At 73.9% G+C, this 112,840-nt stretch carries 99 protein-coding genes, 1 tRNA gene and 4 riboswitches (2 of these 104 only partly in view); of the genes, 59 read left to right on the top strand and 41 right to left on the bottom strand.

The genetic code is table 11. The features are described 5' to 3' along the window. Together ACZ6Y7_RS19280 and ACZ6Y7_RS19275 are read left to right on the top strand one after the other, a co-directional pair. Positions 1–492, top strand: the 3' portion of a protein-coding gene (locus ACZ6Y7_RS19280; RefSeq protein ID WP_465759093.1) for an AraC family transcriptional regulator. Its footprint begins 381 nt before the window's first position; the window shows 492 of its 873 coding nt (coding positions 382–873); its start codon lies off the left edge, out of view; the stop codon is at positions 490–492. 227 nt (positions 493–719) lie between these two features. After that, complete coding sequence (locus tag ACZ6Y7_RS19275) at positions 720–1,481, top strand: VOC family protein (protein WP_465759092.1); 762 nt, start codon at positions 720–722, stop codon at positions 1,479–1,481. Here the strand turns inward: ACZ6Y7_RS19275 and lnt are convergent. From lnt to ACZ6Y7_RS19260, 3 genes are all read right to left on the bottom strand, one after another. Further along, on the bottom strand, positions 1,457–3,214 hold the full coding sequence (gene lnt / locus ACZ6Y7_RS19270; RefSeq protein ID WP_465759091.1) for an apolipoprotein N-acyltransferase: 1,758 nt from the start codon (positions 3,212–3,214) through the stop codon (positions 1,457–1,459). The genes ACZ6Y7_RS19275 and lnt overlap by 25 nt on opposite strands. Positions 3,215–3,335: 121 nt before the next feature. Further along, positions 3,336–6,962, bottom strand: coding sequence for a cobaltochelatase subunit CobN (gene cobN / locus ACZ6Y7_RS19265; RefSeq protein ID WP_465759090.1), 3,627 nt, complete (start codon positions 6,960–6,962; stop codon positions 3,336–3,338). Beyond that, a complete protein-coding gene (locus ACZ6Y7_RS19260) occupies positions 6,959–7,096 on the bottom strand; it encodes a hypothetical protein (RefSeq protein WP_465759089.1) in 138 nt (45 codons plus the stop codon). Before ACZ6Y7_RS19260 ends, cobN begins: the two co-directional genes overlap by 4 nt. Before the next feature lie 65 nt (positions 7,097–7,161). Then, positions 7,162–7,247: riboswitch (cobalamin riboswitch) on the bottom strand. A gap of 259 nt (positions 7,248–7,506) precedes the next feature. Between ACZ6Y7_RS19260 and ACZ6Y7_RS19255 the strand changes: the two genes are divergently transcribed. From ACZ6Y7_RS19255 to ACZ6Y7_RS19245, 3 genes are read left to right on the top strand one after another with little or no spacing between them, the layout of a single operon-like run. Beyond that, a complete protein-coding gene (locus tag ACZ6Y7_RS19255; protein WP_465759088.1) occupies positions 7,507–8,973 on the top strand; it encodes a hypothetical protein in 1,467 nt (488 codons plus the stop codon). Then, positions 8,970–9,596, top strand: a complete 627-nt coding sequence (locus tag ACZ6Y7_RS19250; protein WP_465759087.1) for a precorrin-8X methylmutase — start codon at positions 8,970–8,972, stop codon at positions 9,594–9,596. The genes ACZ6Y7_RS19255 and ACZ6Y7_RS19250 overlap by 4 nt, the downstream gene beginning before the upstream one ends. Then, positions 9,593–11,113: a precorrin-2 C(20)-methyltransferase gene (locus tag ACZ6Y7_RS19245; protein WP_465759086.1), complete on the top strand. Its 1,521-nt coding sequence runs from the start codon at positions 9,593–9,595 to the stop codon at positions 11,111–11,113. The genes ACZ6Y7_RS19250 and ACZ6Y7_RS19245 overlap by 4 nt, the downstream gene beginning before the upstream one ends. Before the next feature lie 137 nt (positions 11,114–11,250). Here the strand turns inward: ACZ6Y7_RS19245 and ACZ6Y7_RS19240 are convergent, their stop codons facing one another. Continuing rightward, on the bottom strand, positions 11,251–12,990 hold the full coding sequence (locus ACZ6Y7_RS19240) for a TIGR03767 family metallophosphoesterase (RefSeq protein ID WP_465759085.1): 1,740 nt from the start codon (positions 12,988–12,990) through the stop codon (positions 11,251–11,253). A 351-nt stretch (positions 12,991–13,341) separates the two neighbouring features. Here ACZ6Y7_RS19240 and ACZ6Y7_RS19235 point away from each other — a divergent pair, with 351 nt between their 5' ends. Together ACZ6Y7_RS19235 and ACZ6Y7_RS19230 are read left to right on the top strand one after the other, a co-directional pair. After that, positions 13,342–14,535: a cobalt-precorrin-5B (C(1))-methyltransferase gene (locus ACZ6Y7_RS19235; protein WP_465759084.1), complete on the top strand. Its 1,194-nt coding sequence runs from the start codon at positions 13,342–13,344 to the stop codon at positions 14,533–14,535. Positions 14,536–14,702: 167 nt separating this feature from the next. Beyond that, positions 14,703–16,232, top strand: a complete 1,530-nt coding sequence (locus ACZ6Y7_RS19230; protein ID WP_465759083.1) for a UDP-N-acetylglucosamine 1-carboxyvinyltransferase — start codon at positions 14,703–14,705, stop codon at positions 16,230–16,232. A gap of 87 nt (positions 16,233–16,319) precedes the next feature. Here the strand turns inward: ACZ6Y7_RS19230 and ACZ6Y7_RS19225 are convergent, their stop codons facing one another. The 6 genes from ACZ6Y7_RS19225 to ACZ6Y7_RS19200 form a co-directional block, all read right to left on the bottom strand. Next, on the bottom strand, positions 16,320–16,826 hold the full coding sequence (locus tag ACZ6Y7_RS19225; RefSeq protein WP_465759082.1) for a protein-tyrosine phosphatase family protein: 507 nt from the start codon (positions 16,824–16,826) through the stop codon (positions 16,320–16,322). Between the two features lie 49 nt (positions 16,827–16,875). Next, positions 16,876–17,379, bottom strand: coding sequence for a DinB family protein (locus ACZ6Y7_RS19220; protein WP_465759081.1), 504 nt, complete (start codon positions 17,377–17,379; stop codon positions 16,876–16,878). A gap of 54 nt (positions 17,380–17,433) precedes the next feature. Beyond that, a complete protein-coding gene (locus tag ACZ6Y7_RS19215) occupies positions 17,434–18,198 on the bottom strand; it encodes a cobalt-precorrin-6A reductase (protein WP_465759080.1) in 765 nt (254 codons plus the stop codon). Beyond that, complete coding sequence (gene cobM, locus ACZ6Y7_RS19210) at positions 18,198–18,959, bottom strand: precorrin-4 C(11)-methyltransferase (RefSeq protein ID WP_465759079.1); 762 nt, start codon at positions 18,957–18,959, stop codon at positions 18,198–18,200. The genes ACZ6Y7_RS19215 and cobM overlap by 1 nt, the downstream gene beginning before the upstream one ends. Continuing rightward, positions 18,956–20,305 carry a precorrin-6y C5,15-methyltransferase (decarboxylating) subunit CbiE gene (gene cbiE / locus ACZ6Y7_RS19205; protein ID WP_465759078.1) on the bottom strand — a complete coding sequence of 450 codons (1,350 nt, stop codon included), beginning with the start codon at positions 20,303–20,305 and terminating at the stop codon, positions 18,956–18,958. Before cbiE ends, cobM begins: the two co-directional genes overlap by 4 nt. A 261-nt stretch (positions 20,306–20,566) precedes the next feature. Next, positions 20,567–20,992: a gamma-glutamylcyclotransferase family protein gene (locus ACZ6Y7_RS19200; protein ID WP_465759077.1), complete on the bottom strand. Its 426-nt coding sequence runs from the start codon at positions 20,990–20,992 to the stop codon at positions 20,567–20,569. 132 nt (positions 20,993–21,124) lie between these two features. On the opposite strand from ACZ6Y7_RS19200, the gene ACZ6Y7_RS19195 reads away from it, so the two are divergent. Continuing rightward, on the top strand, positions 21,125–22,225 hold the full coding sequence (locus tag ACZ6Y7_RS19195; protein WP_465759076.1) for an EamA family transporter: 1,101 nt from the start codon (positions 21,125–21,127) through the stop codon (positions 22,223–22,225). Here the strand turns inward: ACZ6Y7_RS19195 and ACZ6Y7_RS19190 are convergent. Further along, positions 22,113–22,784, bottom strand: coding sequence for a dihydrofolate reductase family protein (locus ACZ6Y7_RS19190; RefSeq protein ID WP_465759075.1), 672 nt, complete (start codon positions 22,782–22,784; stop codon positions 22,113–22,115). The two genes, ACZ6Y7_RS19195 and ACZ6Y7_RS19190, sit on opposite strands and share 113 nt — an antisense overlap. Before the next feature lie 157 nt (positions 22,785–22,941). Between ACZ6Y7_RS19190 and ACZ6Y7_RS19185 the strand changes: the two genes are divergently transcribed. Continuing rightward, the gene (locus tag ACZ6Y7_RS19185) at positions 22,942–23,517 is read left to right on the top strand and encodes a TetR/AcrR family transcriptional regulator (protein ID WP_465759074.1); all 576 of its coding nucleotides are present in this window, start codon (positions 22,942–22,944) and stop codon (positions 23,515–23,517) included. A gap of 225 nt (positions 23,518–23,742) precedes the next feature. Here the strand turns inward: ACZ6Y7_RS19185 and ACZ6Y7_RS19180 are convergent, their stop codons facing one another. The 6 genes from ACZ6Y7_RS19180 to ACZ6Y7_RS19155 all read right to left on the bottom strand — a co-directional run bounded on the left by ACZ6Y7_RS19180 (position 23,743) and on the right by ACZ6Y7_RS19155 (position 30,931). Then, the gene (locus ACZ6Y7_RS19180; RefSeq protein WP_465759073.1) at positions 23,743–24,306 is read right to left on the bottom strand and encodes an EF-hand domain-containing protein; all 564 of its coding nucleotides are present in this window, start codon (positions 24,304–24,306) and stop codon (positions 23,743–23,745) included. Between the two features lie 194 nt (positions 24,307–24,500). Beyond that, positions 24,501–24,911 (bottom strand): cytidine deaminase family protein, encoded by a 411-nt coding sequence (locus tag ACZ6Y7_RS19175; protein WP_465759072.1) that lies wholly within the window; start codon positions 24,909–24,911, stop codon positions 24,501–24,503. 208 nt (positions 24,912–25,119) lie between these two features. Next, complete coding sequence (locus tag ACZ6Y7_RS19170) at positions 25,120–26,763, bottom strand: dipeptide ABC transporter ATP-binding protein (RefSeq protein WP_465759071.1); 1,644 nt, start codon at positions 26,761–26,763, stop codon at positions 25,120–25,122. 145 nt (positions 26,764–26,908) lie between these two features. Further along, on the bottom strand, positions 26,909–27,901 hold the full coding sequence (locus ACZ6Y7_RS19165; protein ID WP_465759070.1) for an ABC transporter permease: 993 nt from the start codon (positions 27,899–27,901) through the stop codon (positions 26,909–26,911). 174 nt (positions 27,902–28,075) lie between these two features. After that, positions 28,076–29,827, bottom strand: coding sequence for an ABC transporter substrate-binding protein (locus ACZ6Y7_RS19160; protein ID WP_465759069.1), 1,752 nt, complete (start codon positions 29,825–29,827; stop codon positions 28,076–28,078). Positions 29,828–29,959: 132 nt separating this feature from the next. Further along, entirely contained in the window at positions 29,960–30,931 is a 972-nt protein-coding gene (locus ACZ6Y7_RS19155; protein WP_465759068.1) for an ABC transporter permease, read from the bottom strand. Between the two features lie 304 nt (positions 30,932–31,235). Then, a riboswitch (ZMP/ZTP riboswitch) is annotated at positions 31,236–31,331 on the top strand. 21 nt (positions 31,332–31,352) lie between these two features. Here ACZ6Y7_RS19155 and ACZ6Y7_RS19150 point away from each other — a divergent pair. Both ACZ6Y7_RS19150 and ACZ6Y7_RS19145 read left to right on the top strand, forming a co-directional pair. After that, on the top strand, positions 31,353–32,810 hold the full coding sequence (locus ACZ6Y7_RS19150; protein WP_465759067.1) for a glycine hydroxymethyltransferase: 1,458 nt from the start codon (positions 31,353–31,355) through the stop codon (positions 32,808–32,810). Positions 32,811–33,314: 504 nt separating this feature from the next. Further along, positions 33,315–34,304 carry a class I SAM-dependent methyltransferase gene (locus tag ACZ6Y7_RS19145; RefSeq protein ID WP_465759066.1) on the top strand — a complete coding sequence of 330 codons (990 nt, stop codon included), beginning with the start codon at positions 33,315–33,317 and terminating at the stop codon, positions 34,302–34,304. Between the two features lie 247 nt (positions 34,305–34,551). On the opposite strand, the gene ACZ6Y7_RS19140 is transcribed toward ACZ6Y7_RS19145, so the two are convergent. Then, a complete protein-coding gene (locus tag ACZ6Y7_RS19140) occupies positions 34,552–36,207 on the bottom strand; it encodes an APC family permease (protein ID WP_465759065.1) in 1,656 nt (551 codons plus the stop codon). A 309-nt stretch (positions 36,208–36,516) separates the two neighbouring features. After that, positions 36,517–36,601, bottom strand: a tRNA-Leu gene (locus ACZ6Y7_RS19135). 597 nt (positions 36,602–37,198) lie between these two features. On the opposite strand from ACZ6Y7_RS19135, the gene ACZ6Y7_RS19130 reads away from it, so the two are divergent. Beyond that, the gene (locus tag ACZ6Y7_RS19130) at positions 37,199–37,618 is read left to right on the top strand and encodes an ATP-binding protein (protein ID WP_465759132.1); all 420 of its coding nucleotides are present in this window, start codon (positions 37,199–37,201) and stop codon (positions 37,616–37,618) included. Between the two features lie 130 nt (positions 37,619–37,748). On the opposite strand, the gene idi is transcribed toward ACZ6Y7_RS19130, so the two are convergent. Next, on the bottom strand, positions 37,749–38,396 hold the full coding sequence (gene idi, locus ACZ6Y7_RS19125; protein ID WP_465759064.1) for an isopentenyl-diphosphate Delta-isomerase: 648 nt from the start codon (positions 38,394–38,396) through the stop codon (positions 37,749–37,751). A 608-nt stretch (positions 38,397–39,004) separates the two neighbouring features. Between idi and ACZ6Y7_RS19120 the strand changes: the two genes are divergently transcribed. The 15 genes from ACZ6Y7_RS19120 to ACZ6Y7_RS19050 all read left to right on the top strand — a co-directional run bounded on the left by ACZ6Y7_RS19120 (position 39,005) and on the right by ACZ6Y7_RS19050 (position 56,736). After that, positions 39,005–39,760, top strand: coding sequence for a phosphocholine cytidylyltransferase family protein (locus ACZ6Y7_RS19120; protein ID WP_465759063.1), 756 nt, complete (start codon positions 39,005–39,007; stop codon positions 39,758–39,760). Then, entirely contained in the window at positions 39,748–40,809 is a 1,062-nt protein-coding gene (locus ACZ6Y7_RS19115) for an iron-containing alcohol dehydrogenase family protein (protein ID WP_465759062.1), read from the top strand. The genes ACZ6Y7_RS19120 and ACZ6Y7_RS19115 overlap by 13 nt, the downstream gene beginning before the upstream one ends. 91 nt (positions 40,810–40,900) lie before the next feature. Then, complete coding sequence (locus tag ACZ6Y7_RS19110; protein WP_465759131.1) at positions 40,901–41,638, top strand: CDP-alcohol phosphatidyltransferase family protein; 738 nt, start codon at positions 40,901–40,903, stop codon at positions 41,636–41,638. Between the two features lie 5 nt (positions 41,639–41,643). Next, positions 41,644–42,534, top strand: a complete 891-nt coding sequence (locus tag ACZ6Y7_RS19105) for a glycosyltransferase family 2 protein (protein ID WP_465759061.1) — start codon at positions 41,644–41,646, stop codon at positions 42,532–42,534. 141 nt (positions 42,535–42,675) lie between these two features. After that, complete coding sequence (locus ACZ6Y7_RS19100; RefSeq protein WP_465759060.1) at positions 42,676–43,617, top strand: ABC transporter permease; 942 nt, start codon at positions 42,676–42,678, stop codon at positions 43,615–43,617. Next, positions 43,610–44,419: an ABC transporter ATP-binding protein gene (locus ACZ6Y7_RS19095; protein ID WP_465759059.1), complete on the top strand. Its 810-nt coding sequence runs from the start codon at positions 43,610–43,612 to the stop codon at positions 44,417–44,419. The genes ACZ6Y7_RS19100 and ACZ6Y7_RS19095 overlap by 8 nt, the downstream gene beginning before the upstream one ends. A 289-nt stretch (positions 44,420–44,708) precedes the next feature. After that, the gene (hpnC, locus tag ACZ6Y7_RS19090) at positions 44,709–45,671 is read left to right on the top strand and encodes a squalene synthase HpnC (protein ID WP_465759058.1); all 963 of its coding nucleotides are present in this window, start codon (positions 44,709–44,711) and stop codon (positions 45,669–45,671) included. A 41-nt stretch (positions 45,672–45,712) separates the two neighbouring features. Next, entirely contained in the window at positions 45,713–46,570 is an 858-nt protein-coding gene (gene hpnD, locus ACZ6Y7_RS19085) for a presqualene diphosphate synthase HpnD (protein ID WP_465759130.1), read from the top strand. 127 nt (positions 46,571–46,697) lie between these two features. Beyond that, entirely contained in the window at positions 46,698–48,131 is a 1,434-nt protein-coding gene (gene hpnE, locus ACZ6Y7_RS19080) for a hydroxysqualene dehydroxylase HpnE (RefSeq protein ID WP_465759057.1), read from the top strand. 194 nt (positions 48,132–48,325) lie between these two features. Then, positions 48,326–49,414, top strand: a complete 1,089-nt coding sequence (locus ACZ6Y7_RS19075; RefSeq protein WP_465759056.1) for a polyprenyl synthetase family protein — start codon at positions 48,326–48,328, stop codon at positions 49,412–49,414. A 7-nt stretch (positions 49,415–49,421) separates the two neighbouring features. Beyond that, on the top strand, positions 49,422–51,500 hold the full coding sequence (gene shc / locus ACZ6Y7_RS19070; RefSeq protein ID WP_465759055.1) for a squalene--hopene cyclase: 2,079 nt from the start codon (positions 49,422–49,424) through the stop codon (positions 51,498–51,500). Further along, on the top strand, positions 51,497–52,177 hold the full coding sequence (locus tag ACZ6Y7_RS19065; protein WP_465759054.1) for a 5'-methylthioadenosine/S-adenosylhomocysteine nucleosidase family protein: 681 nt from the start codon (positions 51,497–51,499) through the stop codon (positions 52,175–52,177). The genes shc and ACZ6Y7_RS19065 overlap by 4 nt, the downstream gene beginning before the upstream one ends. Before the next feature lie 2 nt (positions 52,178–52,179). After that, on the top strand, positions 52,180–53,208 hold the full coding sequence (gene hpnH / locus ACZ6Y7_RS19060) for an adenosyl-hopene transferase HpnH (protein ID WP_465759053.1): 1,029 nt from the start codon (positions 52,180–52,182) through the stop codon (positions 53,206–53,208). 116 nt (positions 53,209–53,324) lie between these two features. Continuing rightward, on the top strand, positions 53,325–55,235 hold the full coding sequence (gene dxs, locus ACZ6Y7_RS19055) for a 1-deoxy-D-xylulose-5-phosphate synthase (RefSeq protein ID WP_465759052.1): 1,911 nt from the start codon (positions 53,325–53,327) through the stop codon (positions 55,233–55,235). After that, positions 55,225–56,736: an aspartate aminotransferase family protein gene (locus ACZ6Y7_RS19050; RefSeq protein ID WP_465759051.1), complete on the top strand. Its 1,512-nt coding sequence runs from the start codon at positions 55,225–55,227 to the stop codon at positions 56,734–56,736. Before dxs ends, ACZ6Y7_RS19050 begins: the two co-directional genes overlap by 11 nt. Positions 56,737–56,855: 119 nt before the next feature. Here ACZ6Y7_RS19050 and ACZ6Y7_RS19045 read toward each other — a convergent pair whose 3' ends face one another. Continuing rightward, on the bottom strand, positions 56,856–57,128 hold the full coding sequence (locus ACZ6Y7_RS19045; RefSeq protein WP_465759050.1) for a DUF6343 family protein: 273 nt from the start codon (positions 57,126–57,128) through the stop codon (positions 56,856–56,858). A gap of 76 nt (positions 57,129–57,204) precedes the next feature. On the opposite strand from ACZ6Y7_RS19045, the gene ACZ6Y7_RS19040 reads away from it, so the two are divergent. Then, positions 57,205–57,429 carry an I78 family peptidase inhibitor gene (locus ACZ6Y7_RS19040; RefSeq protein WP_465759049.1) on the top strand — a complete coding sequence of 75 codons (225 nt, stop codon included), beginning with the start codon at positions 57,205–57,207 and terminating at the stop codon, positions 57,427–57,429. Here ACZ6Y7_RS19040 and ACZ6Y7_RS19035 read toward each other — a convergent pair. Together ACZ6Y7_RS19035 and fabG are read right to left on the bottom strand one after the other, a co-directional pair. Next, positions 57,380–58,147 carry a phosphatase PAP2 family protein gene (locus tag ACZ6Y7_RS19035; protein ID WP_465759048.1) on the bottom strand — a complete coding sequence of 256 codons (768 nt, stop codon included), beginning with the start codon at positions 58,145–58,147 and terminating at the stop codon, positions 57,380–57,382. The genes ACZ6Y7_RS19040 and ACZ6Y7_RS19035 overlap by 50 nt on opposite strands. Positions 58,148–58,600: 453 nt before the next feature. Beyond that, positions 58,601–59,368: a 3-oxoacyl-ACP reductase FabG gene (fabG, locus tag ACZ6Y7_RS19030; protein WP_465759047.1), complete on the bottom strand. Its 768-nt coding sequence runs from the start codon at positions 59,366–59,368 to the stop codon at positions 58,601–58,603. A 404-nt stretch (positions 59,369–59,772) separates the two neighbouring features. Between fabG and ACZ6Y7_RS19025 the strand changes: the two genes are divergently transcribed. Further along, complete coding sequence (locus ACZ6Y7_RS19025) at positions 59,773–60,639, top strand: MarR family winged helix-turn-helix transcriptional regulator (RefSeq protein WP_465759046.1); 867 nt, start codon at positions 59,773–59,775, stop codon at positions 60,637–60,639. Positions 60,640–60,867: 228 nt separating this feature from the next. Here the strand turns inward: ACZ6Y7_RS19025 and ACZ6Y7_RS19020 are convergent, their stop codons facing one another. Then, the gene (locus tag ACZ6Y7_RS19020) at positions 60,868–61,731 is read right to left on the bottom strand and encodes an aldo/keto reductase (RefSeq protein WP_465759045.1); all 864 of its coding nucleotides are present in this window, start codon (positions 61,729–61,731) and stop codon (positions 60,868–60,870) included. 552 nt (positions 61,732–62,283) lie between these two features. Between ACZ6Y7_RS19020 and ACZ6Y7_RS19015 the strand changes: the two genes are divergently transcribed. From ACZ6Y7_RS19015 to ACZ6Y7_RS18965, 11 genes are all read left to right on the top strand, one after another. Beyond that, positions 62,284–64,059, top strand: coding sequence for an ABC transporter transmembrane domain-containing protein (locus ACZ6Y7_RS19015; RefSeq protein ID WP_465759044.1), 1,776 nt, complete (start codon positions 62,284–62,286; stop codon positions 64,057–64,059). 55 nt (positions 64,060–64,114) lie between these two features. Next, positions 64,115–65,887, top strand: a complete 1,773-nt coding sequence (locus ACZ6Y7_RS19010) for an ABC transporter ATP-binding protein (protein ID WP_465759043.1) — start codon at positions 64,115–64,117, stop codon at positions 65,885–65,887. Between the two features lie 136 nt (positions 65,888–66,023). Beyond that, positions 66,024–66,269, top strand: coding sequence for a LapA family protein (locus ACZ6Y7_RS19005; protein WP_465759042.1), 246 nt, complete (start codon positions 66,024–66,026; stop codon positions 66,267–66,269). 56 nt (positions 66,270–66,325) lie between these two features. Continuing rightward, complete coding sequence (locus ACZ6Y7_RS19000) at positions 66,326–67,045, top strand: amino acid ABC transporter ATP-binding protein (protein WP_465759129.1); 720 nt, start codon at positions 66,326–66,328, stop codon at positions 67,043–67,045. A 57-nt stretch (positions 67,046–67,102) separates the two neighbouring features. Continuing rightward, positions 67,103–68,011, top strand: a complete 909-nt coding sequence (locus tag ACZ6Y7_RS18995) for a glutamate ABC transporter substrate-binding protein (RefSeq protein WP_465759041.1) — start codon at positions 67,103–67,105, stop codon at positions 68,009–68,011. 12 nt (positions 68,012–68,023) lie between these two features. Then, positions 68,024–68,668 (top strand): amino acid ABC transporter permease, encoded by a 645-nt coding sequence (locus tag ACZ6Y7_RS18990; RefSeq protein WP_465759040.1) that lies wholly within the window; start codon positions 68,024–68,026, stop codon positions 68,666–68,668. After that, positions 68,665–69,534: an amino acid ABC transporter permease gene (locus tag ACZ6Y7_RS18985; RefSeq protein ID WP_465759039.1), complete on the top strand. Its 870-nt coding sequence runs from the start codon at positions 68,665–68,667 to the stop codon at positions 69,532–69,534. The genes ACZ6Y7_RS18990 and ACZ6Y7_RS18985 overlap by 4 nt, the downstream gene beginning before the upstream one ends. Positions 69,535–69,662: 128 nt before the next feature. After that, on the top strand, positions 69,663–70,577 hold the full coding sequence (locus ACZ6Y7_RS18980; protein WP_402210618.1) for a LysR family transcriptional regulator: 915 nt from the start codon (positions 69,663–69,665) through the stop codon (positions 70,575–70,577). A gap of 76 nt (positions 70,578–70,653) precedes the next feature. Then, positions 70,654–71,235 (top strand): cysteine dioxygenase family protein, encoded by a 582-nt coding sequence (locus tag ACZ6Y7_RS18975; RefSeq protein ID WP_465759038.1) that lies wholly within the window; start codon positions 70,654–70,656, stop codon positions 71,233–71,235. A 59-nt stretch (positions 71,236–71,294) separates the two neighbouring features. Continuing rightward, on the top strand, positions 71,295–72,371 hold the full coding sequence (locus ACZ6Y7_RS18970) for a YeiH family protein (protein ID WP_465759128.1): 1,077 nt from the start codon (positions 71,295–71,297) through the stop codon (positions 72,369–72,371). A 217-nt stretch (positions 72,372–72,588) separates the two neighbouring features. Continuing rightward, entirely contained in the window at positions 72,589–73,299 is a 711-nt protein-coding gene (locus ACZ6Y7_RS18965) for a spermidine synthase family protein (protein ID WP_465759037.1), read from the top strand. Between the two features lie 14 nt (positions 73,300–73,313). Here the strand turns inward: ACZ6Y7_RS18965 and ACZ6Y7_RS18960 are convergent, their stop codons facing one another. The 4 genes from ACZ6Y7_RS18960 to ACZ6Y7_RS18945 all read right to left on the bottom strand — a co-directional run bounded on the left by ACZ6Y7_RS18960 (position 73,314) and on the right by ACZ6Y7_RS18945 (position 78,330). Continuing rightward, positions 73,314–74,204, bottom strand: a complete 891-nt coding sequence (locus ACZ6Y7_RS18960) for a M56 family metallopeptidase (RefSeq protein WP_465759036.1) — start codon at positions 74,202–74,204, stop codon at positions 73,314–73,316. Next, the gene (locus ACZ6Y7_RS18955) at positions 74,201–74,572 is read right to left on the bottom strand and encodes a BlaI/MecI/CopY family transcriptional regulator (protein ID WP_465759035.1); all 372 of its coding nucleotides are present in this window, start codon (positions 74,570–74,572) and stop codon (positions 74,201–74,203) included. The genes ACZ6Y7_RS18960 and ACZ6Y7_RS18955 overlap by 4 nt, the downstream gene beginning before the upstream one ends. Before the next feature lie 216 nt (positions 74,573–74,788). Next, positions 74,789–77,533 carry an FtsX-like permease family protein gene (locus ACZ6Y7_RS18950; protein WP_465759034.1) on the bottom strand — a complete coding sequence of 915 codons (2,745 nt, stop codon included), beginning with the start codon at positions 77,531–77,533 and terminating at the stop codon, positions 74,789–74,791. Beyond that, entirely contained in the window at positions 77,530–78,330 is an 801-nt protein-coding gene (locus ACZ6Y7_RS18945) for an ABC transporter ATP-binding protein (RefSeq protein WP_465759033.1), read from the bottom strand. The genes ACZ6Y7_RS18950 and ACZ6Y7_RS18945 overlap by 4 nt, the downstream gene beginning before the upstream one ends. A 176-nt stretch (positions 78,331–78,506) precedes the next feature. After that, positions 78,507–78,682: riboswitch (M-box (ykoK) riboswitch) on the top strand. A 356-nt stretch (positions 78,683–79,038) separates the two neighbouring features. On the opposite strand from ACZ6Y7_RS18945, the gene ACZ6Y7_RS18940 reads away from it, so the two are divergent. From ACZ6Y7_RS18940 to ACZ6Y7_RS18930, 3 genes are all read left to right on the top strand, one after another. Continuing rightward, positions 79,039–80,694: an NRAMP family divalent metal transporter gene (locus ACZ6Y7_RS18940; protein ID WP_465759032.1), complete on the top strand. Its 1,656-nt coding sequence runs from the start codon at positions 79,039–79,041 to the stop codon at positions 80,692–80,694. A gap of 229 nt (positions 80,695–80,923) precedes the next feature. Next, positions 80,924–81,658, top strand: coding sequence for an MgtC/SapB family protein (locus ACZ6Y7_RS18935; RefSeq protein ID WP_465759031.1), 735 nt, complete (start codon positions 80,924–80,926; stop codon positions 81,656–81,658). A 192-nt stretch (positions 81,659–81,850) separates the two neighbouring features. After that, a complete protein-coding gene (locus tag ACZ6Y7_RS18930; RefSeq protein ID WP_465759030.1) occupies positions 81,851–82,534 on the top strand; it encodes a YoaK family protein in 684 nt (227 codons plus the stop codon). 209 nt (positions 82,535–82,743) lie between these two features. Here the strand turns inward: ACZ6Y7_RS18930 and ACZ6Y7_RS18925 are convergent, their stop codons facing one another. From ACZ6Y7_RS18925 to ACZ6Y7_RS18915, 3 genes are all read right to left on the bottom strand, one after another. Next, positions 82,744–83,400 carry an Rv1733c family protein gene (locus ACZ6Y7_RS18925; protein ID WP_465759029.1) on the bottom strand — a complete coding sequence of 219 codons (657 nt, stop codon included), beginning with the start codon at positions 83,398–83,400 and terminating at the stop codon, positions 82,744–82,746. 443 nt (positions 83,401–83,843) lie between these two features. Continuing rightward, positions 83,844–84,296: a nucleotide triphosphate diphosphatase NUDT15 gene (locus tag ACZ6Y7_RS18920; RefSeq protein WP_465759028.1), complete on the bottom strand. Its 453-nt coding sequence runs from the start codon at positions 84,294–84,296 to the stop codon at positions 83,844–83,846. Positions 84,297–84,321: 25 nt separating this feature from the next. Further along, positions 84,322–85,809, bottom strand: a complete 1,488-nt coding sequence (locus ACZ6Y7_RS18915) for an SDR family NAD(P)-dependent oxidoreductase (protein WP_465759127.1) — start codon at positions 85,807–85,809, stop codon at positions 84,322–84,324. 312 nt (positions 85,810–86,121) lie between these two features. Here ACZ6Y7_RS18915 and ACZ6Y7_RS18910 point away from each other — a divergent pair, with 312 nt between their 5' ends. Further along, positions 86,122–87,561: a GuaB1 family IMP dehydrogenase-related protein gene (locus tag ACZ6Y7_RS18910; protein ID WP_465759027.1), complete on the top strand. Its 1,440-nt coding sequence runs from the start codon at positions 86,122–86,124 to the stop codon at positions 87,559–87,561. Here the strand turns inward: ACZ6Y7_RS18910 and ACZ6Y7_RS18905 are convergent. From ACZ6Y7_RS18905 to ACZ6Y7_RS18895, 3 genes are all read right to left on the bottom strand, one after another. Beyond that, entirely contained in the window at positions 87,522–88,529 is a 1,008-nt protein-coding gene (locus tag ACZ6Y7_RS18905; protein WP_465759026.1) for a DUF5995 family protein, read from the bottom strand. The genes ACZ6Y7_RS18910 and ACZ6Y7_RS18905 overlap by 40 nt on opposite strands. Before the next feature lie 113 nt (positions 88,530–88,642). After that, a complete protein-coding gene (locus ACZ6Y7_RS18900) occupies positions 88,643–89,032 on the bottom strand; it encodes a DUF3224 domain-containing protein (RefSeq protein WP_465759025.1) in 390 nt (129 codons plus the stop codon). 208 nt (positions 89,033–89,240) lie between these two features. Then, the gene (locus ACZ6Y7_RS18895; RefSeq protein WP_465759024.1) at positions 89,241–90,329 is read right to left on the bottom strand and encodes a PP2C family protein-serine/threonine phosphatase; all 1,089 of its coding nucleotides are present in this window, start codon (positions 90,327–90,329) and stop codon (positions 89,241–89,243) included. Between the two features lie 613 nt (positions 90,330–90,942). Between ACZ6Y7_RS18895 and ACZ6Y7_RS18890 the strand changes: the two genes are divergently transcribed. The 3 genes from ACZ6Y7_RS18890 to ACZ6Y7_RS18880 all read left to right on the top strand — a co-directional run bounded on the left by ACZ6Y7_RS18890 (position 90,943) and on the right by ACZ6Y7_RS18880 (position 93,947). After that, the gene (locus tag ACZ6Y7_RS18890; RefSeq protein WP_465759023.1) at positions 90,943–91,935 is read left to right on the top strand and encodes an RluA family pseudouridine synthase; all 993 of its coding nucleotides are present in this window, start codon (positions 90,943–90,945) and stop codon (positions 91,933–91,935) included. A 90-nt stretch (positions 91,936–92,025) separates the two neighbouring features. Continuing rightward, on the top strand, positions 92,026–92,883 hold the full coding sequence (locus ACZ6Y7_RS18885) for an SDR family oxidoreductase (RefSeq protein ID WP_465759022.1): 858 nt from the start codon (positions 92,026–92,028) through the stop codon (positions 92,881–92,883). Then, positions 92,880–93,947, top strand: coding sequence for an S-adenosylmethionine:tRNA ribosyltransferase-isomerase (locus tag ACZ6Y7_RS18880; protein WP_465759021.1), 1,068 nt, complete (start codon positions 92,880–92,882; stop codon positions 93,945–93,947). Before ACZ6Y7_RS18885 ends, ACZ6Y7_RS18880 begins: the two co-directional genes overlap by 4 nt. A 136-nt stretch (positions 93,948–94,083) precedes the next feature. Here the strand turns inward: ACZ6Y7_RS18880 and ACZ6Y7_RS18875 are convergent, their stop codons facing one another. The 5 genes from ACZ6Y7_RS18875 to ACZ6Y7_RS18855 all read right to left on the bottom strand — a co-directional run bounded on the left by ACZ6Y7_RS18875 (position 94,084) and on the right by ACZ6Y7_RS18855 (position 101,343). Next, positions 94,084–94,488, bottom strand: coding sequence for a nuclear transport factor 2 family protein (locus ACZ6Y7_RS18875; RefSeq protein WP_465759020.1), 405 nt, complete (start codon positions 94,486–94,488; stop codon positions 94,084–94,086). Positions 94,489–94,600: 112 nt separating this feature from the next. Then, complete coding sequence (locus ACZ6Y7_RS18870) at positions 94,601–98,326, bottom strand: SpoIIE family protein phosphatase (RefSeq protein WP_465759019.1); 3,726 nt, start codon at positions 98,324–98,326, stop codon at positions 94,601–94,603. Positions 98,327–98,462: 136 nt separating this feature from the next. Continuing rightward, positions 98,463–98,828 (bottom strand): hypothetical protein, encoded by a 366-nt coding sequence (locus tag ACZ6Y7_RS18865; RefSeq protein ID WP_465759018.1) that lies wholly within the window; start codon positions 98,826–98,828, stop codon positions 98,463–98,465. 879 nt (positions 98,829–99,707) lie between these two features. Beyond that, positions 99,708–100,775 carry a serine hydrolase domain-containing protein gene (locus ACZ6Y7_RS18860; RefSeq protein WP_465759017.1) on the bottom strand — a complete coding sequence of 356 codons (1,068 nt, stop codon included), beginning with the start codon at positions 100,773–100,775 and terminating at the stop codon, positions 99,708–99,710. Between the two features lie 154 nt (positions 100,776–100,929). Then, a complete protein-coding gene (locus ACZ6Y7_RS18855) occupies positions 100,930–101,343 on the bottom strand; it encodes an HIT family protein (RefSeq protein ID WP_465759016.1) in 414 nt (137 codons plus the stop codon). 194 nt (positions 101,344–101,537) lie between these two features. Here ACZ6Y7_RS18855 and ACZ6Y7_RS18850 point away from each other — a divergent pair, with 194 nt between their 5' ends. Next, the gene (locus ACZ6Y7_RS18850; protein WP_465759015.1) at positions 101,538–101,726 is read left to right on the top strand and encodes a YegP family protein; all 189 of its coding nucleotides are present in this window, start codon (positions 101,538–101,540) and stop codon (positions 101,724–101,726) included. Positions 101,727–101,871: 145 nt separating this feature from the next. Here ACZ6Y7_RS18850 and ACZ6Y7_RS18845 read toward each other — a convergent pair whose 3' ends face one another. Continuing rightward, complete coding sequence (locus tag ACZ6Y7_RS18845; RefSeq protein ID WP_465759014.1) at positions 101,872–102,567, bottom strand: MSMEG_1061 family FMN-dependent PPOX-type flavoprotein; 696 nt, start codon at positions 102,565–102,567, stop codon at positions 101,872–101,874. Positions 102,568–102,711: 144 nt separating this feature from the next. Between ACZ6Y7_RS18845 and ACZ6Y7_RS18840 the strand changes: the two genes are divergently transcribed. Continuing rightward, positions 102,712–103,029 (top strand): antibiotic biosynthesis monooxygenase family protein, encoded by a 318-nt coding sequence (locus ACZ6Y7_RS18840; RefSeq protein WP_465759013.1) that lies wholly within the window; start codon positions 102,712–102,714, stop codon positions 103,027–103,029. A 118-nt stretch (positions 103,030–103,147) separates the two neighbouring features. On the opposite strand, the gene ACZ6Y7_RS18835 is transcribed toward ACZ6Y7_RS18840, so the two are convergent. Next, positions 103,148–103,396, bottom strand: a complete 249-nt coding sequence (locus tag ACZ6Y7_RS18835) for an SCO4226 family nickel-binding protein (protein ID WP_465759012.1) — start codon at positions 103,394–103,396, stop codon at positions 103,148–103,150. Between the two features lie 205 nt (positions 103,397–103,601). Then, positions 103,602–103,729: riboswitch (FMN riboswitch) on the top strand. 213 nt (positions 103,730–103,942) lie between these two features. Here ACZ6Y7_RS18835 and ACZ6Y7_RS18830 point away from each other — a divergent pair. The 10 genes from ACZ6Y7_RS18830 to ACZ6Y7_RS18785 all read left to right on the top strand — a co-directional run. Next, on the top strand, positions 103,943–104,653 hold the full coding sequence (locus tag ACZ6Y7_RS18830) for a riboflavin synthase (RefSeq protein WP_465759011.1): 711 nt from the start codon (positions 103,943–103,945) through the stop codon (positions 104,651–104,653). Continuing rightward, complete coding sequence (locus tag ACZ6Y7_RS18825) at positions 104,650–105,297, top strand: nicotinamide mononucleotide transporter family protein (RefSeq protein WP_465759010.1); 648 nt, start codon at positions 104,650–104,652, stop codon at positions 105,295–105,297. The genes ACZ6Y7_RS18830 and ACZ6Y7_RS18825 overlap by 4 nt, the downstream gene beginning before the upstream one ends. Then, the gene (locus ACZ6Y7_RS18820) at positions 105,294–106,565 is read left to right on the top strand and encodes a bifunctional 3,4-dihydroxy-2-butanone-4-phosphate synthase/GTP cyclohydrolase II (protein ID WP_465759009.1); all 1,272 of its coding nucleotides are present in this window, start codon (positions 105,294–105,296) and stop codon (positions 106,563–106,565) included. Before ACZ6Y7_RS18825 ends, ACZ6Y7_RS18820 begins: the two co-directional genes overlap by 4 nt. 47 nt (positions 106,566–106,612) lie before the next feature. Beyond that, entirely contained in the window at positions 106,613–107,086 is a 474-nt protein-coding gene (ribH, locus tag ACZ6Y7_RS18815; RefSeq protein WP_465759008.1) for a 6,7-dimethyl-8-ribityllumazine synthase, read from the top strand. A 124-nt stretch (positions 107,087–107,210) separates the two neighbouring features. After that, on the top strand, positions 107,211–107,483 hold the full coding sequence (locus tag ACZ6Y7_RS18810; RefSeq protein ID WP_097238956.1) for a phosphoribosyl-ATP diphosphatase: 273 nt from the start codon (positions 107,211–107,213) through the stop codon (positions 107,481–107,483). A 49-nt stretch (positions 107,484–107,532) separates the two neighbouring features. Then, on the top strand, positions 107,533–108,381 hold the full coding sequence (gene hisG, locus ACZ6Y7_RS18805) for an ATP phosphoribosyltransferase (RefSeq protein WP_465759007.1): 849 nt from the start codon (positions 107,533–107,535) through the stop codon (positions 108,379–108,381). Between the two features lie 144 nt (positions 108,382–108,525). Further along, positions 108,526–108,960: a PH domain-containing protein gene (locus ACZ6Y7_RS18800; protein WP_465759006.1), complete on the top strand. Its 435-nt coding sequence runs from the start codon at positions 108,526–108,528 to the stop codon at positions 108,958–108,960. A gap of 331 nt (positions 108,961–109,291) precedes the next feature. Further along, positions 109,292–110,635: a hemolysin family protein gene (locus tag ACZ6Y7_RS18795; protein WP_465759005.1), complete on the top strand. Its 1,344-nt coding sequence runs from the start codon at positions 109,292–109,294 to the stop codon at positions 110,633–110,635. Then, positions 110,632–111,678 carry a hemolysin family protein gene (locus ACZ6Y7_RS18790; RefSeq protein ID WP_465759004.1) on the top strand — a complete coding sequence of 349 codons (1,047 nt, stop codon included), beginning with the start codon at positions 110,632–110,634 and terminating at the stop codon, positions 111,676–111,678. Before ACZ6Y7_RS18795 ends, ACZ6Y7_RS18790 begins: the two co-directional genes overlap by 4 nt. Positions 111,679–111,952: 274 nt before the next feature. Next, on the top strand, positions 111,953–112,840 hold the 5' portion of the coding sequence (locus ACZ6Y7_RS18785) for an NAD-dependent epimerase/dehydratase family protein (RefSeq protein ID WP_465759003.1). It continues 99 nt past the right edge of the window; 888 of the gene's 987 nt are visible here — the first part of the coding sequence; its start codon is at positions 111,953–111,955; its stop codon lies beyond the right edge, outside the window.

Below are 112,840 nucleotides of genomic sequence, written 5' to 3'. Positions count from 1 at the left end.
TACCGCGTCGTCGAGAAGCCGGACTTCCGGATCGTCGGCAGGAAGGCCCGGGTCACCCTGATCTACCAGGGGATCAACCCGGAGATAGCCGAGTTCATCAAGGGGCTCGGGAAGGAGACGGTCGAGCGGATCGCCGCCCTCGCCGGCCAGGACCCGGCCGGCCTCGTGTCGGTGAGCGACGGCTTCTCGCCGAACCGCGAGGAAGGGTCCGAACTCGACTACTGGCACGCGGTGGTGGCGCGCGAGGATGCCGAGGCCCCGGAGGACCTGGACGTCCTGGAGGTGCCGGCCGGCACCTGGGCGGTGTTCACCAACACCGGGCCGTTTCCGCAGGCGCTGCAGCAGATGTGGGGGGACGTGGCGGCCCAGTGGTTCCCGTCCAACCCGTACGAGGCCCGGCCGGGCCCGGAGATCCTGCAGACCCGCGCCATCCCGGGGACGGGCGACGCCGAGGCGGAGCTCTGGATCCCGGTGGCCCGGGCGCTGAGCTGACACCCCCCCCAGCTGAGGGCCGGCAGCTCACGGTCGACGGATGACAGCTGACAGATGATGAAATCTGTTATCTGTTATCTGTTATCTGTCAGCTGTCATCCGTCGACTGTCATCCGTCGGCTGTTCGCCCCCGTTCGGCCCACCAGCGCCCGCCTCCCGCCCTCCCCGCCCCGCATCCTGGGCGGGGAGGACCGAGGGGCCGCGCACGAGCTGGAGAATCCGAACCGATGAAGCTGACCTCCGTGACCACCGACGGCCCCTGCTGGGTCGAACTGGGCACCACCGACCCGGGCGCCGCCCGGGCCTTCTACCGCGAACTGTTCGGCTGGCGGGAGGACGACACCGCGCGCCCCGCGGACGGCGACTACGTCCAGATGCTCCTGGGAGACACCCCGGTCGCCGCGATCTCCCCGCGCTACGGGCCGCGGCAGCCGACGGCCTGGACGGTCAGCTTCGCGGTCGCCGACGCCGACGCCACCGCGGCGCGGGTCGAGAAGGCCGGCGGCAGCCTCCTGAAGGAGCCCACCGACGTGCTCGACCACGGCCGCTTCGCGGTGGCCGCCGACCCCTCCCACGCGGTGTTCATCCTGTGGCAGGCCCGGACGTTCAAGGGCGCCGGGGTGTTCAACGAGCCCGGCTCGCTCGGCTGGGTGGAGCTGGTCACCCGCGACCCGTCCGGTGCGCTCGCCTTCTACCCGGCGGTCTTCGACTGGTCGGTCTCCCCGTCCGACCACTACACCCAGTGGGGCGTGGCCGGTCAGGACTTCGGCGGCATGCCGATGGCGGGCGACCGCTCGCCGGAGGCGCCGTCGTCCTGGCTGCTGTACTTCTCGTGCGCGGACGCCGACCTCACCGTCAGCCGGGCGGTGGCCCTCGGCGCGGACGTGCTCGTGCCCCCCTCCGGCATGCCGGGCGGTCGGCGGACCGCCGTGCTGCGCGACCCGCAGGGCGCCGCGTTCGCGGTCTACCACGCGCCTCCGGTGGGCTGAGCCGGGCGCTCCGCAGCGCCCCGGCGCCGTGCCCTTCCCGCCGCCACCGCCGTCGCCCCGGCCCCCGCCGTGATCAGCAGCGCGCCCAGCGGGACCACGTCGCCGACCCGGTCGTACCAGGTCAGTGTCCCGGGCGCGGTGAGCGGCAGCCGGACGGTCAGCGCGCCGGTGCCGTCGGTGCCGAGCCGGGCGAGCTCCCGGCCCTGCGCGTCGAAGGCCGCCGAGACCCCGGTCAGCGCGGCCTGGACGGCCGGACGCCCCGTCTCGGCGGCCCGGATCGCGGCCAGTGAGACGTGCTGCTCGGGCGCCCAGGTCCGCTGGAAGGTCGAGGTCGAGGACTGGTAGACCAGCACCCGGGCGCCGTCCCGCGCGGCGCTGCGGGCCATGTCGGGGAAGGCCGATTCGAAGCAGATCAGCGCCCCGACGGGCAGCGGGGCGCCCGTCCGGTCGGTGACCGGCAGCAGGTGGAAGGCGGTGCCGGGGGCCCGGTTCTCGCCCGCGGCGCGGCTGACCCCGGCGATCCAGCCGAGCACCGGCCGCAGCGGGATGTACTCGCCGAACGGCACCAGCCGGATCTTGCGGTAGCGGTCCACCACGCCCGCCGGGGAGACCAGCACCGCGTCCTTGGAGATCCGTCCGTCCGCCTTGCGCGCGTCCTCCCCGGCGATGACCCGGGCTCCGGTGGTCGCGGCGAGTCGGCGCAGCGCGTCCAGGGTGGTGGGGTCGTGGTCGAGGTCGGCGGTGGTACTGCTCTCGCCCCAGACCACCAGGTCCACCGGCTGCCCGACCAGGTCGGCGGTGGCCCGCGCGCTGGCGTCGAACCGGGCCTGCGGGTCCTCGACGACACCGGGCTGGACCAGCGCCACCGTGACGGTCCCGGCCCCGGCCGGCGCCTCGCACAGCGCGAACAGCGCCGGACCGGAGAGCAGCGCCAGCACCGCCGCCGCGGCCGCCACGGCGCGCGGCCGCCAGTGCACCGCGGTCAGCACGATCAGCACCCCGGTGTTCACCGCCGCCACCGCCGCGCTGACCAGCCAGATCCCGCCCGTCGCGGCCAGTCCGAGGATCGCCGGGTGCTGCCACTGGGTGGCGCCGAGCAGCGCCCACGGTCCGCCGAGCGCGGGCAGGGACCGCGCGTACTCGGCGGACACCCAGACCGCGGGGACGACCAGCAGTGCCATCAGCGCCCGACGGGCGGTCAGCGACGGGTGCAGCAGTCGGTGCACGGCGTACCCGACGGCGCCCTGCAGCGCCCCGAACAGCACCGCGAGCACCGGCAGTCCGGGTCCGATGGACGGCACCAGCCAGTACATCGCGGTCAGGATGAACCCGGCCCCGAACCACCACCCGCGCACCGCGGCCTCCCGCCCCCCGGGCGCCCGCTGCATCAGCAGCAGCCCGGGGACGAGCGCGATCCAGGCCAGCCAGGCCTGCCCGGGCGCCGGGAAGGCGAGCACCGGCACCGCCCCCGCCACGAGCGACCCGACCCGCGCCCGGTAGCGGTGCGGCGGGCGCGGCCCGGGTTCCTCCGCTCCCCGGACGCCCGGTTCCGCGGCGTCCGCTTCCGGGACCTTCGCCTCGGCGGCGTCCGCTTCCAGGTCCTCCGCTTCCGGGACCTCCGCTTCCGGGACCTCCGTCTCCGCGACCTCCGCCTCGGCGGCGTCCGCGTCCTCGGGATCGTCGGCGGAGGTCGTGCTCAGGGCTGGGCTGATGGGACGGATGCGGCGCGACATGCCCCGTATTGTCCGCTCGGACGGCCCACGCCACCAGTGCGCCCGTCACCCGAATGGGCGACGGGCGCACCAACAGCGCGGTGCGGAGCCGTGTTTCGCGGGCGCCTCCGGACGGCGGGCCTCAGCCCTCGCCGCCCTCCAGGTCCCCTTCCGTCTCCAGGAACGCGGCCTGCAGCTGCGCGATCAGCTCCGGGTCCGGCTGCTCCCACAGCCCGCGGTCGGCCGCCTCCAGCAGGCGCTCGCTGATGCCGTGCAGCGCCCACGGGTTGGCGCCCGCGAGGAACTCCCGGTTGACGGGGTCGAGCACGTACTCCTGAGTCAGCTTCTCGTACATCCAGTCCGCGACCACGCCGGTCGTGGCGTCGTAGCCGAACAGGTAGTCGACCGTGGCGGCCATCTCGAAGGCGCCCTTGTAGCCGTGCCGGCGCATCGCCTCGATCCAGCGCGGGTTGACCACGCGGGCGCGGAAGACGCGGGCGGCCTCTTCGGTCAGCGTCCGGGTGCGGACCGTCTCGGGGCGGGTGGAGTCGCCGATGTAGGCGGTCGGCGCCTTGCCGGTGAGCGCGCGGACGGTGGCGACCATGCCGCCGTGGTACTGGAAGTAGTCGTCCGAGTCGGCGATGTCGTGCTCGCGGGTGTCGGTGTTCTTCGCGGCGACGGTGATCCGCTTGTAGGCGGTCTCCATCTCCTCCCGGGCCGGCCGGCCGTCCAGCCCGCGGCCGTACGCGTAGCCGCCCCAGACCGTGTACACCTCGGCCAGGTCGGCGTCGGTGCGCCAGTCGCGGCTGTCGATCAGCTGGAGCAGGCCCGCCCCGTACGTGCCCGGGCGGGAGCCGAAGACGCGGACGGTGGCCTTGCGCTCGTCGCCGTGGACCGCGAGGTCGGCCTGGACGTGGGCCCGGACGAAGTTCTGCTCGTCGGCCTCCTCCTGGGCGGCGGCCAGGCGCACCGCGTCGTCGAGCAGGGCCACCACGTGCGGGAACGCGTCGCGGAAGAACCCGGAGATGCGCAGCGTCACGTCGATGCGCGGGCGGCCCAGCTCCTCCAGCGGGATCGGCTCCAGCCCGGTGACCCGGCGCGAGGCGTCGTCCCAGACCGGGCGGACGCCGAGCAGGGCGAAGGCCTCGGCGATGTCGTCGCCGGCGGTGCGCATGGCGCTGGTGCCCCAGAGCGAGAGCCCGACCGAGGGCGGGTAGGCGCCGTCGTTGTCGGCGGTGTAGCGCTCGACCAGCGAGGCGGCGAGGGCCTGGCCGGTCTCCCAGGCGAGCTTGCTGGGCACGGCCTTCGGGTCGACGGAGTAGAAGTTGCGGCCGGTCGGCAGCACGTTGACCAGGCCGCGCAGCGGCGAGCCGGACGGCCCGGCCGGGACGAAGCCGCCCTGCAGCGCGTGCAGGACCGCGTCCAGCTCGTCGGTGGTCGCGGACAGCCGGGGCACCACCTGGGTGGCGGCGAAGGCCAGCACCTCCCGGACGGCCGGACGGACGGTCTCCGGCAGCTCGGCGGTGACCTTCTCGACCGCCTCGGGCGCCCAGTCCTGCTCCTCCATCGCCTCGACGAGGGCGCGGGCCCTGGCCTCGGCGGCGTCGGTGGCGCCGAGGGTCAGCGCCGCCTCGTCCAGGCCGAGCGCCTCGCGCAGGCCGGGCAGGGCGCTGACGCCGCCCCAGATCTGCCGGGCGCGCAGGATGGCCAGCACGATGTTGACCCGGTCGGTGCCGGTCGGCGCCTGGCCGAGGACGTGCAGGCCGTCGCGGATCTGGGCGTCCTTGACCTCGCACAGCCAGCCGTCGACGTGCAGCAGGAAGTCGTCGAAGCCGTCGTCCTCGGGCCGCTCGTCCAGGCCGAGGTCGTGGTCGAGCTTGGCGGCCTGGATCAGGGTCCAGATCTGGGCGCGGATGGCCGGAAGCTTGGCCGGGTCCATCGCGGCGATGTTGGAGTGCTCGTCCAGCAGCTGCTCCAGGCGCGCGATGTCGCCGTAGGAGTCGGCGCGGGCCATCGGCGGCACCAGGTGGTCGACCAGGGTGGCGTGGGCGCGGCGCTTGGCCTGGGTGCCCTCGCCCGGGTCGTTGACCAGGAAGGGGTAGATCAGCGGGAGGTTGCCGAGGACGGCGTCCGGGCCGCACTCGGCGGACAGCGCGGCGGTCTTGCCGGGCAGCCACTCCAGGTTGCCGTGCTTGCCGAGGTGGATGACGGCGTGGGCGCCGAAGCCGCCGTCCTCCTGCGCGGCCTCGATCCAGCGGTAGGCGGCCAGGTAGTGGTGGCTCGGCGGCAGGTCGGGGTCGTGGTAGATGGCGACCGGGTTCTCGCCGAAGCCGCGCGGCGGCTGGATCAGGACCAGCAGGTTCCCGGAGCGGAGTGCGGCCAGCACGATGTCGCCGTCCGGGTTCTGCGAGCGGTCGACGTACAGCTCGCCGGGGGCCGGGCCCCAGTGCTCCTCGACCTGCTCGCGCAGCGCCTGCGGGAGGGTGGCGTACCAGCGGCGGTAGTCGGCGGCCGGGATGCGCACCGGGTTGCGGGCCAGCTGGTCCTCGGTCAGCCAGTCCTGGTCGTAGCCGCCGGCCGCGATCAGGGCGTGGATGATCGCGTCACCCTCGTGGCCCTCGTCCTCCGTGCCGTCGAAGCCGGGGAGGTCGTTCCCGAGGTCCATGCCTTCCTCGCGCAGCCGGTTCAGCAGGCGGACGGCGCTGGCCGGGGTGTCCAGGCCGACGGCGTTGCCGACCCGGGCGTGCTTGGTCGGGTACGCGGACAGCACCAGGGCCAGGCGGCGCTCGGCGGCCGGGACGTACCGCAGCCGGGCGTGGCTGACGGCGGTGCCGGCCACGCGGGCGGCGCGCTCCGGGTCGGCGGCGTAGACGGTCAGGCCGTCCTCGTCCAGCTCCTTGAAGGAGAACGGGACGGTGATCAGGCGGCCGTCGAACTCGGGGACGGCGACCTGGGTGGCGGTGTCCAGCGGGGACAGGCCGTCGTCGCTGGCCTCCCACTGGGCGCGCGACCAGGTCAGGCAGAGGGCCTGGAGGATCGGGCGGTCCAGCGCGGCCAGCGCGCCCGCGTCCCAGGCCTCCTCGTCGCCGCCGGCCTGCGCGTCGGCCGGGCGGGTGCCGCCGGCGGCCAGCACGGTGGTGACGATCGCGTCGGCCTCGCCGAGCGCGGCCAGCAGCTCGGGCTGGGCGCCGCGCAGCGAGGCGCAGTAGTAGGCCACGGCGCGGGCGCCCTGGTCCTCGATGGCCCGGCAGAGCGTCTCCACGAAGGCGGTGTTGCCGCTCATGTGGTGGGCGCGGTAGTAGAGCACCGCGACCGTCGGGCCCTCGGACGGACGGGCTGCGCGCTCCAGCGGGCCCCAGGCCGGCGCGGAGGCGGGCGGGGCGAAGCCGTGGCCGGTCAGCAACACGGTGTCGGAGAGGAAGGCGCCCAGCTCGGCCAGGTTGGCCGCGCCGCCGTGGGCGAGGTAGGCGTGCGCCTCGGCGGCGATGCCGGCCGGGACGGTGGACAGCTCCATCAGCTGGGCGTCGGGGGCCTGCTCACCGGTCAGCACCACCACCGGGCGGGGGCCGGCCAGCAGCGCGTCCAGGCCCTCCTGCCAGGCGCGGCGCCCGCCGAGCAGGCGGACCACGACGAGCTCGGTGCCCTCCAGCAGCGCGGGCAGGTCCTGGGGGGTGAGCCGGGCCGGGTTGCCGAGCCGGTAACGCACCGGGCCCTCGGAGGCCCGGGCACTGAGCAGGTCGGTGTCGGAGGTCGACAGCAGCAGGATCATGTGAAGGCCCTCCCGGCCTCGTCGGTGGCCAGGACGGCCGGGGATTCGGCCGGGGCGGCCGGGAAACCGGCCGGGGCGGCCGTGATGTGGGCCGGGGCGGCCGCGGTGGCGGCCGTGGACGCGTGCGCGGGCATGCGACAGCGCTGGTGCATTTCTGCCTTCCTCGGGGTCCGCGCCCCGGGCCGGTGGAGGACGGCAGGAGTTCCTGGCTCCCGCGGCCGACCGGCTTCCCGGTGAACCGCGGTCACAGTGGCGGGACCGCACCGGGCTTGCACCGGTTTCCTCCCCTGCGCCGTCGCTGGCGTGCGGACGGTCCGCCGGGACCGCCCGCCCTGCATCGTACGGGGTGTGGCTGACCTGGGGGAGAGTGAGCTTTCGGCCGCGGGCTCCGGCTGCTCGGCGTGGCCGCCCGGAGCCGGCGCGGTCCCGGCCCGGAGCCCGCCCGGCGCGCACGCCGGGCAGGGCGTCGGGTGTGCGTCGGGTGCGCCGGAGTGTGATGCAGCGGACGGAGGCAACCGATCGGATCATCTGTATGCTCGCCGCCATGCCACCGACACCCGACGCCACCGCGCCGGGCGTCGCCGTACCCGCCCGGGAGGTGCCCGACCGGGGGCGCGCCGACGCCTGCCCCGGGGCCCTGCGACTGCACCCGGCCGACGACGGCGCCCTGGCCCGGATCCGTCTGCCCGGCGGCCTGCTGACGGCCCGTCAGGCGCTGGCCCTGGCCGAGGCGGCCGAGGCCCTCGGCGACGGGCAGTTGGAGACCACCTCGCGCGGCAACGTCCAACTGCGCGGCCTCGCCGCGCACTGCGGGGCGGACCTCGCGGAGCGGCTGCGCGCCGTCGGGCTGCTGCCCTCGGAGACCCATGAGCGGGTCCGCAACATCGTCGCCTCGCCGACGGCGGGGCTGGACGGCACCCCCTCGGCCGATGTCCAGTCCTGGGTACGGGAACTGGACGCGCGGCTGTGCGCGAGCGACTGGGCGGCCGGGCTCTCCGGCAAGTTCCTCTTCGCGCTGGACGACGGGCGCGGGGACGTCGCCGCGCTCGACGCCGATGTGACATTGATCGCAGGCTCACCGTCGGCTTCACGGGGCGCCGCCGCGGACCGGACGTCGGCCGGTGACCGGCCCGCCGTGCTGCGGCTCGGGCGCGCCGACCACGGGCACCCGGTCGAAGCCGGGCAGGAGGTCACCGCCGTGCTGGCGGCGGCCCGCGCTTTCCTGGACGCGCTGCGCACCAGCGGTCGCAGGGCCTGGCACCTGCGCGAGGTGCCCGACCTGCTGCCGGCCGGGCCGGTGCCGCTGCCCGCCTTCGCCGGTGCGGCGCCCGCCCTGGGCGTGCTGCCCGGCGGGCTGTCGGTGGGACTGCGCTTCGGGCGGGCGAGTGCCGCGCAGTGGCGGGCGCTGGTCGCCGCCTCGGGGGCCGCGACCGCCGCGACCGCCGTGACCGCCGCGGCCGCCGTGACCGCCGTGACCGCCGAGACCGCTACGGACGCCGCCTCTGCTGCGACCACCGCCGCCGCTTCGACCGCTGCCGCCGCTACGACGGCTGCCACCGCTGCGACCGGCACGGCTTCGGTGGAAGCGGCCACCGGTGGACTGCGGCTGACGCCCTGGCGCGGCGTGGTCCTGCCGGGTGCGTCGGCCGACCGGCTGCCCGCGCTCGCCGACGCCGGCTTCCGTACCGGGCCGGGCTCGCCCTGGGAACGGGCCACCGCCTGCACCGGACTGCCGAGCTGCGCCAAGTCGCTCGCCGACGTCCGCGCGGACGCGGCCCGGGCGCTGGACGGCGCGGCCGGGGCTCCGGCCGGTGTTCCCGGTGCGCTGCCCGTCCACTGGTCGGGTTGTGAACGGCGCTGCGGCCACCCGGCCGGGCGGTGGGTGGACGTGCTCGCCACGGGGCACGGCTACCGGGTGACGGTCAACGGACCGGCGCCTGTCCCTTCCGTGGACGTGTCGAACGAGGAGATGGCCGAGGCGGTCGCCGAGGCCAGGAGGACCACGAAGTGATCGAGTACGAGAAGGACGGCGCGTCCATCTACCGCCAGTCCTTTGCCACCATCCGCGCGGAGGCCGATCTGGCCGCCCTCCCGGCGGACGTCTCCCAGGTCGCGGTGCGGATGATCCACGCCTGCGGGATGGTCGACCTGGTCGAGGACCTGGTGTACTCGCCCGGCGTGGTCGCCTCCGCGCGCGCCGCACTGCACGCCGGTGCGCCGATCCTCTGCGACGTCAACATGGTCGCGAGCGGCGTGACCCGCAAGCGGCTGCCCGCCGACAACGAGGTGATCTGCACCCTCACCGACCCGGCGGTGCCCGACCTCGCCCGCGCGATGGGCAACACCCGTAGCGCCGCGGCCATGGAGCTGTGGCTGCCCCGCCTGGAGGGCGCGGTGGTCGCCGTCGGCAACGCGCCGACCTCGCTGTTCCGGCTGCTGGAGATGATCGAGGCGGGCGCGCCGCGCCCGGCAGCGGTGATCGGCGTCCCGGTCGGCTTCATCGGCGCCGCCGAGTCCAAGCAGGCCCTGGCAGAGCACCCCTCCCGCCTGGAGCACCTGGTGGTGCGCGGTCGGCGCGGCGGCAGCGCGATGGCCGCCGCCGCCATCAACGCGATTGCGAGCGAAGAAGAGTGACGGACGATCAGAAGCCTTCGACCGGGCGGCTGTACGGAGTCGGGCTCGGCCCGGGGGACCCGTCGCTGGTGACCGTCCGCGCCGCCGAACTCATCGGCAAGGCCGACGTGGTGGCGTACCACAGCGCCCGGCACGGCCGGTCCATCGCCCGCTCGATCGCCGAGCGCTACCTGACGGGCGGTCAGATCGAGGAGAAGCTGGTCTACCCGCTCACCGTCGAGACCACCGACCACCCGGGCGGCTACCGGGGCGCGCTGGACGAGTTCTACGAGGAGGCCGCCGCCCGGCTGGCCGCCCACCTGGACGCCGGGCGCGACGTCGTCGTCCTCGCCGAGGGCGACCCGCTCTTCTACGGCTCCTACCAGCACATGCACAAGCGGCTCGCGCACCGCTACCCGACCGAGGTGGTGCCCGGCGTGACCTCGGTGAGCGCGGCGGCGGCCCGGCTCGGACAGCCGCTGACCGAGGCCGAGGAGACGCTCACCGTCATCCCGGGCACACTGCCCGAGGAGGAGCTGACGGCGCGGATCGCCTCCGCCGACTCCGCCGTGATCATGAAGCTCGGCCGAACCTTCCCGACCGTCCGCCGCGCCCTGGAGCGGGCCGGGCGGCTCGCCGACGCCCAGTACGTCGAGCGGGCCTTCATGGCGGGGGAGCGCATCGCGCCGCTCGCCGAGGTCGACGACGCGACGGTGCCGTACTTCTCGGTCGCGGTGCTGCCCAGCAAGGTCGCGCCGCTGGAGCCCGAGGTCCGGCCCTCGGAGGGCGTCGGCAGCGTGACCGTCGTCGGCACCGGGCCGGCCGGACCGCTCTGGCTCACCCCCGAGGCGCGCGGGGCGCTGGCCGAGGCCACCGACCTGGTCGGCTACACCACCTACCTGGCCCGGGTGCCGGAGCGTCCGGGCCAGCGGCGGCACGGCTCGGACAACAAGGTCGAGTCCGAGCGCGCCGAGTACGCCCTGGAACTCGCCCGGCGCGGGCACCGGGTCGCGGTCGTCTCCTCGGGTGACCCGGGGGTCTTCGCGATGGCCACCGCCGTCCTGGAGGTCGCCTGCGAGGAGGCCTACCGGGACGTTCCGGTGCGGGTCCTGCCGGGGGTGACCGCCGCCCACGCGGCCGCCTCCCGGGCCGGGGCCCCGCTCGGGCACGACTACGCGACGGTGTCGCTCTCGGACCGGCTCAAGCCGTGGGACGTGGTGGCCAAGCGGCTGCGCGCCGCCGCCGAGGCTGACCTGGTGCTCGCGCTGTACAACCCGGGCTCGAAGTCCCGCACCACCCAGGTCGGCCTCGCCCGGGACCTGCTGCTGGAGTACCGCGCACCGCAGACACCGGTGGTCATGGCGCGGGACGTCGGCGGGCCGACCGAGCGGGTGCGGATCGTCCGGCTCGGCGAGCTGGACCCGGCCCTGGTCGACATGCGGACGATCCTGCTGATCGGCTCCTCGCAGACCCGGGCGGTCGAGCGGGGCGGCGGCGTGGAGGTCGTCTGGACGCCCCGCCGCTACCCGGAGGGGTGACGGCGGTCGGGTGACCGGCCACCGGTGACGGCGAACAGATGACAGCGAACAGATGATGAAATCTGTTCGCTGTCATCTGTCATCTGTTCCCCGTTCCCCGTCAGCCGTCAGCGCTCAGCCGTGACACCCGTCACCCCTCACCGGGTCGGCTTGGCGAGCAGCAGCTCCGTGTTGTGGTCCTCGCCCGCGCCCAGCAGGGCCGTCACCCGCCCGTTCGGGTCGTTGTACGACAGCTCGCGGTAGAGCGCCGCGAGGTTGGCGTCCGAGGTGCTGCCGAAATCCGTCCCGTACGGTGCGGAGGATTCGATCAGCGTGGTGAACAGCGAGAGCGTGCCGTCCCCGTTGTCCACGACCTCGATGATCCGCCCGTGCTGCGGGTAGTCGATGTGCGAGGCGGTGTTGATCTCCCAGAACGCCCGCTCCGGCACCGCGTGGCCGTGCGGCGTGATCTTGTTCATGTGGGTGTGCCCGTTCACCCACCCGACCACGTTCGGGTAGCGCTGCAGCAGCGCGACCAGCTCGTTGCCGTCGTGCCGCCTCTCGAAGATGTTCCGCGGGTCCGGCAGCAGGTTGCCCATGCTGGTGCTGGTGTGGTGGCTGAAGACCAGGATCAGGTCGTCCGTGCTGCCGCCCGTGACCCGGTTCCCGTCGGTGTCGTACCAGTGGCCGCTGTGCGCCTTCAACTGCTGCTCCAGCCAGCGCAGTTGCGCGGTGCCCAGCGAGCCGTCGGCGAACCCGGCCTGGTTGGTGGTGTCCAGGCTGATGCCGACCACCTTCTCCGAGATGCGGAAGGTGTAGTAGAGCTTGCCGCTGCTCGCCATGTCCGAGGTGAAGCCGTGCCCGTAGGGGCCCGCTCCGGTGACCGCCGGGTTCAGGTGGGCCTTGGCGAACTCCTTGAGCGTGAAAGGCTTCCGGCGCTCGTCCGGGGTGATCCGGCGGACCGCCTCGCCGTCGGCGATCAGCTTGGCGAGCAGCAGGACGGCGCCGGCCGGGTCGCGGCGCAGCGAGTCCATCAGCTGGGCGGCCGTGGCGTCGTCACAGCCCTCCAGCTTGTACTGGCCGGTGTAGAGGTCGTTGAGCAGGCCGAGATCCGGCAGTGTGCCCTCGATGCTGTCGTCGTGGTTGCCGACCGTCGTGTACCAGGGCGTGCGCAGGCCGGGCGCGTCGAAGGGGCGGCCGGCGGCGGACAGGAAGCCGGGTATCTGCGGGAAGCCCTTGGCCTTGTAGCCGTCGCCGTAGGGGAGTTCGGGGTTCCAGTAGGCCGCGTTGCCGGAGTTCTGCACACCCTCGTAGCGGTTCGGGTCACCGGTGCTCTGGGCCAGCCTGCCGCCGCCCATGACCTTGAGGTACCAGTCGAGTTCGGCGAGTTCGTGGTTGTCGGTGTTGTCGCCGGTGGCCATCACCATGCTGAACGGCAGCCCGGTGTAGGGGCCGCCGGCGAGCGAGTTGACCCGCTCGACGAGGGCCGAGACACCGCGGGCGTTCAGGGCCTCCTGGGGCCGGTACGCGCTGCCGGTGAACTTGGCCAGGTACTCGAAGCGCACCGGGGACTCGGTGTCCACCAGGTGCAGGTCGCTGAACTGGACGAAGCTGGCCAGTCCGGTGCGGCGGTCGTCCCGTCCGGCGGCCGGCGCCGCGAGCTCGCCGCGCACCACCAGCGGCCAGCCCGGTCCGGCCGCCAGCCGCTTGTAGCCGCCGGTGCCGACGGGTGTGGCCACCTGCTCCAGGGTGGTCCCGGTCACGGTGACCGCCCGGGCGGCCGTCGCCGCCAGCGCCTGGTCGCGCGCCGCGGCCGAGGCGAAGTGCGCGCCGCCCAGCGACAAGGCCGACCACGCGGCGGCCACCGACGTACCGGTGAGGAACGTACGCCGACTCATCCCTGCCACAAAAACCCCCACAGACTGATGGCCCGGCGGGAGGGACAACCCCCGTGCCGGGCCGATGTGTCATGAACCCCGCTCCTGGCGGACCGCCAGATTACTCACTGGTAGGCCAGGGGGCGAGGGCCGTGCAGCGAACTCTTCGGGAACGTGGGGCGGCGACTGCACCGCAGCTCGCGCGGGCGGCCCCGTGGTTCGTACACCCGCTCCGACCGGTTCGCGGCGCGGGCCGCGCAGGACACCCCGGTCGGGCCCCGGCCGGGCGAATGGGGGAAAATCGGCGGCGGCGGCCGGTGCGGCCGCCCGGGAGAGCAGGACGGCGCGGGCGCCGTCGGAAGCGAGGCGCAGGTGGCCGCAGCGGGAGCCGGGGCCCAGCCGGGGGCCGGAGCGGGATCCCAGCCGGGAGGCCGGGCCGGTCAGCTGAAGAGCAGCGGGCTGCGGCACGGCTGGACGACGGGTGCCTGCGCCACCGCCGCCAGCAAGGCGGCGTACACCGCGCTGCTCACCGGCGAGTTCCCGGACCCGGTGGTCATCACGCTGCCCAAGGGCCAGCGGCCCGCCTTCGCCCTCGCCGCCGAGCAGTTGCTCGACGGCGGGCCCGGTGCGGCCGGGAGCGCGATGGCCGGAGTGGTGAAGGACGCCGGAGACGACCCCGACGTCACCCACGGCGCGCTGATCCGCGCGACCGTGCGGGCCGGCGCGCCCGGGGCCGGGGTGGTGTTCCGGGCCGGTCCCGGGGTGGGTACGGTCACCAAGGCCGGGCTGCCACTGCCCGTCGGCGAGCCCGCGATCAACCCGGTGCCGCGGCAGATGATCCGGGACGCCGTCGCCGAGGTGGCGGCCGAGCACGGCGGCAGCGGGGACGTGGTGGTCGAGATCTCGGTCGACCACGGTGAAGAGATCGCCCGCTCGACCTGGAACCCGCGGCTCGGCATCCTGGGCGGCCTGTCGATCCTCGGGACCACCGGGATCGTCGTCCCCTACTCCTGCTCGGCCTGGATCGACTCCATCCGGCGCGGTGTGGACGTGGCCCGGGCGGCCGGGCGCACGCATGTGGCCGGCTGCACCGGTTCGACCTCGGAGAAGGTGGCGGTCGCGGTGCACGGCCTGCCCGAGGACGCGCTGCTGGACATGGGTGACTTCGCCGGTGCCGTGCTCAAGTACCTGAAGCGCCACCCGGTGCCCCGGCTGACCATCGCGGGCGGTTTCGCCAAGCTGTCCAAGCTCGCGGCCGGCCATCTGGACCTGCACTCGGCGCGTTCCCAGGTGGACAAGGGGTACCTGGCCGAACTGGCGCGCCGGGGTGGGGCGGACGAGGCGCTGGCCGGCGCGGTGGCGGCGGCCAACACCGGGCTGGAGGCGGTGCAGTTGTGCCGTGCGGCCGGGGTCCCGCTCGGGGACCTGGTGGCCGAGGCGGCCCGGGCGACGGCCCTCGACGTGCTGCTGGGCTCGCCGGTCGCGGTGGACGTGATCTGCATCGACCGCGCGGGCACCATCGTCGGTCGGGCGGAACCGCTCGGCCCCCGGGAGACGTCGAGTTGAGTGTCGCGCTCGTCCGAGTCCCGCTGCGCGTCAGGCAGCAGAAGCTCAGCAATATCGTGTGGTGATGTGAAGATCTGACGTCCATACGGGGCGAGAAACGGACAAAAGTGGTGCCTCGCCCGCTGTCGATTCTGTCACCATCTCAAGCATGAGATATGGTCTGCCGAGTGACAGGCGACTACCTCACCCGTATCGGCACCCTCATCCGTACCGCGCGCCAGCACCGCGGCTGGTCCCAGGCGCAGCTCGGAGAGGCCCTCGGCACCAGCCAGAGCGCGGTCAACCGCATCGAACAGGGCAAGCAGAACGTCAGCCTTGAGATGATCGCCCGCATCGGCGAAGCCCTCGACAGCGAGATCGTCTCCCTCGGCTACTCCGGCCCGATGCACCTGCGCGTCGCGGGCGGCACCCGGCTCTCCGGCGCCATCGACGTGCGCAGCAGCAAGAACGCCTGCGTCGCGATCCTCTGCGCGTCGCTGCTGACCACCGGCCGCACCACGATCCGCAGCGTCGCCCGGATCGAGGAGGTCTACCGCATCCTCGAAGTCCTCACCAGCATCGGCGTCAAGAGCCGCTGGATCAACGAGGGCCGCGACCTCGAACTCACCCCGCCCGCCGAGCTCGACCTCGCCGCGATGGACGTCGAGGCCGCCCGCCGCACCCGCAGCGTGCTGATGTTCCTCGGCCCACTGATGCACCGCGCCCAGCAGTTCGCCATCCCGTACGCGGGTGGCTGCGACCTCGGCACCCGCACCGTCCAGCCGCACCTGACCGCGCTGCGCCGCTTCGGCCTGGAGGTCGCCACCACCGGCGGCGCCTACCACGCCTCGGTCGAGCCCGGCGCCCCGCTGGACCGCCCGATCGTGCTGACCGAGCGCGGGGACACCGTCACCGAGAACGCCCTGCTGGCCGCCGCGCGGCACGACGGCATCAGTGTCATCCGCAACGCCTCGCCCAACTACATGGTCCAGGACCTGTGCTTCTTCCTGGAGAAGCTGGGCGTGAAGATCGAGGGCATCGGCACCACCACCCTGACCGTGCACGGCGTCCCGGAGATCACCTGCGACGTCGACTACACCCCGGCCGAGGACCCGGTGGAGGCGATGAGCCTGCTCGCCGCCGCCGTGGTCACCTCCTCCGAGCTGACGATCCGCCGGGTGCCGATCGAGTTCCTGGAGATCGAACTCGCGGTGCTCGAAGGCATGGGCCTCGACTACGACCGCACCCCCGAGTACCGGGCCCACAACGGTCACACCCGCCTGGTCGACCTCACCGTGCGCCCCTCCAAGCTGACCGCGCCGATCGACACCATCCACCCGATGCCGTTCCCCGGCATCAACATCGACAACGTGCCGTTCTTCGCCGCCATCGCCGCGGCCGCGCACGGCACCACGATGATCCACGACTGGGTCTACGACAACCGCGCGATCTACCTCACCGAGCTGACCCGCCTCGGCGCGGACGTCAAGCTCCTCGACCCGCACCGCGTCCTGGTCCAGGGCCCCACCCGCTGGCGCGCCGCCGAGATGATGTGCCCGCCGGCCCTGCGCCCGGCCGTCGTCATCCTCCTCGCGATGCTCGCCGCCCAGGGCACTTCGGTCCTGCGCAACGTCTACGTGATCAACCGCGGCTACGAGGACCTCGCCGAGCGCCTCAACTCGATCGGCGCCCGGATCGAGACCTTCCGGGACATCTGACGTACCGTCAGGCCCGTCCGGCGGCCCTGACGGATTGTCCTGATGGGCGCTGATGATCCTGACGGCTCGTCATCCTGCTGACCGACCCTACCCGTTGAGGCCGGTCAGCAGGATGGCCACGTCCAACCCGGTGTCCAGGTACTCCACGAACACCGCGTTGTTCAACGCCCACGGCGACCGCCCCTCCCGCACCAGTCGTACCGCCTCCCCGGTGTCGCAGCCGAGGCCGACCAGTGCCTGCGCCACCACCAGGCCCGAGCGGTTGTAGCCCGAGTGGCAGCGCACCAGCGTCCGCCGGCCGCGGCGGACGGCCGCCGCCGTGAGTTCGGCCGCCTCCTGCACGGCCAGCAGCTGCCGGGGGGAGAGCGGATCGTCCGGCACCTCCCGGACGACGTGCTCCACCCCCGGCTCCGGGCCGTGGCCGGGGCGCGTGTACAGACTGACCACCAGGTCGAACTCGTCCCGGACGACGGCGGGTTGCAGCTCTCCGCCGGGCGGGGTGAAGTAGTGCCCGCCCATCCAGAGCCCCGGGACGATCTCGTTCCACGGGGCCGACGGCCCGGGGGTGCCGCGTTCCTTCCGGCGGGTCCGCACCGGTGTTTCCTCTCGCTCGGCAGGCCGGCCCGGCGCTACCCGTGCTGCGTTACTCGCCGGTGCTGCCGTCGAGGTGCTCGCGCAGGAGGTCGGCGTGGCCGTTGTGGCGGGCGTACTCCTCGATCATGTGGGTGAGGATCCAGCGCAGCGAGAAGACTTCCTCGCCGTGGTGGCCCTGGGCGTCCAACGACGGCGCGGCGGCGACGAGTTCCCGGGAGTGGGCGCACTCCCGGCGCCAGACCTCGAAGGCCTCGTCCGGGTCGGCGGTGTCGACGTCGAACTCGGCGAAGGAGCCGTCCGGGTGCTTCCAGAAGCCGGGTACGCCTTCGTCGGCGAGCACGTTGCGGAACCAGCTGCGCTCCACCTCGGCGAGGTGCCGGACCAGGCCGAGCAGGGACAGCGCCGAGGGTTCCAGCACCCGGGAGCGGAGCTGCTCGGTGGTCAGGCCGGCGCACTTCATCGCGAGGGTTTCGCGCTGGAAGTCCAGGAAGCCTGCCAGGGTGGCGCGTTCGTCGGCGGTGTGCGGGGGCTCGGGGCGCTGATCGTCGTTCATCGGGCCATCCTGCCGGGTCGGCGGCGCGGCCGCCGGCATTTCCACTACCTGGACTCAGCCCAGCCACTCCAGCCAGCGCAGCGCGCTCTCGACGTCCGGGACGACCGGCACGCCCTCCGGCACCGGCGGGCGCTCCACGACGACGACGGGCAGGCCGAGCGTGCGGGCGGCGGTCAGCTTGGGAGCGGTGGCGGCGCCGCCACTGTCCTTGGTGACCAGGACGTCGACGTCGAGCCGGCGCAGCAGCTTCTCCTCGCCCTCGACCGTGAACGGGCCGCGGTCCAGCAGGACTTCGAACGAGGGCGGCAGCGGCGGCTCGGGCGGGTCCACCGAGCGGGCGATGACGTGGACGCCGTCCAGGTGGGCGAAGGCGGCGACGCTCTGCCGGCCGGTGGTGAGGAAGACCCGCTCCCCGTGTCGCGGCAGCTGTTCGGCGGCCGCGGCCAGCGAGGGGACGGGGAACCAGCGGTCCCCCTCGACGGGGGTGAAGCCGGGGCGGCGCAGCACCACCAGCGGCACGCCGGTGGCGGCGGCAGCGAGGGCGGCGTTGCGCGAGATGCCCGCGGCGAACGGGTGGGTGGCGTCCACGACGGCATCCACCCGCTCGGCGCGCAGCCAGTCGGCCAGGCCGTCCGCGCCGCCGAAGCCGCCGATCCGTACCTCCCCGACGGGCAGCCGGGGCTGGGCGACCCGGCCGGCCAGCGAGCTGGTGACCCGCAGGGTCGGACGGCCGTGGAGGGCGGCCGCCAGCGCCCGCCCTTCCGTCGTGCCGCCGAGGACGAGCAGATGGCGGACCGGGCCCGAGGACGTGCCGCGCATCACGCCCCGCAGGGCTCGTGCGGGCGCTCGCGGTCCGCGGAGTAGAGGTGGCTGTCGCGGAAGTGCTCGGCGGCCAGCGTGCGGCCGACGATGATGACGGCGGTGCGGACCACACCGGCAGCCTTGACCTGCTCGGCGATGTCGCCGACGGTGCCGCGCAGCACCAGCTCGTCCGGGCGGCTGGCCATCGCGACGACGGCGGCCGGGCAGTCGGCGCCGTAGTGCGGGAGCAGCTGCTCGACCACGTCGTCCACGTACCCGGCGGCCAGGTGCAGCACCAGCAGGGCCCCGCTGCGGCCGAGCGTGGCGAGGTCCTCGCCCTCGGGCATCGGGGTGGCGCGCTTGGCGATCCGGGTGAGGATGACGGTCTGGCCGACGGTCGGCACGGTCAACTCCCGCTTGAGCGCGGCCGCGGCGGCGGCGAAGGCGGGCACGCCGGGGACCACCTCGTAGGGGATGCCCACGGCGTCCAGGCGGCGCATCTGCTCGGCGACGGCGGAGAACACGGACGGGTCGCCGGAGTGCAGCCGGGCCACGTCCTTGCCCGCACGGAAGGCCGCGGTCATCTCGTCGACGATCTGGTCCAGGTTCAGGTTGGCGGTGTCGACGAGCCGGGCACCGGCCGGGCACTCGGCCAGCAGCTCCTCCGGGACGAGGCTTCCGGCGTACAGGCAGACCTCCGCCCGGGCCAGCAGCCGCTGGGCGCGCAGGGTGATCAGGTCGGCGGCGCCCGGGCCGGCTCCGATGAAGTAGACGGTCACGAGGCGTCCTCCTGAAGGGGGTCGGTCCGGTCGGCGGTCCGGTCGGTCCTGCCGGGTTCGGGCTCACCGGGTCGGGCTGTGGCGGGTCGGGCCGTGGCGGGTCGGGCCGTGCGGGGTGGGGCCGTGCCGGGGTCGGGCTTGACGGCGGACCACTGGGTGACCGGCATGGCCTGGCGCCACCCGGTGAAGCCGCCGACCGGGACGGCCGTGGCGACGGCCAGCTTGACGAGTTCGCCGCCGTGGCGCCGGTACCACTCGGTGAGTAGCGCCTCGGACTCCAGGGTCACGGTGTTGGCGACCAGCCGGCCGCCCGGCCGCAGGGCGGCCCAGCAACTCTCCAGCAGGCCGGGCGCGGTGAGGCCGCCGCCGATGAACACGGCGTCGGGGGCTGGGAGTTCGGCGAGCGCGTCGGGGGCGGGGCCGGTCACCACGCGCAACCGGGGCACCCCGAGCGCGGCGGCGTTGCGGGCGATCCGCTCGGCGCGCACCGGGTCGCGCTCGATGCTGACGGCCTGGCAGTCGCGGTGGGCGCGCAGCCACTCGACGGCGATCGAGCCCGAGCCGCCGCCGACGTCCCAGAGCAGCTCACCGGGGGAGGGGGCGAGCGTGGCCAGCGTGGCGGCGCGCACATGGCGCTTGGTGAGCTGGCCGTCGCTCTCGTACGCGGCGTCGGGCAGGCCGGGGACGAGGGAACCGCGGGGGCCGTCGGCGAGTTCGACGGCGATGATGTTCAACGGATCGCCGGCCGGGTGCGGCCACCCGTCGGCGGGGCCGTCGAGCTGCCGCTCGTCCGGGTGTCCGAGCTGTTCCAGGACGCGCAGCCGGGCGGTGCCGTAGCCGCGCTCGGTGAGCAGCGCCGCGACGGCGGCCGGGGTGGCGGCGTCGGCGCTGAGCACCAGCAGGCGGCGGCCGGGGTGGAGGGCGAGCGAGAGAGTGTCCAGCGGGCGGCCGACCAGGCTGACCACCTCGGTGGCCTCCAGCGGCCAGCCGAGCCGGGCGCAGGCGTAGGAGACCGAGGAGGGGTGCGGCAGGACCCGCAGCCGCTCGGCGCCGACGGTCTCGGCGAGGGTGCGGCCGATTCCGTAGAACATCGGATCGCCGCTGGCCAGGACGGCGACCCGGCGGTCGGCGTGGGCGGCGAGCAGGCCGGGGACGGCCGGGCGCAGCGGGGACGGCCAGGGGACGCGCTCGGCGGCGACCTCGTCGTGGGGGAGCAGGTCCAGCTGCCGCGGGCCGCCGAGCACCACCTCGGCGTCCCGCAACGCGGCGCGGGAGCCGGCGGCGAGGCCGGACCAGCCGTCGGCCCCGATCCCGACGACGGCGATCGTGGGTGGCAGCTCGGGCACCGGGTGGCTCCTCGTCGTTCGTCCAGCAGTCCAGCAGTCCAGCGAAGCTGCTGGCCGGGGCAGCCTACCTGGCGGTAGGCGCGTGCTCTCCGGGCGGCCCGGAGTGGCTGACGCCTGGCCGCCGACAGCCGACAGGTGTCAGCTGACAGGTAACAGGTGACAGATAACAGATGACAGATTTCAAACTCTGTTATCTGTCAGCTGTCGGCTGTCGCCTGACATCTGTTCTCCGCCACCCGCCGCGATCGGCCCGTCACCCCGTCACCGGTCCGCCCAGTCCCCCGACTCGATCAGCGCCGGCCGTTCCCGCAGCCGTCGTTCGACGGCCGGTCCGGCGAGGTAGACCCAGGCGTCCCGCAGCTCGCCGGGCGCCGTCCGCACCGCCATCCGCCGCCGGACGTACAGCCCGGTCCCGTCCGCCCGGCACTCCTCCAGCAGGTCCAGATCCGCGAGCGCGCCGTCGTACGCGCCGGGGCGCACGGTGACCAGCTCGCCCAGGATCCAGCGCCCGGGCGCGGCATCGGGTACCGCGTACGGGAAGCCGGGGCCCTCGTGCAGCGCGGCACCGTCCAGCACTGCCGGGCGGATGTCGGCGCAGCGCCCGGCCAGGTGTACGGCGTGGTTGCGGTGGCCGCTGCGCAGGGTGCCGTACACGAAGAAGGGCAGGGGTTCCTCGGATGCGGACACGGGTTCGACCTCTCGGCTGGGGAGCGCCCACCGTACGGCTTCCGGTCCGATCCGCGATACCGACTGGCGCGCGGGGCCGTGGATGCGCTGTCATGTCGGATGTTGGGCCAGCACCGTCCAAGGGGGACACACATGACATCGCCCGCCTCTTCACAACCGGCCGCCGCCGCCCCCACCGATGCGGTTCCCGCCGCCCCCGCGAAGGTCGCCCTGGTGAAGGCCGTCCCCGTGAAGCCCACCCCCGTCGCCCGCCTCGGCGGCGCGGCCTGGCTGGCCCTCGCCGTCGTCTACGTCGTCTGGGGTTCGACTTACCTGGCGATCCGGATCGCGGTGGAGACGATGCCCTCCTTCCTCTCCGCCGCCGCTCGCTTCCTCGCCGCGGGCCTCCTGCTGGTCGGCTACCTGCTGGTGCGCCAGGGCCCGGCCGGCCTGAAGGTGACCGGACGGCAACTGGCGTCGTCCGCCCTGGTCGGCGTGCTGCTGCTGGCCGGTGGCAACGGACTGGTGGTCCTGGGCGAGACCTCCGTCCCCTCCGGCCTGGCCGCCCTGCTGGTGGCCGCCGTGCCGCTGTGGATGGTGGTGCTGACGGCCTTCGGGGGTGGCGAGCGCCCGAGGCTCGCCGAACTCGCCGGGGTGCTGCTCGGGTTGGTCGGCCTCGGCGTGCTGTCGGCCCCGGCGATCGGCGGTTCGATCGAACCGCTCGGCGTGGTCCTGATCATCTGTGCCACGCTGCTGTGGGCCTGCGGCTCGTTCGCGGGCAAGAAGCTCCCGATGCCGGGCAACGTGCTCGCCGCGAGCGCGTACCAGATGCTGGCCGGCGGCCTCTGCGATCTGCTGATCGGCCTGGTCCGCGGCGAGCACCGCGGACTGGACCTCGCGGCCGTCTCCGGCCGGTCCTGGCTGGCTCTCGCCTACCTGGTGCTGTTCGGTTCGCTGCTCGCGTTCACCGCGTACGCCTGGCTGTTGCGCTCGGCCCCGCTGACCCTGGTCGGCACCTACGCGTACGTGAACCCGGTGGTCGCGGTGCTGCTGGGCTGGCTGATCCTGGCCGAGCCGCTGACCGGTCCCACCCTGGCGGGTGGGGCGGTCGTGGTGGCCGGCGTGTGCCTGGTGGTGAGCGTCAGCCGGCGTCCGGGCCGTCCGCGTCCGGGCCGTCCGCGCCCGGCCCGTCCGGCGAACCCGCGTCCTTCGGAGTCCCGGTCGACGCCGCAGGAGCCGTCCGGGCGTAGGTGAGGATCACGTTCCCGCGCTCGAAGACCCGGCTGTCGGTCAGCGTGAAGGCGCGCGGCTCGAAGCCCGCGCGGAACAGGGGGGTGCCCGATCCGGCCACCACGGGGTACTGCTTGATGATCAGCTCGTCGATCTCGGGCAGCAGCTGACCGGCGAGGTCGGCGCCCCCGCAGAGCCAGATGCCGAGCCCGTCCTCCTGCTTGAGTCGGCGGACGACGCTGAGCGGGTCCTCGGCGGTGACCTCCACCGCCGGGTCCGGGCTCGGCCGCAGCGTGCGGGAGAAGACGATCTGGCGCAGGTGGGCATACGGGCTGGTGAGCCCGACGGTCAGCCCGGCGGCGTAGGTGCTCCGCCCCTGCAGCACGGTGTCGAAGCGCTTGTTCGGCGCCTCCGCGATGCCGACCGCCGCACGGCCGGGGGTGGGGATGGTCTCGGGGTACTCGGAGAAGAGCGTCGGGGCGTAGTCCTCGGTGAGGTGCGGGAAGAAGAAGTCGTAGCCGCCGTCCGGGTCGGCGATGAAGCCGTCGATGGTGGTGCCGATGAGGTAGCTGAGCTTGCGCACGCAGGTCCTTGGGGTCGGGGAACGGGCTCGGGACGCGGCGCGGGCCGTTCGGCCCCACCGCTAACCACGACAGTCATAGTACTCCGTCCGTAGTGGTTGGCAAGGGGGTTCGGTCCCCCCTCCGGGCCCCGCCGTCGCGGGAGGGAGAATCGGGCCCATGGTCCAGAACCCCGCCCGCCGCACCGCCCTTGCCGACGCCGCCATCGAGGTCCTCGCCCGGGAGGGCGCCCGCGGCCTGACCTTCCGCGCGGTCGACGTCCAGGCCGGCGTCCCCAACGGCACGGCCTCCAACTACTTCGCCAATCGGGACCACCTGCTCCACCAGACGGCCCGGCACATCCACCACCGGCTCGTCCCGGATCCGGCGGTCCTCGCCGAACTCCTGCGCGCGCCCCGGGACCGCGCCCTGGTCGCGGCCCTAATGCACGACCTGATCCGCCGGATCACCGCCGACCGGGCCGGCTACCTCGCGATGCTCGAACTCCGCCTGGAGGCCACCCGCCGCCCGGACCTCCAGGCCCAGCTCACCCGCACCATCCGGGACGACCTGGAGGCCAACGTCTCCTACCACCTGGACGAGGGTCTCCCCGGCGACCGGGAGACCGTCGTCGTGCTCTACCTCGCCATGACCGGCCTGATCCTCGAACACCTCACCCTGCCCGAGGTCCTGGGTGTCGACGGCCTGGCGGCGCTGATCGACACCATCGTCGAGCGGATCGTCCCGGCGGCCTGACCGGGCGGAAGCCTGGACGCGTCGGCGGCCTGTCCGAGCGGAGGTCTGGAGGCGTCGGAGGCCTGGACGCGGCGGGAGCCGGAAGGCCGTAAGGCCGCAGAACAGCCGTCACCCGTCCCCGCGCATCCGGCGCACAGGGACGGGCGGCGAGTCCGGCAACTCCCGGCGCTCGGGCGCCCACGGTGCTCGGGCCGGTCCGGCGTCCTCCGGCCCGGAACGCGGCGCTCAGAGGGCGTGCGGCGGCTTCCCCGTCCACCAGTTGCCGGGCGCGTCCGGGTCACGGCTGGTCCAGTACTGGATGATCGCGTCGGTGAACTCGGCCGCGGAGAGCACGCCGTCACCGTCGGTGTCGAGGTGGCGGAAGGCCTCGTCGGCGTCGTCCCGGGAGAGGCCGGCGAAGTGGCCGCGCTGGAAGACGAAGAACTCCCCGGCGTCCACCGTCCCGCTCCGGTCGGCGTCGGCGACGGCGAGGAAGGCCTCGGCGAGCGCACCGAGGATGTCCCGGGCGGCCTCGGGGTCGTCGGCGAGCGAGCCGGTCGAGGCTGTGAACTGTTCCCGGGTGATCGCCTCGGTGCCGGCGGGCAGCCGGGCGAGGTGCAGGTCGTGCCAGATCGTCAGATAGGCGCGGACGATGACGGCCTCCGCGTCCGAGCCCTCCTGGTGGCCGAGCGAGCGGGCCACTGAGTGGCCCATCAGGACGTGGTCCCGTTCGGTGAGGCGTCCGTCGCCGTCGGCGTCGAGGTGATCGAAGCCGTGATTGATCTTTGCGATGAGCAGGTCGTCCGACAATGTGTCCCCTCGGCTGGCGCTTCCTGTCCCCCCGTGTCACATCGCCTGCACGCTAACGCTTCGAGCCGCGCTCGCGCAGCCGAACGAAGGGCGAACGAAGTCCCCACCACGCCCCCGCACTCCGGACCGCCGCGCCCGCCACCCCTCGGGCCCACCCGCCCGGGCGTCGCGCCGGGCGTCGTCCTTCCCGCCGATCAGTCCACCTGGTGGTCGGCCCAGACGTACGTTTCCGGCAGCAGTTCCCGCACCGGCACGGCGCGCAGCTCGGACCCCCGACCGACGATGACCCGCAGCTGCGGGAAGTAGTCCAGCATCACCTGCCGACAGCGCCCGCAGGGCGGGATCACCCCGCGCTCCCGGTCCCCGACCGCGACGACGGTCGTGAGCTCGTACGCCCCCTGCCCTGCGGCCGACCCGATCAGCACCAGCTCGGCGCACGGACCGCCGGTGAAGTGGTAGGCGTTCAGCGCGGTGACGATCCGCCCGTCGGCGTTGCGCCCGGCCGCCGCCACCGTGTGGTCGTCGCCACGCGCGTACCGCCGCGCCACCTCGCGCGCCGCCTCGACGAGTTCCACGTCCACGGTCGACTGTTCACTGCTCGCCATCGTCCTCGCACCTCTCCGATCCGGCCTGACTGGAACCGATCATGAAGGGGCCGCCCCGGATCGTGCCAGCTCATCACGCCGCGCGCCGCGCTCCCCGGTGGCCGGCCCGGGAGCGCCTCCGCCCTTCCGAGCCGCCCTTCCGAGCCCCCGCCCGGGAGCGCCTCCGCCCTCGGGCCGCCCTCCCTGCGGTCCCGTGGCCCGCCCCTCCTCAGTGCACCGCCGCCAGCAACTCCCGGGTGTACTCGGTGTGCGGCGCCGCGAACAGCCGCTCCCGGTCGGTGGATTCGACCAGACGCCCCCGGTGCATCACCGCGACCCGGTCGCAGAAGTGCCGGACCACCGCCAGGTCGTGCGAGACGAACAGGAAGGCCACGCCCAGGCGTGCCCGCAGGTCCATCAGCAGGTTGAGCACCTGCGCCTGCACCGACACGTCGAGCGCCGAGACCGGCTCGTCCGCGATGATCAGCCGGGGCTGCGGGGCCAGGGCGCGCGCGATGCCGATCCGCTGGCGCTGACCGCCGGAGAACTCGTGCGGATAGCGGTCCAGGTGTCCGGCGTCCAGCCCGACCTGTTCCAGCAACTCGGCGGCCCGCTCCCGCCGTTCGGGCGCGGACAGCGAGGTGTGCAGGCGCAGCGGGGTGTCGAGGCTCTGGGCGACGGTGCGGCGCGGGTTGAGCGAGGCGTACGGGTCCTGGAACACCAGCTGGATCTCCCGACTGAGCCGGCGCCGCAGCTCCCGGTCCGGGCGGGTGGCGTCCTGGCCGTCGTACGAGACCCGTCCACCGCTTGGCCGTTGCAGTCCGGCGAGGACGCGGGAGGTGGTCGACTTGCCGGAGCCGGACTCGCCGACCAGCCCGACGGTCTCCCCGGGTGCGATCCGCAGGTCCAGGCCCTCGACCGCCCGGACCGGCTCGGAGCGGAGGCCGGGAAAGCGCCGTCGGCCGGGGAACCGCACGCTGAGGTCCTCCACCTCGACCAGCCATCGCGCGGGTGGTCGCTCGACCGCCCTCGGCCGGAACGCCCTCGTCGGCGACGGGTCGTCAACTGTCAGAAGTGCAGATCCCGGTGTGGAGTCCAGGCGAAGCGCGGCTCCCACCAGGGCCCGGGTGTACGGCTCGCGGGGTGCGGACAGCAGCTCGGCGGTCGGCGCGGACTCCACCCGGACGCCGTCGCGCAGCACCAGCGTGCGGTCGGTCGTCCCGGCGACCACACTGAGGTCATGGCTGACCAGGAGCACGGCCGTACCGTGCTCGCGCTGCAACTCGCCCAGCAGGTCGAGCACCTGTCGCTGCACCCGGGCGTCCAGCGCGGTGGTCGGCTCGTCGGCGATCAGCAGCTGCGGGTCGTTCATCAGCGCCATGGCGATCATCACGCGCTGGCGCATCCCGCCCGAGAACCGGTCGGGGTAGTCGCGTGCCCGGGCCGCCGGGATGCCGACCCGGTCGAGCATCGCGGCCGCCCGCCGGCGGGCCTCGGCGCGGCCCGCCCCCGGGTGGTGCAGCCGGTACATCTCGGCGAGTTGGGCGCCGACCGGGTGGAAGGGGCTGAGCGAGGTGAGCGCGTCCTGGAAGACCAGCGCGGCCCGGCCGCCCCGGACCTCGCGCAGGACGGACTCCCCGGCGCCGACCAGCTCCCGCCCGCCGAGGCGGATCGAGCCGGTGACGGTGGTGGTGCGCGGGTCGTGCAGGCCGAGGACGGCGAGGCCGACGGTCGACTTCCCCGAGCCCGACTCGCCGACCAGGCCCAGGACTTCACCCGCGGCGAGGTCGAAGGACAGCCCCCGGACGGCCGTCACGGGCGCGCCCCCGCGCGGCGCGGCGAAGCTGACGGTCAGGTCCCGCACACTCAGCACGGGCCAGCCACCGCCCCCACCCCCACCCCCGACGCCGGCGCCACCCACACCAACACCCGGTCCACCCGCACCACCACCGACACCAACACCCGGTCCACCCGCACCACCGGCACCAGGAACAGCGGACTTCATCACAGGACTCCCCTCAGCTCAGCCGGACACGCGGGTCGAGCCAGGCCACCGCGAGGTCGGCCAGCGCGACGAACAGCACCACGAAGCAGGCGGCCACCAGCACCGCGCCGACGACGGCGGGCAGGTCCTGCCCGGCCACGGCCTGTGCGGCGAACCGCCCGACCCCGTTCAACCCGAACACCGTCTCGGTGATCACCGCCCCGCCGAGCAGGGCGCCCGCCTCCAGCCCGAGCAGCTGCACCAGCGGCCCGGCGGCGCCGCGCGAGGTGTACCTGAGGTGGGCGCGCAGTCGTCCGAGGCCCTTGGCGCGGGCCGTGCGGACGTACTCCTCGTTCATCGTCTCCAACAGCTGCGAGCGCGAAAGCCGGGCGAAGACAGCCGAGTTGACGAATCCGAGGACGAGCCAGGGGAGCAGCAGCCCGCCCGCCCAGGCCGCCGGGTCCTCGGCCGGCGGCGTGTACGAGGGCAGCGGCAGCAGTCCGGTGGAGTAGACCAGCGCCCACTGCGCGACGTACCCGAGGAAGTAGATCTGCACGCTGGCGCCGACCAGGGTGAGGCCGGACAGCAGCCGGTCGGTGCGCCGCCCGTGCCGCAGCGCGGAGACGAAGCCGGTGCCGAGGCCGAGCACGAGCAGGACGGCCAGCGCCCCGGCGGTGAGCGAGAAGGTCACCGGCAGGTGGTCGGCCAGTGCCTCGCTGACGGGCTGGTGCAGCCGGTAGGAGTAGCCGAGGCAGGGGGCGGCGCAGTGGAGGGGCGAGCCGTCCTCGTCGCTGATGTCCCGCCCGGCGACGACCCCGACCAGGTAGTCGGTGTACTGGGCGACGAGCGGCTGGTCCAGGCCCATGCTCCGGCGCACCGCCGCGACCTGTCCGCTGTCGCAGCGCGGGCCGCAGGCGGCGCGGGCCGGGTCGGCGGGCGCGGCGTAGAAGAGGGCGAAGGCGGCGGCGGAGACCGCGACCAGGACGGCGAGGGCCTGGACGGTCCGCCGCAGGACGAAGGAGAACATGGCCGATCCGGGGGTCGATGTGACGGGGGAGCGGGAAGGGCGACGAGGAGCGGCGGGCCCGGCGGACGCCCGCCCCCGCCCCCGCCACCGGGCGTCAGCGGGCGGTACCGCCCGCGACCGGGTGTCAGCGGGCGCCACCGCCCGCCGGAGCGCAGGGCCCGGCCGCTCGGGCGCTCAGGACTTCAGGTACAGCCAGGCCAGCGAGACCGTCCCGTAGATCGGGTGGATGAACGCCCCGCCGAGGTTGCTGCCGCGCAGCTGGTTGACGGTCGGGTAGGCGAACGGCAGCACCGGCAGGTCCTTCATCACGGTCTGCTCCAGCGCGTACAGCTCCTTGGCCTTGGCGCGCGGTTCGCCGATCCCGTTGATCCGGTCGATCTCCTTGTCCACCTCGGGGTTGCGGTAGCGCGCGGAGTTGATGTCGCTGCCGGCCCGGCCGTCGAAGGAGAACGGGATCAGCGTGGAGGGGGTCGGCCAGTCGACGGAGGACGTCTCCTCGAACAGGTCGTACGGGGAGTCGGTGCGGTGCACCTCGTCCAGGAAGGCCTTCGGGTCGATCGGCTTGGGCACGACGGTGATCCCGGCCTTGGCGAAGCCGTCCACCAGCACCTGCGCGACCCGCTGCCCGTTCGGCGTGTTCCGGTACGCGTAACTCAGGCTGCCCGGGGCCTGCTTGGCCTTGGCGAGCCGGGCCCTGGCCGCCTCCGGGGCGCCCTCGGGCCTGGCCGGGAGGAGGTCGTACGCCTGCCAGTCGATCAGCGCGGGCGAGCTGAGCGTGGTGGCCAGTTCGCCGGTGCGGGCGCCGCCCTGGACCTGGCGGGCCTGCTGGCGGGGGTAGGCCAGGTGCAGCGCCTTGCGGACCTCGACGTCGGGCACCCGCTCGTTGTTGATCACCAGCTGGGTGACGAAGGCACCCTGCCGGCCGGAGACGACCAGGTCCTTGGCCTTCGGGTCGGTGTCCGTGGCCTGGTAGAGCTCGGGGGAGAGGGTGTCCGAGGCGGTGGTGGCGTCGGCGCCGCCGTCCCGCCCGGAGAGGATCTCCTGGTTGAGGTTGAGCGCCTCCTTGCCGTACGTGAAGACGAACCTCTCGGGGTACTGGTGCCGGATCGGGTCGCTCTCGGCCTTCCAGTACGGGTTGCGCTCCAGCACCATCCGGGTGTTCTGGACGTGCTCGACGATCCGGTACGGGCCGGTGGCGAACGGCCGCCGGTCGTACTCCGTGCCGGTGTCCTTGTCCCGGCGAACCGGCGAGGAGGAGGACTGCGCGGCCATGTACGGCACGTCGGCCTGCGGCTGCGGGAAGTGGAAGACGACGGTGCGCTCGTCCGGCGTCTCGATCGCGGCCAGGTCGCCGTCCTGCGGGCCCGCGTACCGGGCGCGCGCCGCCTCGTAGTCGGGCGCGCCGGTGAGCCACTGAGGCCAGTACGGCGGGCCGACCTCGTAGCCCTTGCCGAAGCTGCGCTCGATGCCGTACTTGACGTCCTGGGCGGTGATCGGCTGACCGTCCTCCCAGGCCACGCCCGGCTTGAGCCGGTACGTCCAGGTGCGCCCGCCGTCGGCCGGGGTGCCGGTGTCGGTGGCGAGGTCGCCCACCAGCGTGGCCCTGCCATCGACGACCTGGTACTGCGTCAACTGCCGGCCCCAGAGCAGCGAGGCGTTGTAGGCGGCGCCCGCGTAGACCTTCTGCGGGTCGAGGTGGCGGAACTCCACGCTGTTGTAGACGTTCACCGTGCCGCCGGGGCGGGCGCCCGGGACGGCCGGCGCCGGGCCGGCACTCTGCTGCTCGGTGCCGAGCGCGGCGGTCAGCGGCGAGGTCTGCGCGCCGGCGGCTCCGGCGGCCGCACCGGTGCTGCCCGCACCGGCCGAGCACGAGGTCGCCAGCAGGGTGGCGGCGATGACGGCGAGGGTCGGTCTGGTCCAGCGCATGGCGAATCTCTCCTCGCCCCGGCGGATCGCGCCGGGGAGGGCTCGGGTGACAGGGGGCTCGGGTGACGCAGGGGGGTGGATCGGGTGGTCAGGAGAAGCGGCGTGAACGGGCGCGCGGCCGGCTCGACGGGCTCAACGAACGCCGGAGCGCGGATCCAGCGCGTCCCGGACGGCGTCGCCGAGCAGGTTGAAGGCGGTCACGAAGAGCAGCAGCGCCACCCCGGGGAAGACCAGGTAGGTCGGGTCGGCCTGGAAGACCTCCGACCCGCGCGCGAGCATCCGCCCCCAGTCCGGGACGGGCTCGGTGACGCCGACACCGAGGAAGGACAGCGCGGCCTCGGAGGCGACGAAGGTCGGGACGGCCATGGTGGCGTGCACCAGCAGCTGCGAGCGCACGTTCGGGAGCAGTTCGTGGACGACGACGTGGAAACGGCTCGCCCCCTGTGCCCGGGCGGATTGCACGAAATCCCTTTCCCGGAGCGAGCGCACGGTGGCCCGGAGGGAAAGCGCGAGCGGAATCCAGCCGAATGCGGAGAAGACCAGGACCAGCACCAGGAACTGCATCCACTCGGGTTCCGCGGCGCCCGGATCGACCAGTCGGGACTGGATGACGGGGCTGAGCGCGAGCAGCAGGAGCAGGGTCGGAAAGGCCAGCAGCACATGGGCGAGGAATCCGAACAGCCGGTCCGCGACCCCGCCGAGGTGGCCGACCGCGACGCCGGCCAGGACACCGAGGGCGGTGGTCACGGCCGCGGCGGCGAAGGCGATCAGCAGGGAGGTGCGGATGCCGTACAGCAGCTGGGTGAACACGTCCCGGCCGAGCCCCGGCTCAAGTCCGAACCAGAAGTCGCCGGAGATCCCGCCGTTCGGCAGCACCGGCAGGCCGCCGTCGCTGAGCAGGCCCGGGCTGTTCTGGCCGTAGTGCTCGACCGGGTTCTTCCCGTACAGCGCCGCGATCAGCGGGGCCGTGGCGGCGAGCAGCAGGAACAGCAGCACGACGGCCAGGGCGGCGGCGCCGACCCGGTCGCGCAGGATCCGGCGCAGCGGGGTGCGGGCCGCGGCGGGCCCGCTCGGGGGTGTCGGTATCGCGTCGACCACTGCCATGAGGCGTAACCCCCGAATTCTCCGCCGCCCCATGGGTGAGGGCATGCTCGTGTGCATTTCCGGTGCGGCTTCCGGGGGTTTCCCGGCGGCCGCTCGAACGCCATTGGATCGGATGCGTCCGAGGTTTCGCAAATCTCCGTCGGCGCTTCCTGCCGCCATTCCTTCGGAACTGTTTCGAGAATTGTGTCGGCTTCATTTCGCCGCAACACCGGCGTTGCGGGGGAACGGACATAGGCCGTCGAACCGGACCGGGCGTTCCGCATTCTGAGACCTCCGCCACAGCCCTTCCGGTGTTGGTACGATCCCGATGGGCCGCGACTGGCGCGTAGGGATGGAAGCAACCATCGGGAAGCGGCCCCGTGAATCCTCACGTGAAGTGCCGAGCGCCTGGGCCGTCCGCAATCCCCACCAGGAGACCGCCATGGCCCAGCAGCCCCACACCGCGGCGACCCCCGCCGCCGACACCGCTTTCCGCAGCGCCCTCGACGTGGTCGCCGGCGTCGAACCGCGGATCGCCGCCGCCATCGGCCAGGAACTCGCCGACCAGCGCGCCTCGCTCAAGCTGATCGCCAGCGAGAACTACGCCTCCCCGGCCGTCCTGCTCACCATGGGCAACTGGCTCAGCGACAAGTACGCCGAGGGCACCGTCGGCCGCCGCTTCTACGCGGGCTGCCGCAACGTCGACACCGTCGAGGGCATCGCCGCCGAGCACGCCCGCGAGCTGTTCGGCGCGGACCACGCCTACGTCCAGCCGCACTCCGGCATCGACGCCAACCTCACCGCCTTCTGGGCCGTCCTCTCCCAGCGGGTCGAGAGTCCGGCCCTGGAGCGGGCCGCGGTCCGCAACGTCAACGACCTCACCGAGGAGGACTGGGCGCGGTTGCGCCAGGAGCTCGGCAACCAGCGCATGCTCGGCATGTCCCTGGACACCGGCGGCCACCTCACCCACGGCTTCCGCCCCAACATCTCCGGCAAGATGTTCGAGCAGCGCAGCTACGGCACCGACCCGGCCACCGGCCTGATCGACTACGACGCGCTGCGCGAGACCGCCCGCGAATTCCGCCCGCTGATCATCGTGGCGGGGTACTCCGCCTACCCGCGCCTGGTCGACTTCCGCCGGATGCGCGAGATCGCGGACGAGGTCGACGCCACCCTGATGGTCGACATGGCGCACTTCGCCGGCCTGGTCGCGGGCAAGGTGCTCACCGGCGACCACGACCCCGTCCGGCACGCCCACATCGTCACCACGACCACCCACAAGTCCCTGCGCGGCCCGCGCGGCGGCATGGTGCTCTGCACCTCCGAGCTGGCCGAACACGTCGACCGGGGCTGCCCGTTGGTGCTCGGCGGCCCGCTCTCGCACGTCATGGCCGCCAAGGCCGTCGCCCTCGCGGAGGCCCGCCGCCCCGAGTTCCAGTCCTACGCCCGCGCCGTCGTCGCCAACGCCCAAGCGCTCGCCGAGGGCCTGCTGCGCCGCGGCGGCACGCTGGTCACCGGCGGTACCGACAACCACCTGGTCCTCGCCGACGTCTCGGGCTACGGCCTGACCGGCCGTCAGGCCGAGGCGGCGCTGCTCGACTCGGGCATCGTCACCAACCGCAACTCCGTCCCGCAGGACCCGAACGGCGCCTGGTACACCTCCGGCATCCGCCTCGGCACCCCGGCGCTCACCACCCGCGGCCTCGGCACCGCCGAGATGGACGAGATCGCCGACCTGATCGACACCGTCCTGCGCGCCACCACCCCCACCGCGGCCGCGGGCGGCGGCCCGTCCAAGGCCGGCTACGCCCTCGACCCGGCCCTGCGCGACGCCGTCGCCAAGCGCGCCGCCGACCTCCTCGCCCCGTACCCGCTCTACCCGGGCGTCGACCTCGTCTGAGGCCGCCACACAGCACCCCGGGGCGTCGAGCCCGCCACCACGCTCGACGCCCCCGGGTGCTCCGACCCCGCCGCCACGTTCGACACCCAACCCCTGCGGGGAAGCCGCCTTCGTGCACCGGGGGCACTGCCGCTCCGATCGTCCTTCCGTCCGCTCGACCGCCGAACCGGCAGCGCTCGTCGGAGGCCAGTCGAAACGGCCCGGCGACCGGAACGCGAGGGCCCGTGACCGGGCACCGGGGAGCCACTCCCGGAACCCCGCCGTGCTCATGCCCGGGCGGCCACATGACGGTTCGGGAAACTCTTCGTGCCGGGCCCTCCACACGGCGGCCGATCCCTGGGTAGATTGCCTCGAACTCAGTGGTGGGGGCGTACTGCTGACGGCGGTTCGGTGATGACCGGAGCAGGGCCCCGGCGCGTTCGACGGCAGGGCGGGAAGCCCGCACCGTGCTGAGGTCCGGTTCAGGATCCGCAGGTCAGGTCACAGTGCCCAGAAGGAGCTTTCATGTCCGACGCCGCGTCGTCCGGTGAGTCGAACCGCGCCACCGAGCCGGCAACCCTGGACGACGTCCCGGGCTGGATCTGGGACCACGACCGGCACTCCTTCGACTGGTTCCTGGGGCGGCAGGAGAAGGCCGGTGTCACCGGCGATCTGCTGGAGATGGGCGCGTACCTCGGCCGCAGCGCCATCGTCATCGGCGAGCACCTCCAGCCGGGCGAGACCTTCACCGTCTGCGACCTCTTCGACTCGGACGCGCCCGACGACGAGAACGCCGCCGAGATGGACATGTCGTACCGGAAGACGCTGACCCGGTCCGCCTTCGAGTCCAACTACCTGGCCTTCCACGACGCGCTGCCGCAGATCATCCAGGCGCCGACCTCCGTCCTCTCGCGCGGGCACCTCGCGCCCGGCACCTACCGCTTCATCCACATCGACGCCTCCCACCTCTACGAGCACGTCGTGGGAGACCTCCGGGTGGCCCGGGTCGCGCTGCGGGACGAGGGCGTGGTCGTGCTCGACGACTACCGCTCCCAGCACACCCCGGGCGTCGCGGCCGCGACGTGGGAGGCGGTGTTCAACCACGGCCTGAAGCCGATCCTGCTCACCGAGTGCAAGTTCTACGGCACCTGGGGGGATCCGGAGCCCTTCCAGCGCGACCTGCTGGACCGGGTGGACCTCGCGGTCGGCTGCCGGCTGAGCGCGGAGAGCCTGAACGGCGGCCGGGTGCTGCGGATGACCGGAGACTCGCAGGGCATCGCCGCCTTCCGCGGCTCGCGCCACCGCGAGCGCCTGGCCGCCGAGAACGCCCGGCGGGAGGCCGAGCGGTCCGCGCAGGACGCCCTCCAGGCCAGGGACGAGGCCGCCCGCGACCTCGCCGCCCGGAGGGCCCGCGCGGCCGAGGCGCGCCGCCCGGCCAACGTGGCCAAGCGCGCGGCGCGGGACCTCCTCCCGCCGGTCGTCACCACCGCCATCCGCCGCGCCCGCCGGGGCTGACCCGCCCCCGGGAACGGCAGCCGCACACCCCGGCACCCGTACGCCCCGGGAACGCCGAAGGGCCGGTCGGATCACCGACCGGCCCTTCGCCGCGAACCTCGCGAACCTCGCGAACCTCGCGAACCTCGCGAACCTCGCGAACCTCGCGAACCTCGCGAACCTCGCGAACCTCGCGAACCTCGCGAACCTCGCTAACGCCGCGAACCTCATGAACGCCGCGAACCTCGCGAACGTCCCGGACGCGGGGTCACACCCGCGAGGGCTCGCCCGCCTCGGCGGCCGCCGCGCCACTCTCCGCGCGCTCCGCCGCCAGCTCCTGCCGGACGGCGGCCAGCGAGGGGTTGGACCAGGCGCTGGCGACACCCCAGTAGTAGAACGCGAGCCCGATCGCGGCGACGATCAGCAGGTCCCAGCCCTCCGGCAGGTACCCGTGCCCGCCGAAGTCGCTGCTGCCGGCCCAGGAGACGCCGGCCATCACGAACAGGTACGCGACCATCCAGGCGCCCGCCAGCAGGTGCGGCTTCAGCTCGGCGAACGGCTTGCGCAGCTCGTACCAGGCCCAGATCGGCAGACCGGCGGCCATCAGCAGGATGACCTTGCCGGTGAGCGGCCAGCGGGCCCAGTACAGCACCAGCGAGCCGAAGACCATCGCGACCGGGGCGATGACCGGCATGGCGCGCAGCCGGACCGGCCGCGGCAGGTCCGGGGCGAGGCGGCGCAGCGCCATCACGGCGACGGGGCCGGTGATGTACGAGATCACGGTGGCGACCGAGACGATCTCGGCCAGCGAGCCCCAGCCGCGGAAGACCGCGAGGAACAGGAAGGCGACCACCAGGTTGAGCACCAGGGCCGGGCGCGGGATGCCGGTCTTGGCGTCGACCTTGCCGAAGAGCTTCGGCAGGTGGCCGTTCTCCTGCACGCCGTGGATCATGCGCGAGGTGGTGGCGGCGTAGATCATGCCGGTGCCGGACGGCGAGACGAAGGCGTCCGCGTACAGCAGGATCGCCAGCCAGTTGATGCCCCAGGCGATGGCCAGGTCGGCCAGCGGCGAGGTGTAGGAGAGGCTGCTCCAGCCGCCCGACAGGTCGGCGGCCGGGATGGCGCCGAGGAAGGCGACCTGCAGCGCGACGTAGATCACCAGGGCGATCAGGATCGAGCCGATGACGGCCTTCGGCAGCGACTTGCCGGGGTTGCGGGCCTCGCCGGCCAGGTTGAGCGGGGACTGGAAGCCGTTGAAGGCCCAGACGATGCCGGAGACGGCGACGGCGGTGAACACCGCGCTCCAGCCGTTCGGCGCGAAGCCGCCGTGGTCGGTGAAGTGGGCGGTGTCGAAGTGCGCGAGGAGCAGCGCGCCGGCGGTCAGCGTCGGCACGACGACCTTGAAGACGGTGATCGCCGTGTTGGTCTTGGCGAACAGCGTGATCGCGAACCAGTTGAGGGCGAAGTAGACGAGCAGCAGCACGCTGGCCAGCGCCACGCCGCTGACGGTCAGTTCCTGTCCGTCGTAGAGCCCCTTGGCCCAGCCGAAGTGCCAGGAGCTCATGTACTGGACGGAGGCGGTGGCCTCACCCGGGATGACCGAGACGATGGCGATCCAGTTGGCCCAGGCGGCCAGGTAGCCGGCCAGTGAGCCGTGCGAGTACTGGCCGTAGCGGACCATGCCGCCGGCCTTGGGGAACATCGAGCCCAGCTCGCTGTAGGTGAGGGCGATGGTCAGCGCCACCGCGGCACCGATCACCCAGGCGAGGATCGAGGCCGGCCCGGCGAGCTTGGCGGCCCGCTCGGCACCGAACAGCCACCCGGACCCGATGATCGACCCCAGCCCGACCGCGGTCAGGCTGATCGTGCCGAGCGATCGGCGGTAGTTCTGGTGTGATGCCGTCGAGGATTCTGCCTCACTCAACGTATCGGTCCTCTCGCTCGTGGTTCATCGGGTGGTGTCGGTGTTTTTGCGGTTTTGCGTCGGCATTCCGGACAAACGCACAGCAGCTTAGGGTCCGAAAACGGGCGAATACCTCAGGGGACGCTCAAACCGTTCGATCGTTGCCATCTCGTGTCCGGTTTCCGGAGCGCCCGGCGCCGGTGGAGAGACCGGTGCCGCACCGCCACCGCGGTCGGCGCCCGGGGACGGGAGGGGGTCGCTCGGAAAGCGCCCCGGGGAAAAGGAAATTCCCCGCGGGTTCCTTTCGGATCCCACGGGGAATTTCGGCTGTGTCCGAGGGGGGACTTGAACCCCCACGCCCGATAAAGGGCACTAGCACCTCAAGCTAGCGCGTCTGCCATTCCGCCACCCGGACGGGGTGTGTGCTCCGGGGGTTTTTCTCTCGCCCCCTCGGCGACAGAGAGAACACTACCAGGGTTCTGGAGTGCTTCCGACCTGCGGTTCCTCGGGCCGGGCCCGGTGGCCGGCGCACCCGGCCCGCCGACGCTTCCGGGAGGCCTGCGGGGACGGCTGGGACCCCGCGCGACCGCGCGCGACCGCGCGGGGGTCCGCGGAGGCGGCGGAACCCGCCCCGCACGGGTCGGTACGGCCGGCGAACGCGCTCGAACCCCGTCCGAACCGATGACGACCGCGAAGGAACCGGTCGACTTCGGTGGTGTTCGCGATCGATTCCGATCGGAAGCGGTCCGACACGGGCAAGTTGTCGACGCTGCCACGGCCACCCGGACCGCTCTCCTAGCCTCTGTGGACCGAGGGCGCCATGAGCGGATCGCCTGATTCCCGGGTCGCGGACGAAGGGCGGCTGGACGTGGAGCAGATCAGCGGGACGGCGGAGGCCGAACCGAGACGCGGCAGGCCGGAGGACGGACCGGGCGAGGCCGCGGCGTCCGGAGGCCGGTCCGCCCGGCCCGGCCGCCCGACCCGTCGCCCGGCGGACGACCCGGCCGAGGGCGTGTGGCGCTTCCCGGTCCCCGCCGCCGAGGCCTCGGTGCCGGTCACCCGCCACGCGGTGCGCGACCGCCTGCTGGCCCAGGGCATGACCGGCGTGCGCTACCAGGAACTGGTCGACGACCTGCTGCTGATCGTCTCGGAGCTGGTGAGCAACGCGGTGACGCACGCCGCCGAGCTGTCCCCCGAGGTGGTCACCGAGCTGACGGTGCGCGGGGGCTGGGTCCGGGTCTCGGTCGAGGACGGCGACCCGTACCGGCCGAAGGCGCTGGAGAACGACACCGGCCGCACCGGCGGGCGCGGCCTGCTGCTGGTGAAGAGCGTCACGCTGCAGGCCGGCGGGGTGTGCGACGTCGAGCGGACGGGGGAGGGCGGCAAGGTCATCTGGGCCTCGCTGCCCGTCCCCCCGGAACCCGACCGCTGACCGGCCCGCCCACCGACCCGCCGTCCACCGACCCGCCGTCCACCGGCCGGCCTGACCGCCTCCCGGCCCGACCACGCACCGACCCTCCGCCCGGACGGGCGGCGGCCCGCCGAGCCCGCCGGGGCCCGTCCTACCAGTCCCGCCCGGCGATCTCCCGGATCCCGGGCAGCGCCGCCTCGAAGACCGTCTCGAACCAGACCGAGAACGGCCGCTCGGCGCGCAGCTCCCGCAGCTCCTGCGCGGTCACGAAGGCGAAGTCGTCCACCTCGTCCGGGTCCGGCTCGACCGGCGCGGTGACGAGTCCCACGAAGAGGTGGTTCCACTCGCGCTCGATGAGCCCGGAGGCCTCGTCCGGCAGGTCGTAGCGGACGGTCCCGGCCTCGCAGAGCAGCGCCGGCGCGACGCCCAGCTCCTCGGCGGTGCGCCGGGCGGCGGCCACGAAGGGCGGCTCGTCCGGGTACGGGTGGCCGCAGCAGGTGTTCGACCAGACACCGGGGGAGTGGTACTTGCCGAGGGCCCGGCGCTGGAGCAGCAGGCGGCCCTGGCGGTCGAAGAGGAACACCGAGAACGCGCGGTGCAGCCGGCCCGGCTGCTGGTGGGCCCAGAGCTTCTCGGCGGTGCCGATCGTGACGCCCTCGTCGTCGACCAGTTCCAGCAGGATCTCGGGACCGGCGGCCGAGGCGGCCTGTGGCGGCACGGTCACATCGGTCTCCACGTCGAGACCGGTGTCGATCTCGGCGGCGAAGTGCGTCGGCTCGGTCGGCAGACTCTGGGGCATGGGGCCTCTTTCCGGGGGCGGGAGCAACGGGAGCAACGGGTGCGTACGGCGCACCGGGCGGCGCGCGACGGACGCAACGGGGGACCGGCGCCGGCAACGGGATCCAGTCTGCCGTATGGGTGGCACCGGGTCGGGGTCCCACGCACATCCGGGCGGATCATGACGCGGAGGAGTCGGAATCCGTCCAGAGAAGGGTCCGGGAAGCCCCCGGAAGGGTCATCAACCTCGCAGAATCGTTCGACGCGCGTTCGGGGGCCGTTCGACCCGTCCGCCGCCTCCGTTCCCGGTCCGCCCCGGTCGGCCCCCCGCTCCGCCCCCCGCTCCGCCCCCCGGGCGGCTCCCGGCCCGAGCGCCCGCGCGGACCGCCCGGAGGGCGCGCCCGTCCACCCCTCGTCCACCGCTGCTCATCCGTCCGTCACCGGGCGGTCGCCGGGCGCGTTCGGGCCGGTCGTCCCAGTCGCCTACCATCACATACGACACGGTGCCCGGATCCGTGCCGGCACCGGCGCGCCGCTGCCCGGCCCGGTCGCACGCCGGTCCGGCGGGGCGGCGTCGCCGACCCCTCGGCACGGCCCGCGGGCACAGCACGACGGATCAGGAGACCCCGCATGATCGGCCTCGTTCTGGCAGCCGGCGCCGGCCGCCGGCTGCGCCCGTACACCGACACCCTGCCCAAGGCGCTGGTGCCGGTCGCCGGGGAACGGACCGTCCTGGACCTCACCCTGCGCAACTTCGCCGAGGTCGGACTGCGCGAGGCCGCGATCGTCGTCGGCTACCGCAAGGAGGCGGTGTACGAGCGCCGGGCCGCCCTGGAGGCGGCGTACGGCGTCAAGCTCCACCTGGTCGAGAACGACAAGGCCGAGGAGTGGAACAACGCCTACTCGCTCTGGTGCGCCCGCGAGCTGTTCGCCGAGGGCCTGCTGCTCGCCAACGGTGACACCGTCCACCCCGCGGCCGTCCAGCGCACCGTGCTGGAGGGCAACCGGCGGCTGGTCGAGGCCGGCCGCGCCCCCGGCATCCTGCTCGCCCTCGACACGGTGAAGAAGCTCGCCGACGAGGAGATGAAGGTCGTCGTCGACCCGGCCGCCGGCGTGCGCCGGATCACCAAGCTGATGGACCCGGCCGAGGCGAGCGGCGAGTACATCGGCGTCACCGTGATCAACCCGTCCGCGGCCGCCGACCTGACCGACGCGCTGCGCACCACCTACGAGCGCGACCCGCAGCTGTACTACGAGGACGGCTACCAGGAGATGGTGGACCGCGGCCTGCGCGTCGACGTGCAGCCGATCGGCGAGGTCTCCTGGGTCGAGGTCGACAACCACGACGACCTGGCCAAGGCGCGGGAGATCGCGTGCCAGTACTGACCCGACTGGTCCCGTCGCCGCTGTTCGTGGAGATCCGCCCGGGCGCCCTGGACGCGCTCGGCGGGATCCTCGCGGACCAGCGGCTGTCGGCCTCGGGCCGGATCGCGGTGGCGATCAGCAACGGCTCCGGCGCGGCCATGCGCCGCCGCCTGGAGCCGGCCCTGCCCGGCGCCGACTGGTACAACGTGGACGACGGCAGCCTGGACAGCGCGGTGCGGCTGGCCGAGGCGATGCGCGGCGGGCACTACGACGCGATCGTCGGCCTCGGCGGCGGCAAGATCATCGACGCCGCCAAGTACGCCGCCGCCCGGGTCGGCCTGCCGCTGGTCGCGGTCGCCACCAACCTCGCCCACGACGGCATCTGCTCACCGGTCTCGACCCTCGACAACGACGCCGGCCGGGGCTCCTACGGGGTGCCCAGCCCGATCGGCATCATCGTCGACCTGGACGTGATCCGGCAGGCCCCGGCCCGCTTCGTGGCGGCCGGCATCGGGGACGTCGTCTCCAACATCTCGGCCTGCGCCGACTGGGAGCTGTCCCACGCGGTGACCGGGGAACCGGTGGACGGACTGGCCGTCGCGATGGCCCGCTCGGCGGGTGAGAACCTGCTGCGGCATCCAGGGAACACTCAGGATCAGGACCTCCTGACGGCCCTCGCCGAAGCCCTGGTACTGTCCGGCATCGCGATGAACATCGCGGGCAGCACCCGGCCCTCGTCGGGCGCCTGTCACGAGATCTCGCATGCCCTGGACGTGCTGTATCCCAAGCGGTCCGCCCAGCACGGCGAGCAGGTCGGCCTCGGCGCCGCGTTCGCCAGCTTCCTGCGGGGCGAGCGCGAGCTGACCGGTCTGATCGTGGAGCGCCTGGCGAGCCACGGACTGCCGGTGACCGCGGCTCAGATCGGCTTCACCGAGGCGGAGTTCACCGAAGCGGTGCACTACGCTCCGAACACCCGACCGGGGCGCTTCACCATCCTCGAGCACCTCGACCTCTCCCCCTCCGCAATCAGGGACGCGTACGCCGACTATGTCCAAGCCGTCAACAGCTGACCCCTCCACCGCGGGCGCCGAACGGCCCCCGGTCGACCTGACCCGCCGGCCCTCGATCGAGGAGCTGCGCGCGGTGATCCACCCGGAGGGCATGCTCCAGCGCCGCAGCGCCGAGCACTGGGCCGGGCGCCTGTACATGCGGAAGATCTCGCTGCGGATCACCCGCGTGCTCTCCACCATGACGGCGATCACGCCCAACGGCCTGACGTACCTGATGATGGTCACCGGCATCCTGGCCGGTGCCGCGCTGATCGTGCCGGGCATCGGGGGCGCGGTCCTCGGCGCCCTGCTGATCCAGGTCTACCTGCTGCTGGACTGCGTGGACGGCGAGGTGGCCCGCTGGCGCCGGCAGACCTCGCTCACCGGTGTCTACCTGGACCGGGTCGGCCACTACATGTCCGAGGCCGCGCTGCTGACCGGCCTCGGCCTGCGCGCCACCGACCTGCTGCACCGCGAGGGCCACGGCACCCACTGGGAGTGGGCCTTCCTCGGCACGCTCGCCGCGCTCGGTGCGATCCTGATCAAGTCCGAGACGGACCTGGTGGACGTGGCCCGGGCCCGCAGCGGCCTGACGGCCGTCGAGGACAGCGCCTCGGTGCCCCGTTCGGCCGCGGTCGCCAAGGCCCGCCGGGCGGCCTCGCTGCTGAAGTTCCACCGCCTGGTCGGCGCGGTCGAGGCCTCGCTGTTCATCCTGGCGGCCGGCATCGCCGACGCGGTGCACGGCGGGCTGCTCTTCACCCGGCTCGCGGTGGTCGTGCTGGCCGCGATCGCCATGCTGCAGACCGTGCTGCACCTGCTGAGCATCGTCCTCTCCAGCCGGCTGCGGTGAGCGCGATGACCAACGCGGACGACTTCCGCCTCGGCGCGGTGATCATCACCATGGGCAACCGGCCCGCCGAGCTCAACGCCCTGATCGAGTCCGTGCGCGCCCAGGAGGGCCCGCCGGTCGAGCTGGCCGTGGTCGCCAACGGCGCCCCGCTGCCCCCGCTGCCGGAGGGCGTGCGCAGCGTGGAGCTGCCGGAGAACCTCGGCATCCCGGGCGGGCGCAACGTCGGCATCGAGCTGTTCGGCCGGGACGGCAAGGAGGTGGACGCCGTCCTCTTCCTGGACGACGACGGCCACCTGCCGCGCACCGACTCGGCCCGGCTGCTGCGCGAGGCCTTCACGGCCGACCCGCGGCTCGGCATCGTCTCGTTCCGGATCGCCGACCCGGACACCGGCGTCACCCAGCGCCGGCACGTCCCCCGGCTGCGCGCCAGCGACCCGTTGCGCTCGTCCCGGGTGACCACCTTCCTGGGCGGCGCCAGCGCGGTGCGCTGCGAGGTGTTCGAGCAGGCCGGCCAGCTGCCCGCCGAGTTCTTCTACGCCCACGAGGAGACCGATCTCGCGTGGCGTGCGGCGGACGCCGGCTGGGCCATCGACTACCGGGCGGACGTGGTGCTGCACCACCCCACGACCTCGCCCGCCCGGCACGCCACCTACTTCCACAACGTGGCCCGAAACCGGGTTTGGCTCGCGAGGCGGAACCTTCCGGCCCTGTTGGTGCCTCTCTATCTGGGAACCTGGCTTCTGCTCACCCTGGCCCGTCGCCCCTCTCCCGAGGCGTTGAAGGCCTGGTGGGGCGGATTCCGGGCGGGCTGGCGCGAACCCTGCGGTCCGCGGCGGCCCATGCGATGGCGTACCGTGTGGCAACTGACCAGGCTGGGCCGTCCACCGATCATCTGATCTGATCGAATGATCGATCGCCACGGCCGGTGACCACACACCGGCCGGCTCCCCCGAGACCCCAGTGGATCCCCCTCGGCGCACGACCGGCGGACCCCCCGCCGACCGGCCGCCCCGACCGATCCCGCGTGAAGGACGAATGTGTCGACAGTGAGTGAACCCGTCAGCCTCTCGACCCCCAGGGGGGTGGACGCGGGCCTGACCCCCAAGCAGCTCGCCGACAAGTACGGCCTGTCGGTGAGCGGCGCCCGGCCGGGTCTGTTCGCCTACACCAAGCAGCTCTGGGCCCGGCGCCACTTCATCTGGGCCTTCGCCACCGCCCGCCTGGTGGCCCAGTACACCGACGCCAAGCTCGGCCAGCTGTGGCAGGTCGTCACCCCGCTGCTCAACTGCGCGGTGTTCTACCTGGTCTTCGGCGTGATCCTGGCGAGCAAGGACGGCTTCCCGCCGGACACCTACATCGCCTGGCTCTGCATCGGCGTCTTCGTCTTCCAGTTCACCCAGAACGCGGTGCAGTCCGGCACCCGGGCGATCTCCGACAACCTCGGCCTGATCCGCGCGCTGCACTTCCCCCGGGCCAGCCTGCCGATCGCCTTCACGGTGATCCAGCTCCAGCAGCTGCTGATCTCGATGGTCGTCCTGGTCGTCACCGTCCTGGCCAGCGGCATCGCCCCGGGCAAGACCTGGCTGCTGATCGTTCCGGCGCTGATCCTGCAGACGCTGTTCAACACCGGCATCTCCCTGATCATGGCCCGGATCGGCGCCAAGACCAGCGACATCTCCCAGCTGATCCCGTTCGTGATGCGCGCGTGGATGTTCCTGTCCGGCGTGATGTTCAGCATCCAGGACCGGGTCCACAAGTGGCCGCACTACATCCAGGTGATCTGCGCCATCAACCCGGCCTCGGTCTACATGGACCTGCTGCGGCACGCCTTCGCGCCGATCATCTACAACCCGCACCAGACCCCCCACCAGTCCCTGCCGCCGCACCAGTGGGCGTACGGCCTCGCCTGGGGCGTCGGGATGTTCGTCATCGGATACGTCTTCTTCTGGAAGGCCGAGGAGGAGTACGGCCGTGGCTGACGTCGACCTGAGCAAGAACGACCTGGTCCGGGACACCGACGTGGCCCGCGAGCCCACCGTCGTCGTCGACGACGTGCACATCGTCTACCGGGTGCACGGCGCCGGCTCCGGAAAGGGCAGCGCGACCTCGGCGCTGAGCCGCATCGTCAGCCGCAAGCGCGCGGCCGGCGTGCGCGAGGTTCACGCGGTCAAGGGCATCAGCTTCACCGCGTACAAGGGCGAGGCGATCGGCCTGATCGGCTCCAACGGGTCCGGCAAGTCGACCATGCTGGCCGCCATCGCGGGCCTGCTGCCGACCGAGAAGGGCGGCATCTACACCAACGGCCAGCCCTCGCTGCTGGGCGTCAACGCGGCGCTGATGAACGAGCTCACCGGTGAGCGCAACGTCGTCCTCGGCTGCCTGGCCATGGGGATGTCCCCGGCCGACGTGCGGGCGCGCTACCAGGAGATCGTCGACTTCTCCGGCATCAACGACAAGGGCGACTTCATCTCCCTGCCGATGCGCACCTACTCCTCCGGCATGGGCGCCCGCCTGCGCTTCTCGATCGCGGCCGCCAAGACCCACGACGTGCTGCTGATCGACGAGGCCCTGGCCACCGGTGACCAGGCCTTCCAGCAGCGCAGCAAGCGCCGCATCGACGAGCTGCGCGGCTCCGCCGGTACGGTCTTCCTGGTCAGCCACGACAACAACTCGATCCGCGAGGTCTGCGAGCGGACCATCTGGATCGAGGCGGGCGAGCTGGTCATGGACGGCCCGACCGAGGAGGTCGTCGGCCGCTACGAGCGCGGCGAGCGCCCGTAACGCGCACCCGAGCGACCAGGGCCGGTCCCGGAACCTCCGGGACCGGCCCTTCGGCTTGCCCCCCGCCGGTAGCCCGGGTGGCCGCCGCCGCGGGGGTGAGCCCGCGGCCGCCGCGCGGGGCGCCCTTCTCCCGCAGGCCCCGGGGTGCCAGTCTGGTGGGCGCGGGGGCGGTGTGCCTGACGTGACGCCCGCGCTCGGACGCGTGTCCGAGTCGGGCCGGTGATACCCAGCGGTGTAGAACGGGGGAGTGACAGCAGTGTCGGCTTCGGCCCAGCCCAGTGATACGCCGGTGAACCGTTCCGCGGGTCAGACCCTGGAGAAGGCGGGTGCCGAGAACTTCCCGGTCGCCCCGTTCTTCCTGCCCGCCGCCTGGCGCGACGACCTGATGGCGGTGTACGGCTTCGCCCGCCTGGTCGACGACGCCGGCGACGGCGACCTGGCCGACCCGGCCGCCACCGCCCGACAGCTCGGGGTCGAGCCCACCCCGGCCGCCACTCCTTCGGAGCAGTCCGGCCCGCCCACCGCGCAGGAGGCGGCCTTCCGCCTCGCCCTGCTCGACGGGCTGGAGCACGACCTCGACCGGGTCTTCGAAGCCGCGCTGCACCCCGGCGGCCCCTCCGGGCCCGGCGCCGAGGCCCCGCGCCACCCGCTGATGCGCGCCCTGGTGCCGGTGGTCGACCGGCACGGCCTGACCCCCGAGCCGTTCCGCCGTCTGATCGAGGCCAACCGGGTGGACCAGACCACCGCCCGCTACCCCACCTACGACGACCTGGTCGGCTACTGCACGCTCTCCGCCGACCCGGTCGGCCGCCTCGTGCTGGCCATCGCGGGCGTCTCCACCCCCGAGCGGATCGAGCTCTCCGACGCCATCTGCACCGCCCTCCAGGTGGTCGAACACCTGCAGGACGTCGCCGAGGACCTCGGCCGCGGCCGGATCTACCTCCCGACCGAGGACCTGGAGCGCTTCGGCGTCACCGAGGCCGACCTCGCCGCCCCCTCCGCCGACGGCGCCGTCCGGGAGCTGATCGCCTTCGAGGCGGAACGGGCCCGCACCCTGCTCGATCGCGGCGCACCATTGGTAGGTACGGTTCGGGGGAGGCTTCGACTGCTCCTGGCGGGATTCACCGCCGGCGGATACGCGGCCCTGGCGGCCATCGAGGACGCCGGGTACGACGTACTCGCCCGACAGGCGAAGCCGGACAAGCGCCGCCTCGCAGCGAAGGCGGCGGCCATCTTCGCGAAGGGAAGGTGAACGCCCGCGTGGCGGCATCACCACTGGCGTCGGCCCCGGTCATGGCGGCGTACCGGTACTGCGAGGCAGTCACCGGGCTGCAGGCGCGCAACTTCAGCTACGGCATCCGCCTGCTGCCCGAGCCCAAGCGGCTGGCCATGTCGGCCCTGTACGCCCTGGCCCGCCGGGTGGACGACATCGGCGACGGCGACCTCCCGGCCGACCGCAAGGCCGACGCGCTGCTGCGCACCCGGGAGCTGGTGGACGAGGTCCGCTCCGGGGTGGTCGCCGAGGACGACACCGACCCGATCAAGGTCGCGCTGGCCGACACGGCCCGGCGCTTCCCCGTCCCGCTCGGCGGCTTCGACGAGCTGATCGACGGCGTCGAGATGGACCTCAAGGGCGCCGAGTACCAGACGTACGAGGAGCTGAAGGTCTACTGCCGCTGCGTGGCCGGCGCGATCGGGCGGCTCTCGCTCGGCGTCTACGGCTGCGACGACCCCGAGCGCGGGGCCGAGTACGCGGACACCCTGGGCCTGGCGCTGCAGCTCACCAACATCCTGCGCGACCTGCGCGAGGACGCCCTCAACGGCCGCACCTACCTCCCCACCGAGGACCTGGTCCGGTTCGGCTGCGAGCAGGGCTTCGCACTGGCCACACCGCCGACCGGCGCGGACTTCACCGGCCTGGTCGCCTTCGAGGCCGCCCGCGCCCAGGCCGCCTTCGAGGAGGGCCTGCGCCTGCTGCCGATGCTCGACCGCCGCAGCCGCGCCTGCACCGCCGCGATGGCCGGGATCTACCATCGGCTGCTCGGCCGGATCGCCGCCGACCCCGCGTCGGTGCTGCGCGGCCGGGTCTCGCTGCCGGGCTGGGAGAAGGCGTACGTGGCGCTTTCCGGGCTCGCCGGGGGGCGTTCTTGATTCTCGCCACAGTTCTGTCACGCTGTGTCAGCGGGGAATCACGTGCGGGCAGTGCCGTGTTGACCGAACGAGTACCGGCTTCAACGACCGCCTCCCGGCGGTCCGGCGGATGCGAGGGGGAGGACCGATGACCGGGCGAGCCGATGCCGCGCGCCCGGTCGCCGTCGTGGTCGGCGGCGGGCTGGCCGGGATCACCGCGGCGCTGCGCCTGGCCGAGGCGGGCCACCGGGTCACCCTCGCGGAGGGCAGGCCGCGACTCGGCGGGCTGGCCTTCTCGTTCCGGCGCGGGGACCTCACCGTCGACAACGGCCAGCACGTCTACCTCCGCTGCTGCACCGCCTACCGCGGCCTGCTGGAGCGGCTCGGCGCCGCCCGGCTGGTCCACCTGCAGGAGCGCCTGGACGTTCCGGTGCTCTCCGTCACCGGGCCCGCCTCCGCGCCGGTGCGCACCCTCGGACGGCTGCGGCGGGCCGGCCTGCCCGTCCCGCTCCACCTGGCCGGCAGCCTCGCCCGCTACCCGCACCTGTCCCCGGCGGACCGCGCCCGGGTGGTCCGCGGCGCGCTCGCCCTCAAGGGGCTGGACCTCGACGACCCGGCGCTGGACGAGATCTCCTTCGGCTCGTGGCTGCGCCACCACGGGCAGAACGACGCCACCCAGGCGGCCCTGTGGGACCTGGTCGGCGTCGCCACCCTGAACGCCCGGGCCGATCAGGTGTCGATGGCGCTGGCGGCCAAGGTGTTCCAGACCGGCCTGCTCTCCGACCCGGGCGCCGCCGACATCGGCATCGCCGCGGCCCCGCTGGGCGCGATCCACCACGACCGGGCGCTCGCCGAGCTGGAGCGCGCCGGCGTGAAGGTGCTGCTGCGCACCCGGGTGGCGGAGCTCAAGCCGGCCGCCCCCCAGCACGCCGTCCTGCTGGAGGGCGGGGAGCCCCTTACCGCCGACACCGTCGTCCTGGCCGGCGCCCAGGACAGCGCGGCCGCCCTGCTGCCGCCGAACGCGATCCCGGGGCAGGAGCGGCTGGCCGGGTTCGGCACCGCGCCGATCCTCAACGTGCACGTGATCTACGACCGCGCGCTGGTGCGCCGGCCGTTCTTCGCCGCCCTCGGCTCCCCGGTCCAGTGGGTGTTCGACCGGACGGCGCACTCCGGCCTGGCCGGCACCGAACTCGGCCGGGCCCACCCGGGCGCCCAGTACCTGGCGCTCTCGCAGTCCGCCGCGCAGGACGAGATCGACCTGCCGGTCGCCGAGCTGCGCCGCCGCTACCTGCCCGAGCTGGAGCGGCTGCTGCCGGCCGCGGCCGGTGCCGAGGTGCTGGACTTCTTCGTCACCCGGGAACGCACCGCGACCTTCGACCCGGCCCCGGGCAACGGCGCACTGCGCCCGTCCGCCCGCACCGGCGTCCCTGGCCTGCTGCTGGCCGGCTCGTGGACGGCCACCGGCTGGCCCGCGACCATGGAGGGCGCCGTGCGCAGCGGCCACGCCGCCGCCGACGCCGCGCTCGCCGCGACCGGCACCCGCGTGCCGGTGGACCGCGGCGACGGGAGGTGGCCCAGGTGACGGCGGGCCCCGCCGCCGGAGAGCCCGTCAGAGCCGACGGGCGTACCGTCGAGCCCACCGGCGGAATCGCCGCGTCCGGCCCGGGCGGCCGGACCGGCACCCTTGGCATCGGCAGCACTCGAATCGACACCAGCCGCACCGACGGCACCCGGCCGCACCGTGCGGTCCGGCACCATGAGGGAGAGGGAACGCACGTGGAGTCACGCACCGGCTTCGCCGTCGGAGGCACGGCGCACGCCGAACCGGTCTCGGTGCCGGAGCTGCTCGCCCGCAGCCGTACGCTCTGCACCCCGCCGCTGCGGGCCGCCGTCGCCCGTTTGGCCGCACCGATGGACACCGTCGCGGCCTACCACTTCGGCTGGATCGACCGGGACGGCACGCCCGTCGCCGGGGACGGCGGCAAGGCCGTGCGCCCGGCGCTGGCGCTGCTGTCCGCCCAGGCCACCGGCGCGGCGGCCGAGGTGGGCGTGCCCGGTGGGGTGGCCGTTGAACTGGTGCACAATTTCTCCCTGCTCCATGATGATCTGATGGACGGTGACGAGACCCGGAGGCACCGGGCCACCGCCTGGACGGTCTTCGGGCCCGCCCAGGCGATCCTGGTCGGTGACGCCCTGGCGACGCTCGGCACGGAGGTTCTGCTCGACGCCGCGGTGACCGGCGGCGCGAGCCCCACCGACGCCGCGCGCGCCGTCCGACTGCTCACCACGGCGACCCGCCGGTTGATCGACGGCCAGGCCATGGACGTCGCCTTCGAACAGCGCGACAGCGTGACCGTCGCCGAGTGCCTGGAGATGGAGGGCGGAAAGACGGCGGCCCTGCTGGCCGCCGCCTCGGCGATCGGCGCGGTCCTGGCCGGGGCGGACGACAAGGTCTCCGACTCCCTGCAGCGCTACGGCCACCACCTCGGCCTGGCCTTCCAGGCGGTGGACGACCTGCTCGGCATCTGGGGTGCCACCGAGGTCACCGGCAAGCCGCACTGGGGCGACCTGCGCCAGCGCAAGAAGTCCCTCCCGGTCGCCGCCGCGCTGGCCGAGGGCGGCCCGGCCTCGCGCCGGCTCGCCGGACAGCTGGCCGACCCGAAGGGACGCGGGGAGGAGAGCGAGCCCGAGCTCGCCGCCCGCGCCGCGCTGATCGAGGAGGCCGGCGGCCGCGCCTGGACCCAGGAGGAGGCCCGCCGCCAGCACACGAGTGCCCTCGCCGCCCTGGACGAGGTGCCCATGTCCGACGAGGTGCGCGAGCACTTCGTCGCACTCGCCGAATTCGTGGTGGTACGAGAGAGGTGACGTTACGTTGACAGCAACCGCGGACGGCCGGCTCGACCCTGAGTACGATTCCGAGCCGGTCGCGGTGGGCGACCGCCCCCCGGCCCTGCTGGGCGCGGGGCGGCGGCAGCCCGAGGACACCGACCGGTTGCCGGCCGGTGAGGCGGACCACGGACCGGCCGACGCGCGGGAGGCCCTGGCCCGCGCCACCACCCACCTGCTCTCGCTGCAGTCCTCCGAGGGCTGGTGGAAGGGCGACCTGGAGACCAACGTCACCATGGACGCCGAGGATTTACTGCTCCGGCAGTTCCTCGGGATCCGGACCGAGGAGCAGACCCGCGCCACCGCCGCGTGGATCCGCTCCCAGCAGCGTGAGGACGGCACCTGGGCCACCTTCCACGGCGGGCCGCCCGAACTGTCCACCACCGTCGAGGCGTACGTCGCGCTCAAACTCGCGGGCGACGACCCGAACGCCCCGCACATGCTGGCCGCCGCCCGGTACGTCCGCTCCGCGGGCGGCATCGCGGCCGCCCGGGTGTTCACCCGGATCTGGCTCGCGCTGTTCGGCTGGTGGCCCTGGGCGCGGCTGCCGGAGATGCCGCCGGAGATCATCTTCCTGCCCAAGTGGCTGCCGCTGAACATCTACGCCTTCGGCTGCTGGGCCCGTCAGACCATCGTCCCGCTGACCGTCGTCTCCTCCCACCGGCCCGTACGTCCGGCGCCCTTCCCGCTCACCGAGCTGCACACCGACCCGGACGACCCGTACCCCGAACGGCCGCTCGCCCCCGCCACCACCTGGGACGGCCTGTTCGAGCGCCTCGACAAGGTGCTCCACGCCTACCACCGCCGGGCCTTCCGCCCGTTGCGCCGGCTGGCCGTCTCCCAGGCCTGCCGCTGGATCGTCGAACGGCAGGAGGCCGACGGCTGCTGGGGCGGCATCCAACCGCCCGCCGTCTACTCGCTGATCGCCCTGCACCTGGAGGGCTATGAGCTGGAGCACCCGGTGATGCAGGCGGGGCTCGCCTCCTTCGACCGCTTCACCGTGCACACCGAGGACGGCAAGCGCTGGCTGGAGGCCTGCCAGTCCCCGGTCTGGGACACCTGCCTGGCCACCATCGCGCTGGCCGACGCCGGCGTCCCGGCCGACCACCCGGCGCTGGTCTCCGCCGTCGACTGGATGCTCGGCGAGGAGATCCGCAAGCGCGGCGACTGGGCGGTCCAGCGGCCCGGCCTCCCGGCCGGCGGCTGGGCCTTCGAGTTCGAGAACGACACCTACCCCGACATCGACGACACCGCCGAGGTGGTCCTGGCGCTGCGCCGGGTGGCGCACCCCGACCCGGCCAGGGTGGCCGCGGCGGTGGACCGCGGCGTGCGGTGGAACCTCGGCATGCAGTCCAAGAACGGCGCCTGGGGCGCCTTCGACGTCGACAACACCAGCACGCTGCCCAACAAGCTGCCGTTCTGCGACTTCGGCGAGGTCGTCGACCCGCCCTCCGCCGACGTGACCGCCCACGTGGTGGAGATGCTCGCGGAGACCGGCCGCGCCCGCGACCCCCGGACCCGGCGCGGCATCGAGTGGCTGCTGCGCAACCAGGAGGCGGACGGCTCCTGGTTCGGCCGCTGGGGCACCAACTACATCTACGGCACCGGCTCGGTGCTGCCCGCCCTGGTCGCGGCCGGCGTCCCGGACGAGCACCCGGCGATCCGCCGGGCGGTGCGCTGGCTGGAGGACCGGCAGAACGCCGACGGCGGCTGGGGCGAGGACATGCGCTCCTACGACGACCCGGCCCGCTGGGCCGGGCGCGGCGACTCCACGGCCTCGCAGACCGCGTGGGCGCTGATGGCGCTGCTCGCGGCCGGCGAGGGCCCGGACGGCCGGGCCAACCCCGCGGTGGAACGCGGCGTGGACTGGCTGGTCCGCACCCAGCTGCCCGAGGGCACCTGGGACGAACCGCAGTTCACCGGCACCGGCTTCCCGTGGGACTTCTCCATCAACTACCACCTGTACCGGCTGGTCTTCCCGGTCACCGCGCTCGGCCGCTACCTGCACGGCCACCCGGGCAGGGCCGACGCGGGCGGCACCCCGGCGATCGGGGCGGTGCGGTGACCACGGCCCCGCTGCTGGTGCTCTGCGCCCTGGGCCCCGAGGTCTGGGCCCTGCGCGGGGGCGACTGGCGCGGCGCGGTCGGCGGGTCCCCGGTGCTGGTGCGCACCGGGGTCGGCCGCCGGCGCGCCGGGACGGCCGTCCGGCGGCTGCTCGGCTCCGCCCCCGGCGGCTACGGCGCCGTCGTGGTGGCCGGCTTCGGCGCCGCGCTCGGCCCCGGCGTGCAACCCGGCGACGTCGTCGCGGCCGACGGGGTGCGCGACGCCGAGGGCCACCTCTACCCGGTCGGCTCCGGCCCGGACCTCACCCGGGCGCTGAAGGAGCGCGGCCTGACCGTGCACACCGGGGTGCACCACACCGCCGACCACGTGGTGCGCGGCATCGAACGGCGGGCGCTGCACCTGCAGGGCGCCCTCGCCGTCGACATGGAGGCCGCCGCCGTCCTGGCCGCGCTGCGGGAGGTGCGGCCGACGCTGCCCGCGGCCGTCCTGCGAGTGGTGGTCGACACCCCCGAGCACGAGCTGCTGCGGCCCGGGACGCTCCCCGCCGGCGTACGGGCCTGGCGGACCCTGCGGGCGACGGTACCCGCCCTCGTCGACTGGTACCGGCAGGAGCGCGGACCCCGCCCCGACGACCTGTTCCACCCCACATCCTCGACGCTCCCCCAGGAGGCGAGCTAGCCATGGCCATGCCGTTGCGCCAGACCGTGCGGGTCGGCACCTACCTCATGCAGCAGAAGCTGCTCAAGCGACGGGACAAGTTCCCGCTGATCGTGGAGCTGGAACCGCTGTTCGCCTGCAACCTCGCCTGCGAGGGCTGCGGCAAGATCCAGCACCCGGCGGGTGTCCTGAAGCAGCGGATGCCCGTCGCCCAGGCGGTCGGCGCGGTGCTGGAGTCGGGTGCCCCGATGGTCTCGATCGCCGGTGGCGAGCCGCTGATGCACCCGCAGATCGACGAGATCGTCCGGCAGCTGGTGGAGCGCCGCAAGTACGTGTTCCTGTGCACCAACGCGCTGCTGCTGCGCAAGAAGATGGACAAGTTCAAGCCCTCGCCGTACTTCACCTTCGCCGTGCACATCGACGGCCTGCGCGAGCGGCACGACGAGTCGGTGGCCAAGGAGGGCACCTTCGACGAGGCGGTCGCGGCGATCAAGGAGGCCAAGCGGCGCGGCTTCCGGGTCACCACCAACAGCACCTTCTTCAACACCGACACCCCGCAGACCGTCATCGACGTGCTGGACTTCCTCAACGACGAGCTGAAGGTGGACGAGATGATGATCTCGCCCGCCTACGCCTACGAGAAGGCCCCCGACCAGGAGCACTTCCTCGGCGTCGAGCAGACCCGGGAGCTCTTCCGCAAGGCCTTCGCCGGCGGCAACCGGCGCCGCTGGCGGCTCAACCACAGCCCGCTCTTCCTGGACTTCCTGGAGGGCAAGGCCGACTTCGAATGCACCCCCTGGGGCATCCCCAACTACTCGCTGTTCGGCTGGCAGCGGCCCTGCTACCTGATGGCCGACGGCTACGTGCCCACCTACCGCGAGCTGGTCGAGAAGACCGACTGGAGCAAGTACGGCCGCGGCAAGGACCCGCGCTGCGCCAACTGCATGGCCCACTGCGGCTACGAGCCGACCGCCGTCCTCGCGACGATGGGATCGCTGCAGCAGTCGCTGCGCGCCATCACCGAGACCGTCAGCGGCAACCAGGGCCGCTGAGCCGGGAGTTGACCGCCAGGTCGGCACCCCGGCCCGGGCCCGCGCGCCCGGGCCGGCTCCGCCCGCCCCGCCGGGCGGAGGCACCACCGCACCGCTCCGAGTCGTGAGGTGTACCCATGTCACTGCTCTCCCGCGTCACGTCGCCGGCCGAGCTTCGCAAGCTCCCGGCGGCCGAACTCCCGATGCTCGCCGACGAGATCCGCGACTTCCTGATCGACGCCGTCACCCGCACCGGCGGACACCTCGGGCCCAACCTGGGCGTGGTGGAGCTGACCATCGCGCTGCACCGGGTCTTCGACTCGCCGTACGACCGGATCGTCTTCGACACCGGCCACCAGAGCTACGTGCACAAACTCCTCACCGGCCGCCAGGACTTCACCCGGCTGCGGATGCGCGGCGGGCTCTCCGGCTACCCCTCGCGCGCCGAGTCCGAGCACGACCTGGTCGAGAACTCGCACGCCTCCACCGCGCTCTCCTACGCCGACGGACTGGCCAAGGCCGCCCAGCTGCTCGGCCAGCACGACCGGCGCACCGTGGCGGTGATCGGCGACGGCGCGCTCACCGGCGGGCTCGCCTGGGAGGCGCTCAACAACATCGCCGAGGCCCGCGACCGGCCACTGGTCATCGTCGTCAACGACAACGAGCGCTCCTACGCCAGGACCATCGGCGGCCTCGCCAACCACCTCGCCACGCTGCGCACCACCCAGGGCTACGAGCGCTTCCTCGCCCTCGGCAAGGAGGCGCTGCAGCGCACCCCGCTGGTCGGGCAGCCGATCTTCGACGCGCTGCACGGCGCCAAGAAGGGGTTCAAGGACGCCTTCGCCCCCCAGGGCATGTTCGAGGACCTCGGCCTGAAGTACCTCGGACCGATCGACGGCCACGACCTGGCCGCGGTCGAGCAGGCCCTGCGCCAGGCCCGCAACTTCGGCGGACCGGTCATCGTGCACTGCCTGACCGTCAAGGGGCGCGGCTACCGGCCCGCCGAGCAGGACGAGGCCGACCGCTTCCACGCCGTCAACCCGATCGACCCGTACACCTGCCTGCCGATCTCGCCCAGCAGCGGCGTCTCCTGGACCTCGGTGTTCGGGGACGAGCTGCTCGCGCTCGGCGGCGAGCGGCCGGAGCTGGTGGCGATCACCGCGGCGATGCTGCAGCCGGTGGGCCTGGCGCCGTTCGCCAAGGCGTACCCGGCGCGGACCTTCGACGTCGGGATCGCCGAGCAGCACGCCGTGACCAGCGCGGCCGGGCTGGCGACCGGCGGGCTGCACCCGGTGGTCGCGGTGTACGCGACCTTCCTGAACCGGGCCTTCGACCAGGTGCTGATGGACGTCGCCCTGCACCGGCTCGGCGTCACCTTCGTGCTCGACCGCTCCGGGGTGACCGGCCCGGACGGCGCCTCGCACAACGGCATGTGGGACATGTCCATCCTGCAGGTCGTGCCCGGTCTGCGGCTCGCCGCGCCGCGCGACGCCGAGCAGCTGCGCGCCCAGCTGCGCGAAGCCGTCGAGGTCGATGACGCGCCGACGGTCGTGCGCTTCCCCAAGGGGAACGTCGGGCCCGCGGTGCCGGCCGTCGAGCGGATCGGCGGCGTGGACGTGCTGCTGCGCACCGGGAGGCCCGCCGAGATCCTGCTGGTCGCCGTCGGCACCACCGCCTCGGCCTGCCTGGACGCCGCCCGGCTGCTGCTCGCCGAGGGCTTCACCGCCACCGTGGTCGACCCGCGCTGGGTCAAACCGGTCGACCCGGCGCTGCCGGAACTCGCGGCCGCGCACCGGCTGGTGGTCACCGTCGAGGACAACGGCCGGACCGGCGGGGTCGGTTCGGCGATCGCCCAGGCGCTGCGCGACGCCGACGTCGACGTACCGGTGCGGGTGCTCGGCCTGCCGCAGGAGTTCCTCGGGCACGCCTCGCGCGGGGAGATCCTCGAGGAGGCCGGGCTCACCGGGACCGGGGTCGCCGCCCAGGCCGCCGTCTTCGCCAAGAACCTGCTACCGAACCGAGGAGCGAACCCGCGCCATGCCGGCTGACCCAGACCTCCCCGCCTCCGACGGCGAGGCCTCCGCCCGCCCCGCCTCCGACGGCTCCGCGCGCCCCGCCGCCGACGGCGACGGTTCCGTGCGGCCTGCCCCGAACGGCGGCGCCCCGCGGCCCGCCTTCGACCTCGCCGCTCTGATCGCCGAGCGCGGGCGTGAGCGTTACGAGCTGACCAGCCGCTACCTCAACCCGCAGCTGTCCCGGATGCTCCACACCATCGGCTTCGACAAGTACTACGAGCGCGCCAAGGGGCCGTACTTCTACGACGCCGAGGGCAACGAGTACCTCGACATGCTGGCCGGCTTCGGCATCTTCGCGCTCGGCCGCCACCACCCCGTGGTGCGCTCGGCGATCCAGCAGGTGATGGACCTGGACCTGCCGGACCTGGTCCGCTTCGACTGCTCGCCGCTGCCGGGACTGCTGGCCGAGCGGCTCCTCTCGTACGCGCCCGGGCTGGACCGGGTGTTCTTCGGCAACAGCGGCACGGAGGCGGTGGAGACCGCGCTGAAGTTCGCCCGCTACGCCACCGGACGGCGCCGGATCCTCTACGCCGACCACGCCTTCCACGGGCTGACCACCGGCTCCCTCTCGGTCAACGGGGAGAGCGGCTTCCGCAAGGGCTTCGACCCGCTGCTCCCGGACACCGCCATCCCGCTCGGCGATCTCGGCGCGCTGGCCAAGGAGTTGAAGCGCGGCGACGTCGCGGCGCTGATCGTCGAACCGATCCAGGGCAAGGGCGTCCAGGCGCCGCCGCCCGGCTGGCTGCGCGCCGCCCAGGCGCTGCTGCACGAGCACAAGGCGCTGCTGATCTGCGACGAGGTGCAGACCGGGATCGGCCGCAGCGGGGAGTTCTTCGCCTACCAGCACGAGGACGGGGTGCTGCCCGACCTGGTCTGCGCGGCCAAAGCGCTCTCCGGCGGCTACGTGCCGATCGGCGCGACGCTCGGCAAGGGCTGGATCTTCGAGAAGGTGTACTCCTCGATGGACCGGGTGCTGGTGCACTCGGCCAGCTTCGGGTCCAACGCCCAGGCCATGGCTGCCGGGCTGGCGACCCTGGAGGTCATGCGGGACGAGAAGGTGGTGGAGAACGCCCGCGCGGTCGGCGACCTGTTCCGCGAGCGGCTGACGGCGCTGGTCGACAGGTACGAGCTGCTCGCCGAGGTGCGCGGGCGCGGGCTGATGATCGGCATCGAGTTCGGCCGGCCGAAGTCGCTCAAGCTGCGCACCGGGTGGGCGGCCCTGCAGGCGGCGCGCAAGGGACTGTTCGCGCAGATGGTCGTGGTCCCGCTGCTGCAGCGCCACCGGATCCTGACCCAGGTGTCCGGGGACCACCTGGAAGTGATCAAGCTGATCCCGCCGCTGATCATCACCGAGCGGGACGTGGACCGGTTCATGGACGCCTTCACCGACATCATGGACGAGGCCCACCGGGGGAGCGGCCTGATGTGGGACTTCGGACGGACCCTGGTGAAGCAGGCGGTCGGCAGTCGCTGACGGACGGCCGGGGCCGGGAACCGCAGAGCCCGGAACTGTCGGCCCCCGGACCTGCCGGCCCGGAAGCGGTGAGTGGGAAGTCGGCCGGGCCGACTTCCCACTCACCGGGAGACACCGCGTCAGAGCTCGGTCCGGCGGCGCCGGACGACCACCACGAGATCGACGACGGCGAACAGGGAGAGCAGACCGCAGGCGACGGCGAAGCCGGTGAGGGTGCCCCGGCTGGGTGCGCCGTCGACGGGAGAGGCGGCCGCCCAGGCGGCGAAGCCCGCCGTGGCCAGCACGAACAGCGGCGTGAAGGTGAGCGAGAGCAGGTAGCGGAGCTTGAGGTCGCTGCGGGCGGTGGTCGGCTCGGTACCGCTGCGCCACCGCCGCGGCGTGGTGGTGCGCATCGTGGTTCACCTCCGGACCGCGGGGGTCGGGCTACGATTCCAGCGTACGACCGAGGGCTGACCGGGGGGAGACGCGATGTCGGGGTCGGACGCGGCGGGGGCGGGTGCGGGTGCGGCGGGGCCGGATGCCGAGGGGTACGCGGGACTGCGGATCGAGCGGGCCCGGGAGCTGGCCCGGCGGCACGGCTGGGCCTCGGTCCGGGTGCTGGAGCCGGGGGAGCTGATGACCATGGAGTACCGGCAGGGGCGGCTCAACCTCGCGGTGCGGGACGGCGTGGTGGAGCGGAGCTGGGAGGGCTAGCGGCCGTTGCCGCCGCCCCGGTGGCCGGGTGTCCGGTGCTCCGGTACCCGGTGGCCCCGCCGGGGAGGGGCCGGTCGCCGAAGCGGCGGTGGAGCCGTTGCTCGGCGGCGGTGACCAGGGGCTCCAGCAGGGGCAGCGAGAGCAGGACGAGCAGTCCGGCGGCCCAGCCGGCCAGCACGTCGGTGACCCAGTGGGTGCCCAGGTAGACGGTGGTCAGGCCGATCGAGCAGGCGGTGGCGGCGGCGATCACCGCGCCGGTGCGGCGCCAGCGGACGGCGAGGTAGGCGAGCACGCCCCAGGTGACGACCGCGTTGGCGGTGTGCCCGGACGGGAAGATGGTGCCGCCGGAGAAGAGTTCGGGTGAGCCGACGTACTGGGCGTAGTGCGGGCCGAGCCGGCCGGTGACGATCTTGACCGCGCCGACCGTGACATTGAGCAGCAGCAGCGCGACACCCATGACCAGCAGGGGGCGCAGCCGGCCGAGGCGGCGGGCGCGCCAGGCGAGCCAGGCGAAGGCGGCGATCGCCGAGGGGCCGCGCTGCCCGGCGACCACCCAGGTGTCCAGCAGCGGCTCCAGCCGCGGCCAGCGTTCGTACGGGCGCAGCAGGCGGACCGACCAGTCGAGGTCGACCAGGGCGGTGTTGAGCAGGACGCCGGCCAGCACCAGGAGGTAGAGGACGACGGTGGCGGCGAGCAGGGCGGCCTGCCGCCGGCTCATCGGCGGCCAGCTCAGGGGAGCCGGGTCCGTGGGAGCCGGGCTCATGGGAGCCGGATGCACGGGAGCCGGATGCACGGGAGGCGGGCTCATCGACGGTGGGCTCCCATGAGGTGCGCTCATCTGAGGTGCGCTCATCGGGGGCGGCCGGTCCCGGCCGGTGGCGGCGGTGCTGTGTCCGGGCCGCTGCCGTGGAACGGGAGCGCGGGTACTTCTCGATTGCACGGGGTGACCTTACCCACCCGGACAGGACCATTCCGGGGGTAATTGTCATTTTCCCGGGAAATCGACAATTGGGGCCTCCGGGGGTGTCTCGGTGGGTGATTTCCGCTATTCCGGGATCGAATGCCCGTGTGGTCTTCGAATGATTCTGCAAAAGTCCCGGTAAAGGAAACGGAGCGGGAGGCCGGCTCGCCCGGCTTCCCACTCCGTGGTCACCCTGTGTAGGTTCGGTGCTCAGTCGAGGGGGCCGCCCGCGACGTAGATCACCTGGCCGGAGACGAAGCCGGCGCCCTCGCTCGCCAGGAACGAGATGGTGTGGGCGACGTCCTCAGGCTGACCGACCCGCTGGACCGGGATCTGAGAGGCCGCGGCCCGCTTGAAGTCTTCGAAGTCCATGCCGACCCGGGCCGCGGTGGCCGCGGTCATGTCCGTGGCGATGAAGCCGGGGGCCACCGCGTTGGCCGTGATGCCGAACTTGCCGAGCTCGATGGCCAAAGTCTTGGTGAAACCTTGCAGGCCCGCCTTGGCGGCCGAGTAGTTGGCCTGGCCGCGGTTCCCCTGGGCGGAGGAGGAGGACAGGTTGACGATGCGGCCGTATCCGGCGTCGACCATGTGCTTCTGCACCGCGCGGGTCATCAGGAAGGCGCCGCGGAGGTGGACGTTCATGACCGTGTCCCAGTCGGACTCGGACATCTTGAAGAGAAGGTTGTCGCGCAGCACGCCCGCGTTGTTGACCAGCACGACCGGGGCGCCGAGCTCGGCGACCACGCGGTCGACGGCGGCCTGGACCTGCTCGGCGTCCGAGACGTCGGCGCCGACGGCCAGGGCCTTGCCCCCGGCGGCGGTGATCCGGTCGACGGTGTCCTTGCCGGCCGCCTCGTCCAGGTCCAGGACGGCGACCGCGTAGCCGTCGGCGGCCAGTCGGACGGCGGTGGCGGCACCCAGGCCGCGGGCGGCACCGGTGACGACGGCGACCCGGGGGGCGGTGCTCTGCTCGGTCATGCTCGCTCTCGTCTCTCTCGGGGGTTGCCTCCTCCGGGGAGCCCCCGGAGAGGGTGGCCACACCCTACCGGCGAGTAGGGGAGGCGGCCAGGGTGGAGAGGCGCAGGTGACGGTCGGTAAGGACCGACCGGTCGGCTTTCTGCTGAGAACGGGTTACTGCAAGAGTGTCGCAGCGCGTAAATATGCCAATGTTGCCGAACCTGCGTCTACTATCCGCCCCTGCCTGCCAGCACGGGCCCGCCGTTTGTATAGTGTCCGCCAGCAGCCACCGGCTGCACGGCTGGAGCGCCCTCCCTCATAGCTGGACGCCCACTCGCCGTTACTGCCCCACCCGGGTGTCCCACACACACCGGGTGTGACATCGGGACGGATACATGGTGCTGGGGGAGATCCCGACAACCCGCGTGTCCGCGCGACTGCAGCAGTCGCCCGGTCACCTGATTCGTGTTGCACAGCAGGTCCACACCCGTCTGTGGTCCGAGCACGTCGGAGCCGATCTCACGGCTCCGCAGTTCGCCGTGCTGCTGGTCCTGGCCCTCGAACCGGGCGCGGACCAGCGGACGGTCGGCGAGCGGGCCTCGCTGGACAAGGCCACGATGGCGGAGATGGTCGCGCGGCTCGTCCGCCGCGGCCTGGTGCTTCGCAGGCGCGACCCGGCCGACGGCCGGCGCAAGCTGCTCGCGCTCTCGCAGAGCGGCGCCCAGGCGGTCCGTGAGGCCACCGGCGGCGTCGTCCGCGTGCAGCGCGTCCTGTTCGAGCCGCTCACGGCGGACGAGCAGATCGAGATCGTCCGGGTGATGGCCAAGATAGCCAGGCTGGAGCCCGCCGCGGTCGCCGTCTTCACGGACGCGCGGCCGATACTGGACGCCCAGCGGGCGATCGGCTACCTGATCAGGGTGAGCCAGCAGGTGCACACCAAGCTCTGGTCGGAGCACGTCGGCGCGGACCTGACGGCCCCGCAGTACGCGGTACTGGACGCGCTGGAGCTGGAACCGGGCGCGGACCAGCGCACGGTCGGCGAGCTGGCCTCGCTGGACAAGGCCACCATGGCGGAGATGGTGAGCCGACTGGTGCGCCGCGGTCTGGTGCAGCGTCGGCGCGACCCGTCGGACGGGCGTCGCAACCTGCTCTCGCTCTCACCGGCGGGACAGGACCTGCTGCACCGCTCGGCGGCCGGGGTGGCCGAGGTCCAGCGGCTGCTGCTGGCTCCGCTGGAGGAGAGCGAGCACGAGGCCGCGCTGGCGCTCATCGCCAAGGCGGCCAGGCTTTGACCAAGCCTTGGTAACAATAGCCAAAACGATTCGCCAACGTACCGAGGGTTCGTCCCCGATGGGGCGGTGAATCGCGAACGCCGAGGACCGCCCGCCCCCGAACGGGGTGGGCGGTCCTCGGCGTTCGGCTGCGCCGGCCGTCGGGCCGGCCGGGACCCGCAGGACCCGCGGGGCCGGCCGGGGCGCTGCCGGGTGGCCGGGGCCCGGTAGCGGGCCCCGGGCCGGGGGTCAGTTCCAGTCGAAGCCCTGCGGGTCCGGGCCGATGCGCTTGCCGGTGGCGACGCCGGCGATCGCCGCGAGGTCCTCGGCGTCCAGCTCGAAACCGGTGACGTCCAGGTTCTCCCGGATGCGCGACGGGGTGACCGACTTCGGGATGGCGATCACACCGCTCTGCAGGTGCCAGCGGAGCACCACCTGGGCGACCGTGCGGCCGTGCTTCTCGGCGATCTTCACCAGGGCCGGCTCGGCGAGCAGCTCCCCGCCCTGGCCCAGCGGGCTCCACGCCTCGGTGGCGATGCCGTGCTCGGCGTGGAAGGCACGCAGCTCCTCCTGCGGGAAGTACGGGTGCAGCTCGACCTGGTTGAGCACCGGGGCGACCGTGGACTCGTCCAGCAGGCGGATCAGCTGCTCGGTGCCGAAGTTGGAGACGCCGATCGACTTGACCCGGCCGTCCGCCTTCAGCTGCTCGAAGGCCTTCCAGATGTTGAGGTAGCTGCCGTGCATCGGGCGCGGCCAGTGGATCAGGTACAGGTCGACGTAGTCGAGGCCCAGCTTGGCGAGCGAGGCGTCGAACTCGCGCAGCACCGCGTCGCGGCCCTGCTCGCCGGACCAGTCGCGGGTGCCGGAGTTCCACAGCTTGGTGGTGATGTAGAGGTCCTCGCGGGCGACGCCGCCGGCCAGCGCCTCGGCGATCGCCGCGCCGGTGCCGGCCTCGTTCTCGTAGATCGCCGCGGTGTCGATCGAGCGGTAGCCCGCCTCGATCGCGGCGCGGACGGCGGCCGTGGCCTCGCCGTCCGGGACCTGCCACACGCCGAAGCCGAGCTGCGGGATCTGGGCGCCGTCGTTGAGGGTGACGGTGGGGATGGTGCTCACGGGACGCAGTGCCCTCCTGGTCGTTGGTCTTTCCAACGAAGGCCAACTGGCGCCGGAAGGTGATTGTTCCCACCGAACGGGTGAATCTTGGGAGACGTTTTGCAGGGCTCCGGGCCCAGGCGGAGGGCGCGGGGAAGGGGCGCCGGGGGAGCGGCGGAGGCCCGCCGGGGAGCTGCCGGGGGCCGTCCCGGCGCGGACGGGCGGGGGATCCCGGAGGCAGCGGGCGGGGGATCGGGGGGCCGCCGGCGGCCGGCCGGTGGGAAGACGGTGAGAAAACCTGTTGCGGGGGTCACACCGGGGTTGGCAGGCTCCCGGACATGGCCTCCTGAGATCCGGGCCCTTCGTGCCCTTCCTGATGTTCCGTCCGGCGCTCCCTCCGGATGTGTCGACGGCCCCGCGCCCGTTCGCGCCCCCGTTCCCGCGCCCCCGTTCCCGTGCGCTCGCATTCCCGCGCACGCTCGTTCCCGCGCCCCCGTTCCCGTGCGCTCGCATTCCCGCGCACGCTCGTTGCCGCGCTCCCCCGTACCTCCGCACCGTTCGCATCGGAGTGTCATGCCGCTCACCCCCCTGCCGCTGGCCGATCCCGGCAGTCCCGATCTCTCCTCGCCCCTGGCCTTCCTGCGCTGGCTGCAGCGCAGCCAGCGGCGCGGGCAGGTGCGCGCCACCTGCTGGAACCTGCTGGAGATGGGGTGCCAAGCCGCCCTGCCGGTGCCGCTCGGACTGGGCGTGCAGGCCGCCGTCGACGGTGACGCCGGCGGGATCTGGCGGGCCGCCGCCCTTGTCCTGCTGCTCGCCGTGGGTGCGTCGCTGGGCACCGCCCTGACGCATCGTCAGGTCGTCTGGAACTGGATCCACGCCGCTTGCCAGGTGCGGCAGTTGGTCGCCCGGCAGGCCTCGGACCTGGGGGCCGGGCTGTCCCGGCGGATCGCCACCGGCGAGGTGGTGGCGGTCGGCAGCGGGGACGTCGAGCGGATCGGCTGGTACGTCGAGCTGACCGCCCGGGTCCGGTCCGCGGTGCTCGTCTGGCTGGCCGTCAGTTCGGCCGTGCTGGTGGTCGAACCGGTGCTGGGCGTCGGTGTGCTGCTCGGCGTCCCGGTGCTGGCGGCCTCGGTCTGGCCGCTGATCGGGCCGTTCGAGCGGCGCTACGAGCAGCAGCGCGCGCTCGGCGGCAAGGCCACCGAACTGGCCGCCGACACGGTGGCCGGGCTGCGGGTGCTGCGCGGCATCGGCGGTGAGGAGCTCTTCCTGGAGCGGTACCGGGCGGCCTCCCAGAAGGTCCGGGCGGCCGCCGTCCGCTCGGCCCGGGTATGGTCGCTGATGCAGGCCCAACAGGTGCTGCTGCCGGGCCTGTTCGTGGTCGGCATCACCTGGTGCGGCGCCCGGCTGGCGGCCTCCGGCGAGCTCGCCGTCGGCACCCTGATCGCGGTGTACGGCGCGACGGCCTTCCTGGCCGCGCCGCTGCGGATCCTGGGCGAGGCGGCGCACGCCTGGAGCGTCGCCCGGGTCTCCGCCGGGCGGGCCGTCCGGGTGCTCTCGCTCCGTCGGACCGACGGGGCCGCCGAGGCCTCGCTGACCGGGGCCGCCAAGGCGGACCTGTACGACCCGGTCAGTGGGCTGACCGCGCGGGCCGGCGAGCTGACCGCCGTGGTCTGCGGGGACCCGGACTTCGCCGGGGCGCTCGCCGAGCGGCTCGGCGGCCACGTCCCGTTGGCCGAGGGCGAGCCGGAGCAGCCCTCGGCGCGGCTCGGCGGCACGGAGCTGGACGCCGTGCCACTGGCCGAGGCCAGGGCGGCGGTGCTGGTCCACGACAAGGAGCCGGTGCTGCTCTCCGGGACGCTGGCCGAACTGTTCGACATCCCGTCCTCGGGGCGGGTCTCGGCCGCCGAGGCGCTGGCGGCCGCCCGGTCGGACGACGTGCTGGAGGCGCTGGTGGACGGCTCGCCGGAGTGCGCGGGCGATCCGATGCGCGCCCGGATCACCGAGCGCGGCCGCTCGCTGTCCGGCGGGCAGCGCCAGCGGCTCGCCCTGGCCCGGGCGCTGCTCGCGGACCCGCCGGTCCTGGTGCTGGACGAGCCGACGAGCGCGGTCGACGCCCACACCGAGTCCAGGATCGCCGCCGGGCTGCGGGAGACCAGGGCCGGCCGCACCACCGTGGTGTTCGCGACCAGCCCGCTGCTGCTCGACCGGGCGGACCGGGTGGTGCTGCTGCGCGACGGCCGGGCGGTCGCGTCGGGACGGCACCGCGAGCTGATGCGGACCGAGCCGGCCTACCGGGCCGTGGTCACCCGCGACGAGGAGGCCGCCCGGCCGGTGAGCGGGGCCGTGTGAACGGCCGCCCGGACCGCTTCGTCAACTGCCGTGACACACACCCGAGGAGTCCGTCATGAAGCCCCCCGTCCATGAGGAACAGGGGCCGGCCGCGACCCTGCCGGTCGGTTCGCCGGCCGCCGTGCGCGGCTACCTGCTGCTGCTCGCCCGGCGGCACCGCGGCGGGTTCTCCGCGGTGGTGGCGCTGCACTCGGTGGCCACCCTGGCCGGGCTGGTCGGGCCCTGGGTGCTCGGCAGCCTGGTCGAGTCGCTGGCCACCGGCACCGCCGGGTCCACCATCGCGGTCGCCGTCGCCTGGTACCTGCTGGCGCTCGTGGCGCAGGCCGCGTTCACCGGCTGGTCGCGGATGCGCGGCGCGGTGCTCGGCGAGCGGGTGCTGGCCGACCTGCGCGAGGACTTCCTGGTCCGCTCGGTCGCGCTGCCGACCGGCGTGCTGGAGCGGGCCGGCACCGGGGACCTGGTCTCCCGGGGCACCACCGACGTCGACCGGCTGGACAAGTCCGTGCGCGAGGCGGTCCCCGAACTCGCCGTCGCCGTGGTGTCGTTGCTGCTGGTGCTCGGCGCCCTGCTGCTCACCTCGCCGCTGCTCGCGCTGAGCTCGCTGATCGGGCTGCCGCTGCTGCTGGCCACCTCCCGCTGGTACTTCCGGCGGGCGCCGCAGTCCTACCGCAACGAGTCGGCCGGGTACGCGGCGGTGAACACCGTGCTGGCCGAGACGGTGGACGCCGGCCGCACCGTCGAGGCGCTGCGCCTGGGCGACCGGCGGATCGGGCTGACCGACCGCAAGCTGCGCGAGTGGCTGGCCTGGGAGCGCTACACCCTGTGGCTGCGCTCGGTCTGGTTCCCGACCATCGACGCCGTCTACACCGCGGCGGTGCTCGCGACCCTGGTGCTCGGCGGGCTGTTCACGCTCAGGGGGTGGATCAGCGTCGGGCAGTTGACCACCGGTGTGCTGTACGCGCAGATGCTGACCGGTCCGGTGGACCTGATCCTGCGCTGGTACGACGAACTGCAGATCGGGCAGGCCTCCCTGGCCCGGCTGGTCGGCGTGCGCGAAGTGCCGGAGCACGAGGGGGACGAGTCCGCCAGCCCGGACGGCCGCCGGGTGGAGGCCCGGGACGTCCGGTTCGGCTACCGCGAGGGTGCGGACGTCCTGCACGGGATCAGTCTGGACGTCGCACCGGGCAGCCGGGTCGCCCTGGTCGGGCCCTCCGGGGCGGGCAAGTCCACGCTCGGGCGGCTGTTGGCCGGGATCTACGCCCCCGGCCGCGGCAGTGTGACCCTCGGCGGCGCGGCGCTGTCGCGGATGCCGGCGGAGCGGGTGCGCGCCGAGGTGGCCCTGGTGAACCAGGAGCACCACGTCTTCGTCGGCACCCTGCGGGACAACCTCCGGCTGGCGGCGCCCCACGCGGACGACACCGAGCTGCGGGCCGCGCTGGACGCGGTGGACGCCGGGGCCTGGGTGGACGCGCTGCCGGAGGGGCTCGACACCGAGGTCGGCTCCGGCGGAACCGCGCTGACCCCGCCGCAGGCCCAGCAACTGGCCCTGGCCCGGCTGGTGCTGGCCGATCCGCACACCCTGGTGCTGGACGAGGCCACCTCCCTGCTGGACCCGCGGGCCGCCCGGCACCTGGAGCGCTCGCTCTCCCGGGTGCTGGAGGGGCGGACGGTCATCGCCATCGCGCACCGGCTGCACACCGCGCACGACGCGGACGTGATCGCGGTGGTCGAGGGCGGGCGGATCAGCGAGTACGGCAGCCACCCGGAGCTGGTCGCGGCCGGTGGTCCGTACGCGGCGCTCTGGCGTTCGTGGCGGGACGAGGGGTAGCCGCGGGGCGGAGGCCACCGGCGAGGCCGGAGATCGGTAAACCCGTGCGGGGTCGGATTGCCCCGTGCGGGTTACTCCCGGACCCGGAAGGGCGCGTAGCCGGGCAAATCGGCCGCCCGGCCCGCAGACTGCTCCGGTGACCAAGATTTCGGACGGCTCGTCCCGCTCCCCGCGCGGAGAGATCGGCGGCATCCCCACGCGGTACATCGGGATCGGCGTCATCGTCATCCTCGCCGTGTGGTTCCTGTTCGCCAACCTCGACAAGGTGAAGATCCAGTTCTGGGTGTTCACCGTCACCGCGCCGCTCTGGATCGCGCTGCTGGCCACGCTGGTCGCCGGCGGCGTGCTCGGTTGGCTGCTGAAGGGGCGGCGCAGCGGGTGACCACCTCTCCCGATCCGGCCCCGAGCGGCACCTCGGCCTTCGCTCCGCTGATCGAGATGCGCGCGGTCAACAAGCACTTCGGCGAGCTGCACGTACTGCAGGACATCGAGCTGACGGTGGGCCGCGGCGAGGTCGTCGTGGTCATCGGACCGTCCGGCTCCGGCAAGTCCACGCTGTGCCGGGCGATCAACCGACTGGAACCGATCGAGAGCGGCACCATCCTGATCGACGGCGAGCCGCTGCCCGAGGAGGGCAAGGGGCTCGCCCGGCTGCGCGCCGAGGTCGGGATGGTGTTCCAGTCCTTCAACCTGTTCGCGCACAAGACCGTGCTGCAGAACGTCTCGCTCGCCCAGATCAAGGTCCGCGGCCGGCCCAAGGAGGAGGCCGACGCCAAGTCCCGCGCGCTGCTGGAGCGGGTGGGCCTCGCGGCGCAGGCCGACAAGTACCCGGCCCAACTATCGGGCGGGCAGCAGCAGCGGGTCGCGATCGCCCGCGCGCTGGCGATGGACCCCAAGGCACTGCTCTTCGACGAGCCGACCTCGGCGCTCGACCCCGAGATGATCAACGAGGTGCTGGACGTCATGCGCCGGCTCGCGCACGAGGGCATGACGATGATCGTCGTCACCCACGAGATGGGCTTCGCCCGGGCCTCCGCGAACCGCGTGGTGTTCATGGCGGACGGCCGGATCGTCGAGGACCGCGCCCCGGAGGACTTCTTCAGTGCCCCCGAGAGTGAGCGCGCCCGGGACTTCCTGTCCAAGATCCTGAAGCACTGAGGCGGCGCCGTGAACCGTGAGACGACGCCCGGTGCGCGGGCGGCGGAACCCCGCGCGGTGAGGCGCAGGCCCGGCGGGCGGCGGCTGCTCGCCGTCGTCGTGCTCCTCACCGCGCTCGCGACCGGCTGCGGCAAGCCCGGCACCCCGCCGCCCAAGGGGCCGCAGCCCAGCGCCCTGCCCGGCTACCAGGTGCAGGACGCCTCCGCGATCACCGGCTCACCGACCCTGGACGCCGCCCGCGCCCGGGGCCACCTGGTGGTCGGCGCCAAGGAGGACCAGCCGTACCTGGGCCAGAAGAACCCGGCCACCGGCGTGTACTCCGGCTTCGACATCGAGATCGCCAAGATGGTCGGCGCCTCGCTGGGGTTCCCGCCCGACAGGATCCAGTTCAAGACCATCGCCTCGGCCAACCGCGAGACCGCGCTGCAGAACGGCCAGGTGGACTACTACGTCGGCACCTACACCATCAACGACAACCGGAAGAAGCTGGTCGGCTTCGCCGGGCCGTACTTCGTCGCCGGGCAGTCGCTGCTGGTGGGCAAGAACGACACCGGCATCCACGGCCCGCAGGACCTGAACGGCAAGAAGGTCTGCTCGGCGGCCGGCTCGACGCCGTACCAGCGCATCCAGTCGCAGTACCCGAAGGCCAAGCTGATCGGCTACGACACCTACTCGGCCTGCGTGGACAACCTGATCACCGGCCAGGTCGACGCGGTGACCACGGACAACGCGATCCTGCTCGGCTACGCGGCCAAGGCCCCGGACGAGCTCAAGGTGGTCGGCCCGCTCTTCTCGACCGAGCCGTACGGGATCGGCGTGCCGAAGAACGACACCGTGCTGCGCGCGGCGCTGAACGACGCGCTGCAGCAGCACGAGCAGAACGGCGACTGGACGAAGGCCTTCGAGGCGACCCTCGGCCTCTCCGGGGAAGCCGCGCCGACCCCGCCGCAGATCAACCGGTACTGAGAGGGCCGCGCCGTGAAAACGCTGACCGACAACTGGTCGACCTACTGGGACGGGTTCCTCGGCACGCTCTCGCTCTTCGCGGTGAGCGCCGTGCTGTCGCTGGTGCTGGGGGTGCTGATCGCGAGCTTCCGGGTCTCGCCGGTCAGACCGCTGCGGGTGTTCGGGACGGTGTGGGTCACGGTGCTGCGCAACACGCCGCTGACCCTGCTGTTCTTCATCGTCGTGCTGGGCCTGCCCCGGTTCGACATCACCCTGCCCTTCTACACCTTCGCGGTGCTCGCCCTCGGCTGCTACACGTCGGCCTTCGTCTGCGAGGCGATGCGTTCGGGCGTCAACACCGTGCCGGCCGGGCAGGGCGAGGCGGCCCGGAGCCTGGGCATGAGCTTCGGACAGACGATGGGCCTGGTGGTGCTCCCGCAGGCGTACCGCTCGGTGGTGGCGCCGATCGGCAGTGTGATGATCGCGCTGGCGAAGAACACCGCGATCGCCGGGTCCTTCAGCGTCACCGAGCTGCTGGGCACCTACCGGACCATCAACGAGCTGGGCTACAGCATCGTCTGGACCTTCGTCTGGATCGCCGTGGGCTACCTGATCATCACCCTGGCCATCAGTGCCGTCTTCAACCTGCTGGAACGACGAGTGGCGGTGTCCCGATGACGGTCGAAGCCTCGGCGCTGTACGACGTCCCCGGTCCGAAGGCGCTCGCCCGGCACCGGCTGTACGGCGTGATCGCGCTGCTGCTGATCGCGGCGGCGATCGGCTGGGTCGTCTACATGCTGTTCCACACCGACCAGTTCACGTACGAGAAGTGGATGGCCTTCGAGTACCGGGGCGTGCAGGAGCTGCTGCTGCGCGGGCTCGGCAACACCCTCAAGGCCTTCGGCTGGACGGTGCTGTTCGCCCTGCCCTTCGGTGCGCTGTTCGCGGCCGGGCGGCTGTCCGACCACCGGGTGGTGCGCTGGTTCGCCACGCTGGTGGTGGAGTTCTTCCGGGCCATGCCGCTGCTGGTGATGATCTTCTTCGTCTTCGTCGCCCTCAAGGTGCAGCCGCTCTGGGCGCTGGTGGCCGGGCTGGTGCTCTACAACGGCTCGGTGCTGGCCGAGGTCTTCCGGGCCGGCGTGCTCGCCGTGCCCAAGGGTCAGAAGGAGGCCGCGTACGCGCTGGGCATGCGCAAGACCCAGGTGATGGCATACGTGCTGGTGCCCCAGGCCAACCGGGCGATGCTGCCGGCCATCATCAGCCAGCTGGTGGTCGCGCTCAAGGACACCTCGCTGGGCTTCCTGATCACGTACGAGGAGTTCCTGCACGCGGGGAAGCTGATCGCCACCAACCTGGACTACGGCCTGCCGTTCATCCCCGTGGTGATCGTGATCGCGCCGATCTACATCGGCATGTGTCTGCTGCTCTCCTGGCTCGCCCGCTTCGTCGAGAAGCGCAGTCGGCGCAGCCCGAGCGCGCGGGGCGGGGCGCCGGTCGCGAAGGCCGAGGTGTCGATGGGGCTGCCGCCGTCGGCGCAGCAGTGAGAGGCTTGGTTCGGTACTGAACCATAGGTACGGATGGGGTCGGAGTCGGAACCTCCAAATTCCTCTTATGATTGCGGGGCTGGACCGGACCTGGAGCGGTCCGGACGACGACCCTGGCGGGAGGGGCCATGGAGCCGGTCTTCGACTCGCGGCACATCAGGACGTTCCACGAAGTCGTCCGGGCGGGCTCCTACTCGGCCGCCGCCCGTGAGCTCGGCTACACCCAGCCCGCCATCACCCAGCAGATGAAGGCGCTCGAACGCACCGTCGGCGTCCCCCTGTTCACCCGCGCCGGGCGCGGACTGCGGCTCACCGAGGCGGGCGAGGCGCTCGCCCGGCACGCCGAACTGATCCTCGACAGCATGTCCGCCGCCCAGCAGCAGCTCGCCGCGCTCGCCCGGCTGCGCGCCGGGCGGGTACGGGTCTGCGCCTTCCCCAGCGCCAACGCCACCCTGATACCCGAGGCCATGGCCCGCCTGCTGGCCGAGCACCCCGGCGTGCGGGTCGAGCTGCTGGAGGCCGAGCCGCCGGACTCCGTCCAGCGGCTGCTGCGCGGGGAGTGCGACATCGCGCTCGCCTTCCGCTACCCGGGCGCGGCCACCGAGGTGCCGGACGGGGTGGACGAGATCCCGCTGATGGAGGACCTGCTCACGGTGCTGCTGCCGGTCGGGCACCCGCTCGGCCGCCGGCACGCCGTACGGCTCTCGGACCTCGACGGCGAGCGGTGGATCGCCGGCTGTCCGCGGTGCCGGGCCAACCTGCTGCACGTGTGCGCGGAGGAGGGCTTCGCGCCCGACATCGTCTTCTCCACCGACGACAACCTCGCCGTGCAGTCGCTCGTCGCCGCCGGAGTCGGGATCGCTCTGATGCCCGCGCTGGTGCTCTCCTTCATGTGCCACCGCAAGGTCACCGGGCGGGCCGTCGAACCGCACCTGCGGCGGCAGGTGAGCGCCTACGTGCTGCGCGAGCACCGGCGGATACCGGCCACCGGGCTGGTGCTGGACCAGCTGCGGCTGGCGGCGGCGAGCCGGGTCGGGTGCTGACCCATAAGCAGGGTTAGGGGAAGTGCTTAACAACCCTCCTTGGACGTGATAGGTCGGTACGCCCGAACCTGCTGGCATGACGTCCCCAGCCACGGTCGGCAGTGACCGACTCACCGAGCGGATGACCGCGCTGATCAGTGAGATCCGCGCCGTCGTGGAGCGCGGACTGCCCCCGGAGCTCACCGCCTACCTGGTCGGCGAGCGCCTCGCCCCCCACCTGCTCGCCGACGCCGACGGGCCGGACGCCCTGCTCACCCCCGCCCAGTGCGAGGGCGACCCGCAGCGCTACCGCCAGCACGTCCTGCACGCCGAGGAGGACGGCAGCTTCTCCGTCGTCGCCCTGGTCTGGCTGCCCGGCCAGCGCACCCCGATCCACGACCACGTCTCCTGGTGCGTGGCCGGCGTCCACCAGGGCCAGGAGAGCGAGACCCGCTACCGGCTGGTCTCCGACGGCCGCACCGCCCGGCTGGTCGAGACCGAGCACGTGGCCGGCCCGGCCGGCACCGTCGCCGCCTTCGCCCCGCCCGGCGACATCCACCTGGTGCGCAACTCCTGCAGCACCACGGCCATCTCCATCCACGTGTACGGGGCGGACGTCTCCCGGCTCGGCACCAGCATCCGACGGGTCTACCGACTGCCCGCCGACCAGGAGCGGTGAGCGGCGGCGTGGCACTGACCCTCCGGCAGCGCGCCGCCGGTACCCGCTCGCTGCCCCCGATGCGCGGGGACGCCCCCGGACTGCTGCTCGCGGCCCTCGGAGTGGCCGCCGCCCTCGGCGTCCACGCCCTCGTGCCGGCCGTGCCCAAGCTCACCGCCGCCGTCGTGCTCGGAATGGCGGCGGCCCACCTGCCCGGGCTGCGGCCGGTGGTCCGCGGGGTCGCCCGGCCGGGGCTGTCCACCGCCGGGAAGCGGCTGATGCGGCTCGGGATCGTGCTGCTCGGCCTCAAGCTCAGCCTGGACGACGTGCTCGGCCTCGGCTGGGCCACCGTCGCCATGGTCCTCGCGGTGGTCGCCGCCACCCTCGCGGGCACGCTCTGGCTGGGCCGGCGGCTCGGCCTGCCCGGGGACCAGCCGCTGCTGGTCGCCACCGGGTACTCGATCTGCGGGGCCTCGGCCATCGGTGCGGTCAGCCAGGCGGCGGGCAGCGAGGAGGAGGACGTCGCGGCCTCGGTCGCGCTGGTCACTCTGTGCGGGACGCTGGCGATCGCCGTCCTGCCGTTGCTCCAGCACCCGCTCGGGCTCGGCGAGGTGGAGTTCGGGCGCTGGGTCGGCGCGAGCGTGCACGACGTCGGGCAGGTGGTCGCCACGGCGCAGACCGGCGGGCCGGGGGCGCTGCGCGAAGCCGTCCTGGTCAAGCTGATGCGCGTGGTCCTGCTGGCGCCGCTGGTCGCGGGGGTGGCCGTCGTGGTGCGGCGCAACCTGCGGGCAGCTCGGGCGGCGCGGGCGGCGGCTGTGGGGGGTGCGGCGGGGGCTCCGGCTCCGGGGGGTTCCGGCGGTGATACGGCGGTGGAAAAGTCGGTGAAGGCCGGGAGCCGGCCGCCGATCGTGCCGCTGTTCGTGGCCGGGTTCCTGGCGATGATCGTCCTGCGGACCACCGGGGTGCTGCCCGAGCGGACGCTCGGCCTCGCCGGGGACGCCCAGGAACTGCTGCTGGCCGCGGCGTTGTTCGGCCTCGGCAGCGCCGTCCACCTGCCGACCATGGCCCGTACCGGCGGGCGGATCGCCCTGCTCGGGCTCGGCTCCTGGGTGGTCGTGGCCGGCGTCTCCTACGCGGGGGTACTGATCACGACCTGACGGGAGCGGGTGCGGACTCGGCTATTGTCGGGCGGGTACTCGTCCGCACCGGGACGGTCTCGCGATCGCCCCGGGACGGTCCTGCGCTCGCGCCGCCGCGATCCCGTGATCGCGGCGGTCCCGTGCTCCCGCGGACGAGTCCGCCCGGGCGCGTGCGAGCCGGCTCCCGGCGTGCCCGGTACTGCCCGCGTTTGCCCGTGTCCGCTGAGGAGGACGGATGACCACCGCACTGCCCGAACGGGGCGGCCCCGAGGCCGTCGTCACGCTCGACCGACGGGAGGGCCCGTACGGTGAGGTGGTGCTGCGGCAACACGGTGCGCACTTCGAGATCATCGCCAACGGCTGCTTCCTGATGGACACCGCCGACGGGCGCTCGGAGCGGCTGCTGATCCAGGCGGCGCTGGACGAACTGGACCGTACGGGCAGCCGCACCGAGCGGCCGACGGTGCTGATCGGCGGACTCGGGGTCGGCTTCTCGCTCGCGTACGCGGCGGCCGAGCCGCGCTGGGGGCGGATCGCCATCGTCGAGCGCGAGACCGCGATCATCGAGTGGCACCGGAGCGGCCCGCTCGGCGCCTTCTCCGAGGGTGCGCTCGACGACGAGCGGGTCGAGGTGCTCCACACCGACCTGCTGGAGTACCTCGCGGCGGCGGACGGCGAGCGCTACGACGCGCTGTGCCTGGACATCGACAACGGGCCGGACTGGACCGTCACCGACTCCAACAACGGCCTGTACGGCGCGGACGGGCTCGCGGTGCTGTGGCACCGGCTGCGGCCGGGGGGTGTGCTGGCGGTCTGGAGCGCGCAGCCGTCGTCGGCCTTCGAGGAGGCGCTGCGGGCGGCCGGCTTCTCGGACGTGCAGACGCACGAAGTCCCGGTCGCCCGAGGGGTTCCGGACGTGGTGCACCTGGCCCGGCGCGCGGACTGAGGACGACGCCCGCGCTACGGATGCGGGGCGCAGGCCAGCAGGTACGGCAGCACGGGGAGCGCCAAGGATCCCAGCCCGTAGGCGAGTCGCCGCCGCCGCCCAGCGCCGGGGCGGGCCAGGCGGCGGACCCGGGCCAGCACCCCGGTGACGGCCACCCCGAGTGCCCCGCCGTCCGGTGCCGCGCCGCCGACGGTCGCCAACGCGTAGAGCGCCGTGGCCAGTTCGCTGCGCGACACCCGCGTCAGCGCCGCGTCGTCCGCCGCCATCTCCAGCAGCAGCGCCACCTCCGCGCGCCCGGCACGGGCCAGCGGCAGCGGCCCGAGCAGCAGGGCGAAGGTGTCGGCGGGCAGCCGGAGCAGGTGGTGGCGGCCGCGGATGTGCCCGTGCTCGTGCGCGACGGCCGCGGCGAGCTGCCGGTCGTCCAGCAGCCGCAGCGCCCCGCGCGACAGCACGACCCGGGAGCGGCGGCCGGGCAGGCAGTAGACGGTCGGGTACGGGTGCTCCAGCACCAGCGCGTCCCAGCGTCCGTCCCGTACGGCGACCAGGTCCAGCAGGGCGCGGTGCCGGCGCCGGGCCCGTCCGGTGCGTACGCCGACGGCGGTGACCAGGACGGCGGCCGCCGCACCGGCGCCGGCCAGCAGCCACCAGTCGTGGGTGTGCGGGAGGGCGCCGCCGGCGGGTTCGGTGTGCGGGAGCAGGCCGAGCAGTCCGGCCGGCTCGTGGGCGAAGGGCTCCGCGGCGTGGTGCGCCGCGAGCAGCAGGGCCACCGTGAACGAGGCCATCAGGGCCAGCCAGAGGGCCGCGCCGGCGGCCGGACGGTTCTGCAGCCGGGTGGAGCCGGCCAGTCGGCGGGGCAGCACGAAGCCGGTCGCGGCCAGGTAGAGGCCCAGCAGCGCGAGGGTCACTCCTCGCCCCGGGACGTGACCTGTTCGAGCGCGGCGAGCAGGGCCGAGGCCTCGTCCCCGGTCATCCGGTCGACGAAGTGGAGCAGCGCGCCGGCCCGGTCGGGGGTGGTCTCCAGCGCCTGGTGCATCAGGCGCGCGGTGTACTCCTCGCGGGTGCAGGTCGGCCGGTACACCCAGGCGCGGCCGACCTTGTCGCGGCGCAGCCAGCCCTTGGTGTGCAGGATGTCGGCGACCGTTGTGACGGTGGTGTACGCGACCGCCCGCTGCCGTTGCAGGTCGTCCACGACCTCGCGCACCGTGGCCGGCCGGTCCCAGGACCACAGCCGGTCCATGATCTCGGCCTCCAGGTCTCCCAGCCCCCGTAGCACCGTCCTGTCTCCCTCGCCGAACCCGCCGCCGGCGCCCTTCGCCCGCCGGAACGCGGCCCATGCTACGGCGGGCGCCGGGCGCCCGCCCCCGGGTGAGGGAGGCGGGCGCCCGGCGGGTGCGCAGCGGTGTCCGGTCGGTGCCCGAGTGGTGTCCTCCGGTGCTCGGGACGTGTCCAAACGGTGATCGGACGGGATCGCCGCTTCCAGGAGCCGCGGTCAGGACAGCCGCCGTCCGAGCGGGATCCGGGCCCTGGTGAACAGTGCCGCGAGCAGCCCCGCCAGCACCGGCAGCGCCAGCACCACCAGCAGCAGCTCGCCCCACGGCGCGGTGACCAGGGCGGGCTTGGCCCCGAAGCCGCTCGCCCGGGACTTCAGCAGCCCCACCGCCGGCACGAACCCGTTGGCCGCCCCGAGCAGCGCCCCCAGCAGGGCGATCAGCGCGCACTGCAGGCCGGCCGTGGTCCGCCGGATCCGCGGCCGGGCCCCGACGGCGGCCAGGGTGGCCTGGTCCTGCCGGGAGTCGGCGGCCGCGAGGCCGGTGGCGATCCCGGCCGCGCCGAGCACGACCAGTCCGGCGAAGCCGCTGAGCGCCAGGCTGAGCGCGTCGCTCTTCGGCTGGTACCCGCGCTCGACCTCCAGCCGGGCGGCACGGTCCAGCCGGATCGCGGCGGCTTCGGCGCGCTGCTGCGCCTTGCGGTCGGGCGGCGTGGCGGGCAGCCAGACCGAGCCGGTGGCCTGCTCGGAGAGCCCGAGGCCCGGCAGCGCGGAGGGCAGCACCATGCCCTGGGCGACGTTCGCGGCGGTCGGGTCGTCGACCAGCAGCGCGTCGACCGAGACCTCCTGGACGTCGGGCTTGGGGATCTCGCCCGGCTGCACGGTGCCGCTGCCGCCGCGCAGGACCATGACGGCCTTCCCGTCCGCGCCGACCAGGGCGCGGTCGAAGACGAGCAGCTTCCCGGCGGCCAGCGCCTGCTCGACGGCGGGGTCGTGGATGCCGAACAGGTTGTGCAGCACGGTGGCGTCCCCGGTGGCCAGGTGCGGCGGGGCGCCGAGGCCGCGCGGGTTCACCGGCCCGGTGAGCGCCTTGAGCTGGACGGCGCTGGAGCAGTTGGCGCAGAAGCGGTACAGCACCTCGCCGAGGTCGCCGCGCGGGCCGAGCCCGGTGAGCTCCTTCTCCAGGTCGGTGCGCAGCCGGTCGAGCCGGGGGCCCTCACCGTGGCTGATCAACTGCACGGCGCCGTACGGGGCCTGCGGCCGGTAGTCGCGCCGGTTCTCGGCGTCGGTACTGGTGCTGTACACCCCGACGGCGACGGCGCCGGCGACCGCGGCCATCACCGCGGCGACCGCCGGGGCGGTGCGGGAGCGGTGCCGGGCGGAGTCGCGCAGGGCGAGCCGGGGCCCGAGCGGCAGCCGCCCGGCGGCCCGGCCGACGGCGGCGATCAGCACCGGGGTGCAGAGCAGCAGCCCGAGTTCGGCCGTCACCGAGCCGCCGAGCACGGTGAGCGTCCGGGTGTCGAAGCCGCCGACGCCCGGCCGGTCGCGCTCGACGGCTCCGGCGCCGTACATCGCGACCGCGCCGCCGAGGGCGACCAGCAGCAGGCCGAGCACGCCGACCAGGCGGTTGGGCCCGCGGACGGTGTCCCGGCCGGTGAGCCCGGCGGTGACGCTGCGGCGGGCGGCCTGCAGTGCGGGCAGGGCGGCCGCGAGCAGGGCGGTGACCAGGCCGATCCCGGCGATCGCGAGCAGGTCCAGCGGGGGCAGCGCGAAGTGTCCGAAGCGCGCCCCGCCGACGTGTTCGATCCGCGACCGGAGCAGGGCGACCAGCCCGGTGCCGAGCACCACGCCGATCAGCGCGCCGGCCGCGCCGAGGACCAGGCCGCCGCCGAGCACCACCGCGCCGACGTGGGCGCGGCTGCCGCCGGCCGCGCCGAGCAGGGCGAGTCGGCGGCGCGAGCGGCGGGCGCCGACGGCGAAGGCGGGCCCGGCGAGCAGTCCGACCTCCAGCAGGGCCATGCCCGTGACGGTGGCGACCACGGCCCTGGTGCTTCCGGCCGTCCGGTCGCCGAGGCGGTAGGCGTCGCGGTAGTAGGGGACGGCGGCGCGCGGCGGCGGGGCTAGCGCGACGGAGCGCGCGGTGAGCGTGAAGCCGTACGCGTTGAACTCCCGGACCTTGGCCCAGTCGAGGACGGCCCCCGACGGGAGCCGGACCAGCCAGGCGGCGCGCTGGGTCGCGGCCCGCTCGGCGGCGGGCCGGCCGGGCTCCGCGGCGGCCGCCATCGGGTCGAGCAACTCGCCCGGCCGGGCGACGAGTTCGACCCGTCCGAGCTCGTCCGGGTGCTCCACCACGCCGGTGACGGTGAAGGTGGTCCGTTCCAGCCCCTGAAGGGTGGTGGTGCCGCCGAGCGCGAGGCCGGCGTGGTCCAGGAAGGCGCGGGTGGCGGCGATCTCGTGCGGGGCGGCGGGGGCGCGGCCCTCGACCAGGTCGATCCGGCCGCGCCAGACCGGGTCGCCGAGGTCGGCCTCGGTGGTGAGGGTGCGGACCACGCCCTCGGGCGAGGTCGCGCCGGCCTCCGGTCCGGGCCGGGCCGGGGTGAGCACGCTGCCGGGTGGCAGCAGGGAGCCGACCAGCGTCACCGGGTCGGTGCTCGAGGCCTTCTGCTGCTCGGCGGTCGGCGGCTGGTCCGGGCGGGAGTCGAGGGCGAAGGCGCCGTCCTCGGCGACCGGGGCCTGCTCGACGGTGCGGCCCGGGTTGAGCGCGGTGACCAGGGCGTCCGCGCCGCCGACCACCCGCTGCACCCGCTCGGCCGGGCTGAGCTGCCCGCTGCGGTGGACCACGTCGGCGCCGGTGACGCCGAGGACGGGCAGCGCGATCATGGCGACGATCAGCGCGCTGCGGCCCTTGGCGCGCAGGGCGTCGCGGCGGGCGATGCGCAGGGCGACCCGCCAGGCTCCGGGTTTCACCGCGTCACCTGCCCCGTCACGCCGGACCGGTGGAAGGCCGCCGGGCGGCCGGCGGAACGGCGGCCGGTGCTCTCCGCGGCGATCGCGCCGTCCCGCAGGTGGACGATCCGGTCCGCCCAGGCGGCGTGCGAGGCCTCGTGGGTGACCATCATCGCGGCGGCCCCGGCGTCGCAGCGGGCACGCAGCAGGCCGAGCACGGCCTCGCCGGTGGCGGAGTCGAGCGCGCCGGTGGGTTCGTCGGCGAGGACCAGGCGGCGGTCGCCGATCAGCGCGCGGGCGATGGCGACGCGCTGCTGCTGCCCGCCGGACATGTCGTCGGGGAAGCGGTCGGCGAGTTCGCCGATGCCCAGTTCCTCCAGCGCGGCCAGCGCCTCGCGGCGGGCCCGGCGTCCCGGGACGCCGTCGAGTTCGCGCGGCAGGGCGATGTTCTCGGCGGCGGTAAGCGCCGGAATCAGGTTGTAGTCCTGGAAGACGTAGCCGACGGAGCGCCGCCGCAGGTCGGCGAGCCTGCCGCGGCCGAGGCCGCCGAGTGCGACCCCCTCCACCGACACCTCGCCGCCGCTGGGCCGGTCCAGTCCGCCGGCCAGGGTCAGCAGGGTGGACTTCCCGGAGCCGGACGGTCCCATGACGGCGACGAACTCGCCCGGGTGGACGTCCAGGTCGATGCCGCGCAGGGCGTGCACCTCGGCGGCGCCGCGCCCGTGCACCCGGGTGACGCCGGCCAGGCGCAGGACGGGCGCGGGTCGGGTCGGATCGGTGTGGGACACACTTCCCCCTCGTGATCTGCTCAACTGCATATGTCGGTGAACTATATATGCCGGGCGAAGGAGGTCAAGGGCGGTTCGGGCTGGGGGCGGGTCGACCGGTCCGAGTCAAAGTTCTACAAAGCTGTCGAAGCTGAGCCGGAAACGTGCCCTGGGCCGTTCGAGTGGGGTCTATGCTTGGGGAGGTTCGCGGCTCGAAGCCGTGGACAGAGGCACCTCGTTCGGTGAGGCGTCTTCACGGACACAGGCCACTGACCCGACGACGTCGAGAGACGCCCAGGTTCAGGACAGGTCTTCCCGGCTTAAGGGTTGACCCCAAGTGGCTTCCGGTCGACCGGTCGGACACGCCGTGGAGTGCCAAAGCTCTGACGAGTTGGGGTGTGCCGGTCCCGTGCGGGCCGGTGTGCTCCTTGCCGTGTCGCGACGCGGCGCACCGTCGGTGCGCCCCCGGCCGGGAGGAGGCGAGAACCATGGACTGCAGTAGTCCGGGCCACAGTTGCCCCTACCCCCGCATGCTCTCGATCACCTCCGGCACGCGGTGACAACCTCCTCTGCGCGTTCACCAGGCGCTCCGCCCCGGCCATGACCAGGCCCGGGCGCGAGTGACCTGACGCACCGTCATGCCCGTACGGCCGCCGCCGCTCAGCGCCGCCGTACGGGGCGGTGCCGTGCGCCCGCGGAGGGGCCGACGCCGCGTGCCCCCGGACGCCCCCTCAAGGAAGGGGGCAGGGAGGCCACGCCATGACCGACGTGACGCTGGACCGGAAGGTCCCCTCGATCCCCGCCGCCCGCAACGCCGTTCTCGACGACGCCCACGTGGGCGACATCAAGGGCGCGCTCGGCACCATCCGCCTCGACGACACCACCCCGCGCCACGGCCTCTCGGCCCGGCTGAAGACCCTGCTCGCGATCATCGGCCCCGGGCTGATCGTGATGGTCGGCGACAACGACGCCGGCGCGTTCTCGACGTACGGGCAGGCCGGGCAGAACTACGGCACCCAACTGCTGTGGACGCTGCTGATGCTCGTCCCCGTGCTGTACGTCAACCAGGAGATGGTGCTGCGCCTGGGGGCCGTCACCGGGGTCGGGCACGCCCGGCTGATCCTGGAACGGTTCGGCCGGTTCTGGGGCGCGTTCAGCGTGATCGACCTGTTCCTGCTGAACGCCCTCACGCTGGTGACGGAGTTCATCGGCGTCACCCTCGCCGCCGGGTACCTCGGCCTGCCGAAGGCGGCCGCGGTGGTGCTCGCGGCGGCGATCATCATCGCCTCCGCCTTCACCGGCTCGTTCCGGCGCTTCGAGCGGGTCGCGATCACCCTGTGCGCGGGCTCGCTGCTGCTGGTCCCGGTCTACTTCCTGGTCCACCCGAAGACCTCGCAGCTGGCCCACGACCTCGTGACCCCCACCATGCCCGGAGGCTCCGGGCAGCTCGCCGCCGTGATGCTGGTGATCATCTCCATCGTGGGCACCACCGTCGCCCCCTGGCAGCTGTTCTTCCAGCAGTCGTACGTCATCGACAAGCGGATCACCCCGCGCTTCCTGCGGTACGAGAAGGTCGACCTGTGGATCGGCATCATCGTGGTCATCGTCGGCGCCGCGGCACTGATCGGCCTCACCGCGGCGGCCTTCGCGGGCACCGACGCCGCCGGACAGTTCTCCGACGCGGGCGCGGTCGCCCGGGGCATCGAGGCCGAGGCCGGGCGCCTCGCCGGCGTGCTGTTCGCGATCGCGCTGCTGGACGCCTCCATCATCGGCGCCTTCGCCGTCTCGCTGTCCACCGCGTACGCGATCGGCGACGTCTTCGGCATCAAGCACTCGCTGCACCGGGGCGTGAAGGGCGCCAAGGGCTTCTACGCCGTCTACGCCGGCCTGGTGGTCCTGGCCGCCGCGATCACCCTGCTGTCCACCGACTACACGCAGGGCCTGATGACGCAGTTCGTACAGGTGCTGGCCGGGGTGCTGCTGCCCTCGGCGACGGTCTTCCTGCTGCTGCTGTGCAACGACCGGGCGGTGCTCGGCCCTTGGGTCAACGGGCCCAGGACCAACGCCTTCACCTCCGCGGTGGTCGGCGTCCTGGTGATGCTCTCGATGATCCTCACCGCGGCCGTCGTCTGGCCGGACATCAGCTCCGGGGCGATCCTGTGGATCATGACCGGTTGCGGCGTCGCGGGCGTCCTGGTCGCCGGGTACTCCTTCACCGCCGGCCGCACCGCCACCAAGGAGGACCCGGTCGACCGCACCGGCCGCGAGAACTGGCGGATGCCCCCGCTGGAGACCCTCGACAAGCCGGTGATGTCCACCACCCGCAAGATCGGCATGGGCGCCCTGCGCGCCTACCTGCTGGTCGCGATGACGATGGTCATCATCAAGGTCGTCCAGACCGCCATGGGCCACTGACCCGCCGGTGCCGCCGGTGCCGCCGGTGCCGCCGGTGCCGCCGGTGCCGCCGGTGTCGGCGGCACCGGGCGGTGCCTGCCGGGACCGGGCGGTGCGGACGGGTGGTGGGCGACGGTCCGCCGCCCGTCCGCACCCGGGGGCCCGGCACCCCGCGTCACCCGCATCCCCGTGAGCCCGCGCCTTCCGTGTCTTCCTTGTCCTCCGTGCCTTGAGTGAAGGAGGTGCCGTCGTGCACACCCTGACCACCGTCGAGTTCCTGGTCCGGCTCGCCACCGGCGTCGCCTGCGGCGCGCTGATCGGCGTCGAGCGCCAGTGGCGGGCCCGCATGGCCGGCCTGCGCACCAACGCCCTCGTCGCCGCCGGCGCCACCCTGTTCGTCCTCTACAGCGAGGCGGTCGGCGACGCCGGCAGCCCCACCCGGGTCGCCTCCTACGTCGTCTCCGGCATCGGCTTCCTCGGAGGTGGCGTGATCCTCCGCGACGGCGCCGGCATCCGCGGCCTCAACACCGCCGCCACGCTGTGGTGTTCGGCCGCCGTCGGGGTGCTCGCCGCCTCCGGCAAGCTGGAGCTCGCCGTCCTCGGCACGTTCATGGTGCTCGGCGTCCACCTGGTGCTGCGCCCGGCCGGCCGGCTGCTCGACCGGGCCCCGCAGTCCGGCAGCGACCCGGACTCCACCTGCCGCGCCACCGTCCACCTGGAGTGCGACCGCAAGTCCGAGACCCACATCCGGGCGCTGCTGCTCCAGGCCCTCGCCGGCTCCGGCCTCGCCCCCACCGGCCTGCGCGCCCGCCGCACCGAGCAGGGCGACGCCACCAGCCTGCGGGCCACCGTCGCGATCAGCGGGCAGGTCACGCCGGCTCTCGAACAGGTCGTCACCCGGCTGTCCCTGGAACCGGGCGTCCGCGACCTGCACTGGCACCTCGACGAGGAATCGGAGGACCCGGGCAGCCCGGCGCTCGCCTGAGGACCGGGACCCGGGGGAGCGGACCCAGGAGAGCGGACGCGGGGGAACGGACGCGGGGGAACAGACGTGGGAGAGCGGACGCGGGGGAACGGACGTGGGAGAGCGGACGCGGGGGAACGGACGTGGGACCGGAGGAGTGGACCCGAGATGGGGGAACGGATGAACCGTCACACCAAGCGCCCGGGAGGCCCGATGCCGACGCCCCACCCCGACTCCGACCACGGACCGCTGGTCCCGATGCTGCTGGTGCTGACCGTGGTCACCGGAGTGGTGGACGCGGTCAGCTATCTCGCACTCGGCCACGTCTTCGTCGCCAACATGACCGGCAACGTGGTGTTCCTCGGCTTCGCCCTGGCCGGCGCGGCCAACCTGTCCGCCACCGCCTCGCTCACCGCGCTCGCCGCCTTCCTCCTCGGCGCCCTGGCCGGCGGCCACCTCGCCCGCCGCCTGCCCGGTCACCGGGGCCGGCTGCTCACCGCCGCCGTCGCCGTCCAGGCGGCGCTCCTCGCGGCGGGCACCCTGCTGGCCGCGGTCGCCGGCCACGGCGCCGACCCGGTCCGCTACACCCTGATCGGACTGCTCGGCTTCGCCATGGGCGGCCAGAACGCGGTGGTCCGCGCGCTGAAGGTGCCCGACCTCACCACCACCGTGCTCACCATGACGATCACCGCCCTCGCGGCCGACCGCACCGGCCCGCGCCGCCTCGCGTCCGCGGTCTGGATGTTCGCCGGCGCCCTCCTCGGCGCCGTCCTGGTCCTGCACGCCGACGTCCCCACCGCCCTGGCACTGGCCCTGGTCCTGCTCCTCGCCGTCGCCGCGCTCACCCACCGCGCCGCCAGGGCCACCCCGGCACCCTCCTGGACCCGCCCGCGCTGACCGGCCCCCAAGGCGTGTCCGACGGTTCCCGCCGGGCGCGCGGAGCTCCCCGGCCGGCCGGGGGGTATCCCCACCGCATGGACCCCCATCGACCGCCTTGCGAGGCAGGTACGCACCCCGACGCCGCGCGCCGATCCGACGCGGATCGTCAGCCACGCCCCGGCTGCCGCACCGGCCGCGTCGACCGACCCGGGCCGTCCCGGCGGCGGTCAGTCCTCGTGGCGGTGCCCGGCGCGGCCGCTCCAGAGCGGTTCGAGGCGGGCCCAGCTGTCGGTCCAGACGGTCTCGGCGCGGCGGTCGAGCGCGTGCAGGCGCAGCCGGAGCGCGAGGGCCACGAGGGCGAGCAGCGTGAGGAGGGCGCCGAGGCCGGTGCAGGCCGCGGAGACGGCGAGGGTGCCGCGGTCGAGCGGGGGAGGGGAGGCGTTGCCGTCCGGGTCGGTCCAGATCGGGACGCTGCTGCCGGCGACCGTCCCGCGCAGGGCCTGGACGGTGCCCGAGCGCGGGGTGCCGTCGGGGGCGGTCCAGGCGGCCGCGACGTCGACCTGGGTGCTGTAGCCGCCGGCGGAGCGGCTGCCGCCGGCGTCGGTGCGGTGCGGGCTGTCGAGGACGACGGCCTCGACCCGGTGCAGCCGTGCCCGGTCCCCCGACACCTGCGGCGCGGTGTGGCGGTAGAGCAGGTACGTGCCGCCCACCGAGAGGGCGACGGCGAACGCCGCGCCGAGCGCGGAGAGCAGCCAGGCCCGCGCGCGGGAGCGGTCGAGGGGGCGGGCGAGCGGTTCGTCCCGGGCACCGAGGGCCCGCCGCAGCTGGCGGCCGGTTCGCCGCAGGCGCGACGCGGGCCGGGCCGGGCGGGGTGTGCTGGACACGTGAGGGCTCCTCAGGGGTGCTGGGACACACGGCGATCGCGCCACCCCCATTTCAACCCGCCGGCCCCGCTCGCACAAGAGTGGTGCGCCCTCGGAGGACTTGCGCGGCCGCCGGCCCGGCCTCCCCTGCCGCCGCCCGGTTCCGCGGTTCCCGGCCCGGTCTCCACGGCCGCCGGCCCGGCCTCCACGGTGTCCCGGCCCGACGCCAGGGCCGATCGGTCCCGCGGCCGGGACGTTCGGCCCTCGGCAGCCGTGTGCCCTCCGGGCAGGATGGACATCGGCGGCGCCCCCCGTGCCCGGGCGCGGCCGTGGCCCGGTTCGACCGTGGGGGTGCCGGGCCGAGGTACGGGGCAGGGGGCGGGGCTCATGGGGCCGCCCCCTGCCTTCCCGTGCGTCCGCGCTTCTCGCGCGTCCGTCGCCGCCCCTCGGCGGGTGACGGCGTATCAGCGGGTGACGGAGTACCCGTGCGTCCCGGCCCGCCGGACGTCGTCCAGCCGGGGCAGCCAGCTGCCGAGGACCAGGGCGGACGGGTAGAACATCGGCTCCGGCAGCTCGTCCACCGCGAACCGCTCCCAACCCGCGCAGGCGTGCGGCTCGGTGACCACCGCCTCGGCCACGCTGGGCGGGGCGAGCACGGCGGCGGTCAGCCGCGGCCGGCCGAGCTCGTGGTCGAGGTGGACGGCGAGCACCCGCATCCCTGCGGCCGGCAGCACGATGCCGGTCTCCTCGGCGAGTTCGCGGGCGGCGGTCTGTTCGAAGGACTCACCGAGGTCCACCTTCCCGCCGGGCAGGCTCCAGGTCGGCGGCTCGCCGGCCGTGGTGCGCCGGCCGATCAGCACCCGGCCGTCCCCGGTGGGCACGATGATCCCGGCGCCGAGCAGCGGTGCGGTGGTCACTTCGCCGTCATCTCCTTCTCGGAGCTCACCAGTTGGCGCGCTCGTAGTCCTTGAGGAAGCAGCCGTACAGGTCCTCGCCCCGCTCGCCGCGCACGATCGGGTCGTACACCCGGGCCGCGCCGTCGACCAGGTCGAGCGGGGCGTGGAAGCCCTCGTCGGCCAGGCGCATCTTGTCCGGGTGCGGCCGCTCGTCGGTGATCCAGCCGGTGTCGACGGCGGTCATCAGGATGCCGTCGGTCTGGAACATCTCCTGCGCGCTGGTGCGGGTGAGCATGTTGAGCGCGGCCTTGGCCATGTTGGTGTGCGGGTGGCCGGCGCCCTTGTAGCCGCGGGAGAACACGCCCTCCATCGCGGAGACGTTGACCACGTACTTGCGGCGGGCGGACGAGGCGGCCATCGCCGGGCGCAGCCGGCTGATCAGGATGAACGGCGCGGTGGAGTTGCAGAGCTGCACCTCCAGCAGCTCCATCGGGCCGACCTCCGAGACGGTCTGCACCCAGCTGTTGGTGTCGGCGAGGTCGGGCACCAGGCCGCCGGCGTCGATCGCGGTGCCGGCCGCGATCCGGGCGGGCGTGGCGGAGCCGGTGACCAGGGCGAGCGAGGTGACGTCCTCGGCGGTCAGTCGCTCCTCGCCGCCCGTCTGCTGGTGGGGGAGGGCGGGCAGGTCGACGCTGCCGCTGCCGAAGCGGCCGATCGTGGTGGCCTGCGGCAGTTCGCCCGCGGGCAGCGGGGCGGACTCGGCGTTGACCAGCTCGCGGTACGACTCGGCCGGCCGGCGCACGGTCTGCGCGGCGTTGTTGATCAGGATGTCCAGCGGACCGTCGGCGGCGACCTCGTCGGCGAGGGCCATGACCTGGGCCGGGTCGCGCAGGTCGATGCCGATGATCTTGAGGCGGTGGATCCACTCGGCGCTGTCCGGCATCGCCTTGAAGCGGCGGATCGCGTCGTTGGGGAAGCGGGTGGTGATGGTGGTGTGGGCGCCGTCGCGCAGCAGCATCAGCGCGATGTACATCCCGATCTTGGCCCGGCCGCCGGTGAGCAGCGCGCGCCTGCCGGTGAGGTCGGTGCGGGCGTCCCTGCGGGCGCGGTTCTTGACGGCGCAGTCCTGGCAGAGGTTGTGGTAGAAGGCGTCGACCTCGACGTACCGGGTCTTGCAGGTGTAGCAGGAGCGCGGGCGCTCCAGGATCCCGGCGATCTCGGTGGTGGTGACGGTGGTCAGGCCGAAGGCGCCGGCCGTCTCGTCGTCGATCCGGGTGGGCGCGCCGGTGGCGGTGCGGGCGGTGACCGCGCGGTCGTTGGCGGTCTTGCGGGCCCTGGTCTCCTGCCGGCGGCGCTGCTTGAGCGTGCGGAATATTCCGCCGACGGCCTGCCGGACGGTGATCGCGTCCGGGTGGTCGACGTGCAGCCGGTCGAGTTCGGCGAGCACCTCCAGGCAGAGCTTCAGCCGCTCGGGGTCGAGGCCGGGACCGTAGTCGATCTCCTCCTCGCCGCCGTCGACCTGCTCCTGCCGGATGTCCGTCTGCCCGATGCCCACGCCTGCTGCCGCTTCCGTTCGCCACGCCGATTACCGCGTGAATGCTACGGGAGTGGTCCCGACCGGGGCGAAAAGCGGACGTCAAAGCGGCGCTTTGGATGATCCTCCATGTCTACGCGCGGAGCTTTGATCACCGTTTGTGCACAGCCCCAGCAAAGCTCCCCGAACTGGCTTTTGCCCCGGGCGTCACGGAGAATCGAACGTTGGGTGCCGGGCGCCCGAGTGCGCCCCGGCGGCATCGCCGCAACCGCACCCGAGGTGTAATTTCTCCCAGCCAGAGAGCCCCCCTTCATGCGCTTCCTGAACGACCTCAAGCCCTCGTACGACCTCACGTACGACGACGTCTTCATGGTCCCCAGCCGTTCCGCCGTGGGCTCCCGGCAGGGCGTGGACCTCGCCTCGAACGACGGCACCGGCACCACCATCCCGCTGGTCGTGGCCAACATGACCGCCATCGCCGGCCGCCGGATGGCCGAGACCGTCGCCCGCCGAGGCGGCCTGGTCGCCATCCCGCAGGACATCCCCACCGAGGTCATCGCCGAGGTCATCGCCTGGGTCAAGCAGCGCCACCTGGTCTTCGACACCCCGATCACGCTCGCCCCGGGCGCCACCGTCGCCGAGGCGCTCTCGCTGCTGCCCAAGCGCGCGCACGGCGCCCTCGTGGTCGTGGAGGACGGCAAGCCGGTCGGCGTGGTCAGCGACTCCGACTGCCAGGGCGTGGACCGCTTCACCAGCCTCGCCGACATCATGTCCCGCGACCTGCTGCTGCTGGACGAGGACGTCGAGCCCCGCGACGCCTTCGACAAGCTGGCCGGCGCGCACCGCAAGCTCGCCCCGGTGGTCGACGGCGAGGGCCGCCTGGTCGGCATCCTCACCCGCAAGGCCGCGCTGCGCGCCACCCTGTACACCCCCGCCGTGGACGCGAACGGCAAGCTGCGGATCGCCGCCACCGTCGGCATCAACGGCGACGTCGCGGGCAAGGCCAAGGCCCTGATCGAGGCCGGCGCCGACGTGCTGGTGGTGGACACCGCGCACGGCCACCAGGAGTCCATGATCAGCGCGCTGCGCGCGGTGCGCGGGCTGGACCCGCAGATCCCGATCGTGGCCGGCAACGTGGTCTCCGCCGCCGGTGTCCGCGACCTGGTCGAGGCGGGCGCCGACATCCTCAAGGTCGGTGTCGGCCCGGGCGCCATGTGCACCACCCGGATGATGACCGGCGTCGGCCGGCCGCAGTTCTCCGCCGTCCTGGAGTGCGCCGCCGAGGCGCGCCGGCTCGGCAAGCACGTGTGGGCCGACGGCGGCGTGCGGCACCCGCGCGACGTGGCGATGGCGCTGGCCGCCGGCGCCTCCAACGTCATGATCGGCTCCTGGTTCGCCGGGACCTACGAGTCCCCGGGCGACCTGCAGACCACCGCCGACGGCCGCCAGTACAAGGAGAGCTTCGGCATGGCCTCGGCCCGCGCCGTCAGCAACCGCACCGCCCAGGACTCCACCTACGACCGGGCCCGCAAGGCGCTGTTCGAGGAGGGCATCTCGCACTCCCGGATGTTCCTCGACCCGGCCCGGCCGGGCGTCGAGGACCTGATCGACTCGATCATCGCCGGTGTGCGCAGCTCCTGCACCTACGCGGGTGCCAGCAGCCTGGAGGAGTTCCACGAGAAGGCAATCGTGGGCATCCAGAGCGCGGCCGGCTACGCCGAGGGCAAGCCGCTGCACTCCAGCTGGGCCTGATCGCCCCCGCCCGTACCGTCGGACGTCCCGGCGGATCCACCGGCCGGCCGGTTCCTCGCTTCGGGGAGCCGGCCGGCCGGCGCCGTACCGGGGTCCGGGCTGCCGCCCGGGCCGTCGTGCGGGTCGCCGCTCGGCCGGCCGCTCGGTCCGTTCTTCGGTCCGCTGTCACGCTCGCCGAGTGGCCCGGCCTGTCCCGGTGCCCCGGCCTGTCCCGGTGCCCCGGCCGGTTCGAGCGCTCCGGTCGGTCCGGTGGGGCCGAGTGGGAGCAGCAGCGCGCGGCCGACCAGGCCGACCGAACCGTCCAGCGCGGCGGCGAAGGCCCGGGCGGCGTTCGGCAGGTGGCGCAGTTCCCAGAGCGCCCCGACGGCGCTCCACGCCTCCTCGCGGGCGGCGCCGACCGACCAGGCGCCGAGCAGGTGGGTGAGCGGCTCGGCGCGCTCCAGCAGGCCGGGCCCGGGCATCAGCCGCTCCCGGACGGCCCGCTCCACCCCGGCCAGCAGCCCGTTGACCCGGTGGTAGTCCTCCTCGACGTCGGCGGGCCGGCAGCCCCGGCGGTGGCAGGTGTCCACGACGGCGAGCGGCAGGTCGTGCTGGATGTGGGCGTTCATCCCGGCCAGGGCGAACTGCAGCGGGTGCACGCCCGGGTGGGCGCGCAGCGCGAACAGCGGCCGCCAGCAGGCGGGCGGCTCCTGCCCGGCCGCGTCGGCGGCCACGGCCCGCAGGTACCGCCCGGCGAACACCACGTCCAGCTCGGCCATGGCCCGCGGGTCGGCGAAGTACCCGTCACCGAGCCGGTCGCGGACCGCCTCGGTGACGTCGAGGTAGAGCCGGTTGAAGACCGCCACCCCGTCGGCCGGCGGCAGCCCCGCCCCGATCTCCCGTAGCCGGACGACCACCTCCTCGACCGTGATCGGGGCCTGGACCGGGACCGGCGCCGTCGTCGTACGATCCACCGCTGTACCGGGCATGCGCCACCCTCCGATGTCGATCGTGCACTGATCGCATCATCGTGACAGCGCCACGGAGCCCGCGGCGGGTGCGGCGCGCTGCGACGTCGGGCCGCGTGTCGCCGGGCAGGCCGTCAGCCCAGCTCGTACTCCAGGACGAAGGTGTGGGCGCCGGACTCGTCCACGGTCAGGTGGAACTCCCCGGTGATCCCGGTCAGCTCGCCCGAGCCCGTGCCCGGCACCACGCGTATCGTCGTCCCGGTGGTGTCCCAGGCCGCGTGCTGCAGCACGAACGAGCCCTTGCGGCCGTCCAGTTCACCCGTGACGTGCTCCACCGCGACGTACGAGGCCGGGGCGCCGGACGGGCCGCCGACGGAGAGCATCCGCACCTCGCTCGTCCCGCTGAGCGCGCCCGTGAAGGTCTTGGCGATCCGGATCCGCCCGAAGGCCGCGCCCTCCCGCTCCTCCGTCTCCACCGGCTCGAACGCCGTCAGCTCGAACGATCCACCGGCCTTGAACCCCATGGCGCTGTCCCCTCGTCGATCGTCGGTCGTTGGATGCCGGACACGCATCGGCCATGCCCGGTCGTGTCCCGGACGTGTCCCGGTCGTCGTCCGGCGGTGGGCTCCCCGTCCACCGCGCACCGAGCCTTGCACACGGCACTGACAATCGCGCCCGAGCCGCCCGGGCCGCCCGAGCCGCCGAGCCACCGCGGCCCCTCGGCCGGGCGCGTCACGGCTCCCAGCGCACCGCCAGCACCGCCGCGTCGTCCGCCAGCCCGGCGTCCCCCACCCAGCCGCCGGTGTCCGCCAGCAGCGCGTCCAGCAGGTCGGCCGGGCTCCCGCCGTGCAGGCCGGGCAGCCGCTCCGCCAGCGGGTAGAACCGGCCCTCGGCGTCCCGGGCCTCCGAGACGCCGTCGGTGTGCAGGAGCAGCAGGTCGCCCGGCTCCGGGTCGAAGCTCCGAGCCCGGTACTCGTCGCCGGTGAGCCCCCGCAGGCCCAGCGGCGGGGCCGGGAACGGCGGGTCCAGCTCGCTCACCCGGCCCGCCCGCCGCAGCAGTGGCGGCGGGTGGCCGCAGTTCACGACCTTCACCGGTCCCCGGTCCGGCGCCACGTCCAGCAGGACGGCGGTGGCGAAGCGGTCCGCGTCCGGCCGGGCGGTGAGCGCCGCGTCCAGGCGCTCGGCCAGCCGCCCGGGGTCGGCCTCGGTCCGCGCGGCCTCCCGGAACACTCCGAGGACGTCGGCCGCCGTCTCCACCGCCGGGAGCCCGTGCCCTTGGACGTCCGCCAGCAGGATCCGCACCCCGAACCGGGTCTCCACCACGGCGTAGAGGTCCCCGCCGATCCGGGCCTCGGCCGCCGCCGCGACGTAGCGCACCGCCACCCGCAGCGGCCCGATCCGCTCGGGCGGCGGCCGCAGCAGGGCGCGCTGCGCCGCCTCGGCCACCGTCCGGACCTGGAACAGCTCCCGCTCCCGGGCCGCCACCAGGACCACGCTCGCCGCGCTGGCGAGCGTCGAGGCCAGCACGGTGACCGGCACGCTGATCCGGACGGAGAGCGGCAGCTGCGCGTTGGCCGACTCCAGCAGCCCGACCGCGAGCAGCGCCGCCGCACCGACCAGCAGGGGCACCCGGGCCTGCCGGGTGGTCGCCCCGGCGAGCACGGGGGCCACCGCGAGCAGCGGCGACAGGGTGGTCCCGGGGCCGAGGGCCAGGGCGGCCACCACGGCGGCGACCAGCAGCAGGAGCGAGCCGTACAGCAGGGTCCGGGTCCGTCGGGGCAGGTGCAGTGGTGGCACCCCGTCCGGGCCGTGGGCGGTCACGCGTCCTCCAGTGGTGCGTCGGCTGGCTGCGACCGGGCCCGGGACGGGGTGCCGCCGGACGGTCGGAGGCCCCCGGCTGAGCGAGGGCCACCGGTCCACTCTCCCCGCACTGCCCCCGGTCAGCACCTCGGCCGGGCCCCGGGTGCCCGCCGCGGCGGCCTTCCGGTGGCCCCCGGCCCGGCGCCCGCCCGGTCCGCCGTCCCCGTCATGGGCCCGCCGGGCCTGTGCGGCCCGCCTGCGCGGCCCGCCGGGCCTGCGCGGCCCGCCGGGCCTGTGCGGCCCGCCTGCGCGGCCCGCCGGTCCCGTCGTCGGCCCGGCTCGGCTCGGTTCGGTTCGGCCCGGCCCGGCGGGCTTCCCATTCCGTCGTCGGCTTGCTTCCTGGTTCCCTCCGCCCTCGCGGCCTGGTCTTGCGGGCTCCCTCCCGGGTCGGCGGGGCCTGCTCGCCCGGCCCGCCGTTCCGGTCGCCCTCCTCGTCCGTCCTTCGGGTCCTCGCTTCGTGCCATGGCGTCCCACCTGCCCGGTTCGCCGTCCCCCTCGCCCTGGCGGCCCGGCCTTCCGGGCTTCCCTCCCCGCCGTCGGCCCGGCACGGGCGCGCACTACGCTGGGCCGGGAGATGAGACGCAAGAGCCGCCGCCCGACCTCCCCCCTCCCGCAGCGCCACGGCGTGGCCCCGGTGCACCTCCGGCTGCCGCCGGAGGGCCCCTGGCCGACCGTGCGGGACCACCTGGTCGACCGGCTGCCCGCCGTCCCGGCCGAGCGGATCGACGCTGCGCTGCGTAACGGCGAGATCGTCGGCGAGCACGGCCCGATCGCCCCGGACGAACCGTTCCGCCCGGGCGCCCACCTGTGGTTCCACCGCGACCTCCCGACGGAGGTGCCGGTCCCGTTCGAGCTGGTCGTGCTGCACCGCGACGAGCACCTGGTGGTCGTCGACAAGCCGCACTTCCTCGCGACCACGCCGCGCGGCAAGCACGTCACGCAGACCGCGCTCTCCCGCCTGCGGCACACGCTCGACCTGCCCGCGCTCAGCCCCGCGCACCGCCTGGACCGGCTCACGGCGGGCCTCGCCATGTTCGTCGTCCGTCCGGAGGACCGCGGCGCCTACCAGACGCTGTTCCGCGACCGCCAGGTGCGCAAGGAGTACCAGGCCGTCGCCGCGTACGACCCCGGGCTGGACCTGCCGCGCACCGTGCGCAGCCACATCGTCAAGGAGCGCGGGGTGATCTCCGCCCGGGAGATCGACGCGCCGCCGAACAGCGAGAGCCGGATCGATCTGCTGGAGCACCGCGATGGCCTCGGCCGCTACCGGCTGCGCCCGTCGAGCGGACGCACCCACCAGCTGCGGCTGCACATGAGCGGCCTCGGACTGCCGATCCTCGGCGACCCGGTGTACCCGGTCGTGCTGCCCGAGCCGGCCCCGGACGACTTCCGCCGCCCGCTGCAACTGCTCGCTGCGACGGTCGAGTTCACCGATCCGCTGACCGGTCGCGAACGCCGCTTCGAGAGCCGCCGCACGCTGGCCGCCTGGACCGACCCGCAGGCCTGGTCCGAGGGCCGGGAGGAGGGCACCCGCACCGGTTCGCAGCCGGTCCCGCCCGGGTCCTAGGACCGCCCTCGGACCTAGAGCGAACGTCCCACCCGGTCCCGGTCCCGACGGCCGATCCGCCGCCTGCCCCGGTGGCGCGATGGTTGCGGCATGAACGCAGCACAGCGCACCGCCGTACCACAGTCCGCACCGGACTCCGCATCGCAGTCCGCACCGCACTCCGCCGCGCCGGACGCCGGCGAGTCGGCCACCGCTCCCGTGGCCCTGGTCACCGGGGCCTCCCGGGGCCTCGGTCTGGCCCTGGCCCGCGCCCTCGCCGCCGACGGCTGGCAGCTGGTGATCACCGCCCGGGGCACGGCCGAACTCGCCGCCGCCGAGGCCGACCTGGCCGCCGTCACCAAGGTCGTCGCGCTGCCCGGGAGCATCGTCGACGACGACCACCGCGCCCGACTGGCCGAGGCCGCCGAGCAGCTCGGCGGTGCGAGCCTGCTGGTCAACAACGCCGGCACGCTCAACGGCGCACCCGCCCCCGGGGCCGAGCCGCTGCCCCGGCTGGCCGAGTACCCGCTGCCGGACCTGCTGGAGACCTTCGAGGTCAACGCGCTCGCCCCGATCGCCCTCACCCAGCTCGTCCTGCCCCAGTTGCGCGGCCACGCCGGTGCGATCCTCAACATCAGCTCCGACGCCGCCGTGGAGGCCTACGTCGGCTGGGGCGGCTACGGCGCCAGCAAAGCCGCGCTCGACCTGGCCACCGCCGTACTCGCCCGGGAGGAACCGGAGTTGCGGGTCTGGGCGGTCGACCCGGGCGGCATGCGCACCCGGATGCTCCAGGAAGCCAGCCCGGGTGAGGACATCTCCGGCGAGCCGCTGCCGGAGGACGTCGCGCCGGTCCTGCTCGGCCTGCTCCGAGGCCACGACGGTGACGGCGACGGCGGCCGGACCCCCTCCGGCCGCTACCGGGCCGAGGACCTGGCCGCCCGGCCCGCCACCGGCCGGGGCGGGCGATGACCACCCTGACCGACCTCGGCCTCGACCTCACCGTGCCGCCCGAACTGTCCGCCCGCGCACCGGCGGAGGCCCGCGGCACCGCCCGCGACGGAGTCCGGATGCTGGTCGGCCGGCGCGCCACCGGCGAGGTCGCGCACCACCGTTTCACCGACCTTCCCGAGGTGCTGCGCCCGGGGGACCTGCTGGTGGTCAACAACTCGGCCACCCTCCCCGCCGCGCTGCCCGGCCGGCTGCCGGACGGCACGCCCGTCGCAGTGCACCTCTCCTCGGCCCAGCCGGACCGGCACGGCACCCACCTGGTCGAGCTGCGCCGGGTGGTGCCCGGGCAGGCGGCGGCGTACTACCCGCCGCAGGAGTCCCCGGCCCGCCCGGGACTGCGGGTCGCCCTGCCCGCAGGTGGCACGGCGCTGCTGAACAGGGCCTTCACCGCCCGCCTCTGGTACGCCGAACTCGACCTGCCCACCCCGCTGTTGCCGTACCTGGAGCGGCACGGCCGGGCGATCCGGTACGGCTACGTGGACGGCGAGTGGCCCATCGAGGCCTACCAGACGGTCTTCGCGACCGTCCCCGGCAGCAGTGAAATGCCCAGCGCGGCGCGGCCGTTCAGCGCCGAGGTGGTGGCCCGGCTGGCCGGCCGGGGAGTACTCGTCGCCCCGGTCACCCTGCACACCGGGGTGGCCTCCCCGGAGGCGCACGAGGCCCCGTACGCCGAACGCTTCCACGTCCCCGCCGCGACCGCCCGGTTGGCCGGGCACGTCCGGGCCGGCGGTGGCCGGGTGATCGCCGTCGGCACCACCGTGGTGCGCGCCCTGGAGTCCGCCGCCGCTCCGGACGGCACCCTCCAGGAAGCCGACGGCTGGACGGAGTTGGTGATCACCCCCGAGCGCGGCGTCCGCGCCGTCGACGGCCTGCTCACCGGCTGGCACGAGCCCCGCGCCTCCCACCTGCTGATGCTCGCCGCCGTCGCCGGCCGCCCGCTGCTCAGCTCCTGCTACCGCGCCGCCGTCGAACACCGTTACCTCTGGCACGAGTTCGGCGACGTCAACCTCCTGCTGCCGGACTGACCGCCGACCGGGCAGTCCGTCCCTGGGCAGGCGGTCCGCGGGCAGTCCGTCCCCGGCAGTCCGTCCCGAGGCGGTCAGCACCGGGGCAGGTGGTCCCGGTGCGGGCGGTCCCGGCGGGCGCGGCTCCGGCGCGTGGTCAGGCCAGCAGGGTGCGGGCGACGTGGTCGGTGTCCAGGTACTCCCGGACGGCGGTGATGAGCCCGTCCTCGACGGTGAAGACGCCCAGGCAGTGGTTCTCGTACGGCCGGCCGTTGGCGGCCGTGCCGACGGTGGTCCACTCGGCGACCGCCTGCGGGCCGTCGGCGAGCACGTGGGTGAGGGTGATGGCGGGCAGGCCGTCGGCGGCGAACAGGGTGCCGATCTGGCCGAGGAAGTCGCCGAAGATCTCCTGCTTGCCGCGCCAGGTGCGGGAGAGTGCGAGGCCGCCGGGGTAGGTCCAGGTGGCGTCCTCGGCGAACAGGGCGATCGCGGCGTCGCGTTCGCCCGCCGCGAGGAGGTTGACGTAGTCGGTGACGACGGTGCGGGCGTCGGGCTGCGGCATGGGGGCTCCTCTGGTCCGTCCGGTCGGGGCTGTCCCGCCGTGGCACCAGGGAACCGCCGGGGTGGGCCGCCGGGCCAACAACCGGGCCGGCGGCCCGACAACCGCCGGTTGTTCACCCAGGCGGGGAGGATCCCGGTGGCAGCTCCAGCTCGAACCAGACCACCTTGCCGTCCGCCGTGCGCCGACTGCCCCAGCGGTGCGCGAGTTCGTTGACCAGGTGGATGCCCCGGCCGCCCTCGTCCTCGGACCGGGCGCGGCGGATCCGGGGCGCCTCGGCCTCCTGGTCGGCGACCTCGACGGTGAGCACCCGGTTGCAGAACAGCCTTAGCTGGGTGGGGGATCCGGCGTGCACCAGGGCGTTGGTGATCAGCTCACTGGTCAGCAGTTCGGCCCAGTCGGCCAGCGCGCCGAGCCCCCAGGACCTCAGCGTCTCACGCGTGAAGCGGCGCGAGTGGGCGACCATCGCGTGGTCGCCGGTGAGCGGCAGGGTGGCGATCCGGTCGGCGCCGTGCGGGCGGACCTGCGCCATGATGACGGCGATGTCGTCCTCGCTGGTGCGGCCGGTGAGGCGGGCCAGGACGGCGTCGCAGGTCTGTTCCAGCGACTGGCGCCGGTCGGCCACCGTGCGGCGGAGCAGCTGCAGTCCCTCGTCCAGGTCGCGGCCCCGGCGCTCGACCAGCCCGTCGGTGTAGAGCACCAGGATGCCCTCCTCGGGGAGGGTGAACTCGGTGCTCTCGAAGGGGACTCCGCCGACGCCGAGCGGGGCGCCGGTCGGCAGTTCCACCAGGTGCGCCCGCCCCCCGGTGTCGGCCACCACGGGCGGCAGGTGCCCGGCGCCGGCCGCGGTGCAGCGGCGGTCCACCGGGTCGTACACCACGCAGACGCAGGTGGCGAACTGGCCCTCGCCGACGGCGCTGGTGGCCTCGTCCAGCCGGTGCAGCACCCGCGCCGGGTCCAGGTCCAGGGTGATCAAGGTGCGGGCCGCCGTGCGGAGTTGGCCCATGGTGGCGGCGGCCCGGATGCCGTGGCCCATCACGTCGCCGACGATCAGGGCGACCCTCCCGGAGGACAGCGGGATCACGTCGAACCAGTCGCCGCCGACCTCGCTGACCACGCTGCTGGGCAGGTAGCGGTAGGCGATCTCCAGCCCGAGGGTGCGGTGCACCTCCTGCGGCAGCAGGCTGCGCTGCAGCATCAGCGCGGTGTCCCGCTCGCGGCGGTAGAGCCGGCCGTTGTCGATCGCGAGCGCGGTGCGGGCGGCCAGCTCCTCGGCGAGCGAGCGGTCCGCCGGGCCGAACGGCACCGGGGTCCGGGTACGGACGAACTCCGCGCCGCCCAGCACGTGTCCGCGCGCCACCAGCGGCACCATCAGGTACGAGTGCACCCCGGCCTCCAGCCCCGGCTGCACCCGGTCGGGGGAGGCGACGATCCGGCGCAGCTCCTCCTCGGTCACGTGGGACACCAGGATCGAGCGCCGGGTGCGCAGGCTCTGCGCGTACAGCTGGGCGGACTGCGAGGTCTCGCCGACCTGGTCGGCGGCGCTGGTCATGCTGTCGTCCGAGGCGGCGTCGCCGACCGCCACCGCCCGCATCAGCACCCGCCCCTCGGACGGGACGGGCCCGGGCTCCTCGCCGCTGAGCACCGCCTCGCGCAGGTCCACGGTGACGAAGTCGGCGAAGCGGGGGATGACCACGTCCACCAACTCCTGGGCGGTGCGGTGCAGATCGAGCGTGGTGCCGATCCGGTTGCTGGCCTCGTTCAGCAGCGACAGCCGCTGCTGGGCGGCCCAGGCCTCGTCCAGCGCCCGCTGCCGGGCGGCGGCCGCGTCGCGCTCCCGGGTGAACAGCAGCGCGTTGTCGATCGACACGGCGGCGCGCACCGCCAACTCCCCGGCGAGCGCCACGTCGTCGTCCTCGTACGGCCGCTCGACGAGCGTCCGGTAGAAGCCGGCGACGCCGACCGGGGTGCCGCGTGCGATCAGCGGGACCACCATGAACGAGCGCACGTTCTGGGCCCGGACGGCGGCGGTGCGCACCGGGTCGTCGGCGAACCAGGCCATGCCCTGCTCGTCCATCCGCGGCACCAGCACCGGCTTGCGGTGCGCCAGGCTCCAGGCGTACGGCGAACCGGGCCGGAAGCGGTGCACATTGCCCGAGCGGGCGATCGGTTCCATGGTCGAGCCGTGCACCGAGTGGAAGGCCATCCGGCGCAGCAGGGCCGAGCCGTCGGCCGACGCCCGCACCTCGCGCTCGCCGCGGACCAGCTCCTCCAGCACCTCCACCACCACGGTGTCGGCCAGCCTGGGCGTGGCCACCTCGGCCAGCTCCTGGGCGGTCTGGGCGAGATCGAGCGTGGTGCCGATCCTGGTGGAGGCCACGTTGACCAGGGCCAGGCGCTCCTGCGCCGCCTTGGCCTCGCGCAGCGCCTGCTGGCGGGCCAGTACGGTCTGGTGCTGGCGCAGGTACAGCCGGGCGTTGTCGATGGCGACGGCGGCGCGCGAGGCCAGCTCGTCGCCCAGCGTGATGTCGGCCTCGGCGAAGGACTCCCGTTCGCCGCGCCGCGAGTACACCACCATGCCGAGCGTGGTGCCCCGGGCCACCAGCGGGGTGATCCGCACCGAGCGGGGCCGGTCGCCGAGGTAGGCCTGGCGGCGGCTCTCGTTGAGCCCCTCGCTCAGCATCGGCAGCTCCCAGGACGGGGTGACCACCGTCCGCCCGGTGCTCATCGCGCGGGCGTACGGGGACTCCGGCGGCAGCTCGTACACGGCGTCCACCGGCAGCGCGTCGGACGGGTAGAGCGGGTCGGCGGTGGCCAGCGCCAGGCGGCGCACCAGTTGCGGTTCGTCCGGCGCGGGCGGCTCGACGTTCCGGCCGGCCACCAGGGCCTCCAGGGCGAACACCCCGCTGATGTCGGCGACCCGGGGCACCATCGCGTCGGCCAGTTCCCGGGCGGTCTGCCGCAGGTCGAGCGTGGTGCCGATGGAGGCGGTCGCGTCGACCAGCAGGGACAGCCGCTCCTGGGCCCGGGCCGCCCGGGCGTCGGCCCGGAACCGCTCGGTGATGTCGATGACGGTCGAGCTCACCCCGAGCACCCGCCCGCCCGGGTCCTCCAGCCGGAAGTACGAGGCGGACCAGGCGTGGTCGTGCTGCGGGTCGCTCGGGGTGCGGCCGTGCGAGCGGGTGTCCACCACCGGCTCGCCGCTCTCCAGCACCCGGCGCATCACCGCCTCGGCCTCGGCGCCGTTGATCCCGGGCAGCACCTCGGTGAGCCGGTGGCCCAGGTGCTGTTCGGCGGTCAGGCCGTTGACCCGGGCCAGCGCCTCGTTCAGCCGGACGAAGCGCAGCTCGGTGTCGTACACCGCCATGCCGACCGGGGACTGGGTGAAGAAGCCGTCCAGGACGGCCAGGTCCGCCTGGATCCGGCGCAGTGTGGTCACCTCGGAGGCCACGGCCAGCACCAGCGGTTCACCGCCGGGCCCGCGGATCGGATGGGTGCGGAACTCGAGGTTCACCAGGTGCCCGTCACGGTGGCGCACCGGGAACACGCCGGTCCAGGACCGGCCCGCGAGGATCTGCTGGAACAGCTGGAGCACCTCGGGGCGCCGCTGGTCGCTGGTCAGCAGCTTGGCCGCCTTCGCCCCGACCGCCTCTTCCGCACGGTGACCGAGCAGTGCCTCCGCGTCGCTGCTCCAGTGCAGGATCCGCCCGTCGGCCGCGATCAGCGCCGTCGCGATCGGCACCATCAGCAGGGCGTCCTGCTGCGGCTCCCCCTCGCGCTGTTCGTCGTGGTTCACCATGGCCAGAGAACCGTCCCAGAACCGTCCGGAGATCGTTCCCACCAGCCCTGCCATCTTCGCACGGGGCCCGGGGAGGCCGCTCACCGTGGCAGCGGGCGCCCGGTGGTGGTCGATCCGGCCGCTGGGCGGCAGCCGGGGCCCGCACCGCGACCACCGGCGCTTCGCCGGATCGATCCCGTCAGGAGGCCCGAGCCGCGGCCCGGAGCTCCTCCAGGAAGTCCGCCGCCGCGCGGGCGTTGGGCACCGGGAGGGTGAGCGGCAGGCCGGCCGAGCGCGTCCGGATCTCCAGCTCCCCGAGGCCGGACGGACGGGCCGAGACCACCTCCGTCCACCGGTAGGCCTCCGTCGCCGCGAGCGGGTGCGCGGGCCGGTGCACCAGCCCGCCGGCCGTCACCGTCAGCCGGCCGCGGGCGAACCGGACACTGCCCTCGGCGCGCAGCGCCTGGTGCAGGGCGGCCCGGAGCCCGGGGGAGAGGCGCTCCTCCAGCTCCCGGAACAGCCCGCCCAGCCCGCGCAGCTGCGCCAGCACCACCGGCTCGTCCACGCCGGCCAGCCATATGGCGCCCCTGCTCGGACGCTCCGCGTCGCCCGCCGGGGGAGTACGGGACGTACTCGGTGGCCTCCATCGAGGCCCACGGCAGCGGGCACTCGCCGCCGTCCGCCCCGACCAGCACCAGCCCGCCCTGGTGGACTCGTACGGACTCCGGCCCTCCGGCCGACCCGCGCAGCCACCCGAGCCCACCGGCCGCCACCACCGCGACGGCGCCCACCACGGGCGCGGGCCACCAGTGGCCGAGCGCCAGGCAGGCCGCCAGCGCGACGACGGCCGCGCAGGCGTCCACCCACGCCAGCACCCACCGGGGCACCGGCCGGAACCGCCGGTGCACCCGGAGCACCGGCCCGAGCCGCTCGGCCGGACCGGGCCGGCAGCCCTGGCCCGTCCGGCCCTCGCGGCCGACACGACCGGCCGGATCGACCGGCCGGGCCCGCGTCGGCGACCACACCACCGCCACGTCGGCCCCCTCTCACTCGGCGGCCCCCTCGTCGGAACCGCGGTTGCCGGATTCCCAGCATCGGCCGTCCGTTGCCCCCGGCAACAGTGCCGATCGGCACCTTTCGGCCCGAAACGACCCCGCCATCATCGCCTCCGTCCGAGGTCCACCGCGACCGGGGGTGCCGATGAGCAGAGGACCGCATTCCGCACCCTTCGGGGCCGTTCTGCCCGCCCGAGCGGCTACTGAGCGCGCCCCGGCCCCCCGTCCGTCCGCGATTCCCTTCGCCGGCCCCGTCCGCCGACCGCCCGCGGGCGTCCACGCCCCTGACGACCCCGCCCGCTGCCCCGCCCCCAGCACCCGCCCCCAGCTCCCGCCCCCAGCTTCCGGTCCCGCGACCCCCGTCCTCGTCCCGCCCGGCCGCCCGGCCGTCACCCCACCGTCGCGAAGTCCCGCTGCAGCGTCCGCAGCAGCGCCGTGCCCGCCGGGTCGGCCGGGCGGCGGGTGTTGACCAGCACCACCACCCCCACCTGCTTGTCCGGGTCGAAGGCCACGAAGGACCGGAACCCGCCCGTGCCGCCGTTGTGCCAGATCTGCAGGTGGCCGCCCTGCTGGGTGTGCAGCCGGTGGCCGAGCCAGCCCAGGTGCATCCAGGCGAACGGATTGACCCGGTGCCTGGTCTCCCGGGTGAGCGTGATCGCGGGCGCCAGCGGCGCGTCCGGCGCGCGGCCGGCGGCCAGCTGGGCCCGCAGGAGTATCACGAGGTCGGCGGCGGTCGAGCGCAGCCCGCCCATGCCGGGCAGGGCCGCCAAGTCCCAGTACGGCACCGGCCGTCCGCCCGCCGTGTGCCCCTGCGCGAGCCGCTCGGCCTGCTCCGCCCCTGGCCGCACTCGGGTGTCCGCGAGCCCCAGCGGGCCGCAGACCTCGCGCGCCACCAACTCCTCGTAGCCGGTGCCGGCCCGGTGCGCGAGGGCCAGGCCGAGCAGCCCGGCGCCCAGGTTGGAGTAGCGGAAGCTGCGCCCGGGGGCGGCCCGCAGCTTCGTCCGGGCGAGTCCGCCCAGCACGTGCTCGGCGGTGCAACGGGCGTACGGGTCCGGGTCGTTGGGCTTGACCAGGGCCTTCACGAGCATCCCCCGGGGAAGCCGGGGGAGTCCCGCGGTGTGGGTGGCCAGGTGCCGCAGCGTGATCGGCTGCCCGCCCCTGCTCGGGACGACGGCCGGACCGCCGCCCGGCGCCCCCGCGAGCACCTCGGCGAGCGGCTCGTCGAGCCGCACCGTGCCGTCGAGCGCCAGCCGGGCGAGCACGAGGGAGATGAACACCTTGGTGACGGAACCGATTTCGAACACGGTGTCAGGCCCGGGCGGGCCACCGCCCGGGCGCGTCCTCCCGACACCGCGGATCTCCGTGTGGCCTCCGGCCAGCCCGGCGACCACCGCGCCGACGTGCCGACCCGCCAGCTGGTCGGCCGTCTGCTGCACGACACGCGCGAGTTCGTTCATGGCAGCGAGCCTAGGCGCGCCGACCGGCCCGCTCCGTCCGCCTCGGAAACGATTCCGCCCGCTCCCGATGCTCCTCCAGGCGTACGCCCGGCTGCGCCCCGCACGGTACGGTCCCCGACCAGCAGGCCTCCGGCCTCCGGCCCCCGGAAGAGGCTCACCCCGCCAGCGCCGCCCGCAGCCTGGCCGCGACCTCCGCCGCCCCCGCCTCGTCCGGGTACTTCCCCCGGGGCCAGAAGAAGCCGCGCAGCCCGTCCTTCGGATTGCGCGGTACCACGTGGACGTGCAGGTGCGGCACCGACTGGCTGATCCGGTTGTTGGCCGCCACGAAGCTGCCCGCCGCGCCCAGCCCGTGCTCGACGGCCGCGGCCACCCGCTGCACCCGCAGGAAGAACGGCCCCACCTGCTCCGCCGGGAGGTCCTCCAGGGTGCGGTGGTGGGTGCGGGGCACGACCAGGACGTGTCCGGGGAAGAGCGGCCGGCGGTCCAGGAAGGCCACCGCCACCTCGTCGTCCAGCACCCGGTGCGCGGGCTCCTCGCCCGCCACCACCGCACAGAAGACGCAGTCCATCCGTCCATTCAAGCCACCGCCGACCGCCGCGGCACCCGGGCAAACCGCCCCGGGGCCCGCTTCACCCGACCGGCCGCCGACCGGGTGCGGCCGCCCACCGCCGGGCGCACGGTGCTGCGGGGGGCCGACCGGCGGGCGCACCGCGCGCCCCGCCCCGCCGGCGCGACCGCGCGCCCCACGAGGAGGTGGCCCGGATGCCGGGCAAGTTCGAGGTGTACGAGGACTCCGGTGGCAAGTACCGGTTCCGGCTCAAGGCGGGAAACGGTGAGATCGTCGCCACCGGCCAGGGCTACGTCAGCAAGGAAGCCGCGCACAAGGGCGTCGAGGCCGTCCGGCGGGCCGCCGACGGCGCGTCCGTGGTGGACGTCCCCAAGGCCGCCTGAGCGCACGCGGCCCGGCGGGCACCCGACCCCGCCCGGCGGGCACCGGACCCCGCCCGCCCGGGCGCGGCCGTGCCCGCCGGCCCGACCCCTGCCGCCCGCCGGTCCGCACCGCCCGGCCCGTCGCGCTCACTCCGACCGGTACGGCTCACTCGTACCGGTACAGCAGGGACTCCCGCTCGGTCTGCTCGATCATCTCGATCGTCAGCGAGTCGTCCCGCAGGTGCGACAGCGTGACCTCCGCCGAGGTCGGCTGCTCGTCCTTGGCGAGCCAGTTCTCCGGCTTCCACGCCGAGGAGCGCAGCAGCGCCTTCGGGCAGTGCGCGTACACCTCCTCCACCTCGACCACGATCGCGCTGCGCGGCGGCTTGCCGACGGCGGTCAGCTGCCGCAGCAGCTCCGGGTCGGTGGAGACGCAGGCCCGGCCGTTGACCCGCAGCGTGGTGTCCCGGCCCGGGACGACGAAGAGCAGCCCGACCCGGCCGCTCTCCAGGATGTTGTGGAGGGTGTCCAGCCGCTTGTTGCCGGTGGCGTCCGGGATGGCCAGGGTGTACTCGTCCAGCACCGAGACCAGCCCGGCCGGCCCGCCGCGCGGGGAGACGTCGCAGCGTCCGGCGGCGTCGGAGCTGGCCACGAAGACCAGCGAGGAGCAGGCGATCAGCTGCTGCGCGACCTCGTGCAGGCGGTCGACCTGCTTGCGGCGCGCGTGATCGCCGGGCTGCTCGTAGACCTCGCGCAGCTGGGCGGGATCGCTGAGGGCTCCGGCGCTGAGGGCCTCGAACAGACTGCTCGGCCCGGCCGGACTGGTGCTTGACGGGACGACAGCTTCCGGTGTGGTGGTCATACCGGGAATCTAGCCGAGGCCCCTCGGCGGCCCGGTCGGCCGATCACCCCGGAACCCTGGCAGAGGACCGGCCGGACCCCTCGCCACCAGCGGTTTTCCGCTCATAATGGGGCCAGGGGCTCCAGCCGTCCGGAGGTGGTGGTCGTGATCGTCAGAATCTGGGCCGGGCAGGTGCTGGCCGGTCGCATCGAGGAATTCTGCGCCCACCTCACCGCCCAGGTGCTCCCCGAGCTGGGGCGGACGGACGGCTGCCTCGGCGGCGAGCTGCTGCGCTCGGTGTCGGACGAGAACGGGCACCGAGTGCTGGTGGTGAGCCGCTGGCGCGACGAGGAGGCCCTGCGCGGGTACGCCGGGCCGATGTGGCGGATCCGGCCGGTGTGGGCGGAGGGCGAGCTGCGCTACCTGGCCCACCCTCCGGAGGTCACCCACTTCCTGCAGGTCGGCGCACCCGCCACGCTCTGACCCCGTGGCCTCACGCCGGGAGCGCGGGGGACCGCACACCGGAAGGACAGGGGCCCACCGGTCGCCGAGCGGCCTCACACCGGTCGCCGAGCCGACTCGCACCGGTCGCCGAGCGGCCTCACACCGACAACGGCACCGGGTGGATCTCGTCCGCCGGGTGCCCGGTCCGGCTGTGGACCCGCTGCACCGCTTCCTTGGACGGCGCGTCGGAGAGGCAGTACACCGTGCCCGACTCCGGGTCCGCCCAGGCGCGCTCGAACCGGACGCCCTCCTCGCCCTGGACCGCCAGGTCCGCCGCGTGGGCCTCCTTGAGCTGCTCGACCGTGATCCCGGCCATCCCGTGGTGGACGTCCATGAACTTCGACATCGCGCTCGCCTCCGTAGCTTCGCCGTGTCGTCGGCAGGACCCCGGCTACCAGCCTCTCCCCGGCCGTCCGCCGCCGCCACCGCGTACCACTCCGCGTACCACTCCGCCGCGCATTCCCCGCAAGTCCGTGAAACAGACCACAGCGGAGGCCACTCCCTGCGGTTGCGTCGACCGTGGCAGAATGTCGGCATCAGCAGTGACGTTCAGCGCACTCCGGGGTCGGTGAAAATCCGAACCGGCGGTTACAGTCCGCGACCCGTCCGCAGCCAGCGGCCGGTTGACCAGGTGAAATTCCTGGACCGACGGTTAAAGTCCGGATGGGAGGCGTGCGCGGGCGGACGAAGAGCAGTACCCGTGGTCCCTCCTCATCGGACCGCGGTGAGGTGAACGCCGGGGGAGCAGTCTCTCCCGGGCCGGGCGAGCGATCTCCCGGCGGCTCGGGCAACCCCGCAGACGGGGGCGCCGCGGTCCCGCGCACCGGTGCCCGTCCGTGTCATCTCCCCCTGCCGCCCCGGAGTCCGCGCCCCAAGCGCGAGGAGAACCCGGGTGTTCACCGGCATCATCGAAGAGCTCGGCGAGGTCGTGTCGATCGAGGAGATCGGCGACTCCTCGCGAATCCGCCTGCGCGGCCCGGTGGTCTGTGCGGACGCGGGTCACGGTGACTCCATCGCGGTCAACGGCGTCTGCCTGACCGTGGTCGACAGTCCGGAGGAACTGGCCGAGGGCACCGGCGAGTTCAGCGCGGACGTGATGGCCGAGACGCTGCACCGCTCCAGCCTGGGCGAGCTGAAGCCCGGCTCCCGGGTCAACCTGGAGCGCGCCATGGCGCTCGGCGCCCGGCTCGGCGGCCACCTCGTCCAGGGCCACGTCGACGCCACCGGGCGGCTGTTGAGCCGTGAGCCCGGCGAGCGCGACGCCAACGGTGAACTGCGCTGGGAGGTCCTGCGGTTCTCGCTGCCCGGAACCATCTCCCGCTACCTGGTGGAGAAGGGCTCGATCACGGTCGACGGCGTCAGCCTCACCGTGGTGGAGGCCGCCGCGGACAGCTTCACCGTCAGCCTCATCCCGGCCACCCTCGCGCTGACCACGCTGGGCACCAAGACCGTCGGCGAGAGCGTCAACCTGGAGGTGGACGTGCTCGCCAAGTACGTGGAGCGCCTCCTGGAGTCCCGCACCCTCCCGAACCTCCCCGGCCTTCCGGGCCTCGCCGGCCTGCCGGGCCAGGCGACCGACGCCGCCGAGGGGGAGTCCAAGTGAGCTGGCTCAGCGGAGAAGCGTTCACCGTCCTCGGTGAACACGTGAAGTGGGCCGACATGATCGGCAACCTGCTCGGTTTCGGCGGCCTCGCGCTCGGCTGGCGCCGCTCGGTGTGGAGCTGGCCGGTCCAGCTGCTGTCCGGCGCGGTGCTGATCACCGCCTACCTCGGGGGTCACGTCCCCGGCCTGATCGGCAAGCAGCTGATCGTGATCGCCACCGCCGCCTGGGGCTGGGCACAGTGGCGGCGGGGCCGCCGGGACACCGGCACCATCGCCGTACGGTTCGCCCGCTGGCCCGAGCGGCTGGCGCTGGTGGCCGGCACCGCGGCGGGCACGGTCGCGCTCGCCCTGCTGTTCACGTCCTACCCCAGCCTCTCCTGGAGCCCCTGGTCGGACGCCTACATCTTCGTCGGCACGCTGGCCGCGATGGTCGCCCAGGCGCGCGGCTGGCTGGAGTTCTGGTTCGCCTGGATCGCCGTGGACGTCGTCGGCGTCCCGCTCGCCTTCAACAGCGGCTACACCTTCTCCGGCCTCACCTACTCCGTCTACTTCGTCCTGGTGCTGCTCGGCCTGCGCTCGTGGTGGCTGAGCACCCGTCAACCGCGCGCCACGTCCGCCACCGTCCCGCAGGGAGCCACGGCATGACCGAGAACCAGTCCGACAAGGGCACCACCGTGGTCGAGCTCGTCCTCGACCCGGTCGAGCGGGCGATCGCCGACATCGCCCTCGGCCGCGCGGTGATCGTGGTCGACGACGAGGACCGCGAGAACGAGGGCGACATCGTCTTCGCCGCCTCGGCCGCCACCCCCGAGCTGATGGCCTTCACCATCCGCTACAGCTCCGGCGTGATCTGCGCCCCGATGACCGGCGACGAGCTGGACCGGCTCAAGCTGCCGCCGATGACCCAGGTCAACGAGGACCGCAAGGGCACCGCGTACACCGTCTCGGTGGACGCCCGCGAGGGGGTCGACACCGGGATCTCCGCGGCCGACCGCGCCCGCACCGTGCGGCTGCTCTCCTCGCCCGGCACCGAGCCGGGCGACCTCACGCGCCCCGGGCACGTCTTCCCGCTGCGCGCCGTCGAGGGCGGCGTGCTGGTCCGGCCCGGCCACACCGAGGCCGCCGTCGACCTGGCCCGGCTCGCCGGGCTGCCGCCGGCCGGCGCGATCGCCGAGGTGGTCAACGACGACGGCAGCATGGCCCGACTGCCCGAGCTGGTCGTCTTCGCCCGCGAGCACGGCCTCGCGATCATCTCCATCGAGGACCTGATCGCCTACCGCCGCCGCACCGAGCTGCACGTCGACCGGGCCGCCGTGACCGCCCTGCCCACCGCGCACGGCGAGTTCACCGCCGTCGGCTACCGGGGCACCATCGACGGCGTCGAGCACATCGCCCTGGTGGCGGGGGGCCTGGACGCGGACGGACGGCTGCCGGAGGGCGAGGACGTCCTGGTGCGGGTCCACTCCGAGTGCCTGACGGGTGACGTCCTCGGCTCGCTGCGCTGCGACTGCGGCCCGCAGCTGGAGGCCTCGCTGCGGCGGGTCGCCGAGGCCGGCCGCGGCGTGGTGCTCTACCTGCGCGGGCACGAGGGCCGGGGGATCGGCCTGGCCCACAAGCTGCGCGCGTACGAGCTGCAGGAGCAGGGGCGCGACACCGTCGACGCCAACCTGGAACTCGGCCTGCCCGCCGACGCGCGGGACTACAGCATCGCCGCGCAGATGCTGGCGGACCTCGGCGTCCGCTCGCTCACCCTGCTCACCAACAACCCGCAGAAGCTGACCGCGCTCACCGAGCACGGCCTCAAGGTCAAGGGGCGTGAAGCCGTCGAGGTCGCGCCTGGCGAGCACAACCTGCGCTACCTGCGGACCAAGCGCGACCGGATGGGCCACGACCTGCCCGGCCTCGGCTCCTGACCCACCCCACCCGTACGAGCGAACGCACGAGAGAACGGACGAAGAACATGAGCGGCCACGGAGCCCCCGAGCTGACCATCGACGGCGCCGCCGACCTCAAGGTCGCCGTCGTCGCCGCCCAGTGGCACGACCAGGTGATGAACGGCCTGCTGGACGGCGCCCACCGCGCGCTCAAGGAGCTGGGCATCGCCGAGCCGACCGTGCTGCGCGTCCCCGGCACCTTCGAACTCCCGGTCGCCGCCAAGCGCCTGGCCGAGCGCGGCTACGACGCCGTGGTGGCCCTCGGCGTGGTGATCCGCGGTGGCACCCCGCACTTCGACTACGTCTGCCAGGCCGCCACCGTCGGACTGACCCAGGTCAGCGTCGACACCGGCGTCCCGGTCGGCTTCGGCGTGCTGACCTGCGACAACGAGGAGCAGGCGCTCGACCGCGCCGGGCTGCCCGGCTCCGCCGAGGACAAGGGGCACGAGGCCGTCACCGCCGCCGTCGCCACCGCCGCGGTGCTGCGCGCCGCGCACTGACCCCGGCCCGTACGGCCGCCGCAGCAGCGCCCCAGCGGTCCCGGAGCACGGACGTCCACCGGACTGTCCACGCTCCGGGACCGTTTACCGTCCGTCCGCCCGCACGCCGTAAGGTGGCCCCATCATGGCTTCGAAGACATTCGAGGAGCTCTTCGCCGAGCTCCAGCAGAAGGCCGCCACCGGCGACCCCTCGTCCTCCCGCACCGCGCAGCTCGTCCAGCAGGGCGTCCATGCGATCGGCAAGAAGGTCGTCGAGGAGGCCGCCGAGGTCTGGATGGCCGCCGAGTTCCAGTCGGACGAGCAGACGGCGGAGGAGATCTCGCAGCTCCTCTACCACCTTCAGGTGATGATGATCGCCCGCGGGCTGACGCTCGACGACGTCTACAAGTACCTCTAAGCCGCTCCCCCCAGCACCCCGCTCCCAACAGGTAAGGAAGCAACCTCCCATGCTGCGCATCGCCGTCCCCAACAAGGGTTCTCTCTCGGGTCCCGCGGCGGAGATGCTCCATGAGGCCGGCTACCGGCAGCGGAAGGATCCCAAGGAGCTCGTCCTCGTCGACCCGGACAACCAGGTCGAGTTCTTCTTCCTCCGCCCGCGCGACATCGCCGTCTACGTCGGCTCCGGCCGCCTGGACGTCGGCATCACCGGCCGCGACCTGCTGCTGGACTCGCACTCCAACGCCGAGGAGGTGCTCGCCCTCGGCTTCGCCGGGTCGACCTTCCGCTTCGCGCGCCCCGAGGGCGTCGACGTCGAGGACGTCAAGGGCCTGGAGGGCCTGCGGATCGCGACCTCCTACACCGGCCTGGTCGAGCAGCACCTGGCCGACCACGGTGTGAAGGCGACGGTCACCAAGCTGGACGGCGCGGTCGAGACCGCGGTGCAGCTGGGCGTCGCCGACGTGATCGCCGACGTGGTGGAGACCGGCACCAGCCTGCGCAACGCCGGCCTTGAGGTGTTCGGCGAGCCGATCCTGATCTCGGACGCCGTGGTGATCCGCCCCAAGGGCGCCGGCGAGGACCCGCAGGTGGAGCAGTTCCTGCGCCGCCTCCAGGGCGTGCTCGTGGCCCGCCGTTACGTGCTGATGGACTACGACATCCGCGCGGAGAACGTCAGTGCCGCCGTGGGCCTCACGCCGGGCCTGGAGTCGCCGACCGTCTCGCCGCTGCACACCGAGGGCTGGGTCGCCGTCCGCGCGATGGTGCTCCGCAAGGAGGCGCAGCGGATCATGGACGACCTGTGGGGCATCGGCGCCCGGGCCATCCTGGTCACCAACATCCACGCCTGCCGCCTCTGACTTGCTCCGATCTGCTCCGACCTGCTCGCACGTCCGCGAGTAAAGGACGGTTCAATGGGGCGGGGACGCCGGCCGGCGTCCCCGCCCCGTCGCGCTTCCTCCGCCGGAACCGGCCGCCGCCACCAGAACCACCCGGAGACCCCCGTGTCCACGCCGTCCGTCGAGTTCCCCGTCACCTGGGCGCCGCGCCGCACCCGCATCGTGCTGCTGCCGGTCTGCGTCCTGCTGGTGGTGCTGTTCGCCGTGCTGGCGGTGCTGCTCCCGGAGAACTGGCAGCTCAACGACCGGATCATGATGATCGTCAGCGGTGTCGCGTTCGCCGGCGTCGGCCTGATGCTGGCCCGCCCCCGGGTGACCGCCGACGCGCACGGCGTGACGGTGGTCAACTTCGTGCGCAGCCGCCGACTGGCCTGGGCGGAGATCGTCCGGGTCAACTTCCGCCAGGGCGACCCGTGGGCCACCCTGGACCTCGCCGACGGCACCTCGCTGGCCGCGGTCGGCATCCAGTCCGGCGTCGGCAAGGCCCAGGCGATCGCGGACGCCCGCACGCTGCGCGACCTCGTCGAGCAGCACGCCTAGGCCTGACGCACCACCCCCCGCCCCAGCGCCACGCCCACCCCGGCACCACCCCCGACCCCGGCGCCACGCCGACCCCCGACGCACCACGTCCGGGGCGGACGCACCGGGCCCGGCCTCCCCGCCGGGCCCCGGGCACCCCTCCGACGCCCGCCCGGGTATGGTCTACGCTGGTAAAAGCAGGGCAAAGTCGCCCTGCTCTCGAGCGCGCGCCGAGAGCGCCGCCGAAGTGACCGCCACACCGACCTGAGGAGTGACACTCCCCCTCGATGGACGATCCGTCCGGTAGTACCTGCGCCGCCTCACTTCCGGCCCCCGGAAGGCGGGCGGCACTGTGATCACCGCCTGGCTGCTGTTGTTCGCAGCCGTTCTCCTGATCCTGGCCAACGGCCTGTTCGTGGCCGCCGAGTTCGCCTTCGTGACCGTCGAGCGCGGGGCGGTGGAACGTTCCGCCGAGGCGGGCGACGCCCGCTCGGGCCGGGTCGCCAGGGCCCTGCGGCACCTCTCCTTCGAGCTCTCCGGGGCCCAGCTCGGCATCACCGTCACCTCGCTGGTGGTCGGCATGCTCGCCGAGCCGGCCCTGTCGACGCTGCTCGCCCCGGTGATGTCCGGCCTCGGCGTGCCTGACTCGGCCGCCCGCGGAGTCGCCGTGGTCGTCGGCATGGTGCTGGCCACCGTCGTGCAGATGGTGATCGGCGAGCTGGTGCCGAAGAACTGGGCGATCTCCCGCCCGCTCCAGGTGGCCCGCGCGGTCGCCGCCCCGCACATGGCCTTCTCCTTCGCCTGCCGGCCGCTGATCAGCTTCCTCAACGGCGCCGCGGACCGTACGGTCCGGGCCTTCGGCATCGAGCCGCAGGAGGAGCTGGGCCACGCCCGGACCCCGGCCGAGCTGGTCTCGCTGGCCCGGCACTCGGCCAGGGCGGGTGCGATAGACGAGGAGTCGGCGACGCTGTTCGTCCGCACCCTGGGCCTGAGCGAGCTGACCGCCGAGTCCGTGATGACCCCGCGCGTCGACGTGGCCGCGCTGCAGCGCGACGCCACCGCCTCCGACGTCCTCAACCTGACCCGGGCCACCGGACTGTCCCGCTTCCCGGTCTACTCCGACAGCCTGGACGAGGTCACCGGCATCGTGACCCTCAAGGACGCCCTCGCCGTCCCGGCCGCCCGCCGCGGCTTGGTGCGGGTCGCCGAGCTGTCCTCCCCGCCGCTGCTGGTGCCCGAGACCCTCTCCGCCGAGGTGCTGCTCGACCGGCTGCGCCGGTTCCAGCCGATGGCGATCGTGGTCGACGAGTACGGCGGCACCGCCGGCGTCGTCACCGTCGAGGACATCGTCGAGGAGATCGTCGGCGAGGTGCAGGACGAGCACGACCCGGAGGACCACCCCGAGCTGCTCCCGCTGCCGCCCGTCGACGGCCTGCCGGTCTGGGAGGCCGACGGCCGCGCCCGGATCGACCAGTTGGAGGGGATCGGCCTGAACGCCCCGGACGGCCCGTACGAGACGCTGGCCGGGCTGGTCGCCGATCTGCTCGGCAAGCTCCCCGCGGTGGGCGAGCAGGCGGAGCTGCCCGGCTGGCGGTTCACCGTGACCGGTGTCGACCGCCACCGCACCAGCCAGGTCCGGGTGGAGCGCACCACGGCGCCCGCCTCGTTCCACGAGGACGGGGAGGACGTCCGATGACCGCGCTCCAACTGGCCCTCGCGGTCCTGCTGCTGCTCGGCAACGCCTTCTTCGTCGGCGCCGAGTTCGCCGTGGTGTCCGTGCGCCGCAGCCAGATCGAGCCGCTCGCGGAGGCCGGGCACAAGCGCGCCCGCACCGTGCTGCACGCGCTGTCCAACGTCTCCGCGATGCTGGCCGCCGCCCAGCTCGGCATCACCGTCTGCTCGCTGGGCCTCGGTGCCCTCGCCGAGCCGACCATCGCCTCCCTGCTGGAGGGCCCGTTCCACGCGATCGGCATCCCGTCCGGCCTGATGCACCCGCTCTCGTACGGGATCTCGCTCGCCGTCGTGGTCTTCCTGCACATGGTGATGGGCGAGATGGTGCCGAAGAACATGGCCATGGCCGGCCCGGAGAAGGCCGCGCTCTGGCTCGGCCCGCCGCTGGACCGGCTGGCCCGCTGGCTCGCCCCGGTGATCCGGCTGCTGAACGCCTGCGCCAACGGCGTGCTGAAGCTGTTCCGGGTCGACGCCAAGGACGAGGTCGAGTCGGTGTTCACCACCGAGCAGCTGATGTACCTGCTGGCCGACTCGCGGGACGCCGGCCTGCTCGACGAGGACCGCCAGGAGCGCCTGGAGGACGCCCTGGAGATGGGCCGCCGCCCGGTCACCGAGGTGCTGCTCAAGCCCGAGCAGCTGGTCACGGTGGACACCAAGGCGACCGCCGCCGACGTCGAGGAGCTCGCGTTGCGCACCGGCTTCTCGCGCTTCCCGGTCACCGACGGCGACCCGGCCGGCCACGGCTACCTCGGCTACGTGCACCTCAAGGACATCCTCGACGTCGACGACCCGTCCGCCCCGATCCCGGCCCGGCTGTGGCGGCCGATCACGGTGCTGCGCGGCGGCCTCCCGCTGGACGACGCCCTCGGCGCGATGCGCCGCGCGGCCTGCCACCTGGCGGCCGTGCTGGACCAGGACGGGCGCACGCTCGGCGTGGCCATGCTGGAGGACGTCCTGGAGGAGCTGGTCGGCGAGATGCACGACCCGGACCACCGGGCCACCGCCTAGCCACCCCGCCCGTCCGGCAAGCCGTTCGGCGGTCCGGGCGTCCGGCGGCCCGGCAGCCCTGCAAGTCGGCCGTCCGGCAATTCGGCAAGTCTGTCGTCCGGCGACCCGGCAGCCCTGCCGTCCGGCAGCTCTGCCGTCCGGTACCCCGGACGACCGCCCCGGCGTTCCCGCCGTCCGGCGTCCCGCGTCCGCCGACAGCGTGTCCGCCCGGGGCGGTTCTGCCCACAGCAGGCAGCCGTTCCGCGCCGGCCGCTCCCGGGGGAGAGTGGTGGGCATGAGACTTCTCCTGCTGGGTGGAACCGGGTTCGTCGGACGGGTCGTCGCCGAGGAGGCGCTGGCCAGGGGCTGGGACGTGACGGCGCTCAACCGCGGCACGCAGCCCGCCCCGGAGGGCGTCCGGGTGCTGAAGGGCGACCGCACGGCCCGGGACGGGCTTGCGGCGCTCGGCGCGGGGGAGTGGGACGCGGTGGTGGACACCTGGTCCTGGGCCCCGGCGGCGGTGCGCGACAGCGCCCGGGCGCTGAAGGGCCGGGTCGGCCACTACGCGTACGTCTCCAGCCGGTCGGTGTACGACTACCCGCCGGTGGGCGGCCCGGGCGAGTCGGCCAAGGTGGTCGACTCCTCCCCGGACCTCACCGCCGAGGTGCCCTACGCCGAGGCCAAGCGCGGCGCCGAACTGGCCCTGGAGGCCGAGTTCGACGGGCGGGCCCTGCTCGTCCGCGCCGGACTGGTCCTCGGCCCGCACGAGGACATCGGCCGGCTGCCCTGGTGGCTGAACCGGATCGCGCGGGGCGGCCCGGTGCTCGCCCCCGGGCCGCGCGAGCTGGCGCTGCAGTACATCGACGTCCGCGACCTCGCGGCCTGGACGCTGGACGCGGCGTCGGCCCGCCTGGCCGGCCCGTACAACGTGGTCAGCCCGTCCGGGCACGCCACCATGGGGGAGCTGCTGGAGGCCTGCGTGCGGGCCACCGGCTCGGACGCCGAACTGCGCTGGACGGATCCGGAGCGGATTCTGGCGGCGGGCGTCGAGCCGTGGACCGAGCTGCCGGTCTGGCTGCCCCCCGGTGAGCTCCACGAGTTCCTGCACACCGGTTCGGTGGAGCGCGCGATCGGCGCCGGGCTGCGCTGCCGTCCGGTCGCCGAGACGGTCGAGGACACCTGG

This window comes from Kitasatospora sp. NPDC053308 (genome assembly GCF_055585785.1).
The sequence above is the reverse complement of the archived record's forward strand: the minus strand, read 5'-3'. Positions and strand labels throughout refer to the sequence as shown.

Excerpts from the sequence above, each read along its gene's own strand:
- ACZ6Y7_RS19275 (WP_465759092.1), top strand. The coding sequence starts at position 720 with ATGAAGCTGACCTCCGTGACCACCGACGGCCCCTGCTGGGTCGAACTG.
- lnt (WP_465759091.1), bottom strand. The coding sequence starts at position 3,214 with ATGTCGCGCCGCATCCGTCCCATCAGCCCAGCCCTGAGCACGACCTCC.
- cobN (WP_465759090.1), bottom strand. The coding sequence starts at position 6,962 with ATGATCCTGCTGCTGTCGACCTCCGACACCGACCTGCTCAGTGCCCGG.
- ACZ6Y7_RS19260 (WP_465759089.1), bottom strand. The coding sequence starts at position 7,096 with ATGCCCGCGCACGCGTCCACGGCCGCCACCGCGGCCGCCCCGGCCCAC.
- ACZ6Y7_RS19255 (WP_465759088.1), top strand. The coding sequence starts at position 7,507 with ATGCCACCGACACCCGACGCCACCGCGCCGGGCGTCGCCGTACCCGCC.
- ACZ6Y7_RS19240 (WP_465759085.1), bottom strand. The coding sequence starts at position 12,990 with ATGAGTCGGCGTACGTTCCTCACCGGTACGTCGGTGGCCGCCGCGTGG.
- ACZ6Y7_RS19220 (WP_465759081.1), bottom strand. The coding sequence starts at position 17,379 with ATGAACGACGATCAGCGCCCCGAGCCCCCGCACACCGCCGACGAACGC.
- ACZ6Y7_RS19215 (WP_465759080.1), bottom strand. The coding sequence starts at position 18,198 with ATGCGCGGCACGTCCTCGGGCCCGGTCCGCCATCTGCTCGTCCTCGGC.
- ACZ6Y7_RS19195 (WP_465759076.1), top strand. The coding sequence starts at position 21,125 with ATGACATCGCCCGCCTCTTCACAACCGGCCGCCGCCGCCCCCACCGAT.
- ACZ6Y7_RS19185 (WP_465759074.1), top strand. The coding sequence starts at position 22,942 with ATGGTCCAGAACCCCGCCCGCCGCACCGCCCTTGCCGACGCCGCCATC.
- ACZ6Y7_RS19175 (WP_465759072.1), bottom strand. The coding sequence starts at position 24,911 with ATGGCGAGCAGTGAACAGTCGACCGTGGACGTGGAACTCGTCGAGGCG.
- ACZ6Y7_RS19165 (WP_465759070.1), bottom strand. The coding sequence starts at position 27,901 with ATGTTCTCCTTCGTCCTGCGGCGGACCGTCCAGGCCCTCGCCGTCCTG.
- ACZ6Y7_RS19160 (WP_465759069.1), bottom strand. The coding sequence starts at position 29,827 with ATGCGCTGGACCAGACCGACCCTCGCCGTCATCGCCGCCACCCTGCTG.
- ACZ6Y7_RS19155 (WP_465759068.1), bottom strand. The coding sequence starts at position 30,931 with ATGGCAGTGGTCGACGCGATACCGACACCCCCGAGCGGGCCCGCCGCG.
- ACZ6Y7_RS19150 (WP_465759067.1), top strand. The coding sequence starts at position 31,353 with ATGGCCCAGCAGCCCCACACCGCGGCGACCCCCGCCGCCGACACCGCT.
- ACZ6Y7_RS19145 (WP_465759066.1), top strand. The coding sequence starts at position 33,315 with ATGTCCGACGCCGCGTCGTCCGGTGAGTCGAACCGCGCCACCGAGCCG.
- idi (WP_465759064.1), bottom strand. The coding sequence starts at position 38,396 with ATGCCCCAGAGTCTGCCGACCGAGCCGACGCACTTCGCCGCCGAGATC.
- ACZ6Y7_RS19120 (WP_465759063.1), top strand. The coding sequence starts at position 39,005 with ATGATCGGCCTCGTTCTGGCAGCCGGCGCCGGCCGCCGGCTGCGCCCG.
- ACZ6Y7_RS19110 (WP_465759131.1), top strand. The coding sequence starts at position 40,901 with ATGCTCCAGCGCCGCAGCGCCGAGCACTGGGCCGGGCGCCTGTACATG.
- ACZ6Y7_RS19105 (WP_465759061.1), top strand. The coding sequence starts at position 41,644 with ATGACCAACGCGGACGACTTCCGCCTCGGCGCGGTGATCATCACCATG.
- hpnD (WP_465759130.1), top strand. The coding sequence starts at position 45,713 with ATGGCGGCGTACCGGTACTGCGAGGCAGTCACCGGGCTGCAGGCGCGC.
- hpnE (WP_465759057.1), top strand. The coding sequence starts at position 46,698 with ATGACCGGGCGAGCCGATGCCGCGCGCCCGGTCGCCGTCGTGGTCGGC.
- hpnH (WP_465759053.1), top strand. The coding sequence starts at position 52,180 with ATGGCCATGCCGTTGCGCCAGACCGTGCGGGTCGGCACCTACCTCATG.
- dxs (WP_465759052.1), top strand. The coding sequence starts at position 53,325 with ATGTCACTGCTCTCCCGCGTCACGTCGCCGGCCGAGCTTCGCAAGCTC.
- ACZ6Y7_RS19050 (WP_465759051.1), top strand. The coding sequence starts at position 55,225 with ATGCCGGCTGACCCAGACCTCCCCGCCTCCGACGGCGAGGCCTCCGCC.
- ACZ6Y7_RS19045 (WP_465759050.1), bottom strand. The coding sequence starts at position 57,128 with ATGCGCACCACCACGCCGCGGCGGTGGCGCAGCGGTACCGAGCCGACC.
- ACZ6Y7_RS19040 (WP_465759049.1), top strand. The coding sequence starts at position 57,205 with ATGTCGGGGTCGGACGCGGCGGGGGCGGGTGCGGGTGCGGCGGGGCCG.
- ACZ6Y7_RS19035 (WP_465759048.1), bottom strand. The coding sequence starts at position 58,147 with ATGAGCCGGCGGCAGGCCGCCCTGCTCGCCGCCACCGTCGTCCTCTAC.
- fabG (WP_465759047.1), bottom strand. The coding sequence starts at position 59,368 with ATGACCGAGCAGAGCACCGCCCCCCGGGTCGCCGTCGTCACCGGTGCC.
- ACZ6Y7_RS19015 (WP_465759044.1), top strand. The coding sequence starts at position 62,284 with ATGCCGCTCACCCCCCTGCCGCTGGCCGATCCCGGCAGTCCCGATCTC.
- ACZ6Y7_RS19010 (WP_465759043.1), top strand. The coding sequence starts at position 64,115 with ATGAAGCCCCCCGTCCATGAGGAACAGGGGCCGGCCGCGACCCTGCCG.
- ACZ6Y7_RS19000 (WP_465759129.1), top strand. The coding sequence starts at position 66,326 with ATGCGCGCGGTCAACAAGCACTTCGGCGAGCTGCACGTACTGCAGGAC.
- ACZ6Y7_RS18985 (WP_465759039.1), top strand. The coding sequence starts at position 68,665 with ATGACGGTCGAAGCCTCGGCGCTGTACGACGTCCCCGGTCCGAAGGCG.
- ACZ6Y7_RS18980 (WP_402210618.1), top strand. The coding sequence starts at position 69,663 with ATGGAGCCGGTCTTCGACTCGCGGCACATCAGGACGTTCCACGAAGTC.
- ACZ6Y7_RS18975 (WP_465759038.1), top strand. The coding sequence starts at position 70,654 with ATGACGTCCCCAGCCACGGTCGGCAGTGACCGACTCACCGAGCGGATG.
- ACZ6Y7_RS18970 (WP_465759128.1), top strand. The coding sequence starts at position 71,295 with ATGCGCGGGGACGCCCCCGGACTGCTGCTCGCGGCCCTCGGAGTGGCC.
- ACZ6Y7_RS18965 (WP_465759037.1), top strand. The coding sequence starts at position 72,589 with ATGACCACCGCACTGCCCGAACGGGGCGGCCCCGAGGCCGTCGTCACG.
- ACZ6Y7_RS18945 (WP_465759033.1), bottom strand. The coding sequence starts at position 78,330 with ATGCAGTTGAGCAGATCACGAGGGGGAAGTGTGTCCCACACCGATCCG.
- ACZ6Y7_RS18940 (WP_465759032.1), top strand. The coding sequence starts at position 79,039 with ATGACCGACGTGACGCTGGACCGGAAGGTCCCCTCGATCCCCGCCGCC.
- ACZ6Y7_RS18930 (WP_465759030.1), top strand. The coding sequence starts at position 81,851 with ATGCCGACGCCCCACCCCGACTCCGACCACGGACCGCTGGTCCCGATG.
- ACZ6Y7_RS18910 (WP_465759027.1), top strand. The coding sequence starts at position 86,122 with ATGCGCTTCCTGAACGACCTCAAGCCCTCGTACGACCTCACGTACGAC.
- ACZ6Y7_RS18905 (WP_465759026.1), bottom strand. The coding sequence starts at position 88,529 with ATGCCCGGTACAGCGGTGGATCGTACGACGACGGCGCCGGTCCCGGTC.
- ACZ6Y7_RS18900 (WP_465759025.1), bottom strand. The coding sequence starts at position 89,032 with ATGGGGTTCAAGGCCGGTGGATCGTTCGAGCTGACGGCGTTCGAGCCG.
- ACZ6Y7_RS18890 (WP_465759023.1), top strand. The coding sequence starts at position 90,943 with ATGAGACGCAAGAGCCGCCGCCCGACCTCCCCCCTCCCGCAGCGCCAC.
- ACZ6Y7_RS18885 (WP_465759022.1), top strand. The coding sequence starts at position 92,026 with ATGAACGCAGCACAGCGCACCGCCGTACCACAGTCCGCACCGGACTCC.
- ACZ6Y7_RS18880 (WP_465759021.1), top strand. The coding sequence starts at position 92,880 with ATGACCACCCTGACCGACCTCGGCCTCGACCTCACCGTGCCGCCCGAA.
- ACZ6Y7_RS18875 (WP_465759020.1), bottom strand. The coding sequence starts at position 94,488 with ATGCCGCAGCCCGACGCCCGCACCGTCGTCACCGACTACGTCAACCTC.
- ACZ6Y7_RS18860 (WP_465759017.1), bottom strand. The coding sequence starts at position 100,775 with ATGAACGAACTCGCGCGTGTCGTGCAGCAGACGGCCGACCAGCTGGCG.
- ACZ6Y7_RS18855 (WP_465759016.1), bottom strand. The coding sequence starts at position 101,343 with ATGGACTGCGTCTTCTGTGCGGTGGTGGCGGGCGAGGAGCCCGCGCAC.
- ACZ6Y7_RS18850 (WP_465759015.1), top strand. The coding sequence starts at position 101,538 with ATGCCGGGCAAGTTCGAGGTGTACGAGGACTCCGGTGGCAAGTACCGG.
- ACZ6Y7_RS18845 (WP_465759014.1), bottom strand. The coding sequence starts at position 102,567 with ATGACCACCACACCGGAAGCTGTCGTCCCGTCAAGCACCAGTCCGGCC.
- ACZ6Y7_RS18835 (WP_465759012.1), bottom strand. The coding sequence starts at position 103,396 with ATGTCGAAGTTCATGGACGTCCACCACGGGATGGCCGGGATCACGGTC.
- ACZ6Y7_RS18820 (WP_465759009.1), top strand. The coding sequence starts at position 105,294 with ATGACCGAGAACCAGTCCGACAAGGGCACCACCGTGGTCGAGCTCGTC.
- ribH (WP_465759008.1), top strand. The coding sequence starts at position 106,613 with ATGAGCGGCCACGGAGCCCCCGAGCTGACCATCGACGGCGCCGCCGAC.
- ACZ6Y7_RS18810 (WP_097238956.1), top strand. The coding sequence starts at position 107,211 with ATGGCTTCGAAGACATTCGAGGAGCTCTTCGCCGAGCTCCAGCAGAAG.
- hisG (WP_465759007.1), top strand. The coding sequence starts at position 107,533 with ATGCTGCGCATCGCCGTCCCCAACAAGGGTTCTCTCTCGGGTCCCGCG.
- ACZ6Y7_RS18790 (WP_465759004.1), top strand. The coding sequence starts at position 110,632 with ATGACCGCGCTCCAACTGGCCCTCGCGGTCCTGCTGCTGCTCGGCAAC.